This window comes from Rheinheimera sp. WS51 (assembly GCF_050936095.1).
GTDB lineage: Bacteria > Pseudomonadota > Gammaproteobacteria > Enterobacterales > Alteromonadaceae > Alishewanella.
On record NZ_JBOTRC010000002.1, the window covers coordinates 57,672 to 173,014 of the forward strand.

Annotated in this window: 104 protein-coding genes and 4 tRNA genes (2 of these 108 cut by a window edge); 86 read left to right on the top strand and 22 right to left on the bottom strand. The window is 41.0% G+C overall.

What is annotated here, in order from left to right; all coding sequences use genetic code 11:
- Positions 1–43, top strand: the 3' portion of a protein-coding gene (locus tag ACRCA4_RS04075) for a DUF440 family protein (protein ID WP_433184544.1). It extends 281 nt beyond the left edge of the window; 43 of the gene's 324 nt are visible here — the last part of the coding sequence; its start codon lies off the left edge, out of view; it ends in the stop codon at positions 41–43.
- Positions 44–130: 87 nt separating this feature from the next.
- On the opposite strand, the gene ACRCA4_RS04080 is transcribed toward ACRCA4_RS04075, so the two are convergent.
- A complete protein-coding gene (locus ACRCA4_RS04080; protein ID WP_433184547.1) occupies positions 131–1,687 on the bottom strand; it encodes a peptide MFS transporter in 1,557 nt (518 codons plus the stop codon).
- A 173-nt stretch (positions 1,688–1,860) separates the two neighbouring features.
- Positions 1,861–2,172, bottom strand: a complete 312-nt coding sequence (locus tag ACRCA4_RS04085; RefSeq protein WP_433184549.1) for a DUF6170 family protein — start codon at positions 2,170–2,172, stop codon at positions 1,861–1,863.
- Positions 2,173–2,310: 138 nt separating this feature from the next.
- On the opposite strand from ACRCA4_RS04085, the gene wecB reads away from it, so the two are divergent.
- The 34 genes from wecB (at position 2,311) to ACRCA4_RS04255 (ending at position 40,268) form a co-directional block, all read left to right on the top strand.
- Positions 2,311–3,429 carry a non-hydrolyzing UDP-N-acetylglucosamine 2-epimerase gene (gene wecB / locus ACRCA4_RS04090; RefSeq protein ID WP_433184551.1) on the top strand — a complete coding sequence of 373 codons (1,119 nt, stop codon included), beginning with the start codon at positions 2,311–2,313 and terminating at the stop codon, positions 3,427–3,429.
- A gap of 69 nt (positions 3,430–3,498) precedes the next feature.
- Positions 3,499–4,512 carry an SDR family oxidoreductase gene (locus ACRCA4_RS04095; RefSeq protein WP_433184554.1) on the top strand — a complete coding sequence of 338 codons (1,014 nt, stop codon included), beginning with the start codon at positions 3,499–3,501 and terminating at the stop codon, positions 4,510–4,512.
- A 216-nt stretch (positions 4,513–4,728) separates the two neighbouring features.
- Positions 4,729–6,006 (top strand): Vi polysaccharide biosynthesis UDP-N-acetylglucosamine C-6 dehydrogenase TviB, encoded by a 1,278-nt coding sequence (gene tviB, locus ACRCA4_RS04100; protein WP_433184557.1) that lies wholly within the window; start codon positions 4,729–4,731, stop codon positions 6,004–6,006.
- A gap of 428 nt (positions 6,007–6,434) precedes the next feature.
- A complete protein-coding gene (rfbA, locus tag ACRCA4_RS04105; protein ID WP_433184560.1) occupies positions 6,435–7,343 on the top strand; it encodes a glucose-1-phosphate thymidylyltransferase RfbA in 909 nt (302 codons plus the stop codon).
- Between the two features lie 223 nt (positions 7,344–7,566).
- A complete protein-coding gene (gene rfbC / locus ACRCA4_RS04110; protein WP_433184563.1) occupies positions 7,567–8,127 on the top strand; it encodes a dTDP-4-dehydrorhamnose 3,5-epimerase in 561 nt (186 codons plus the stop codon).
- Complete coding sequence (gene rfbD, locus ACRCA4_RS04115) at positions 8,124–9,071, top strand: dTDP-4-dehydrorhamnose reductase (protein ID WP_433184566.1); 948 nt, start codon at positions 8,124–8,126, stop codon at positions 9,069–9,071. The genes rfbC and rfbD overlap by 4 nt, the downstream gene beginning before the upstream one ends.
- 46 nt (positions 9,072–9,117) lie before the next feature.
- Positions 9,118–10,176, top strand: a complete 1,059-nt coding sequence (rfbB, locus tag ACRCA4_RS04120) for a dTDP-glucose 4,6-dehydratase (RefSeq protein WP_433184569.1) — start codon at positions 9,118–9,120, stop codon at positions 10,174–10,176.
- A 236-nt stretch (positions 10,177–10,412) separates the two neighbouring features.
- Positions 10,413–11,546: a polysaccharide export protein gene (locus tag ACRCA4_RS04125; protein WP_433184572.1), complete on the top strand. Its 1,134-nt coding sequence runs from the start codon at positions 10,413–10,415 to the stop codon at positions 11,544–11,546.
- 44 nt (positions 11,547–11,590) lie between these two features.
- Positions 11,591–12,046: a low molecular weight protein-tyrosine-phosphatase gene (locus ACRCA4_RS04130; protein WP_433184575.1), complete on the top strand. Its 456-nt coding sequence runs from the start codon at positions 11,591–11,593 to the stop codon at positions 12,044–12,046.
- Between the two features lie 22 nt (positions 12,047–12,068).
- Positions 12,069–14,252 (top strand): polysaccharide biosynthesis tyrosine autokinase, encoded by a 2,184-nt coding sequence (locus tag ACRCA4_RS04135; RefSeq protein ID WP_433184577.1) that lies wholly within the window; start codon positions 12,069–12,071, stop codon positions 14,250–14,252.
- A gap of 80 nt (positions 14,253–14,332) precedes the next feature.
- Positions 14,333–15,622, top strand: a complete 1,290-nt coding sequence (gene tviB / locus ACRCA4_RS04140; RefSeq protein WP_433184579.1) for a Vi polysaccharide biosynthesis UDP-N-acetylglucosamine C-6 dehydrogenase TviB — start codon at positions 14,333–14,335, stop codon at positions 15,620–15,622.
- Between the two features lie 40 nt (positions 15,623–15,662).
- Entirely contained in the window at positions 15,663–16,619 is a 957-nt protein-coding gene (locus ACRCA4_RS04145; protein ID WP_433184582.1) for a Gfo/Idh/MocA family protein, read from the top strand.
- Between the two features lie 2 nt (positions 16,620–16,621).
- The gene (locus ACRCA4_RS04150; RefSeq protein ID WP_433184584.1) at positions 16,622–17,203 is read left to right on the top strand and encodes an acyltransferase; all 582 of its coding nucleotides are present in this window, start codon (positions 16,622–16,624) and stop codon (positions 17,201–17,203) included.
- 7 nt (positions 17,204–17,210) lie between these two features.
- The gene (locus tag ACRCA4_RS04155; RefSeq protein ID WP_433184587.1) at positions 17,211–18,293 is read left to right on the top strand and encodes a DegT/DnrJ/EryC1/StrS family aminotransferase; all 1,083 of its coding nucleotides are present in this window, start codon (positions 17,211–17,213) and stop codon (positions 18,291–18,293) included.
- A gap of 3 nt (positions 18,294–18,296) precedes the next feature.
- The gene (locus tag ACRCA4_RS04160; protein ID WP_433184589.1) at positions 18,297–19,688 is read left to right on the top strand and encodes an oligosaccharide flippase family protein; all 1,392 of its coding nucleotides are present in this window, start codon (positions 18,297–18,299) and stop codon (positions 19,686–19,688) included.
- Positions 19,670–20,962 (top strand): hypothetical protein, encoded by a 1,293-nt coding sequence (locus ACRCA4_RS04165; RefSeq protein ID WP_433184592.1) that lies wholly within the window; start codon positions 19,670–19,672, stop codon positions 20,960–20,962. Before ACRCA4_RS04160 ends, ACRCA4_RS04165 begins: the two co-directional genes overlap by 19 nt.
- Entirely contained in the window at positions 20,952–22,130 is a 1,179-nt protein-coding gene (locus ACRCA4_RS04170) for an O-antigen ligase family protein (protein WP_433184594.1), read from the top strand. The genes ACRCA4_RS04165 and ACRCA4_RS04170 overlap by 11 nt, the downstream gene beginning before the upstream one ends.
- 2 nt (positions 22,131–22,132) lie before the next feature.
- On the top strand, positions 22,133–23,260 hold the full coding sequence (locus ACRCA4_RS04175; RefSeq protein ID WP_433184597.1) for a glycosyltransferase: 1,128 nt from the start codon (positions 22,133–22,135) through the stop codon (positions 23,258–23,260).
- Positions 23,253–23,888 carry a PIG-L deacetylase family protein gene (locus ACRCA4_RS04180; RefSeq protein ID WP_433184600.1) on the top strand — a complete coding sequence of 212 codons (636 nt, stop codon included), beginning with the start codon at positions 23,253–23,255 and terminating at the stop codon, positions 23,886–23,888. Before ACRCA4_RS04175 ends, ACRCA4_RS04180 begins: the two co-directional genes overlap by 8 nt.
- An 8-nt stretch (positions 23,889–23,896) precedes the next feature.
- Positions 23,897–24,754, top strand: coding sequence for a hypothetical protein (locus tag ACRCA4_RS04185; protein WP_433184602.1), 858 nt, complete (start codon positions 23,897–23,899; stop codon positions 24,752–24,754).
- Positions 24,754–25,485 (top strand): 3-oxoacyl-ACP reductase, encoded by a 732-nt coding sequence (locus tag ACRCA4_RS04190; protein ID WP_433184605.1) that lies wholly within the window; start codon positions 24,754–24,756, stop codon positions 25,483–25,485. The genes ACRCA4_RS04185 and ACRCA4_RS04190 overlap by 1 nt, the downstream gene beginning before the upstream one ends.
- Before the next feature lie 4 nt (positions 25,486–25,489).
- A complete protein-coding gene (locus tag ACRCA4_RS04195) occupies positions 25,490–26,707 on the top strand; it encodes a glycosyltransferase family 4 protein (protein ID WP_433184608.1) in 1,218 nt (405 codons plus the stop codon).
- Positions 26,704–27,624: an NAD-dependent epimerase/dehydratase family protein gene (locus ACRCA4_RS04200; RefSeq protein WP_433184611.1), complete on the top strand. Its 921-nt coding sequence runs from the start codon at positions 26,704–26,706 to the stop codon at positions 27,622–27,624. Before ACRCA4_RS04195 ends, ACRCA4_RS04200 begins: the two co-directional genes overlap by 4 nt.
- Before the next feature lie 11 nt (positions 27,625–27,635).
- Complete coding sequence (locus tag ACRCA4_RS04205; RefSeq protein ID WP_433184614.1) at positions 27,636–28,184, top strand: sugar transferase; 549 nt, start codon at positions 27,636–27,638, stop codon at positions 28,182–28,184.
- Between the two features lie 437 nt (positions 28,185–28,621).
- Positions 28,622–28,795: a four helix bundle protein gene (locus ACRCA4_RS04210; protein ID WP_433184617.1), complete on the top strand. Its 174-nt coding sequence runs from the start codon at positions 28,622–28,624 to the stop codon at positions 28,793–28,795.
- 143 nt (positions 28,796–28,938) lie between these two features.
- The gene (locus ACRCA4_RS04215; protein ID WP_433184620.1) at positions 28,939–29,319 is read left to right on the top strand and encodes a four helix bundle protein; all 381 of its coding nucleotides are present in this window, start codon (positions 28,939–28,941) and stop codon (positions 29,317–29,319) included.
- A gap of 73 nt (positions 29,320–29,392) precedes the next feature.
- Positions 29,393–30,874 (top strand): MBL fold metallo-hydrolase RNA specificity domain-containing protein, encoded by a 1,482-nt coding sequence (locus ACRCA4_RS04220; RefSeq protein WP_433184622.1) that lies wholly within the window; start codon positions 29,393–29,395, stop codon positions 30,872–30,874.
- Positions 30,875–31,296: 422 nt separating this feature from the next.
- Positions 31,297–32,631: a UDP-glucose dehydrogenase family protein gene (locus ACRCA4_RS04225; protein ID WP_433184625.1), complete on the top strand. Its 1,335-nt coding sequence runs from the start codon at positions 31,297–31,299 to the stop codon at positions 32,629–32,631.
- Positions 32,632–32,669: 38 nt separating this feature from the next.
- A complete protein-coding gene (gene galU, locus ACRCA4_RS04230) occupies positions 32,670–33,566 on the top strand; it encodes a UTP--glucose-1-phosphate uridylyltransferase GalU (RefSeq protein WP_433184628.1) in 897 nt (298 codons plus the stop codon).
- Positions 33,567–33,937: 371 nt separating this feature from the next.
- Positions 33,938–35,980 carry a polysaccharide biosynthesis protein gene (locus ACRCA4_RS04235; RefSeq protein ID WP_433184631.1) on the top strand — a complete coding sequence of 681 codons (2,043 nt, stop codon included), beginning with the start codon at positions 33,938–33,940 and terminating at the stop codon, positions 35,978–35,980.
- Between the two features lie 104 nt (positions 35,981–36,084).
- The gene (locus ACRCA4_RS04240; protein WP_433184634.1) at positions 36,085–36,414 is read left to right on the top strand and encodes a hypothetical protein; all 330 of its coding nucleotides are present in this window, start codon (positions 36,085–36,087) and stop codon (positions 36,412–36,414) included.
- 106 nt (positions 36,415–36,520) lie between these two features.
- Entirely contained in the window at positions 36,521–37,279 is a 759-nt protein-coding gene (locus ACRCA4_RS04245) for a YjbF family lipoprotein (RefSeq protein ID WP_433184636.1), read from the top strand.
- Positions 37,276–38,121: a capsule biosynthesis GfcC family protein gene (locus ACRCA4_RS04250; protein ID WP_433184639.1), complete on the top strand. Its 846-nt coding sequence runs from the start codon at positions 37,276–37,278 to the stop codon at positions 38,119–38,121. The genes ACRCA4_RS04245 and ACRCA4_RS04250 overlap by 4 nt, the downstream gene beginning before the upstream one ends.
- A complete protein-coding gene (locus ACRCA4_RS04255) occupies positions 38,121–40,268 on the top strand; it encodes a YjbH domain-containing protein (protein WP_433184642.1) in 2,148 nt (715 codons plus the stop codon). Before ACRCA4_RS04250 ends, ACRCA4_RS04255 begins: the two co-directional genes overlap by 1 nt.
- 297 nt (positions 40,269–40,565) lie before the next feature.
- Here ACRCA4_RS04255 and ACRCA4_RS04260 read toward each other — a convergent pair whose 3' ends face one another.
- On the bottom strand, positions 40,566–42,110 hold the full coding sequence (locus ACRCA4_RS04260) for a sensor domain-containing diguanylate cyclase (protein ID WP_433184644.1): 1,545 nt from the start codon (positions 42,108–42,110) through the stop codon (positions 40,566–40,568).
- 1 nt (position 42,111) lies between these two features.
- Complete coding sequence (locus ACRCA4_RS04265) at positions 42,112–42,741, bottom strand: thymidine kinase (protein WP_433184648.1); 630 nt, start codon at positions 42,739–42,741, stop codon at positions 42,112–42,114.
- A gap of 167 nt (positions 42,742–42,908) precedes the next feature.
- On the opposite strand from ACRCA4_RS04265, the gene ACRCA4_RS04270 reads away from it, so the two are divergent.
- The 9 genes from ACRCA4_RS04270 to ACRCA4_RS04310 all read left to right on the top strand — a co-directional run bounded on the left by ACRCA4_RS04270 (position 42,909) and on the right by ACRCA4_RS04310 (position 48,549).
- Positions 42,909–43,328 (top strand): MAPEG family protein, encoded by a 420-nt coding sequence (locus ACRCA4_RS04270; protein ID WP_433184651.1) that lies wholly within the window; start codon positions 42,909–42,911, stop codon positions 43,326–43,328.
- Positions 43,329–43,406: 78 nt separating this feature from the next.
- Entirely contained in the window at positions 43,407–43,835 is a 429-nt protein-coding gene (locus ACRCA4_RS04275) for a YqaA family protein (RefSeq protein ID WP_433184653.1), read from the top strand.
- A 119-nt stretch (positions 43,836–43,954) separates the two neighbouring features.
- Entirely contained in the window at positions 43,955–44,347 is a 393-nt protein-coding gene (locus tag ACRCA4_RS04280; protein WP_433184656.1) for a DUF2750 domain-containing protein, read from the top strand.
- Positions 44,348–44,566: 219 nt separating this feature from the next.
- On the top strand, positions 44,567–44,818 hold the full coding sequence (gene rpsP / locus ACRCA4_RS04285; RefSeq protein ID WP_433184659.1) for a 30S ribosomal protein S16: 252 nt from the start codon (positions 44,567–44,569) through the stop codon (positions 44,816–44,818).
- Between the two features lie 29 nt (positions 44,819–44,847).
- The gene (rimM, locus tag ACRCA4_RS04290; RefSeq protein ID WP_433184662.1) at positions 44,848–45,375 is read left to right on the top strand and encodes a ribosome maturation factor RimM; all 528 of its coding nucleotides are present in this window, start codon (positions 44,848–44,850) and stop codon (positions 45,373–45,375) included.
- Entirely contained in the window at positions 45,375–46,178 is an 804-nt protein-coding gene (trmD, locus tag ACRCA4_RS04295; RefSeq protein WP_433184665.1) for a tRNA (guanosine(37)-N1)-methyltransferase TrmD, read from the top strand. The genes rimM and trmD overlap by 1 nt, the downstream gene beginning before the upstream one ends.
- A gap of 22 nt (positions 46,179–46,200) precedes the next feature.
- A complete protein-coding gene (gene rplS, locus ACRCA4_RS04300) occupies positions 46,201–46,560 on the top strand; it encodes a 50S ribosomal protein L19 (RefSeq protein ID WP_433184668.1) in 360 nt (119 codons plus the stop codon).
- 190 nt (positions 46,561–46,750) lie between these two features.
- Positions 46,751–47,890 carry a bifunctional chorismate mutase/prephenate dehydrogenase gene (gene tyrA / locus ACRCA4_RS04305; protein ID WP_433184671.1) on the top strand — a complete coding sequence of 380 codons (1,140 nt, stop codon included), beginning with the start codon at positions 46,751–46,753 and terminating at the stop codon, positions 47,888–47,890.
- Positions 47,891–47,964: 74 nt separating this feature from the next.
- Positions 47,965–48,549, top strand: coding sequence for a hypothetical protein (locus ACRCA4_RS04310; protein ID WP_433184673.1), 585 nt, complete (start codon positions 47,965–47,967; stop codon positions 48,547–48,549).
- Positions 48,550–48,607: 58 nt separating this feature from the next.
- Here ACRCA4_RS04310 and ACRCA4_RS04315 read toward each other — a convergent pair whose 3' ends face one another.
- From ACRCA4_RS04315 to ACRCA4_RS04325, 3 genes are all read right to left on the bottom strand, one after another.
- Positions 48,608–49,480: a TIGR00730 family Rossman fold protein gene (locus ACRCA4_RS04315; protein ID WP_433184676.1), complete on the bottom strand. Its 873-nt coding sequence runs from the start codon at positions 49,478–49,480 to the stop codon at positions 48,608–48,610.
- Positions 49,481–49,558: 78 nt separating this feature from the next.
- Entirely contained in the window at positions 49,559–50,716 is a 1,158-nt protein-coding gene (locus ACRCA4_RS04320; protein WP_433184679.1) for a chorismate mutase, read from the bottom strand.
- A gap of 88 nt (positions 50,717–50,804) precedes the next feature.
- Positions 50,805–53,216 carry a penicillin acylase family protein gene (locus tag ACRCA4_RS04325; RefSeq protein WP_433184682.1) on the bottom strand — a complete coding sequence of 804 codons (2,412 nt, stop codon included), beginning with the start codon at positions 53,214–53,216 and terminating at the stop codon, positions 50,805–50,807.
- A 54-nt stretch (positions 53,217–53,270) separates the two neighbouring features.
- Here ACRCA4_RS04325 and ACRCA4_RS04330 point away from each other — a divergent pair, with 54 nt between their 5' ends.
- Entirely contained in the window at positions 53,271–53,951 is a 681-nt protein-coding gene (locus tag ACRCA4_RS04330) for a cytochrome b/b6 domain-containing protein (RefSeq protein WP_433184684.1), read from the top strand.
- 73 nt (positions 53,952–54,024) lie between these two features.
- Here ACRCA4_RS04330 and ACRCA4_RS04335 read toward each other — a convergent pair whose 3' ends face one another.
- Positions 54,025–54,462 (bottom strand): c-type cytochrome, encoded by a 438-nt coding sequence (locus ACRCA4_RS04335; RefSeq protein ID WP_433184687.1) that lies wholly within the window; start codon positions 54,460–54,462, stop codon positions 54,025–54,027.
- A 107-nt stretch (positions 54,463–54,569) separates the two neighbouring features.
- Between ACRCA4_RS04335 and ACRCA4_RS04340 the strand changes: the two genes are divergently transcribed.
- From ACRCA4_RS04340 to ACRCA4_RS04355, 4 genes are all read left to right on the top strand, one after another.
- A complete protein-coding gene (locus ACRCA4_RS04340) occupies positions 54,570–57,533 on the top strand; it encodes a bifunctional diguanylate cyclase/phosphodiesterase (protein WP_433184690.1) in 2,964 nt (987 codons plus the stop codon).
- 22 nt (positions 57,534–57,555) lie between these two features.
- A complete protein-coding gene (locus tag ACRCA4_RS04345) occupies positions 57,556–60,696 on the top strand; it encodes an amidohydrolase family protein (RefSeq protein ID WP_433184693.1) in 3,141 nt (1,046 codons plus the stop codon).
- Positions 60,697–60,707: 11 nt separating this feature from the next.
- The gene (locus ACRCA4_RS04350; protein WP_433184696.1) at positions 60,708–62,024 is read left to right on the top strand and encodes an amidohydrolase family protein; all 1,317 of its coding nucleotides are present in this window, start codon (positions 60,708–60,710) and stop codon (positions 62,022–62,024) included.
- Between the two features lie 139 nt (positions 62,025–62,163).
- A complete protein-coding gene (locus ACRCA4_RS04355; protein ID WP_433184699.1) occupies positions 62,164–63,843 on the top strand; it encodes a M28 family metallopeptidase in 1,680 nt (559 codons plus the stop codon).
- Positions 63,844–63,896: 53 nt separating this feature from the next.
- Here the strand turns inward: ACRCA4_RS04355 and ACRCA4_RS04360 are convergent, their stop codons facing one another.
- Positions 63,897–64,298, bottom strand: coding sequence for a translation initiation factor (locus tag ACRCA4_RS04360; protein WP_433184702.1), 402 nt, complete (start codon positions 64,296–64,298; stop codon positions 63,897–63,899).
- 158 nt (positions 64,299–64,456) lie between these two features.
- On the opposite strand from ACRCA4_RS04360, the gene ACRCA4_RS04365 reads away from it, so the two are divergent.
- Together ACRCA4_RS04365 and ACRCA4_RS04370 are read left to right on the top strand one after the other, a co-directional pair.
- Positions 64,457–65,212, top strand: coding sequence for a GAF domain-containing protein (locus ACRCA4_RS04365; protein ID WP_433184705.1), 756 nt, complete (start codon positions 64,457–64,459; stop codon positions 65,210–65,212).
- A 41-nt stretch (positions 65,213–65,253) separates the two neighbouring features.
- Complete coding sequence (locus tag ACRCA4_RS04370) at positions 65,254–66,450, top strand: aromatic amino acid transaminase (protein ID WP_433184708.1); 1,197 nt, start codon at positions 65,254–65,256, stop codon at positions 66,448–66,450.
- Between the two features lie 105 nt (positions 66,451–66,555).
- Here the strand turns inward: ACRCA4_RS04370 and ACRCA4_RS04375 are convergent, their stop codons facing one another.
- Positions 66,556–67,455: an alpha/beta fold hydrolase gene (locus ACRCA4_RS04375; protein WP_433184711.1), complete on the bottom strand. Its 900-nt coding sequence runs from the start codon at positions 67,453–67,455 to the stop codon at positions 66,556–66,558.
- 453 nt (positions 67,456–67,908) lie between these two features.
- Between ACRCA4_RS04375 and ACRCA4_RS04380 the strand changes: the two genes are divergently transcribed.
- Positions 67,909–68,061, top strand: coding sequence for a hypothetical protein (locus ACRCA4_RS04380; protein WP_433184714.1), 153 nt, complete (start codon positions 67,909–67,911; stop codon positions 68,059–68,061).
- An 86-nt stretch (positions 68,062–68,147) separates the two neighbouring features.
- Here ACRCA4_RS04380 and ettA read toward each other — a convergent pair whose 3' ends face one another.
- On the bottom strand, positions 68,148–69,809 hold the full coding sequence (gene ettA / locus ACRCA4_RS04385) for an energy-dependent translational throttle protein EttA (RefSeq protein WP_433184717.1): 1,662 nt from the start codon (positions 69,807–69,809) through the stop codon (positions 68,148–68,150).
- Between the two features lie 246 nt (positions 69,810–70,055).
- On the opposite strand from ettA, the gene ACRCA4_RS04390 reads away from it, so the two are divergent.
- The 11 genes from ACRCA4_RS04390 to purF all read left to right on the top strand — a co-directional run bounded on the left by ACRCA4_RS04390 (position 70,056) and on the right by purF (position 82,686).
- The gene (locus ACRCA4_RS04390) at positions 70,056–70,409 is read left to right on the top strand and encodes a DUF2750 domain-containing protein (RefSeq protein WP_313909568.1); all 354 of its coding nucleotides are present in this window, start codon (positions 70,056–70,058) and stop codon (positions 70,407–70,409) included.
- A 115-nt stretch (positions 70,410–70,524) separates the two neighbouring features.
- Positions 70,525–71,172 carry a GTP cyclohydrolase I FolE gene (gene folE, locus ACRCA4_RS04395; RefSeq protein WP_433184720.1) on the top strand — a complete coding sequence of 216 codons (648 nt, stop codon included), beginning with the start codon at positions 70,525–70,527 and terminating at the stop codon, positions 71,170–71,172.
- A gap of 203 nt (positions 71,173–71,375) precedes the next feature.
- Positions 71,376–72,521, top strand: a complete 1,146-nt coding sequence (locus ACRCA4_RS04400) for a 4-phosphoerythronate dehydrogenase (protein ID WP_433184723.1) — start codon at positions 71,376–71,378, stop codon at positions 72,519–72,521.
- Positions 72,522–72,537: 16 nt separating this feature from the next.
- Entirely contained in the window at positions 72,538–73,557 is a 1,020-nt protein-coding gene (locus ACRCA4_RS04405) for an aspartate-semialdehyde dehydrogenase (RefSeq protein WP_433184726.1), read from the top strand.
- A gap of 336 nt (positions 73,558–73,893) precedes the next feature.
- Complete coding sequence (locus ACRCA4_RS04410) at positions 73,894–76,731, top strand: FimV/HubP family polar landmark protein (RefSeq protein ID WP_433184728.1); 2,838 nt, start codon at positions 73,894–73,896, stop codon at positions 76,729–76,731.
- 143 nt (positions 76,732–76,874) lie between these two features.
- Positions 76,875–77,660 (top strand): tRNA pseudouridine(38-40) synthase TruA, encoded by a 786-nt coding sequence (gene truA / locus ACRCA4_RS04415; protein WP_433184731.1) that lies wholly within the window; start codon positions 76,875–76,877, stop codon positions 77,658–77,660.
- 134 nt (positions 77,661–77,794) lie between these two features.
- Complete coding sequence (gene accD, locus ACRCA4_RS04420; RefSeq protein WP_433184734.1) at positions 77,795–78,670, top strand: acetyl-CoA carboxylase, carboxyltransferase subunit beta; 876 nt, start codon at positions 77,795–77,797, stop codon at positions 78,668–78,670.
- 6 nt (positions 78,671–78,676) lie between these two features.
- Entirely contained in the window at positions 78,677–79,963 is a 1,287-nt protein-coding gene (gene folC / locus ACRCA4_RS04425; protein WP_433184737.1) for a bifunctional tetrahydrofolate synthase/dihydrofolate synthase, read from the top strand.
- Positions 79,960–80,604: an SPOR domain-containing protein gene (locus ACRCA4_RS04430; protein WP_433184741.1), complete on the top strand. Its 645-nt coding sequence runs from the start codon at positions 79,960–79,962 to the stop codon at positions 80,602–80,604. Before folC ends, ACRCA4_RS04430 begins: the two co-directional genes overlap by 4 nt.
- 59 nt (positions 80,605–80,663) lie before the next feature.
- On the top strand, positions 80,664–81,152 hold the full coding sequence (locus tag ACRCA4_RS04435) for a CvpA family protein (RefSeq protein ID WP_433184744.1): 489 nt from the start codon (positions 80,664–80,666) through the stop codon (positions 81,150–81,152).
- Between the two features lie 19 nt (positions 81,153–81,171).
- Complete coding sequence (gene purF, locus ACRCA4_RS04440) at positions 81,172–82,686, top strand: amidophosphoribosyltransferase (protein WP_433184747.1); 1,515 nt, start codon at positions 81,172–81,174, stop codon at positions 82,684–82,686.
- 105 nt (positions 82,687–82,791) lie between these two features.
- Here purF and ACRCA4_RS04445 read toward each other — a convergent pair whose 3' ends face one another.
- The 4 genes from ACRCA4_RS04445 to ACRCA4_RS04460 form a co-directional block, all read right to left on the bottom strand.
- Positions 82,792–83,391: a Yip1 family protein gene (locus ACRCA4_RS04445; RefSeq protein WP_433184750.1), complete on the bottom strand. Its 600-nt coding sequence runs from the start codon at positions 83,389–83,391 to the stop codon at positions 82,792–82,794.
- Between the two features lie 103 nt (positions 83,392–83,494).
- Positions 83,495–84,244, bottom strand: a complete 750-nt coding sequence (miaE, locus tag ACRCA4_RS04450; protein WP_433184753.1) for a tRNA isopentenyl-2-thiomethyl-A-37 hydroxylase MiaE — start codon at positions 84,242–84,244, stop codon at positions 83,495–83,497.
- A 61-nt stretch (positions 84,245–84,305) separates the two neighbouring features.
- Positions 84,306–85,067: a UDP-2,3-diacylglucosamine diphosphatase gene (gene lpxH / locus ACRCA4_RS04455; RefSeq protein ID WP_433184755.1), complete on the bottom strand. Its 762-nt coding sequence runs from the start codon at positions 85,065–85,067 to the stop codon at positions 84,306–84,308.
- Between the two features lie 12 nt (positions 85,068–85,079).
- Positions 85,080–85,574: a peptidylprolyl isomerase gene (locus ACRCA4_RS04460; RefSeq protein ID WP_433184758.1), complete on the bottom strand. Its 495-nt coding sequence runs from the start codon at positions 85,572–85,574 to the stop codon at positions 85,080–85,082.
- Between the two features lie 150 nt (positions 85,575–85,724).
- Between ACRCA4_RS04460 and cysS the strand changes: the two genes are divergently transcribed.
- Positions 85,725–87,101 (top strand): cysteine--tRNA ligase, encoded by a 1,377-nt coding sequence (gene cysS / locus ACRCA4_RS04465; protein WP_433184760.1) that lies wholly within the window; start codon positions 85,725–85,727, stop codon positions 87,099–87,101.
- Positions 87,102–87,176: 75 nt separating this feature from the next.
- On the opposite strand, the gene folD is transcribed toward cysS, so the two are convergent.
- A complete protein-coding gene (gene folD / locus ACRCA4_RS04470) occupies positions 87,177–88,037 on the bottom strand; it encodes a bifunctional methylenetetrahydrofolate dehydrogenase/methenyltetrahydrofolate cyclohydrolase FolD (RefSeq protein WP_433184763.1) in 861 nt (286 codons plus the stop codon).
- Between the two features lie 196 nt (positions 88,038–88,233).
- Here folD and ACRCA4_RS04475 point away from each other — a divergent pair.
- The 13 genes from ACRCA4_RS04475 (at position 88,234) to ACRCA4_RS04535 (ending at position 100,688) form a co-directional block, all read left to right on the top strand.
- Positions 88,234–88,310, top strand: a tRNA-Pro gene (locus tag ACRCA4_RS04475).
- Positions 88,311–88,383: 73 nt separating this feature from the next.
- A tRNA-Arg gene (locus tag ACRCA4_RS04480) sits at positions 88,384–88,460 on the top strand.
- Between the two features lie 43 nt (positions 88,461–88,503).
- Positions 88,504–88,579, top strand: a tRNA-His gene (locus tag ACRCA4_RS04485).
- A gap of 11 nt (positions 88,580–88,590) precedes the next feature.
- Positions 88,591–88,667, top strand: a tRNA-Pro gene (locus ACRCA4_RS04490).
- A 154-nt stretch (positions 88,668–88,821) separates the two neighbouring features.
- Positions 88,822–89,322: a GNAT family N-acetyltransferase gene (locus ACRCA4_RS04495; protein WP_433184766.1), complete on the top strand. Its 501-nt coding sequence runs from the start codon at positions 88,822–88,824 to the stop codon at positions 89,320–89,322.
- Between the two features lie 216 nt (positions 89,323–89,538).
- Positions 89,539–90,660 (top strand): glutamate 5-kinase, encoded by a 1,122-nt coding sequence (gene proB / locus ACRCA4_RS04500; protein WP_433184768.1) that lies wholly within the window; start codon positions 89,539–89,541, stop codon positions 90,658–90,660.
- Positions 90,657–91,910, top strand: a complete 1,254-nt coding sequence (locus ACRCA4_RS04505) for a glutamate-5-semialdehyde dehydrogenase (RefSeq protein ID WP_433184770.1) — start codon at positions 90,657–90,659, stop codon at positions 91,908–91,910. Before proB ends, ACRCA4_RS04505 begins: the two co-directional genes overlap by 4 nt.
- 231 nt (positions 91,911–92,141) lie before the next feature.
- Positions 92,142–93,452, top strand: a complete 1,311-nt coding sequence (gene tig, locus ACRCA4_RS04510) for a trigger factor (RefSeq protein ID WP_433184773.1) — start codon at positions 92,142–92,144, stop codon at positions 93,450–93,452.
- A gap of 120 nt (positions 93,453–93,572) precedes the next feature.
- Positions 93,573–94,178 (top strand): ATP-dependent Clp endopeptidase proteolytic subunit ClpP, encoded by a 606-nt coding sequence (clpP, locus tag ACRCA4_RS04515; protein ID WP_433185279.1) that lies wholly within the window; start codon positions 93,573–93,575, stop codon positions 94,176–94,178.
- Positions 94,179–94,233: 55 nt separating this feature from the next.
- The gene (clpX, locus tag ACRCA4_RS04520) at positions 94,234–95,511 is read left to right on the top strand and encodes an ATP-dependent protease ATP-binding subunit ClpX (RefSeq protein WP_433184776.1); all 1,278 of its coding nucleotides are present in this window, start codon (positions 94,234–94,236) and stop codon (positions 95,509–95,511) included.
- 151 nt (positions 95,512–95,662) lie between these two features.
- Positions 95,663–98,059, top strand: coding sequence for an endopeptidase La (gene lon, locus ACRCA4_RS04525; RefSeq protein ID WP_433184779.1), 2,397 nt, complete (start codon positions 95,663–95,665; stop codon positions 98,057–98,059).
- A 211-nt stretch (positions 98,060–98,270) separates the two neighbouring features.
- A complete protein-coding gene (gene hupB / locus ACRCA4_RS04530) occupies positions 98,271–98,543 on the top strand; it encodes a nucleoid-associated protein HU-beta (protein WP_433184781.1) in 273 nt (90 codons plus the stop codon).
- A 234-nt stretch (positions 98,544–98,777) separates the two neighbouring features.
- Positions 98,778–100,688, top strand: a complete 1,911-nt coding sequence (locus ACRCA4_RS04535) for a SurA N-terminal domain-containing protein (RefSeq protein ID WP_433184784.1) — start codon at positions 98,778–98,780, stop codon at positions 100,686–100,688.
- Positions 100,689–100,785: 97 nt separating this feature from the next.
- Here ACRCA4_RS04535 and ACRCA4_RS04540 read toward each other — a convergent pair whose 3' ends face one another.
- The 6 genes from ACRCA4_RS04540 to pspF are packed head-to-tail and all read right to left on the bottom strand — an operon-like array spanning position 100,786 to position 107,208.
- Positions 100,786–101,553, bottom strand: coding sequence for an ATP-binding cassette domain-containing protein (locus ACRCA4_RS04540; RefSeq protein WP_433184787.1), 768 nt, complete (start codon positions 101,551–101,553; stop codon positions 100,786–100,788).
- On the bottom strand, positions 101,550–102,545 hold the full coding sequence (locus ACRCA4_RS04545; RefSeq protein WP_433184790.1) for a peptide ABC transporter ATP-binding protein: 996 nt from the start codon (positions 102,543–102,545) through the stop codon (positions 101,550–101,552). Before ACRCA4_RS04545 ends, ACRCA4_RS04540 begins: the two co-directional genes overlap by 4 nt.
- Positions 102,545–103,441 carry an ABC transporter permease subunit gene (locus ACRCA4_RS04550; RefSeq protein ID WP_433184793.1) on the bottom strand — a complete coding sequence of 299 codons (897 nt, stop codon included), beginning with the start codon at positions 103,439–103,441 and terminating at the stop codon, positions 102,545–102,547. The genes ACRCA4_RS04545 and ACRCA4_RS04550 overlap by 1 nt, the downstream gene beginning before the upstream one ends.
- 1 nt (position 103,442) lies before the next feature.
- Positions 103,443–104,459, bottom strand: a complete 1,017-nt coding sequence (locus ACRCA4_RS04555; RefSeq protein ID WP_433184795.1) for an ABC transporter permease — start codon at positions 104,457–104,459, stop codon at positions 103,443–103,445.
- Entirely contained in the window at positions 104,456–106,066 is a 1,611-nt protein-coding gene (locus ACRCA4_RS04560; protein ID WP_433184798.1) for an ABC transporter substrate-binding protein, read from the bottom strand. The genes ACRCA4_RS04555 and ACRCA4_RS04560 overlap by 4 nt, the downstream gene beginning before the upstream one ends.
- Positions 106,067–106,104: 38 nt before the next feature.
- Positions 106,105–107,208, bottom strand: a complete 1,104-nt coding sequence (gene pspF / locus ACRCA4_RS04565) for a phage shock protein operon transcriptional activator (RefSeq protein ID WP_433184801.1) — start codon at positions 107,206–107,208, stop codon at positions 106,105–106,107.
- Positions 107,209–107,401: 193 nt separating this feature from the next.
- Between pspF and pspA the strand changes: the two genes are divergently transcribed.
- The 9 genes from pspA to tyrR form a co-directional block, all read left to right on the top strand.
- The gene (pspA, locus tag ACRCA4_RS04570) at positions 107,402–108,073 is read left to right on the top strand and encodes a phage shock protein PspA (protein WP_433184804.1); all 672 of its coding nucleotides are present in this window, start codon (positions 107,402–107,404) and stop codon (positions 108,071–108,073) included.
- A gap of 26 nt (positions 108,074–108,099) precedes the next feature.
- Positions 108,100–108,336, top strand: a complete 237-nt coding sequence (gene pspB / locus ACRCA4_RS04575) for an envelope stress response membrane protein PspB (RefSeq protein WP_433184806.1) — start codon at positions 108,100–108,102, stop codon at positions 108,334–108,336.
- Positions 108,329–108,748 carry an envelope stress response membrane protein PspC gene (pspC, locus tag ACRCA4_RS04580; protein ID WP_433184809.1) on the top strand — a complete coding sequence of 140 codons (420 nt, stop codon included), beginning with the start codon at positions 108,329–108,331 and terminating at the stop codon, positions 108,746–108,748. Before pspB ends, pspC begins: the two co-directional genes overlap by 8 nt.
- A gap of 37 nt (positions 108,749–108,785) precedes the next feature.
- Positions 108,786–110,168, top strand: a complete 1,383-nt coding sequence (locus tag ACRCA4_RS04585; protein WP_433184812.1) for a YcjX family protein — start codon at positions 108,786–108,788, stop codon at positions 110,166–110,168.
- Positions 110,165–111,217, top strand: a complete 1,053-nt coding sequence (locus tag ACRCA4_RS04590) for a TIGR01620 family protein (protein WP_433184814.1) — start codon at positions 110,165–110,167, stop codon at positions 111,215–111,217. Before ACRCA4_RS04585 ends, ACRCA4_RS04590 begins: the two co-directional genes overlap by 4 nt.
- Before the next feature lie 107 nt (positions 111,218–111,324).
- Positions 111,325–112,518: a methionine gamma-lyase gene (gene megL, locus ACRCA4_RS04595; protein WP_433184817.1), complete on the top strand. Its 1,194-nt coding sequence runs from the start codon at positions 111,325–111,327 to the stop codon at positions 112,516–112,518.
- 221 nt (positions 112,519–112,739) lie between these two features.
- On the top strand, positions 112,740–113,528 hold the full coding sequence (gene phhA, locus ACRCA4_RS04600) for a phenylalanine 4-monooxygenase (protein WP_433184820.1): 789 nt from the start codon (positions 112,740–112,742) through the stop codon (positions 113,526–113,528).
- Between the two features lie 11 nt (positions 113,529–113,539).
- Positions 113,540–113,875, top strand: coding sequence for a 4a-hydroxytetrahydrobiopterin dehydratase (locus ACRCA4_RS04605; protein ID WP_433184823.1), 336 nt, complete (start codon positions 113,540–113,542; stop codon positions 113,873–113,875).
- 159 nt (positions 113,876–114,034) lie between these two features.
- On the top strand, positions 114,035–115,343 hold the 5' portion of the coding sequence (tyrR, locus tag ACRCA4_RS04610) for a transcriptional regulator TyrR (protein WP_433184826.1). Its footprint extends 254 nt past the window's final position; only the first 1,309 of its 1,563 coding nucleotides appear in the window; it begins with the start codon at positions 114,035–114,037; its stop codon lies beyond the right edge, outside the window.

Here is a 115,343-nt window from a genome sequence, read left to right on the forward strand (position 1 = left end):
AAAACACGACTCGCTTTGCCACGCACAATGGCGAGGCCAATAGAAAACAAAAAAAGGGGTCGGAGTATATTAACAGTTTCGTTAATATGCTCCGACCCCTTATTAATGTACTCCGACCCATTTTTGTGGGTTAGTGCACACCGTGCATGCGTTTTTTCAGCCAAGGGCTAATCAGTAGCATAAATACACCAAAGCCTACGCCAACATAGAATAAGAAACTAAACAGTTCGTTATATGAGGCTAGGGCGGTTTGCACATCGGCAACTTCGCCTGCTTTAGTGTCAACAGCGGCTAATTTAGCTAATTGTGTTGCTAAAAGCTCTGAATAGGCAGTGGCTAAGAACCAAGCACCCATCATAACACCGACAACTTTAGGTACGGCTAACTTAGTTACGGCCGATAAGCCAACTGGCGATAAGCATAATTCACCCATAGTGTGTAAGGCATAAGCTAATACTAACCACCAGGCTGCTACATAACCCGCTTCGTTAGGGTGGTTGGCGCCATAAACTAAAGCACCAAAACCTAAGCCGGCTTGAATAATACCTAAAGCAAACTTCACTGGCGTGCTAGGTTCAAGTTTACGTTTTGCTAAGGCAATCCATAACCAAGCAAATAGCGGTGCTAAGGTAATAATAAAGAAAGCATTTAACGAGCCAAACTGGCCAGCTGTTGCTTCATAACCAAATATAGTACGGTCTAATACGCGGTCAGCATATAAGGTCATAGACGACGCCGACTGCTCAAACAAGGCCCAAAATACTACGGTAGAAACCGTTAGCACAATAAGCACTGTCATGCGGTCACGCTCTTCTTTAGTACACTGGGTTACCATAAACCAGATAATACCCACTAGCACAATAAAAGATAAACCTAATAAGGTGTTATGCACTACAGGGTTATATTGAACCAGCTGCCACATAACGGCTAATGCCGGAATAGTCGCTAAATAAATCATCCACTCGCGGTTAATGCCAGCAAACACTTTCTCTTTTAACATGCCTGGGTTAGCAGGCTCGGCATAGCCATATAAATACTTCTGGCCAGCTAAGAAAATAATTAAACCTAGCACCATACCAATACCGGCTAAGCCAAAGCCCCAGCCCCAACCGTAGGTTTCACCTAAATAGGTAACAGATAAAGTAGCAATAAAAGAGCCCAGGTTAATACCCATATAGAAAATGGTAAAACCCGAGTCACGACGGGCATCTTCTTTACCGTATAACTGGCCAACAATGGTCGAGATATTCGGTTTTAAAAAGCCTACACCCATAATAATTAAGGCTAAAGAGAAGTAAAATACTTGAATGGCACCGGTGTCTTGCACTACCACACCGTCTTGCACATAGGCTTGGAAGCCCTCATAGGCTAAGCCTAAATGGCCTAAACAAAGCAAAATAGCACCAAAGGTAACTGCTTTACGCATACCTAAGTAACGGTCGGCTAGCATACCGCCAATAACCGGCATGGCATAAACTAAGCCAGCATAACTGCCTAATACATCTAAGCCGCCAGCATCACTGAATAAGTGATACTTTGTTAAATATAGCAACAGTAAGTACTTCATGCCGTAGAAGGAAAAACGTTCCCACATTTCTGTCAGGAAACATACATACAGCCCGACCGGATGGCCGAGAAACTGCGGCTGGTTTTCTGGTACCGCCGCAATATTGCTTGAATCAGTCATGGATTCCCCAGGATAATTTGAATTATATTCTTCGCTTAATTTGTACGAAGTTGCACTGGATTATGCATATCTAACGGCGGCTTGTCACCCGTTAACGTGCGACTAAAGTATAAAATATTCTGTGTTTTTGTAATATTCAGCCTTAGTTAAGCCAGGTTATCGCATAACTACTGTCAATTTTGTTGCGTATTTTCAAATAGTTTTTGCCGAATAGCGGGCATCTTTGAACGGCATAGGGCAAAAGTGATAGGCCGAGTAATTACCGGGTAGCTAATTAATAGCAAAACCACATAACCAACTATTTGCCAGCCACCGCTGCGGGCAATAAGTAAAAACAGTGGGGTTAAAATTAATAATTTAATAATATTCAGCATCACCTTGGTTGGTACCGGCAGCTGATCAACCGCTTGGCGAATAACCAGCATGCGCTGATTTAAATCTAACCCCTCTAACTCAGGGATGGCACGGCTGCTAAAATACAACATAATTTAATCCTGCAATATAAAGTGATTAGTCTAAGCTAAGCTCACTGTTATTAGATAGCCCCTAGTTTACCCGTTAGCTCTATCGCTTTAAAAGGGCTTTTGGTAAGCTTTATGATATTGATTTTATGAGGTGTAATAATGTTAAAAGTGTTAAGCGTGTTTGGCACTCGCCCCGAAGCAATTAAAATGGCACCATTGGTTAATTTATTAAAACAACAAAGCCATATTGAAAGCCGCGTTTGCGTTACCGGGCAACATCGTGAAATGCTCGACCAAGTGTTGCAGCTATTCAACATTACACCCGAGTATGACTTAGCCATAATGAAAGCAGGCCAAGACTTATACGACGTCACCACCAGCATTCTATTAAATATTAAGCCGGTACTGCGTGACTTTAAACCCGACGTCGTTTTAGTGCATGGCGATACCAGCACCACCTTTGCCGCCGCACTGGCCTGTTACTACGAAAAAATAGCCGTAGGCCATGTTGAAGCAGGCTTACGCACCGGCAATCTATATAGCCCTTGGCCTGAAGAAGCAAATCGTAAATTAACCGGCGCCATTACCCGTTACCATTTATCACCAACCGAAGCGTCGAAACAAAATTTATTAAATGAAAACGTCAACCCAGCCCATATTGCTGTTACTGGTAACACGGTTATTGATGCCTTATTGCAAGTGGTCGACAAAATTGAAGCTAACCCAGAATTATCTAGCCAGTTTGCTCAGCAGTTCCCTTATGGTCAAAATGGCCGCCGTTTAGTGTTAGTAACAGGGCATCGCCGTGAAAGTTTTGGTGCCGGTTTTGACAATATTTGTGCCGCATTAAAGCAAATTGCGTTACAATTTCCCGACTGTGATCTGGTGTACCCGGTGCATTTAAATCCTAATGTGCGCGAACCGGTATTTCGTTTATTAGCCGATGCGCCAAACGTGCACTTAATAGAGCCGCAAGACTACTTGCCCTTTGTTTACTTAATGAGCCGCAGCACCTTAGTGTTAACCGACTCTGGTGGCATTCAAGAAGAAGCGCCATCTTTAGGTAAGCCAGTGTTAGTCATGCGCGATACAACCGAGCGGCCAGAGGCCATCGACGCCGGCACAGTAAAACTTGTTGGTACTAATACCAGCAAAATAGTGGCAGAAGTTAGCAAGTTACTTACTGACCAAGCCTATTACGACAGTATGAGTTTTGCCCATAACCCTTATGGCGACGGTAAAGCCTGCCAGCGTATTATCGATGTTATTAGTCAGTAATCCTATTTGTGCCAGCTCTTTAGCTTTTTATCGAGCTTGCAAATGCGTAAACCAGTAAAGAGGAATTATATGGATATTTTAGCCACCTTAAAACAAGGAAAAGCCCGTTGGTTAGTTACTGGCTGTGCCGGCTTTATTGGTTCTAACTTATTAGAAACGCTTTTAAAACATAATCAAACCGTGGTGGGGTTAGATAACTTTGCTACCGGGCATCAGCATAATCTGCATCAGGTAAAGCAATTAGTAAGCGAGCAGCAATGGCAAAATTTTAGCTTTATTGAAGGCGATATTCGTAACTTAAGCGACTGCCAACTAGCCTGCGAAGGCGTAGATTATGTATTACACCAAGCCGCTTTAGGCTCAGTGCCGCGCTCAATTAATGATCCTATCGCAACTAACGAAACCAATATTAGCGGCTTTTTAAATATGCTGCAAAGTGCTCGCGACGCTAAGGTTAAGCGTTTTGTTTATGCTGCTTCTAGTTCAACTTATGGCGATCACCCAGCCTTGCCTAAAGTTGAAGATAATATCGGCAAACCTTTATCACCTTATGCGGTCACTAAATACGTTAACGAGCTCTATGCCGATGTTTTCTCACGTACTTATGGTTTTCATAGTGTTGGCTTGCGTTATTTTAATGTGTTTGGCCCACGGCAAGATCCAAACGGCGCCTATGCTGCGGTAATTCCCAAATGGACCGCCGCCATGATAGCCAATCAAGAAGTAAAAATTAATGGCGATGGCGAAACCAGTCGCGACTTTTGCTTTGTCGCCAATGCCGTACAAGCCAATTTACGCGCCGCACTAAGCCCAATTGAAAAAAGTGAAGTCTTTAATGTCGCAGTAGGTGACAGAACCACACTAAATCAATTATTCGATGCCTTAGTGCAGTGCCTAGCTGACAATAACGTGCAATACGCCCGCGCACCGCATTACCAAGACTTCCGCGCCGGCGACGTACGCCACTCGCAAGCCGATATCAGCAAAGCCAAACAAATATTAGGCTACAAGCCAGAATTTAAAATTTTAGACGGACTAAAACAAGCAATGCCGTGGTATGTGGAGCAACAAAATGCTGACTAGTCAGCATTTTGTTGAGTGACGAGCTTGCTTCGCAAGCGGTAACAAGCAGCTTTGCTGCAGTAACGAGCTTGCTATGCAAGCGGTGACAGGTAACTAGTTCGCTTTGCGAACGGTCACTGCTCACCTAGTGAGCTAGTCACTGTTACTAAAGGTAACTAGTCACAGCAACGCAGCTGCCCGTCACTGCTTTTAACAAAAATTTATGGATAATTCAGAATGACAGCATTAAAAAATGTAAATATCGCTATTATCGGTTTAGGCTATGTCGGTTTGCCGTTAGCGGTTGAGTTTGGCAAACATTACCCAACTATGGGGTTTGATATTAATCAAGCTCGGGTTGCTGAGTTAAGCCAAGGCCAAGATCATACGTTAGAAGTGAGCCCGGCTGAATTAAAGCAAGCGCCTCAGCTTAGTTTTACTAGCCAACTAGCTGACTTAGAGCAGGCCAATATTTATATTGTTACGGTGCCAACGCCGATAGATAAACACCGCCAGCCCGATTTAACGCCGTTAATAAAAGCCTCAGAAACCTTAGGTAAAGTGGTTAAAAAAGGCGATATTGTTATTTACGAATCAACCGTATACCCAGGTGCGACAGAAGAAGACTGTATTCCGGTTATTGAACGAGTATCAGGCCTTAAATACAATGTTGATTTTTTTGCCGGTTATAGCCCAGAGCGTATTAACCCGGGCGATAAAGAACACCGCGTGACTACTATTAAAAAAGTCACCTCAGGCTCAACGCCAGACATTGCCGAGCAAGTGGATGCGCTATATCGCAGCATCATTACCGCAGGCACCTTTAAAGCCAGCTCTATTCGAGTTGCCGAAGCGGCAAAAGTAATTGAAAACACCCAGCGTGATTTAAATATCGCTTTAATTAACGAATTAGCGGTTATTTTTAATAAGCTAGGTATCGACACCGAAGAAGTGTTATTAGCCGCAGGCACCAAATGGAACTTCTTACCGTTTCGCCCAGGCTTAGTTGGCGGTCACTGCATAGGGGTTGACCCTTATTACTTAACCCATAAAGCGCAATCTATTGGCTATAACCCCGAGGTTATCTTAGCGGGCCGTCGCATAAACGACAGCATGGGCCGCTATGTTATAAGCGAACTAGTAAAAGCCATGATAAAACGACGCATTCATGTCTCAGGCGCTAAAGTGCTGGTAATGGGCTTAACCTTTAAAGAAAACTGCCCAGACATTCGCAACACTAAAGTCGTCGATATGCTAAACGAACTAGCTGAATACGGCGTCCAAGCCGACGTTTACGACCCATGGGTAGACGCAGCCCAAGCCGAACACGAATACGGCATAACGCTAGTAAAACAACCCAACCCAGCCAGTTACGACGCCGCTATCGTCGCTGTAGCCCATAATCAATTCCGCGAACTAGGCATCAGCGGCATTAAAGCCTTAATGAAGCCAGAGCATGTATTATACGACTTAAAATATATACTACCGGCGAGTAGTACGGATTTAAGGCTGTAGGTGCAGCTTCGCTGCAGTAACTAGCTTGCTTCGCAAGCGGTGACGAGTAACTAGTTCGCTATGCGAACGGTCACTAGCGGCTGAGCCGCGGTCACTTGTCACTGCTCACGTAGTGAGCTAGTCACTGTTACCGAAGGTAACTAGTCACTGGTGGCTTTGCCACCTAGTCACTGCTTGTGTTATACGACTTAAAATATATACTACCAGCGAGTAGTACGGATTTAAGGCTGTAGGTGCAGCTTCGCTGCAGTAACTAGCTTGCTTCGCAAGCGGTGACGAGTAACTAGTTCGCTATGCGAACGGTCACTAGCGGCTGAGCCGCGGTCACTTGTCACTGCTCACGTAGTGAGCTAGTCACTGTTACCGAAGGTAACTAGTCACTGGTGGCTTTGCCACCTAGTCACTGCTCTTAATCTCGAGGTAATATTTTGGCTACAACAAGTTTAAAGGGCATAGTGTTAGCTGGCGGTACGGGCAGCCGTTTGTATCCTATTACGCTTGGCGTGTCTAAGCAGCTTTTGCCCGTGTACGATAAACCAATGATTTATTACCCCATTTCAGTGTTAATGCTGGCAGGTATACGAGATATTTTAATTATTACCACCAGGCAAGATCAGCCTAGCTTTCAACGTTTACTGGGCGATGGTAGTCAATTAGGCGTTTCTTTTAGCTATTGTATTCAAGAATCACCAGAGGGTTTAGCCCATGCGTTTCTTTTAGCGGAAGAATTTATTGCTAATAGCCATGTCTGCTTAGTGCTGGGCGACAACATCTTTTATGGTCATGGCTTACCGCAGCTATTAGAAAAAGCAAAAAACAATTTAGCAAAGCATAATTGCAGTACTGTATTTGGCTACCCTGTAAGTAATCCAGCTCGATACGGTGTGGTAGAGTTTGATAACCAAGCTAAAGCTATCTCTATAGAAGAAAAACCCGCGCAACCCAAAAGTCGCTTTGCAGTAACAGGGCTATATTTCTATCCAAACGATGTAATCAATAAAGCTAAGCAAGTAAAGCCTTCAGCCCGAGGTGAGTTAGAAATAACCACGATTAACCAAATGTTTTTAGCTGAAAAACGCTTAGATGTAGAAATAATGAGCCGTGGCTTTGCATGGTTAGATACCGGAACCCACGAAAGTTTATTACAAGCCTCTGCCTACATAGAAACCATAGAAAAACGCCAAGGCTTAAAAGTTGCCTGCTTAGAAGAAATAGCCTTTGAAATGAATTATATCAACAAGGCACAATTACTCGAATTAGCTAAGCCATTAGCAACTAATGAGTACGGAAAATATTTAGCGGATATAGCAAGGGGGAGCTCACAAGGTGAGCAGTAACAGGCAGCTTCGCTGCAGTAACAAACTTGCTTTGCAAGCGGTGACGGGTAACTAGTTCGCTATGCGAACGGTAACGAGCTTGCTTAGCAAGCGGTCACTTGTCACTGCTCACGTAGTGAGCTAGTCACTGTTACCTAAGGTAACTAGTCACTGGTGGCTTTGCCACCTAGTCACTGCAGCTTGCTGCAACTAAACACTAAACATTTAGCACTAGGTTTTCAACATGAAGGTTACGCCACTTGAATTACCAGAGGTTCTGCTTTTAACACCGACTATTCACACTGATAGCCGGGGTTATTTTTTTGAAAGTTATCGTCAGCAGCAGTTGCAGCAACTTTTGCGGCAAGATATTCAGTTTGTTCAAGAAAATCAGTCGTGTTCAAGTTATGGTGTTTTACGTGGTTTGCATTATCAGCGGCCGCCACAAGCACAAGCTAAGTTAGTTCGTGTTGTTGCAGGTGAAATATATGATGTGGTGGTCGATATTCGCCACGGCAGCCCCCATTTTGGTAACACGGCTGCAATTAAGCTTGATGCGCAAAGCCATCAGCAATTGTTTGTACCGGCAGGCTTTGCCCATGGCTTTTTAACCTTATCAACGCAAGCAACAGTGGTGTATAAGGTAGATAACTATTATTCGCCTGCTCATGATGCCGGTTTAGCGTTTAATGATCGCCAGTTAGCAATACAATGGCCGCTGGCGCAGGATAAAATAATTTTATCAGATAAAGATCTACAGCAGCCTAGCCTAGCGCAATTAAATAGCGGCTTTAATTGGTTATGAAACGCATACTTGTCACTGGCAGCAACGGCCAACTAGGCCAATGTTTTGCCGCGTTAGCAAAAGAATGGCCCACGCTAGAATTTCATTTTTGCCATAAAGCGCAGGCTAATATCACTAACGCTGAGCAAATGCAGCGCTTAATCGACAAAATTCAGCCCACTATCATTATTAACTGTGCAGCTTATTGCCAAGTCGACTTAGCCGAACAAAACCATGCCTTAGCCTATGCTGTAAATGCAACTGCCGTTAAGCAACTAGCTAAGTTATGTAAAAACGCGGGGATATTTCTAGTTCACTTTAGTACAGACTACGTATTCTCAGGCGCGACAACTAAGCATTCAGCTGAAGAACCTGCATTGCTACAGCCTTATAGCGAAACAGCAACAGCCTTGCCCATTAATTATTATGGCCTGTCAAAGCTAGCTGGCGAGCAAGCTATGCTAGACATAGCGCCCATGGGCCTAATACTGCGAACTAGCTGGCTTTATAGCCAGTTTGGCCCTAATTTTGTTACTAGCATTAGCCATAAATTACAGCAAGGCCAAGCACTTAACATAGTTGATGATCAAATAGGCAGCCCCACCTATGGCCCAGAGCTAGCCGCTGCCTGTTTACAAATATTAACAAAGCACAATCTTGCTAAAGACTTTACAACTGCTAAGCTACTGCATCTTGCTGGGCAAGGGCAGGCAAGTTGGTATCAGTTAGCTTTACAGATCCAGCAGCTGCAATTTAAATATCAGCAACCATTAGCTGGCTATAATCAGAAACAGCATCAGCAGCAAACGGGCACAATCAGCGCTATTAGCAGCCAGCAATGGCCAAGTTTAGCCAAACGACCGGCTTATAGCGCCCTAAGTAGCGCTAAGTTAAAACAGCTAACAGGTATTAGCTTACCGCCTTGGCAGCAGAGTATTGCCAAGTGTATAAAAAAAAGCATCTAAACAAGTATGCAAAAAAAGTGTAAAAAACTGGAACAGAGAGACTAAATTGAAAATTATTATTACCGGTGGCGCAGGCTTTATCGGCACAGCCTTAGTTGAATACCTGCTAACTCATACTGAGCATCAGTTACTGGTAGTAGATAAGCTTACCTATGCGGCAAACCTAACCGAGTTAGACCAGTTTAAGCGTCATGATAAAACTAATCACCGTTTTCAGTTTATTAAAGCCGATATTTGCGATGCTAGCCAAGTGCAAAATATCTTCGCAAGCTTTCAACCCAACGCCATTATGCATTTAGCGGCCGAAAGCCATGTCGACCGCTCGCTAACAGACCCGGCAGAATTTATACAAACCAATATAATAGGCAGTTACACCTTATTAGAAGCCAGTCGCCAGTATTGGCAACAACTTAGCCCAGCGCAACAGCAGCAGTTTAGGTTTTTACAGGTTTCTACCGATGAGGTTTTTGGTGACCTTGCCGATAATAAACAAAACACTGGCAACGCCTTATTTACCGAAACAAATGCCTATGCCCCAAGCAGCCCTTATTCAGCAAGCAAAGCCAGTGCCGATCACCTAGTGCAAGCTTGGCATCGCAGTTATGGCTTGCCCACCATAATTAGCTATTGCAGTAATAATTACGGCCCTAACCAACATAAAGAAAAGTTAATTCCTAAAGCGATAGCGCAATTAGCCCAAGGCTTAGCCGTGCCCATTTATGGCGATGGCCAACAAATACGTGACTGGCTTTATGTAAAAGACCATGTGGCAGCCTTGTATTTAATTTTACGCCAAGGCCAAGTGGGGCAACGCTATGCAGTTGGCGGCAATAATCAAGTAACCAATATAGAATTAGTGCAAAAAATTGCAGATATAATAGATGCTTATGCAAAAGAAAAGCCTAAGCAACAGCAGTGGCCATTACTTACAACGCCAAGGCGAAACTTAATTCAATTTGTTAGCGATAGGCCCGGGCACGATAAATGCTATGGCATTGATAGTACTAAAATAAAACAGCAATTAAATTGGCAACCACAGTATAGTTTGCAGCAAGGGTTACAAAGCACAGTACATAACCTATTAGCTAAATATGGTCATAATTAGGCTTTGTTTAAAAACTAAACAGCAAATTTTGCCAAGCTAAACTAATCGGCATTAAAATGCATAGCTATTAAAGTTTTAAAATAAAAATAGCCTGTTTTTTGTTGCCAATCATTAATACAAATAAAATTATTTAGGGTATACTTACGCGCTTAAAATAAAAGCCAATAGTTCTGGAGCGATAAGTTTACAGTGCCAGAGTGCCAGCTTGTGTTTAAATTCTAAAAGGTTAGCTATTTATGACATTGTCTTTTCAGTTTATGTATGGTCAAACTTTGCTAAAAGCTTTTTCCTCAACCTGTGCTGTGCTTATGTTAAGCGGTTGTGTTTTAGCACCAGGTAGTTTTATCGACCCAGAAGATAATGCGCCCGAGCTTGAAAACCAACTTAAGTTTTATACTATTAGCCCCGAAACAATTGCTGAAAATCAATTAACGCGGCCACAGCAACCGGCTTTAGTGGAAAACAAACAATTTGAACAGCAACGCTTAAGCTACGACTACCGCGTAGGCCGGGGCGATGTGCTTAATATCACCGTATGGGATCACCCAGAATTAACTATTCCTGCCGGTTCAATGCGCAGCCCGCAAGATGCAGGCAACTGGGTGCATAACGACGGCAGCATTTTTTATCCTTATATAGGTAAATTGAAAGTCGAAGGCTTAAAAGTAACTGAAATTCGTGACTTACTGGCCGAGCGTCTAGCCAAATATATTGAAAAGCCACAAATCGATGTCACTGTTGCCGGTTTTCGCAGCCAGCGCATTTATGTAACCGGCGAAGTGCAAAAGCCAGGTGTTATCCCGGTTACTAATGTGCCAACCAGCTTAATTGAAGCCATTAATGCCTCAGGTGGCTTAACCGAAGCGGCCAATTGGGAGCAAGTTACCTTATTACGCAATGGTGAAGAGCAAAAATTCAGTCTGCGTAAGCTGTATCAACAAGGCGATACCGAACAAAATATTTTATTACAACGTAACGACGTTGTGCATATTGCCCGCAGCGATGACAATAAAGTATTTGTATTAGGTGAAGTAAGACAGCCCAAAAGTTATGCCATGGGCCGCAGCGGCATGAGCCTAGCAGAAGCCTTAGCCGAAGCTGGTGGTTTATTTGAACAAACCGCAGATGCTTCAGGGGTATTTGTTATACGCCAAGCAGCAAAAGACAGCGGCCGTTTAGCCGATGTTTATCAATTAAATGCAAAAAACGCGACCGCACTTATCATGGCTGAACAATTTCAATTACAACAGCGCGATATTATTTATGTTACCGCAGCACCGGTTGCGCGTTGGAACCGTGTAATCAGTCAATTATTGCCATCAATTACGGGGTTATACTCAATTGGTCGTTTTCAAAGCGATCTTAAGTAGCCAGCGCTGAACTAGCGTGTAATCAATAGCAAAAAAGGCGAGCAATGTTTAATAATATTCTAGTCGTGTGTTTAGGCAATATTTGCCGCAGCCCAACAGCGGAGTTTCTGTTAAAGCAGAAACTGCCGCATAAGCATATTGCATCCGCTGGGTTACAAGCCTGTATAAGCAGCGATGGAACCGGTTGGGACATGGACGCAACCGCAAGACAAGTAGCTGAGCAAAACGGTTTAATAAGCCCCAAGCATCAAGCGCAGCAATTAAACCAGCAATTAGTAAGTCAGTACGACTTAATACTGGTAATGGAAGCGCAACAACGCAATCTTATCGCTAAGCGCTACCCCGAGGCCCATGCGAAAACTATGCTGTTAGGCCAGTGGTTAACTGGCACTAACAGCAAAGATATTCCCGATCCATACAAAAAAAGCGACGAAGTCTACCAGCACGTTTATCAATTAATTGATGCCGCTGTCCAGGCTTGGTGTAGCAAGCTTAAATAATTTACTAATAGGGTTATATATAATGCAAGAAGCATCTAACTCAGCGAATAAAGCGCAACAAGCAAACAATGATGAAATTGACTTAATGCGTCTTTTGGGCCAGTTAATTGATCACAAATGGCTAATAATTGCTATCACCATCCTATTTACCTTGGTTGGCATTAGTTACGCTATGCTTGCTACGCCAATATATCGTGCCGACGCCTTGCTACAGGTAGAGAAAAAATCTACTGGCATGCCAGGTTTAGGTGAAATGGGCGAAATGTTTGGCAGTGAAAGCGAAGCCGCCACTGAAATAGAAATTATTAAATCGCGCATGATCATAGGCAGCGTGGTAGACCAATTAGACTTAACCACCCTAGCGCAGCCTAACTATATGCCGGTTATTGGTAAGTTTTTAGCTCGCCGTAGCCCACAACAAGATCAACTGGTTATTCAGCGCTTTACTGTGCCTAGCAACTATATCAACCAAGCACTTGATTTAAGCTTTAACGGCAACAGCTTTAGCCTAAGCAACCAAGATAATCAGGTTGTTCTAAGCGGCAAAGTCGGCGAAGCCGCCAGCAAAGGCGATTGGGCCTTGCATATTAGCGCTGCCAACCTAGTTAATACTCAAAGCTATCAGCTAATTAAAACCAGCCGTTTAGAAGCGATTAATAACTGGCAACAATTATTAAATGTTTCAGAGCGCGGTAAGCAAACCGGCATTTTAACCGCCAGCATTCAGCATGCTGATAAACAGCTAGCTGAAAATGTGTTAAATGCTATTGCTGAAGAATATATGCTGCAAAATATTCAGCGTAATGCGGCAGAAGCTGAAAAAAGCTTAGTGTTTTTAAATCAACAAATTCCTACTATTAAACAAAACCTAACCGCAGCAGAAGAGCAGTTAAATCATTATCGGTTACAAAGTAAATCGGTAGACTTATCGCTAGAAACTTCTGGCATTTTAAGCCAAGTTATTGAAGTGGAAAAACAGATTAACGAGCTTGAAATTAAAGAAACAGAATTAAGCCGTTTATATACCAAACAACACCCTAGCTATAAGTCGCTTATTAGCCAAAAACAAACCCTATTGGCCGAGCAGAAAAAGCTAACCGAACAAATAGAGCAATTACCTGAAACGCAACAGCAAGTGTTGCGGTTAACCCGCGACGTTGAAGTAAACCAAGAAATTTACTTACAGCTAGTAAACCGGATGCAAGAGCTGAATATTTTAAAAGCCGGTACAGTAGGCAATGTGCGCATACTAGACAGCGCAGTAACTAACTTAAGGCCAGTTGCGCCTAAAAAACCATTAATAGTAGTCATGGCGACTATGCTAGGTGGCATGCTAGCGGTGGCATTAGTGCTAGTGCGCGCCGCGATGAACCGCGGTGTACAAAGCGCAGAAGAGCTAGAAAATGTTGGCATTAACGTTTACGCCTCAGTGCCACTTTCAGAGCAACAACAAGCTTTTAATAAAAAGCATAGGTTAATAGGCAAACGCAATAAAGTGGCTTTGAATAAAGCGTTATTACTAGCCAAAGCAGACCCAACCGACTTAGCCATCGAGGCATTGCGTGGTTTACGTACTAGCTTACATTTTGCCATGCTAGAAGCCAGCAACAACATTATTATGGTGTCGGGCCCAAGCCCAGCGGTAGGTAAAAGCTTTATCAGCGCCAACTTAGCCGCGGTGTTAGCCGCAGGCGGGCAAAAAGTATTATATATCGACGGTGATATTCGCCGTGGTTATAGCCATACCATGTTCGAAGTAACTAATGAAAATGGTTTATCAGACTTTATTGTTGCTGAAACAAAAGCCGTTAGCAGCTACAAAGATGTTGTAAAAACAACGCAAATACCCGGCTTAGACTTTATCTCGCGAGGTACAGCCGCACCTAACCCAGCAGAGCTATTAATGCACAGCCGAATGAAGCAGCTACTAGAGCTAGCAGCTAAAGACTATGACTATGTGCTTATTGATACGCCACCTATTTTAGCGGTAACCGACGCTGCCATTATTGGCCACTATGCTGGCACAAGTTTATTGGTTGCGCGTTTTGACCAAACCCCAGTTAATGAAATGCTGCATACTGTTGATCGGTTCCAGAAAAATGGCATCGAGATAAAAGGCGTTATTTTAAATGGTGTAGAGCGCCGAGCATCGGGTTATCAGTATCAATACCAGTATGGGTATGCGTATAAAACAGATGGCAGTTAAATAAAACTTTTTAAAATTAGATTTGTAGTTTGAATACGTGAATAAAATTAGCGCAAAGAAATATTACGGAGAAGCACTGGATGCACAACTTATTAAGCTCAGTTGAGAATGCACGTATAGCAATAATAGGCTTAGGCTATGTAGGCTTACCTTTAGCTGTTGAATTTGGTAAAAAATACCCGACTTTAGGTTTTGATATTAATAAAAGCCGGGTAGAACAATTACAATCAGGCCACGATTCAACTTTAGAAGTTAGTGATGAAGAGTTAGGCCAAACTCAATATTTATCTTACTCACATAATGTGGCCGAGCTTAAAGATTGTAATATCTATATAGTCACCGTACCAACGCCAATAGATGCGCATAAACAACCTGATTTAACACCTCTAGTTAAAGCCAGCGAAATGCTGGGTAAAGTTGTTAACCAAGGCAATATTATTATCTATGAGTCAACGGTTTACCCTGGCGCGACTGAAGAAGTTTGCATTCCAGTGGTAGAGCGGGTTTCTGGTTTAGTATTTAATAAAGACTTCTATGCAGGTTACTCACCAGAGCGTATTAACCCAGGCGATAAACAGCACCGTGTAACGAACATACTAAAAGTTACCTCAGGTTCAACCGCGGAAATTGCTGAAACGGTTGATCAGCTATATAAGTCTATTATCACCGCTGGTACCCATAAAGCATCATCTATAAAAGTAGCAGAAGCAGCTAAGGTGATAGAAAATACCCAGCGTGACGTTAATATCGCCCTAATTAATGAGCTGTCAATAATCTTTAATAAGCTTGGTATAGATACCTTAGAAGTATTAGAAGCAGCGGGTACTAAATGGAACTTTTTACCGTTCCGGCCTGGCTTAGTTGGCGGCCACTGTATTGGTGTTGACCCGTACTATTTAACCCATAAAGCGCAATCTATAGGTTATAACCCGGAAATAATTCTATCAGGCCGTCGCTTAAACGATGGTATGGCAAAACATGTGGTGTCTGAATTAGTAAAGGCTATGCTTAAAAAACGCATCCAAGTCGACGGCGCTAAAGTTTTAGTAATGGGCTTAACCTTTAAAGAAAATTGCCCAGATATCCGTAACACTAAAGTTGTTGATATTGTTTCAGAACTAAAAGATTACAATATAGCGGTTGATGTGGTTGACCCTTGGTGTTCTAACGCTGAAGCAGAGCATGAATACGGTATTAGTTTAACAACTGAACCTAAGCAAAATGCTTACGACGCAATAATTTTAGCCGTTGGTCATGATCAGTTTAAAGAGATGGGGCCGGAAAAAATTAGATTATTGGGTAAATCAGCACATATTTTATATGATCTGAAGTATGTTTTAGCAAAGCAAGATGTTGATATACGCTTATAAAATAAGCTGAAAGTTAATTAATATTTATATAGGATTTAAGATGAAAAAATTTGCCATGATTGGTGCCGCTGGTTATATAGCCCCTCGCCATATGAAAGCCATTAAAGATACAGGTAATACACTAGTAGCGGCTATGGATAAAAATGATTCTGTAGGCGTTATTGATAGTTATTTTCCTGAAGCTGATTTTTTTGTTGAATATGAACGTTTTGATCGCCATATCGACTTATTAAAAAGAAAAGGTACAGATATTGATTATGTAAGTATTGCCTCACCAAATTACTTGCATGATTCACACATTCGCTTTGCGTTACGCCACGGTGCCCATGCCATTTGTGAAAAGCCTTTAGTGTTAAATCCGCACAATATAGATGCTTTAAAAATTGTTCAAGATGAAACCGGTAAGCAAGTATATAATATTCTTCAGTTAAGGTTGCACCCTAGTATTATCGAACTTAAAGAGCATGTAGCTGCTGAAGTCGCTAAAAACCCAAATAAAGTATTTGATGTTGATTTAACCTATTTAACTAGCCGTGGCCATTGGTATTTTACCTCTTGGAAAGGGGATGATAATAAATCTGGTGGTATCGCAACTAATATTGGTGTGCATTTTTATGACATGCTAGGTTGGGTATTTGGTGATCTAGTTAAAAATGAAGCTCACTTAAAACAAGCTGATGCAAGTGCTGGTTACTTAGAATTTAAACACGCTAAAGTGCGTTGGTTCTTATCAGTAAATTACAATTATATACCAGAGCAGATTAAAGCTTCCGGTCAACGTACTTATCGTTCAATTACTGTTGATGGTAAAGAAATTGAGTTCTCAGGTGGTTTTACTGATTTACATACCGTTAGCTATCAGCATATTTTAAAAGGTGAAGGTTTTAGTTTAGATGAAGCCCGTAAAAGTATTGAGATTGTAAGCCAAATAAGAAAGCAAGATACAGTTAATAACAAGTCTGATGTTCATCCCTTTGTTGCTAAGGTAATTCGCTAACTATGCAATTTTATAAACATGAAAGCGCCATTATTGATGATGGCGCACAAATTGGTGTTGATACCCGAGTTTGGCATTTTACTCATGTCTGTTCGGGTGCTGTAATTGGTGAAAAGTGTTCATTAGGTCAAAACGTATTTGTAGGCAATAAAGTTACTATTGGCAACAATGTGAAAATACAAAATAATGTATCTGTATATGACAATGTATATATAGCAGATGATGTTTTTTGTGGCCCTAGCATGGTGTTTACCAATGTATATAATCCACGTTCATTTATAGAGCGTAAAACTGAATATCGTGATACCAATGTTAAGCGTGGTGCTACCCTTGGTGCTAATTGTACCATTATTTGTGGCGTAACTATTGGCGAGTACGCCTTAGTGGGCGCCGGTGCCGTAATAAATAAAGATGTTCCAGCTTTTGCATTAATGGTTGGGGTGCCTGCTAAGCAAATAGGCTGGATAAGTAAATACGGCGAACAGTTATCCTTGCCTCTTTCGGGGGAAGGGACTGAAAAATGCCAGCACACAGGTGATACCTATCTGTTATCTGGAACAAGCCTAAAATTAATTCAAGAGTAGATATATCATGCAATTTATTGATTTAGCAGCGCAGTATCAGCATTTAAAACAAAAAATAGATAAACGTATTCAAACAGTATTAGATCATGGTCATTATATAATGGGCCCAGAAGTACAAGAGCTTGAACAAAAGTTAGCTGAATATGTCGGTGTTAAGCATGCGATTACCTGTGCCAATGGTACTGATGCTTTAACGCTTGCCATGATGGTATTAGACGTTAAGCCAGGTGATGCCGTATTTTGCCCAACCTTTACTTTTTTCGCTACCGCAGAAGTAATTGCTTTTGAAGGTGCGACCCCTGTATTCGTTGATTCAGACGAAGCTACATTTAATATTTGCTCTATCGACCTAGAGAAGCGCATACAGGCAACAATTGCAGAAGGTAAGCTTACACCTAAAGCAATAATTGCAGTTGATCTATTTGGTTTACCAGCGAATTACCCTGAGATTCAAAAAATAGCTGATAAGTACAATTTAAAGCTAGTTGAAGACGCAGCACAAGGCTTTGGTGGTAGTATAAATGGCAAACGAGCTGGCAGTTTTGGGGATATTGCAACAACGAGCTTTTTCCCAGCAAAACCCCTTGGTTGTTACGGTGATGGCGGTGCTGTTTTTACTAACAATGACGAATACGCTGAACTATTAAAGTCATACCGAGTGCACGGAAAAGGTAAAGACAAGTACGATAATGTACGCATTGGTATGAACTCTCGCCTTGATACGATTCAAGCGGCAATTTTACTGGAGAAGCTAGCTGAGTTTCCAACCGAGCTTATTAACCGCAACAAAGCAGCTGCAAATTACGAGGCTCAATTTTCGTCAAAATATAAAACACCACAAGTTCCTGCTGGCTATGTTAGTTCATGGGCACAGTATACGTTAGTGTCAGATAATCGTGATGGTGAAATGGCGAAGTATAAAGAGCAAGGCATACCGACGATGGTTTACTATGGAACATGTATGCATGAACAAACCGCTTTTAGCGAACTGGGTTATCAAGCAGGTGACTTTCCGAACGCAGAGGAGCTTGCTAAATCTGTATTTAGTTTACCTATGCATGGTTATATAATTTACCCGAAGTCAGTTTAATTTATGCATCTCAAGAATGTTTTTGTGCTTGCTGGCGGTACAGCTAGCGCACAATTAATTTTATTTCTTGCTTCACCAATATTAACAAGAATATATTCACCGAATGAATTTGGTTTATTTGCGGTTTTTTGGTCAATTGTCAGTGTGTTAACAGTCATATCAAGTTTGAAGTATGAGCTGGCAATCCCTTTGGCAACAGAGAAGGAAAGAAATGATATTGGAGTAGCTAGCATATTAGTTCTCACGATGTTTTCTTTTACTCTCTTGATTGTTATTACAGCTTTGCCTTCATCGATAAGCAGTTACCTCAATTTATCTAATGATTCGGAGATATTGTTTCTAATTCCATTGTGTGTTTTAGCTTGCGGACTTTATCAGATAACAACAGTCTACTCTGCTACATTTAAATTATTTTCCCAGGTATCAATATCCAAGCTGATACAATCAATAGTTCTTATTGCGTTACAGGTTCTTCTATTTAAGTTGAGCACATTGGCGTTAATAATCGGGCAATTGGTAGCAGCTTTAACTGCTGCTATTTACTTAAATAGCTATATACCTGTTGTATTCAGTAAGAAATCACTAAGTAAAATGTGTTTTCTAATCACTAAATATAAAAAGTTCGCTATATTTTCTACCTGGTCGGGATTGTTTAATGCACTAGGAATGCATATGCCAGCCTTGCTTTTTGGCTGGTTATTTGGGGCAGTATATGCAGGTTTGTATTCACTAGCCGTAAGAATGCTGTTAACTCCGGTAGGTTTAATTTCTACATCAGTGACTAAAGTTCTCATGTCTGATGCTAAGGGAGATTTAGCTTCAGGTGTGTTGCCTCGCAAAATCCTATCCATAATTGTATTTTTGAGTTATGGAATCGGTTTAACTATGTTCTTAGTAAGCTATTTTGGCAGTGATATATTTGAGTTTGTGTTTGGTGAAGAATGGAAAGATGCTGGCAAGTTCGCAAGATGGTTGACCCCTTGGATTGTTATGGTTTTTGCGGTATCACCACTTGGAATATTACTTGAGCTATTTGATAAGCAAAAAGACTTTTTATTTTTTCAAATCTCTATGTTCTTTTTAAGGGCTATTGCAATTTTTATTGGTTATTATATGAATAGTGTTGAGGTGGCCTTGATTGCATTTTCTATTACGAGCTTTATTTGCTGGTCTTTTTTATTGTATTATCTAGTCAAAATATTTTCTATTTCGAATGGATTTATGCAATATATGCCAATATATTTCTCTCTATTTTGCACATTATTGTCATTTTCTCCACCTTTGCCAGAAGAAATCAAGTTTCAAGTGATGCTTATTTTTATATTTCTCATTGTTGGAGGTTATGGGTTTTTATTTAAAAAATTTAGGAGTTTAGGATGGTCTTTAGGAAATTAATTTTCGTACTAGGGCATTTAATATTTAAGCCCAAAGTATTACCCTATTATTTTGTTTTTAAAAAAAATGAAAATAAAAACCTTGATCAGATAAACGCCATTAAAAAAAGAAAAATTGATGATTACATATTGAAAATGCAATCTAGAGTCAGCTTTTTTAAAGGCAAACAAATTAATTATAAAAACGCCCCTATTACAACAAAAAGTGATATAAAAAAAAATCAAAGGGCTTCTTTTGAATTCTCTGGTGCTTATAAAGTTAAATCAGGTCAAACTGGAGGCTCCACAGGTGAACCATTAAAATACTTAATGACTGATGATTACAGTGCTAGGGGGTTGGCCCTATTATACCGGGGGTGGTCTAGAGGAGGCTATAAGTTAGGTGATAAGGTGGCCGTGATAGCTGGCGGATCTTTGATAAAAAACAATACAACTTTTAAAGCAAAAGTTATAAATTATATTTTGAATATGGATAAATACTCATCTTTCGGTATGACAGAAAAGGACATGTTAGATTATATTACCTATGTGACCAATTCAAAAGCAAAGTTTGTGAGAGGTTATGTAACTTCAATATATGAGATCGCTAATTTAATTCTGAAGTATAACCTAAGCATACAAGTCAAGGCCGTTTTTACTACAGCAGAAATGCTAACGAAGCATCAGCGGCAGGTTATTGAAAAGGCGTTTAATTGTTCAGTATTCAACACGTATGGATTAAATGATGGTGGAGTTAGTGCGTATGAATGCAATGAGCACAATGGTTTTCATATTGATGTAGAAAGAAGTTTTTTGGATGTTGTCGACGCCAGCGGAAAACCAATTGTTAATGAAGTAGGTAAGATAATTGCCACAAGTTATACTAATTTCGGAACATGCTTTTTTAAGTACGATACTGGTGATCTAGGTGTATTATCAAGTGAACAATGTAAGTGTGGCTCCCCTTATCCATTATTAAAAAATATCCAAGGTAGAATAACCGAAAGTATTACGTACAACAGTAAAACGGTTGGAAGCCCTGTTTTAACTGTTTTAATGAGTTCATTTGATGTCAATATGTATCAATTTATTCAGGTTGATGAGAGTAAGTTAATATTAGTTATTGATAAAGGTGCTACGTTTAATGTAAGTGATGAAAAAGCTATCAGAGATTCAATTAAAAGTAACCTAGGTGAAGTTGTATTAGAAATTGTCTACGATAAAGCTCGGTTTGAGAAGTTAGCTAATGGGAAACATATATTAGTTTTAAATAAGATGAAGAAAAATGAAATTTAAAATTTCTCTAGTTGAAGTGAAGAGTGCACAATTATTTTTCATTTTACTATTCCCACTTTTTTTTATATATCAAGCTATAATGTCACTTGGTTATATCCCGCCATTCTTAGGTGCGTACTTTGGGCTTGTTTCTCTCATAATATTACCGTTTGTGTTAGTTAATTATTTTTATGTTTTTTTTAAGAAACCAATTTCGTGGCTTGAAAAAGTTTTTTTAATTTATGTGGCTTATTCTGTTTTCATTACTTTATTTAACTTTTCAGTTACTAATTTAAACGAATATGACTATGACATGCTTTATTGGTCAATTTCCAGTGTGATATTTATTTTTATCTGTTTCTTTATTGGAAAAAATGTAGAAGTAACAAATGCTTTTTATGCTGTTTGTTTGCTATTGTTTTTTCTGTCTGTTTTATTGGTGCTTTTAAATGTCGGAGAGCGCGGTATTTTCTATTTAAAGTCTGATAGTGTGAATGATTCGCTAACAGTTACATACCAAGGGTTTGCACGTTCATTATTGATGATGAGTCTTTACTGCGTGGCCTTTTGTAATAATAGAATTTATAAACTAGGACTGTTCGCTTTGGCTACTGTAGCTTTATTTTTCAACGGTGCTAGAACTGAATTTATAGTATTTACTGTTTCCTTTTTGTCTGTATATTTACTATCGCAGCGTAGCTTTAAACTCTTATTTTTGATGGTTTTTAGTACAATGTTTCTTATGTATTTCGGTGAGCAAATTTATGAAATGTTGCCAGACAATCGTATGAAATCAATTTTCAATATTTTTTCTACAACTAGTGCTAATTCACGGAGTGAATATTTCAATTCAGCACTGACTACAATTAGCAACTCTCCATTGTTTGGTGATTATGGCAGTTATCTGAATGAATATGGGCAGGGTGGTTTTTCCCATAATGTTTTCTCAGCTTGGGTTAATTTAGGACTGTTGGGCTTTGTTTTATATTTATCAATTATAACCTCTATCATTTTTATGGTTTTTAAAGATATCTGCGTACCTATTAGCAATAAGGCTTTTACATTTAAAGCAATGTTGGCAATATCAGTAATAACAATGCTTCTTTTTTCTAAGGATTATTCTTACATGCTCTTTGGTTTTATGGTTGGTGTCTTTTGTAATAATAAAATTAATAAAGAAGTTTTATAAAAATGAATTTGAATAAAAAAGTTTGCCACATTACTTCCTTGCATCAGCGTAATGATTCGAGGGTATTTCAAAAAGAGTGCCTCAGTCTATCTAAGCATTACGATGTATCTCTAGTTGTCTATGATGGGAAAGGTAACGAAAAAATTGAAGATGTAAATATTGTTGATGCTTACGATGAAAGTAAAGATGAGGCCTCTAGTAGAATTAAGGGCCTTTTAGTTAGGCCATTTAAAGTTTTGAAAGTTGCTAAAAAAATCAATGCAGATATTTATCACTTTCACGACCCCGAGTTAATATTTATTTCTTTGTACTTGAGAGTGCGAGGGAAAAAAGTATTTTATGATATTCATGAAAATTTGCCCCTTCAAATAATGAATAAAGATTGGTTGCCCCCTGTTTTAAGGAAGCCAATATCTATTTTATTTACCTTTTTGGAATATGTGTGCTGTAGGTTTTTCTCTGGTACTTTTGTACCTCAACCATCGATGGTAACTAAATATCTAAAGTACAATGTCAACACCAATTTAGTTGCTAACTTTTCTAACTGGCCTGTCAATCGGAGTGGCATAGGTAAGGGTGATAATTCACGGCCAGTACTTTTTCATGGAGGTTCGCTATCTGCTGAAAGAGGGCTGTTCAATATGCTAGATCTAGCTTACTTAGGAAAAGATTCAATAGAGCTACATTTGGCTGGCGGTTTTAAATCCGAAAGTGTAAGAGAAAAAGCACTGCAACACCCAGGCTGGAAGTATACTAAGTATTTTGGAGTAATTGATAGTAATAAAGTTCGCGAGTGCTATCAAAATTCTGACTTCGGAATTATTTTATATAACAATGTAGGTCAATACTATCTTTCTTATGCCATAAAGCTATTTGAGTATATGGCTAATGGTAAGCCAACAATTATGCCAAACTTTGGTGAGTGGGTCTCATTTAATGAGCAATACCAAGCGGGAATTAATGTAAATGTTTTAGAGCCTAAAAGTATATTGAATGAGATCTTAAGCCTATTTTCAGATACGCCTAGGTATAATGTGTTAGCGATAAATGGTGCTGAGGCTATAGAAAATAAATTAACTTGGGATTCGCAAGTTAAAAATTTAATTAAAGGATATAACTTCAATGATTGAAAAATTTAAAAATGTACTGGTTTTAGCACCTCATACTGATGATGGAGAGCTCGGCGCTGGCGGGACTATTTCAAAACTAATCGAAAATGGTGCAAAAGTTACATATGTAGCTTTTTCTACAGCTGAAGAGTCTGTACCTGATGGGTTGCCTAAAGATATTTTAAAAAAAGAAGTAGTGAAAGCAACTGCTGAGTTAGGTATAAAGTCTGAAAACTTAATTATATTAAATTACCAAGTTCGCAGGTTTAATTACGATAGGCAGCAAATTCTTGAGGATTTGATAGCGCTTCGTAAAGAGTCATCTTTCGATCTTATCTTAACTCCTTCTGTACATGATATACATCAAGATCATTCAACGATATCTCAAGAAAGTATAAGAGCTTTTAAAAATACAACTATTTTAGGTTATGAGTTAATCTGGAATAATTTAACTTTTAATACGCAATGTTTTGTAAAATTAGAAGAAAAACACATTGATGCTAAGCAAAAAGCTTTAGAAAAATATGAGTCTCAAGGGAAACGTAATTATTTAGCCAGAGATTTCACATTTTCTTTAGCTAAAACCCGAGGTGTGCAAGTTGGCGCAGAGTATGCCGAATGCTTTGAAGTGATAAGAATATTTTTATAGGGATGAATATGCAATACAAAGTTGAAGGAAAAATTACAGCCTTAGAGTTAGCTGAAGCTTTAGGTTTGCAACTTAAAGGTAGTAAATCGCAGTTGATCTTAACTGTTGGCAGTTTATCAAATGAAAACTCATCGGTTTTAAAATTTGCAACTAAGCACCAAGATATGTACCTGAATGGAATTGTTATTGGTAATAAAGGTAATAATGCAGAGTCGTTAATTATTTCAGATAATCCTCGTTTAGATTTTTGCCGAGCGTTACAATACCTAGTTGATGTTTCAATACTTGTAAATGATTCTGTTGAATCATGTATTCACCAAACAGCTATAATAGCTGATTCAGCTATTATAGAGCAGGGCGTTAATATAGGGAAGAACACTGTAATTGAACATAACGTAACCATACACAAAGGGTCTGTAATTGGTGACAATACAATAATTAGGTCTAATACTGTGATTGGCGCTCAAGGCTTTGGCTTTGAAAAAAATGCGGATGGTTCGTGGATTCGGTTCCCTCACCTTGGTAGGGTTATTATTGGTAGCAATGTTGAAATAGGTGCTTTAAATAGTGTTTGTGTTGGTGCGCTCGATAACACTATTGTAAGTGATGGAGTTAAAACAGATAACTTAGTTCACATTGCTCATAATTGCCAAATAGGGAAAAACTCAATTTTAACTGCCTGCACAGAGTTAAGTGGTGGAGTAACTTTAGGAGAAGGGGTATGGATGGGTCCAAACTCATCTACAATGCAAAAAATAACCATTGGTGACTTTGCTGTTGTGGGCTTAGGTAGTGTCGTGACAAAAAATGTAGAATCGGGACATACAGTTGCTGGTGTGCCTGCTAAAGTAATAAGGAGAAGCTGATGAAAACAGTATTGATTACAGGTGGTACAGGTGGGATTGGAACTGCTTTAGTTAAAGCTTTTGTTAATAAGGGCTATCATGTTTTTGTTACTCATACTCATAAAACAAAAGAAACATTAGATAGTTGGTTATCTGAAAATGAACTTAGCTCAAACGATATCACTTTTTTACCTCTGAACCTTAACAATAGAAATGAAGTTGAGCTTCAGTTATCGGCTTTATTAGAAAAATCCAATGTTGATGTTTTGATTAATAATGCAGGAATTACCGCCGATTCAACTTTTTTAAAGATGAAGCCAGAACAGTGGGATAACGTAGTAAATACTAATTTAACGTCTTTGTTTTCTGTTACTCAACCTATTGCGCGCTCAATGGTTGAGAATGGTTTTGGGCGAATCATTAATATTAGTTCTATTAATGGTTTAAAAGGGCAGTTTGGTCAGTGTAATTATGCCGCAGCTAAGGCGGGGATTATTGGTTTTTCTAAGTCTCTGGCTCAAGAGTTAGCGCTGAAGGGCGTGTCGGTAAATGTTATAGCCCCTGGTTATACAATGACACCTATGGTTGAGAGTATGAGAGAGGATATTCTTGAAAAAATCAAAGGTAATATACCGACGAAGCAATTAGTTTTATTAGACGACTTAGCTAAAGCAGCTTTGATGATCGCTGAAAGTGGTATGTCATTAACGGGAGAAACAATCTCTGTTAATGGCGGCCAGTATATGTGTTAATTTTATGAATATTTGGTATATACACCCATATGCGGGCAGCCCTAAGTATGGGATGTCTTTCAGGCCTTATTATCTCGCAAAACACTTTAACAAGTTAGGTCATAACACAACAGTTATTTCATCATTAAAGCACCACCTTTGCTCATTACCTTTTAAAAACTCGGGTCTTGCTGATGTAGAGGGAGTGCAATACTTTCTTCAAAACTCTATGGACTATCAGGGCAATGGAATTAAGCGTTTACTTAATATGCTAATGTTTGGCTTGGGTTTATTTGGGAAGCATTTTAGAACTTTTAGCAAAATAAATCCCCCTGATGTTATTATTGCTTCAACAGCACATCCTTTTCATCTGTTGGCAGCAAAGTATTACAGTAAAAAATACAATGCAAAACTAATTCTTGAAGTAAGAGATATTTGGCCTTTGAGCCTCCAAGAGCTAGTTGGAATATCTAAATATCATCCTCTTAGTGTTTTAATTAATGCGTTTCAGAAGTTTGGCTATAAAAAATGTGATCACTGTGTATCGTTATTAGAAAACTCTGAATCATTCTTCTTAAATGAAGGTCTTAAAAAAGGTAAGTTTAGCTGTATTCCAAATGGTATTGAGTTATCAAGTGAGCATGAAAAAGAACCTGAAAATTCATCATTAAAGTCACAGCTTAGTATCGCAATTTCAAATTTTGATACTGTTATAGGTTATACTGGTGCGTTAGGTATACCCAATAATTTAATGCCTTTAATTAATGCAGCTGAAAAATTTAAGAAATATAATATTGGTGTTTTGTTAGTTGGTGATGGAGTTCAGAAAAAAGCGTTAGAAGAAAGAATGGCTGAGTTGCAGTTAGATAATGTGGTTTTTTTTGGTAAGGTTCCTAAAACTTTTGTGCCGTATGTAATAGATTCATGTGATGCAATGTTTATTAACGCTATGCCTAAAGATCTTTATAAATTTGGTATTTCACCAAATAAGATATTTGATTATATGCTGCATGATAAATTAGTATTTAATGGAATAGACTCTCCAAATAACCCATTAGAAAAAGCAGGGTGTGAGATCAACTTCCCTGCTAATGACTCTTTGTCGTTAGCAAATAAAGTTATTGACTTCCATAAAAACAAAGAAAACTTCTCTATAAATTCATCTGAATTTGTTCGGAGTCAGCACTCTTATGCTCAACTTGCTAAAAATTATGAATCACTGATGGAAAGCTTAGTAAGATGAATAAAGTAATTCTGACTGGGAGTAGTGGCTTTATAGGGCAGCACTTACACGAAAGACTGCTAAAAAATTCATGCAAAGTTTATTCTTTATGCAGAGAAGAACTATCAGGTAAGAATAAATCAATATCAGAATCAGATTTTTTTGATACTAATACACATGAAAATGCTGATACTGTAATTCACCTTGTCGGAGCCGCACACAGCTATTTCTCTGACAGTGAAGCTAATTATATAAATTTTGAGTTAACTAAAAAGGTCATTGAGCGCGCAGTTTCACTTAATATAACAAGGTTTATCTTTTTAAGTTCTGCGAACATATATAAAGAATGTAAAGGTACTATACAAATTGATTCTCAAACTGAAGTTGATAACTTACCTAATACTATGAAAAGCAAGCTTTTGGCTGAACAGTATATTCAACAAGTTGCTAAAAATAATGATATTGAGGTTGTTATTATTAGAAGCCCTCTTGTTTATGGTGAAAATGTCAAAGCTAATTTTTCTTCATTAATGAAATTTGTAAGCAAGGGGGTTCCATTGCCATTTAGGTTATTAACCCAAAATAAACGCAGTTTGATATCAGTTTATAACTTAGTTGATTTAATTAAAGTGTGTATTGATCACCCAAATGCACCTAATCAAGTATTTTTAGCAAGTGATGATCATGACTTATCCACAGCTGAAATGGTTGCATTAATGGCAAAAGTGCAAGGCAAGAAAAATCTAGCTTTGCCCGTGCCTGTTTGGTGCTTTAAATTAGCAGGTAAATTACTTAATAAGAGCGATGTTATCGATAGGTTGACAGGCTCTCTCCAGCTAGATATTACTCACACAAAAAATACGCTTGATTGGCAGCCACCATTCTCAGTTGAACAAGGCTTTAAACTGGCAGTTAAAAAAACTTCAAAAAATAATTAATGGATTTATAAATGATACGTTTACTCGATTTTTTGTTTTCACTTTTTGGTTTGTTATTTGCTTTACCATTTTTAGTGATTTTATACATAATCGGCTTGTTTGATACCGGCTCACCTATATTCACTCAAGAGCGTGTTGGCCGAAACAAAAAGCCGTTCACGCTTGTTAAGTTTCGCACCATGAAAGTAGACACAGCATCCGTTGCTAGCCATTTAGCTAGCACTAGCTCTATTACAAAATTTGGCGGTTTTTTGCGTAAAACCAAACTAGATGAGTTACCACAATTATGGAATGTACTATTAGGCGATATGAGCTTAGTAGGCCCAAGGCCTTGCTTATTTAACCAAGAAGAGTTAATAGCCGAACGCGAGCAACGCAGCGTATTAAAAGCCCGCCCAGGTATAACCGGTTTAGCCCAAGTAAACGAAATTGATATGTCTACCCCAGTGCTGTTAGCAGAAACAGATGCTAAGATGCTAGAAAGCTTAACCTTAGCCGATTACTTTAAATATATATTTATGACGGTGGCCGGGAAGGGCAGTGGGGATAGGGTTAAGTAGCTTGTCGTAGGCAAGCTACTAGTGTTGAATTTTTAGTGCTGAATGTTGAGTTAAAAGCAGTTTATTTTGAAATAAATGTTATATTTTTGTTGTTAATTGCTTGGTTTGATCTATAAGTATATTTATTTGGGATTTATGGGGTAGGGATGCCTGTTGATTCGAATAATGTACTTAGCTCGCGTAGCGAGCGGTGACGAGCAGCGATGCTGCGGTTACTAGTTCGCAGTGCGAACGGTCACGAGCTTGTGTTACAAGCCGTAACAAGCACCTTCGGTGCGGTCACTAGCATCCAAAGGATGCGGTCACTAACTCGCAAAGCGAGTGGTCACGGCTCTTTAATCGCGGTAACTAGCACCTTTGGTGCGGTCACTGTTGCCAAAGGCAACTAGTAACAGCTTCTGCAAGAAGCTAGTCACTGCTTTCACCAAGGATTGTTTATGCACTATGACTTGAAAGTTTGGCAATTATCGATGGATTTAGTGGTAGATATTTATGCTTTTACTAAACTCTTCCCAGATTCTGAACGGTATGGCCTTTCTTCTCAAATTCAACGTGCTGCTGTTTCTGTACCTAGCAATATAGCTGAAGGCGCCGGGCGAGGTGTTGGCTGAAGCGAGTGCTGATTAGTGTTAAGGGGGGAGTTTCTAGTGTTTAGTTGAGAGCAATGGGTTTAGATATATTGTTGCTTTTTTGTTGTTAATTGGTTTATTTGATCTATAAATAGGTATATTTATTTGGGGTTTATGGGGTAGGGATGCCTGTTGATTCGAATAATGTACTTAACAAGTCTTTTTGTTTTGCGGTTAGGGTAATTAAGCTTTATCAGCACTTATGTAAAGAGCAAAAAGAGTATGTGCTTTCTAAGCAGTTGTTGCGTGCGGGTACTTCAATTGGTGCCAATATAAATGAAGCTCAGGCAGGGCAGTCTAAAGCTGATTTTATTGCCAAGATGTGTATTGCTAGTAAAGAGTCACGAGAAACTAAATATTGGCTAAACCTATTATGTGAAACTGGCTATTTAGATAGTAGCCAACCACATGTTATAAGCCTACTAGAACAAAGCGAAGAATTAATTAAAATACTAACCACCATTATAAAAAATGCTCAAAGAAATAATAAAACTAAACCTAAATAATTTATAACTAAAAACTTAGCTTTACAACTAAACACTAAAAACTCAACCCTCAAAACTAAACAAAGGAGACAGGATGTCGACTGCGTACCCCTCCCCAATTTTCCTTCACCATGGTGCTGTTACTGGCGTTACTGGTTCTTGTCATGAGTATAAAATTGCTGATGATTATTCGGTTTTAATTGATTGTGGGTTGTTTCAGGGGGCTGAAACCTCTGGTGCTGGCTCTGCTGGTGCTTCTGCTACAAACTTGCAGATTGATTTTGCTATTGAGCATATTAAAGCGTTAATTGTTACTCATGTGCATATTGACCATGTGGGGCGTATTCCTTATTTATTGGCGGCAGGTTTTTCTGGGTCTATTTATTGCACCAACGCTTCGGCGACTTTATTGCCTTTGGTGCTTGAAGATGCGCTTAAGGTGGGGGTGACTCGTGATAAGGCGATAATAAAAGGTTTTTTAGCTAAAATTCATCGCCAGTTAGTGCCTTGTGATTTTAAGCAGTGGCTGACTATTAAGCCTAATAGTTCAGGTGATAAGACTGTTAATCGTGCTGGGACTGATACAAGTAACAGTGCTGGGCTGCAAGTTAAGTTTCAGCCGGCTGGGCATATTTTAGGCTCGGCTTATGTAGAGCTTAGGCATAAAGTAGCAACTGCAACTGGCAAGCAAAAGTGGTATAAAACCGTGTTTTCGGGTGATTTAGGCGCGCCTTATGCGCCGTTATTGCCAGCACCTAAAGCGCCTTTTAGTGCAGATACTGTTGTTATTGAAAGTACCTATGGTGACAGGGTGCATGAAGGGCGGCGCGATAGGCAGCAACGGCTACAAAAGGTGTTGTTACATGCCTTGCGTGATAACGGTACTGTGTTGTTTCCGGCTTTTAGCATTGGCCGCACTCAAGAGTTGCTGTATGAACTAGAAGCCATTATTTATGATTTAAAGCAGCAATCTATTCATAAAGGCTTACGCTGGGATCAGCTGCAAGTGATTGTTGACTCGCCCTTAGCGGCTAAATTTACCCAAAGTTATCGTGATCTTAAAGCCTGCTGGGACAGCGAAGCCAAGAAGCGCTTACGCCAAGGCCGCCATCCATTAAACTTTAAACAGTTACACACTATAGACAGCCACAGCCAGCACTTAGCCTTAGTGCAGTATTTGGCCTCAACTAAACAACCCGCCATAGTGCTAGCGGCCAGCGGCATGTGCCAAGGTGGCCGTATAGTTAATTATCTATCAGCTCTTTTAGATCATAATGCTCATCAAGTGGTTTTTGTTGGCTACCAAGCCCGTGGCACCTTAGGCGCGGCCATTCAGCAGTACGGCCCTAAAGGCGGTTATGTTGATATAGACGATAAACGCATTGATATTAAAGCAGAAGTGATAACATTAAGCGGCTATTCAGCCCACGCTGATAAAAATGGCCTTATTAATTTTATTAAACGCATGCGGCACAAACCGCAGCAAGTAAGAATAGTGCATGGTGACGATGATGCGAAACAGGCGTTGCAGGTGGCGTTACAGCTGTTGGATATAAACGCTGTAATTGCAACTTAGGGGTTACCTAGTCGCAAGTTTTGAGTTTTGAGTGTTTCGTGGTGAGTGACTAGCCGCTTATAGCGGCGGTGACTAGGTGGCAAAGCCACCAGTGACTAGCTGCAGGGGGCAGCAGTGACGAGTGACTCGTTTCTTGCAGAAGCAGTGACTAGTTGCCTTTGGCAACAGTGACCGCACCAAAGCCGCTAGTTACCGTTCGCCTTGCGAACTAGTTACTACTCACGAAGTGAGTTAGTTACTGCAGCTCTGCTGCTCGTTACCGCTTGCTGTGCAAGCTAGTGACCGCGGCAAAGCCGCTAGTTACCGTTCGCTTTGCGAACTAGTTACCACTCACGCAGTGAGTTAGTTACTGCAGCTTCGCTGCTCGTTACCGCTTGTTGGCAAGCTAGTCACCGCACCAAAGGTGCTCTAAGGAAGCGTACATGAAGGTTACAGTTTTCGGTAGTGGTTATGTTGGTTTGGTTCAGGCGGCGGTTTTGGCTGAGGTGGGTCATGCTGTTGTTTGTGTTGATGTTAATGAACAGCGGGTTGAGGCGTTAAACCAAGGGGTTATTCCTATTTATGAGCCGGGGTTAACGCCTATAGTGCAGAATAATTGTTTGGCGGGGCGGTTGCAGTTTACTACTGATGCCCAGTTTGCGGTTGAGCATGGTGAGGTGCAGTTTATTGCGGTGGGTACGCCTTCTGATACTAACGGCGCGGCGGATTTACAGTATGTGTTAACTGTTGCTAAAACCATTGCTGAGTATATGACAGCTGATACGGTGGTTATTGATAAGTCGACTGTGCCGGTGGGTACGGCGGATAAAGTGCGGGATATTATTGCTGCTACGTTAGCTAAGCGCCAAGTAAGCCATCAGTTTGATGTGGTGTCGAACCCTGAGTTTTTAAAAGAAGGTGCGGCCGTTGCAGATTGCATGCGCCCAGATAGAATTATTGTTGGCAGCTATGATGCTAGGCCACATGATATTATTCGCGAATTATATGAGCCCTTTAACCGTATTCATGAAAAGATTATTTTTATGGATGTGCGCTCTGCTGAGTTAACTAAGTATGCGGCGAATTGTATGTTAGCCACTAAGATTTCATTTATGAATGAAATGGCTAATTTAGCTGAGCTATTGGGAGCTGATATAGAGTCTGTGCGTAAAGGTATAGGGTCAGATCCGCGGATTGGTTATCACTTTATTTACCCAGGTTGTGGTTATGGCGGCTCTTGTTTTCCAAAAGATGTGCGGGCCCTTATTTCAACGGCAGAAACCGAAGGTTACAAACCGGAAATGTTATATGCGGTAGAAAACGTTAACCAAAGGCAGAAGCAAAAGCTGCCTAGCTTAGTGAAACAGCATTTTGGTGCTGATTTAAGCGGTAAGGTATTTGCAGTGTGGGGCTTAAGCTTTAAGCCGAAAACCGATGATATACGTGAAGCCAGTAGCCGGGTTTTAATAGAGCAGTTATGGGCTGCGGGTGCTATAATTCAAGCTTATGATCCTGAAGCCATGGAAGAGATGCAGCGAGCTTATGGTGTGCGGGATGACTTAAATTTAGTGGGCACTAAAGAGGCTGCATTAAAAGCTGCCGATGCTTTAATTATTTGTACTGAATGGCAGCCTTTTAAAGCACCAGACTTTGATTTAATTAAAAGCCAATTAAAACAACCGGTTATTTTTGATGGCCGTAATTTATTTGAACCAGAACGGATGCAGCGCCGCGGTATAACCTATTATGGCATTGGCCGTGGCGAAAGTGTTAAGTAGCCAGCTTTTTTAGCGATTAAACAGTAAAAGGATGTTAGATGACCGTATTAAAAGCCGTGATCCCAGTTGCTGGTTTAGGCACCAGAATGTTGCCAGCAACTAAGGCTATTCCGAAAGAAATGTTACCCATAGTTGATAAGCCTTTAATTCAATATGTGGTAGATGAGTGTATTGCTGCTGGCATTAAACAAATTGTGTTAGTGACCCATTCGTCAAAAAACTCGATAGAAAACCATTTTGATAAAAGCTTTGAGCTGGAATCTATGCTGGAAAAGCGGGTTAAGCGGCAGTTATTAGATGAAGTACAGGCTATTTGCCCTAAAGATGTGACGATAATGCAGGTTAGGCAAGGTGAGGCAAAAGGCTTAGGCCATGCCGTATTGTGTGCTTTACCAGTAGTAGGCAATGCACCTTTTGCTGTGTTACTGCCTGATGTAATAGTTGACGGCTATGACTGTAATTTGGCCACAGATAACTTATCGAAAATGGTTCAGTTATATAATAAGCAACAGGTTAGCCAAATTATGGTTGAGCCGGTGCCGAAGCAGCTTGTAAGCAATTACGGTATTGCCGATGTTAATGGCGAAACGTTAGCGTCTGGCCAGTCAGCGACTATTACTAATATTGTAGAAAAGCCTGCTCAGGCTGATGCACCTTCTAATTTGTCGGTAGTGGGCCGTTATGTGTTTAACCCTGCTATTTGGGATTGCTTAAAGCGCACTCCAGTGGGTGCCGGTGATGAAATACAATTAACCGACGCCATAGCCCTGTTAATGCAACAGCAAAAGGTAGAGGCTCACCATATATCAGGCCGCAGCCACGACTGCGGTAACAAACTAGGCTATATTCAGGCTTTTGTTGAGTATGCGATGCGTGATAAAATTCTAGGAGCTGACGTTACTCAGATCCTGAAAGGATTGAGTAACGAGTTATGAGTTGTTAGTGATGAGTGTTGAGTGATTGCAGCAGTGACCGTTTACTACGACAGTGGCTAATTGCTTATGGCAATAGTGACTAGTTACCTTCGGTAACAGTGACCGCGCCTTGGCGCTAGTTACCGTTTACTACGACAGTGACTAATTGCTTTTGGCAATAGTGACTAGTTACCTTCGGTAACAGTGACCGCGCCTTGGCGCTAGTGGCCGTTTACTACGACAGTGACTAATTGCTTATGGCAATAGTGACTAGTTACCGTTCGCTGTGCGAACTAGTTACCGCTTGCAAAGCAAGCTAGTCACTAAACACTAAACACTAAACACTAAACACTAAACACTAAACACTAAACACTAAACACACGGACCCATACATGTTGGCATTTTTATTAGGATTACCGCGCTATATAAAACGCATAATTTCTGTTTTTGCAGATATTATCTTTTTAACTTTTTCGTTAATTGGCGCTTTTTTCTTAACCCAAAATAATACGATGCAAGATGTGCCGGGTATTGCTATTTCGTTTGTTATAGCTTTGCCGGTAACCCTGTTTTTATTTACTAAATTGGGCTTATATAGAGCGGTTATTCGTTATATAGGCCAGCATGCTTTAAGCGCTGTTTTAGCCGGCATTATTAGTAACGCCTTTATTATGTTGGTGCTGTTTAAACTTTTTTCAGTGGAAGAAAAAGGCAATTTAATTTTTGTTTATTCAATTTTAGCCTTAGTGAGTGCCGGTGGTATTCGACTGCTGGCGAGAATGTTTTTAGTGCAACGTAATAATGGCCATAAAGAGCGTGTGCTTATTTATGGTGCCGGTTCGTCGGGTAGGCAGCTGGCGCAAGCCTTATTTAATGGTGAGCAATATCATCCGGTGGTGTTTATTGATGATGATACCACGTTACAGCGCTCGACTATTTTGGGCATACCTGTGGGTAACCCAGCTGTTATTAATACTTTAGTTAAAAAGTATAATGTTAGCCGTATATTATTAGCCTTGCCTTCGGCTTCGCGCTCGCGTAGGCGTGAGGTGTTAGAGTCTTTAGAAAATTTGCCTATTCCGGTGCAGTCAATTCCGGGCATGAGCGACATTGTTGATGGCTCGATGAAGATTGATGAGCTGCAAGATGTAAAAATTGAAGACTTATTAGGCCGAGAGCCCGTAGCGCCAATTGACCAGTTATTAACGGCGAATATTAGCGGTAAGGTGGTTATGGTAACCGGCGCTGGTGGCTCTATAGGCTCAGAATTATGCCGACAAATTTTATTATGCAAGCCTAAAGCCTTAGTGCTATTTGAGCGCAGTGAATTTAGCTTATATAGCATAGAACAAGAATTAACTGCCACTATTAAGCATTTAGATTTAGCGGTCACTTTATTGCCTATTATGGGCTCTGTGCAGCGTCGTGAGCGGATGCAGTCGGTAATGTCGGCCTTTGCTGTTGATACTGTTTATCATGCTGCAGCTTATAAACATGTGCCGCTGGTGGAATATAATATTGTTGAAGGCGTGATTAATAACGTTTTTGGCACCTGGTATGCCGCAGAGGCTGCCATAGCCGCTAAGGTAGAAAACTTTGTGCTTATTTCTACTGATAAGGCAGTTAGACCGACTAATGTAATGGGGGCTTCAAAACGCTTAGCGGAGTTAGTGTTACAAGCCTTAGCTAAGCGACAAAATGCCACCCGTTTTTGCATGGTGCGCTTTGGTAATGTATTAGGCTCTAGTGGCTCGGTAGTGCCGCTATTTAGAGAGCAAATTCGCAAAGGTGGCCCGGTTACGGTAACTCATAAAGATATTATTCGTTATTTTATGACCATACCAGAAGCGGCGCAGTTAGTTATTCAGGCCGGTGCTATGGGCGCCGGTGGTGATGTATTTGTGCTTGATATGGGCGAGCCGGTAAAAATTGCCGACTTAGCCAGACGAATGATCCACCTAATGGGCTTAGAAGTTAAAGACGATAAGCACCCTAAAGGCGATATTGAAGTGAGATTTTCTGGCTTGCGCCCAGGCGAGAAGCTGTTTGAAGAGTTGCTAATAGGTGACAATGTTAGGCAAACCGAGCATCCAAGAATTATGGCGGCTGATGAGCAATATTTAACCTGGCCAGAAATGGAAGCGATATTGTTGCGTTTAGACCGTTTTTGTACTGATTTTGCTGTGCAAGATATTGTAGATTTATTGCAAGCGGCGCCGACTGACTTTAATTATAAAGTCCATACCGATTTAGTGGCAAAAGCCCGGGCGCATAACGACAGCATTGGCAATAAGAGTGTGGCTACTGAGCTGCGACAGGAAAGTGAGCTGAGCAGGATACCGCCGCTAGAGCCAGTTGCTAGTGGCGGTAAAAATATGCAGCTTGAAAGTAAAAGTAATGACATGCCGGTTGAACCTAAGGCAACCGGCAGTTAAGGCATTTGCCTAAAAATTAAGCCTTAGTATTGGTTGAGTAAGTAAGCGTTATGGTTTACTATTATCTCCAAGCGTACAATTATTGTTGGCATAAGGATTTAAAGATGAAAAAATTAGTTATTGCTGCTACCGCGTTATTATTATCGTTAGGTGTTAATGCACAAGACCAAGCTGGTGGTACTAGTGTTAGTACTATTGGTGGTGTTGCTACTCCAGTTGTTGTGGGTGGTGTAGTGGCTGTTGGTGTTGCTGCTGCTATTATTTCTAATGCCGGTGGTGTTTCTTTACCTGACACTGTAGAGCCAGTAGAAACCTGTAACGCCGGTGACGGTGAGCCAGTAAATGGTGTTTGTACTGGTACTACTACTGCAACAGTTACAGGTACTACCGCTATTACAACTGTTACCTTTACTTACCCTGCCATTGTGCAGTAAGTAAGACTGTTAGTAAGTAAAACTGTTATTATTAAAGCCGCCGTTGGGCGGCTTTTTTATTGCAGTTAAGGTGTTTTAGTATTTTATTAATATAGGTTAATAGACTATGGCTTTGTTAAAGTGGCTGGCAGTTGCAACGGTGACGCTTAGTTTAACGTCATGTGCAGGGACTTACCGCGCTTATAAGGATACATTGCAATACGCTTTTACAGAGCAACCGGATGCGAGTTTAACGCTAGCTGAGGTTGTTAATTCTAAATTCGATTATTTATATGTTAAACATGGTGAGCGGCCGCAAAGTGTGTTGGCTTTAATGTTTTTAGAGCAAAACCAATTAAAGTGGATCTCTGCTGATCAGGCGATGTTGATTATGGAGCATGGCCGCATAGTAAGAACTCTGGGTTTTAGTAATGATTTATTAGTGTTGTCGGCAGCAGCGGTAGATCCGCTGGCAAATATAGAAAGTATTGACGATAACACTCAGTGGCAACGCCAGTTAGATTGGGCGGGTGGTGAGTATGGTTATAGCGTTACATCTCGCTTTGTAGTAGAGCCTGGCCATTCTTTACGCTTATTTGACCAAGATATTGCCGTTACTAAAGTGATTGAGCATTTAGACTATGCTTCGCCGTCTAATTATCTGCGTTTTGATCAGCATTGGCAGAATGTATTTTGGTTTGATGCTAAAAGCGGCTTGCTTTTACAAAGCCAACAGCAGTTAGCGCCTTTTACCGAGCCGATGCAATTAACCTTTATTAGCCGAGTTGCACGCCAGTTAGCTAAGACAGTGACTATGCCTGTAGCTGTGACTAAGCCAATGCCTGAGCCAGTATTTAAGCCAACGTTGGAGGCTTTAGCAGAATGAGACTTCACAGTGTGTTACAAATTAAACCTAAGTGCAGCTTAAAACCTTTGGCCAAGTGGTTATTAACAGCCAGTGTGTTGTTAAGCAGCTGTTTTATGGCGCCAATTTATGCCGATGAGCCAAGCGAGCTAAGTATTCAAATTAACCAGCAGCTTTATCGGTATCAGTTTGCCAGCCAATTGCTAACCGATAGTGGCGTTACAGTACAGACGACTGCGCCTAGGCTTGCCGATGTATTAGCGCCTGTTGCCTTAGACGATAAATGGTATTGGCCAGTTTCGGCTTTATATAATACCAGCGATAACAGCGCCCAATTATTACAACAACAAGTACTGGCGCTGTTAGCCGAGCTACAAGAAGCCGAGGCTAGCGATACTGATTTGCAACAAGCCTTAAGTGCGATGACAAAGCAAGTACAGAGTTGGCAGCTAGCTAGCCGAGTTTTTATTACTATTGATTATGATTTAGCCCGCGCTAAAGCCGAACATAACCCAGCCTTTAGCGCTGGTGACTATTTACTGAAGTTAGCCCCTCGGCCTAGCCATGTTAGCGTTTTAGGTTTAGTGACACAGCCGGGTAAGATTAACCATAAAGCGGCTACGCCAGCGGCTGGCTATGCAGCTGATTTAACTTATTTAGCGGCGGCTGATCGCCATAGCTTATATATAATACAGCCAAATGGTCAGGTGGTTAAAACAACCGTTGCTGCCTGGCAGCAGCAGCTGGTTGAAGCTATGCCTGGCGCGCAATTATTTGTGCCGTTTAAGTCTGGTTTGTTTTCTGCTAAGTGGCAGCAACTAAACCAAGCTATTGTACAGTTAGCACGGCATAGGGTTTTATAATGAAGATGATAAAAAAGACTAATATGCGTTATCAGCGTGTTTCACTCGCGGTTATTACTGCATTAAGTTGCGGTGCCTTAAGTTGCACTGCGTTTAGTGCCTTGGCAGCTGAGCCTGAAGCTGGCTGGCAGCAAGAGACGACAGCAACATCGCAAATGGCTCACGGTGGTGTAGGGTTAATTCAAACGCCGACCGCGCGGATGGCAGACGCTGGTGCTATGTCGCTAAACTATACCGATAATGAAGAGTATCGGTTTTGGTCGGTTAGCCTACAGTTGTTTGACTGGATGGAGTCGACGGTTCGTTATACTGATGTTCGCACGCGGTTATATAGCCAAGATCCAGGTTTTAGTGGCGATCAAACCCTAAAAGATAAAGGCATAGATGTTAAGTTTCGCTTATGGCAAGAAAGCACTTACTTACCGCAAGTGTCATTAGGCTTTAGAGACTTTGGGGGTACGGGTTTTTTTGAAAGTGAGTTTTTAGCCTTTAGCAAAAAATGGCATGACTTCGACTTTCACCTTGGTATTGGCTGGGGCTATTTAGGCAGTGCGGGTAATATTAGTAACCCTTTTTGCCAAGTGAGCGACAGTTTTTGTCAGCGCCCTGGCGGTTTTAGCGGCTTAGGCGGCAAGATTGATTATCAACGCTTTTTTAAAGGCTCGGCTTCTCTTTACGGTGGGCTTGAGTATCAAACACCTTGGCAGCCACTAAAATTAAAGCTGGAGTATGAAGGCAATGACTATAGCCGCGATAAAGCAGGAGGACTAATCCAAGATAGCCGATGGAATTTTGGGGCTGTTTATCAATGGCGTGACTTTAGCTTTGACTTGAATTATCAGCGTGGCAATACCTTTGGTTTTGGTGCTCATTATAGTTTGAACTTACATACTGCTAGCCAAATTAAAGTGAAACCGGCAATGCGGCCTGTTCCCCAGCAGCTAGCGGAAAAACATGAAATTTCTGATCGTGATTTAATACCTCAAGCCTTACTGACTGAAGCGGGCTTTATGTTACGTAATTCACGAATGACAGATGATGAGTTTATTATTTATGGTCAGTCGTTGTATTACCGTGATGACAAAGAAGCGACAGAGCGCATTGGTCGTGTTTTAGTAACTGAAATACCTAGCCATATTAAGACCATTAGAATTGTTGAATACGCAGGCACCATGGCGATGGTGGAAAAGGTAATAGATGTTGATAGCTTTATTGCTAATGCCAGATATGATCAGCTGCAGTCGGACATTCGCTCTACTTATGTGCGACAAAGCCCAACGGCAGATACGCTAGCGAGATTAGACAAGCAAAGCTATTCTGGCTTTTATACCAGTATGGAAGCGTTTTGGATCCAGACTTTTGGTAGCCCTGAAGCCTTTTATATGTATCAGGGCGGGCTGTTTTTAGGTGCGGGTTATCGGCTAAGTGAAAATGTGTCGTTTAACACTACAGCGAAAGTTACCTTGTTAGAAAATTTCGATAAGTTTAACTTTAAAGTTGATGCTCAGGATACTGATGTGCCCAGAGTGCGCACTTATATAAGGGAATACGTTACCGGTAATAGGGTGACGATGGAGAACTTGTATTTGCAGTGGCAAGATAAATTAGCGCCAGATATTTTTGGCCAAGTTTATGCTGGCTATTTAGAAACCATGTATGGTGGTATAGGTGCTGAGGTATTGTATAGGCCTGTAGATAGTAATTTTGCTATTGGTTTTGATATTAACTATGTACGCCAGCGTTCTTATGAAAACAACTTCGACTTCTTTGATTACAATGCCGTAACCGGTTTTGTAAATTTATATTGGAAGCCAGAAATATTGCCCGACACCCAATTTACAGTAAATGTAGGCCAATATTTAGCTAAAGATAAAGGGGTGACCATAGAAGCGGCTAAACGTTTTGATAGCGGCATTATAGTGGGTGCCTACGCGGCGATTACTAATTTATCTGCCGAGCAATACGGTGAAGGCAGCTTTACTAAAGGCTTTTATGTGTCGATACCTTTTGATTTGTTCTCATTAAAACCATCTAAAGGCCGTGGCCGTTTACCTTGGATACCAATAGCACGAGACGGTGGCCAAATGTTAAACAGACCGGTAAGTTTGATTAATGTGACAGAAAGCCGATCAGCGTTTTTTGACTAGCTTGCTGCGCAAGCGGTGACGAGTGACCTTTGGTAACAGTGACGAGCTTGCTGTGCAAGCGGTGACGAGTGACCTTTGGTAACAGTGACGAGCTTGCTGCGCAAGCGGTGACCAGTTACCTTTGGTAACAGTGACGAGCTTGCTGCGCAAGCGGTGACCAGTTACCTTTGGTAACAGTGACGAGTGACCGCAGCAAAGCTGCTAGTTACCGCTCACTTTGTGAGCTAGTTACTGTTCGCCTTACGAACTCGTCACCGCTGCCTTTGGCAGCTAGTCACTGTTCGCCCTGCGAACTAGTCACTCACCACTTGCTTCAACCCTATTCCTGCCATTACTTTTCGCTGCATATAATGCTGTATCTGCGGCTTTAATTAGTTGGCAGGGTTTTGAGTGTTTAGTGGCAATTAGACTGCTGCAGCCAATGCTAACGGTGAGGTAATTACTGACGTCTGAATGTTTATGCTCTATGGCGAGTTCGGCTAGCAGTTGTTGGATTTTTTTACTGACATTTAAAGCGTCAGTTAAATTGCTGTCGGGTAATATAAGCACAAATTCTTCACCGCCGTAACGAGCGGCAAGATCGCCTTGGCGTTTTAGTACTTGGCTTAAACAACTGGCAACTTTCTTTAGTACATCGTCACCGGCTTGATGGCCGTAGTGGTCGTTGTAACATTTGAAACGGTCTATATCTAGCAAGACTACGCTTAGCGGGGTTTGGCTGCGAGCGCTGCGATTTAGCTCTTCTTGTAAACATTGATCAAACTGACGGCGGTTGGCTATGCCGGTTAAACCGTCTTGCATGGCTTGTTGTTGCAGTTCTGCGTTGGCAAGTAGTAGCTGTTGCTGCATGCTTTGCAGTGAGCGACGAAAAGCGATGTTCTGCAAAGTATTGGCGATCATCTCGCCGACTAATTTTAACCGACGTAAGTCGTTACTGGTCCAGTTTCTGGTGCGTGATACCATGTCGCAGCCAACAAAACCAATAAGTTTATCGCCTGAACGCATGGCGCAGCAAAGCACTGATTGAATATCTTCTCTTTCAAATTCTTTTTTTTCTGCATGGGCATCTGCAGGCAGTTTAGAGGTGTCGCTAACGCTGAAAATGAGATTGTTTTGCATACATTGATAAAAGTAGGGTAAGGCGTTTTGCGGCACATTTTGTAAGTCATCAATATGTGAGGTTACGCCATAGCGCACCCACTCATGGGTGTTACTCATCTCGGTGATGTCATTATTAAACTGAAATACATAAGTGCGATCAGCATGAGTAAATTCACCCAAAGCAGCTAAGGCATCATTGATATGTAAGCTTAAATTATGATCTTGAACATTAATGAGTTCGGTTGAAATTAACGAGATTAATTTATCAAAGGCTAAGGCTTCTTGTACTTCATCTGAATATAAAGCGTTATCTTGTGAAATATAACTTGTATCTGTATGTTGCAAACTGATAACAACACTTTGGTGAATGGTATAAGGCAATGATACTAAGCGGCTGTGCAGATGATAACAGCTTGCTTGTTTGGCAATAAAAACTTGCTGGTTTATTTCATTGCCACTGATAGCTTGAATAAGCGGATTATTAAGCAAGCTGTAGGGCTGGTGGGTTTTAGTCTGGCAAATAGCGATATTTTTCAGCTGGGCTAAGCTTATTTCTGCTGGTGAATGGGTGTCAAGTTCAGTTTTAGTGGCAGTTTCAGTTGTAGCTGGTTGATTTAATTCGAATAATCGACGAGCAGCTGCATTGGCGTAGATGCAATTTTTGCTGAAGTCTTTATAAAACAATGCATAGGGCAAAGCGTCTAAAATAGGCCAAAAATGCGGCTGCTGATTGTCGGTCATATTATACTCTTTCCTTAGAGGCCTTTGCTGCAGTTAGGCAGGCTTCTGATTCCTGTTGCCAAACATGTTGCTTAAAGTGGGCTCGGCACATTGACACGTAACTTTCGTTACCACCAATTTGCACCTGGCTACCGGCAGTGACTGCTTGGCCATTTTCATCTAAACGTACCACAAAATTTGCTTTACGACCGCAATGGCAAATGGTTTTAAGTTCAATTAGTTTGTCTGCCCAGGCTAAAAGGGCATGACTACCTTGAAATGTTTCACCTAAAAAGTCGGTGCGTAAGCCAAAGGCGAGTACGGGGATGTCTAGTTCGTCTACCACCGTGGTAAGCTGGCGCACCTGTTGCTTAGTTAAAAACTGTGCTTCGTCAATTAATACGCAGTTTAATTTATTTTGGCTTTTTAATTGGTTGATATGATTTATAAAATTGAAGTCTGGATTGAAAATATGGGCATCCATACTTAAACCAATACGAGAGCTAACTTTGCCTATACCATAGCGATTGTCTAGTGACGCGGTGTAGATAACTACTTGCATACCGCGCTCTTGGTAATTATGGGCACTTTGTAATAGCGAGGTGGATTTGCCAGCATTCATTGCCGAGTAATAAAAATACAGCTGTGCCATTAATACTCCCTGATAAATAAATACTTTAGTGCCTTAGTTTATGTAGAACATAACATCTGTGATCTACAACAAGGCTAGTATAGTATAGCAATATGTTAAAAAAATTTAGGGCTATCTATTGCTAGCCTTTATTTTAGTGAGCGTTAACCAACCTTTTAGGACTAAGTATGGAAAAACTACTGTTATTACCTGTGTTTGGCCAGGTTTTACTAACCAGCATAGTGATGATTTTAATGGGCAAGCGGCGTATTGCTGCTGCTAAAAATAAAGACATCAGTATTTCAGCCTTTAAAACAATGAATTTAACCGGCGCTAATGAGCAAGTGATTGCCACTAGTCGTAATTTTGATAATCAATTTCAAATGCCGATGTTATTTCTATTTAGCCTGTTATTTATTTTGCAGTCGGGCTTAGCTGACTTAGCTTATGTGATTATGGCATGCGGTTATTTGTTATTACGGGTATGGCACACCATAGTGCATATAGGCAGTAATAACGTAAGGCTGCGTTTTAATGTATTTTTAGCCAGTTGCGCCCTGTTATGGTTAATATGGTTAAGGTTTGCTTGGCAGTTATTAGTGCTATAAAAAACACAATAAAAAGCTTAATTAAAAGAGCAATAAAAGGGGCCTAGTGATTACACTGAACTGGAATATAGTGCAACTATGCTAGGGTATTTATTGCTGTTCGCCAGTGGCTTTTTAGCTGCGACTTTATTTCCGGCATCATCGGAGTTGCTGCTTGTTAGCTTGTATCAGCAAGGCTATCTGCCACTGATGTTATGGCTAGTAGCAACTGCGGGTAATACGTTGGGCTCTTGTGTTAATTGGTGGCTAGGTGTGCGTTTACGCCAGTTTTCGTCTAAACGCTGGTTTCCTTTTTCGGCTTCATCACTAGCTAGGGCAGAGCGATTATTTAACCGTTTTGGTTTGTTAAGTTTACTGTTTGCTTGGCTGCCAATAGTAGGCGATCCGCTGACCTTAGTGGCGGGGGTGTTGCGGGTACGTTTTAGCCTGTTTTTAGCCTTGGTTTTATTAGGTAAGGCAGCACGTTATGCCGTATTGCTTGCTGCTGTGTATTATTATGTGGCTTAGCCCAGTTTTATTACTGCTTTATTGTAGTTTTAATACAAGTTAAGCGGGAAATATTTGGCATTATTACGGCTGATGGTTCACAATTAGCGCCATTACTTACTTGTTTTTAGGATGATATTATGGATTACCAACTTTCAGCAGATGAACTTAAGCGTATTAATCAATTAGATGCTGAGCAACGTTATAGCTATTTTGTGCAAGCGGTGGCAGATTTAGAGCAAATTTGGATTTTAACCGATGAAGAGGGCTTTGTGCTGGTGACGGCTGAAGAGGAGCGTTGTATTCCGGTTTGGCCACATGAAGAGCTGGCGCAAGAGTGGATTGAAGGTGATTGGGCACACTGTATTGCTCAGGCTATTGATGTTGATACGTGGTTAGATAAGTGGACATCGGGCTTAAATGGTGATGAGTTAGCCATTGCGGTGTTACCTGATACTGATGGCCCTGGTGTAGTGGTATTGCCTGATGAGTTAGCGGAAACTTTAATTTCTGAAATGCAGGATGATGATTAATTATCTGCTGTGCTTATTTGCTGACTTTATCTACAGACTTTAATTTCTATTTTTGTGCAATATAGGTAAGTATTGGCATTGGCAGCTAATTAGCGTGCATTTCCCTTGCGTTTATATTCAAAATCCGTACAATACGGCAGCCCTTTAGTCTGAAGTTTATTCAGGGTATGGGGCTTTATTATTTGTTAAAACCTGAACGATAAAAAATTAGAGGGCCTTATGGTAACTATTCGTTTACAACGTGGTGGCGCGAAAAAGCGTCCATTTTACCAAGTTGTGGTAGCGGACAGCCGTTTTGCTCGCGATGGCCGTCATATTGAGCGCTTGGGTTTCTTTAACCCACTTGCTGGCGGTACAGAAGAGCGACTGCGTCTGGACCTAGATCGCGTTAATCACTGGGTAGCACAAGGTGCTACAGTAAGTGACCGCGTTGCATCATTGGTAAAAAACGCTAAGAAAGCAACTGCTTAATTAGCACTATGTCGGGTGGAGTAGTCAGCGTGGAAAAGAAAGATTTAGTCGTTCTTGGCAAATTTGGTGCAGTTTACGGTATCAATGGCTGGCTTAAAGTTAACGCTTACACCGACTTCCCGGAAGGGATTTTTGATTACATTCCTTGGCAAGTAAACGTGCAAGGTAGCTGGCAACCAATGCAAGTGTCTAGCTGGAAGCGCCATAGTAATGGCTTGATAGCAAAACTTGACGGTGTTAATGATCGTGATCTAGCTCAGCGTTATGTCAATGCTGATATAGCTGTAGCAAGCTCGTTGTTGCCTCCTCTTGCAGAGGGCGACTACTACTGGAAAGACCTTATGGGTTTAGCTGTAGTGAACGAAGCTGGCTATCACTTAGGTGAAGTGAGCGACATGATGGAAACGGGCTCTAACGACGTTATTGTAGTTAAAGCAAACCGTACCGATGCATTTGGTAAGAAAGAAAGGTTGTTACCGTTTTTAACCGATACAGTGGTGAAAAGCGTTGATTTAACCGAAGGTCGCATTGTTGTAGATTGGGACCCCGCGTTTTAATGACAGAAAGCGTTACTCGATGTAAAGATAGTCGCTGGATAGGCGTTATCTCTTTATTTCCAGAAATGTTTAATGCAATAACGCAATTTGGGGTGACTGGCCGTGCTGTAAAACAAGGGCTGATTGACGTTAAGTGCTGGAACCCGCGTGATTTCACAACGGACAAGCACAGAACGGTTGATGACAGACCTTATGGTGGCGGCCCCGGTATGCTAATGATGGTGCAGCCATTGACCGACGCAATTCGCGCCGCGAAACAGGCTGCAGGTGGTGAGGTTCACACGATTTATTTATCGCCGCAAGGTAGAAAATTAGATCAACAAGGTGTGGCTGAACTGGCGACGCATTCGAAGCTGCTATTAGTAGCTGGCCGGTATGAAGGGATTGATGAGCGCGTAATAGAAAGCGAAATTGACGAAGAATGGTCGGTGGGTGATTACGTGTTAAGTGGTGGAGAGTTGCCTGCGATGACGCTAATTGATGCGGTATCGCGATTAGTACCAGGTGTACTTGGGCATCAACAGTCGGCAGAACAAGATTCTTTTGCATCGGGTTTGCTAGATTGTCCACACTATACAAGACCTGAAGTGTTATCAGACAAACAGGTTCCGTCAGTATTGCTGAGCGGTAACCATGAAAATATACGACGCTGGCGTTTGCAGCAGGCTCTTGGTAGAACCTGGCTAAGACGACCAGATATGTTAAATCTCCTGGCTCTGACTGAGGAGCAACGTCGGTTACTGGCTGAGTTCAAACAAGAGCATCAGCAAGAGTGCCAGACGGGGCAGCAAGAAGACAGTTAATACCAGGTATAGTGAGATTGTTATGAGCAAAATTAGCCAAAACATTATCAAACAACTTGAAGAAGAGCAGTTAAAGAAAGACGTTCCAGCATTTGCGCCGGGCGACACTGTTGTTGTTCAAGTAAGAGTAAAAGAAGGTGATAAGTCACGTTTACAGGCTTACGAAGGCGTTGTTATCGCTAAGCGTAACCGTGGTTTACACTCTGCTTTCACAGTACGTAAAATCTCTAATGGCGAAGGTGTTGAGCGTGTTTTCCAAACGCACAGCCCATTGGTAGACAGTATTACGGTTAAACGCCGTGGTGCAGTTCGCCGTGCTAAGCTTTACTACTTACGCGATCGTTCAGGTAAATCAGCGCGTATCCGCGAAAAGCTTAACTAAGTTAGTTTTCAGCGTTATAAAGGCCGACATTAGTCGGCCTTTTTTGTTTTTAAAGACAGGCTTTCACATGGGCTAACTGGAGTTGTAATCAAGTAATTACTCTAGTAATTTATTCGCTCACCCTTTTTTTGTTCAAATATAGTAATTTGGTTTAGGGGTTGCCGTTTATCTTTAGCATTGGAGCATTCGCATGGCTAGCTCAGAGACAAAAGCTCAGCAAGCACTTGAGCCGTTAAGACAGCAAATTGACGAGATTGATAGCCAGTTAGTTGCTTTATTAGCTAAGCGGGCCAAGGTGACAGCACAAGTGGGCAAAGTTAAGCAGCATTATGCTTTACCGGTTTATGTGCCAGCGCGCGAGCAAGCATTATTAACCGCTAGATGTGAGCAAGCAAAGCAGTTAGGGGTATCGCCTGAATTAGTTGAAGATATTTTACGCCGCATGATGCGAGAGAGTTATCAGACGCAAGAAAGTGGCTTTGTCTGCTGTGGTGAGCTGGGTGCTAAAGTCGTGATTGTAGGCGGCAATGGGGCTTTGGGTAAACGATTTACCAGTTTATTTCAGCGCTCTGGCTATGAGGTTCAGATTATCGGGCCAAATGACTGGGCTAATGCTGAAGCCATTTGTGCTAATGCTGTTTTAGTGCTGATGGCCGTGCCGATTACACTTACGAAAACATTAATTAATCAGCTGCCTCTGTTAGCAAGTCATTGTGTGCTAGCAGATATAACCAGTATTAAACAAGCGCCATTAACGGCAATGCTAACCAAACATAATGGCCCTGTAGTTGGCTTGCACCCCATGTTTGGCCCTGATGTCACTAATTTGGTTAAGCAAGTGGTGGTAGTGTGCCATGGCAAAGCGCAGGCGCAGTATCAGTGGCTACTAACCCAGTTAACTGTGTGGGGAGCAGAGCTATGTGAAAAATCTGCACTCGAGCATGATCAAGCTATGCAACTAATTCAAGCCATGCGCCATTTTTCGTCATTAGTTTATGGCGTACATTTAGCTGAAGAACAAGCTGATTTAAACGAATTACTACAAATGAGCTCGCCCATTTATCGCTTAGAGCTGGCGATGGTAGGGCGATTATTTGCTCAAAATGCTGAGCTGTATGCAGATATTATGTTGTCATCTAAAGCCATGACTCAGGTACTGCAACGTTATCAACAACGTTTTAGCCAGTTATTACAGCTTTTAGAAAACCACGATAAAGCCGGATTGATAGCCCAATTTAGCAAAGGCCAGCATTATTTCGGCGACCTAGCCCAGCAGTTCCTACAAGAAAGTAAACAGCTGCTACAAAAAGCCGCCGACAGCCGGAGTTAAGCGGTTTTAATTATTGTTCTGAATTGTACCAACTGGTTATAATATGGTCTGTTTGTTAATCAAAGGATGATAAAATGAAAGTTTTCGCTAAATTATCAAAAAGTTTATTAATAAGTTTTTTTGGTGCAAGTGTTAGTTTTACGGTGTTAGCTACAGATATTGATGATGCAATCGCAACTGCAACGAAACATTATAAAGCGGGAGAACTATCACAAGCAGCAGCACAGCTTGATTATGCAAGTACACTTATTAGACAAGAAAAAGGCGAGCAGGTAAAAAAAGCATTTCCAAAGGCGCCATCTGGATGGCAAGCCGATGAAGCAGAAAGTGAAGTGGCAGGAGCCGCAATGTTTGGTGGTGGTATTACGGCGACAAGAACTTATCGCAATGACGCACACAGCATTGAGATCCAATTAATGATGGACTCTCCAATGCTGCAAGCCTTTTCTATGATGTTAAGCAACCCTTCAATGATAGCGATGTCCGGTGGAAAAATTATCAAAATACAAGGTATTCAAGCTGTACAAAAAATTGAAAATGATGAAGTTGAAGTTCAATTTGTTACGCCTGCCGGCGCTATGATCTCATTAAGCGGAGACAAAGCGGTGCAGAGTACAATTTTATCATTAGCAAATAGCTTTGATTTGAAAAAATTATAAATTGCTTTTGATATTTCTTTTTGCAACTTTACGACTATAGTTGAACACTACAATCTATTTATAGATTGTAGTGTTCTTTGATCAACTGCCATGCATCTTCTGGTGTATCTGCATACTGGATCAGATCCAGATCTTCTGCGTTTATAACGCCTTCCTCTACTAATAAATCAAAGTTAATTAGACTTTGCCAAAATGTCTTGTTAAATAAGATGATAGGCACACGCTTAGACTTTTTGGTTTGAATTAACGCTAAGGTTTCAAAGAGTTCATCTAGTGTGCCAAAGCCACCGGGGAAGGCGACCAGTGCTCGCGCCCGTTGTAAAAAGTGCATTTTACGAATGGCAAAGTAATGAAATTGAAAGCAGAACTTAGGCGTTATGTATTGGTTAGGTTGTTGTTCACGCGGTAGTACTATATTCAACCCGATACTTTCGCCGCCGGCTTCCATGGCGCCACGATTGGCCGCTTCCATTATGCCGGGGCCGCCGCCGCTGATGATGGTTAGGGCGCAGTCATGGTTTTTACAGTTATGGTCGGTTACTAAATATGAGAATTGCTGGGCTGCGCTATAGTATTTACTGCGTTTTACTTGTGCTTGCGCATATTTAACGGCTTGCTGATTTTGGCTATTGTTTTCTTCAGCTAAGGCTTGTTGGGCATTTTTTAATAACAATTCTGCTTGTTCTGGCGATAGGAAACGAGCGCTACCGAAGACGACAATGGTGGCATTGATATTGTGTTCCTCTAATACTTGCTGGGGCTTTAAATATTCTAACTGTAGCCGAATGTGTCTTAGGTTGTCTTGGGTTAAAAAGTCGTTATCGGCAAAGGCTAAGCGGTAGGCGCTTGAATTTTCTAAGTTATTTATGGTGTCGATTGACTGCTGGGCTGAGGTTAAATGTCGGCCATATAGCTTTTCTTGATCAGTCATTATGTCCTCTTAATTACTAAAATCTGAGTTGATGTTACTCAATTTGTTCAAGTTTTGTTTAAGCTGTCTAGTTTCTGATTAGCTGGGATTATTAACCAGTGTAGGCTCGATATCTTCGCTGGCATAGCAACCTAATACTTTAATAAAACGCGTAATTTTATTTAATTCTTCTAAAGCACGGGTCATGGCGTAATCGTTTAAGTTGGCAAAGACGTCGACGTAAAACATTTCTTCCCAGGGGTTGCCGTTAATGGGCCGTGATTCTAATTTCGCCATGCTGATACCATGTTGTTTTAACACTAATAAAGCGTCTACTAGTGCGCCTGGTTGTTGGCCAGTGTACATGATAAAAGTGGTTTTAGCGGGTATGGCTTTAGCTACTTGCACCGATTTACGCGCTGCGACAATAAAGCGGCTAACGTTGTCTTTTTGGTTGGCTAAGTCGCGAGTTAATACTTGTAAGCCGTAAAGTTCACCGCCAGCTTCACCACCGATGGCGACGATGCTGGGATCTTGCAGTTGTTTTACTTTGCTAAATGCATCTGATGAGCTATCGCAGTAGTCTATTTTTACATTAGCTAGGCCTTGTAAAAACTTGCTGCACTGGGCAATAACTTGTAGGTGGGCACAAACTTGGCGAATTTTAGTTAAGTCTGTATTGGCTAAGCCTAATAAACAATGGGCGATTGGGTGAGTTAACTCGCCAACAATGGATAATTGCGTGTGCTGCAGTAGATCATAGACTTCGTTAATTGAGCCTGAAGAGGTGTTTTCAATTGGCAATATTGCATAGTCGGCATGGCCAGTTTCTACGCTGTGCACGATATCGTGAAAGCTATCGTAACCTAGTTCGATAAGTTGCGCTGCCCGACGGGTAAAATATTTCTGTGCTGCCCAGTAACTATATGAGCCTTGGCCACCAAGAAAAGCAACTCGAATAATATTGTGATCAAGATTATTGAGCTGACCTTGAATTTTGGCTTGTTGCTGTAGTACTGAGTCTTCAATAATCAGCTGGTAAAGCCGGGTTACATATTGGGCGTCGAGATTGAGGGTTTTGCCATGTTCGATTAGGGCTAATAACAACGCTTGCTCGCGCTTTTGATCGCGAATAGGTTTGTTTTGTGCCTGCTTCGCATTTGCGACATTAAGGACAAGTTGGCGACGCTTGGCGAGTAAGGCTAATAGCTGCTGATCGGTTTGGCTAATTTCGCTACGAATTTGCTCTAATTGCATGTTTGGTTCTCTTTAATAATCTAACTACTATACTGCTGTTTTAGTGATATTTTTATTAAACATTTTATTAATGTGCACCGACCCCATTTTAGTTGGGGGTGAGTAGGAGTTGGTGCTTTTTCTCTTTGGGTAAAAAGGGCAGGGTGACACCGTTTAGCCAGTAGGTGTGGTCTGCTCGGTAGAATGGTGATAACGGGTGGCCTGATTGGCCTGTTGGCATGGTGAGGATGCCTAGGTGTTCTTGGCCTGGTGCGACAACGAGTCGTTGCGATTGGCCAAAGGTTCTGCCTTGTACCCGTGGCATGTGGCTGTCGCCATTAAGCTCGGTGTTTGGCATGTTTAGCCATTGGCCGAAGTAAGGTACTGCTGAGGCGAGTGGATGCTGAATTTTGGCTTTATTTACATGTCCCCAGCGGCTTTTTTCTAAGCTGCCATATTGTTGTTCTAGTTGTTGCTTGCTACTTAAAATGGCGCTTTGTATTAGGTGCGGCCAGTCGTTGTAGGGGGCAACTAGGGTATCTGGTCTTTGTTGTTGTAGCATTTGCCAGATGGCGGGCTCTAGTGAGTATTTTAAGTCTTTGCTGATTGCGCCTTGTTGCTCTAGTAAAGCTGACAGCGGGGCAAATTGTGTTTCGATTAGGTGCTGGCGAAACTGTTTGACTAAGGTGTAGCCTATGGCGTCAACGCTGGCTCGTTCGGCATTGTTTTTTACCTGTTCTTTATATTGCTGTAACTGGTGCTGGGCAATAAATTCTGGGGTTAAATAGTGCAGTAAAAGTTGCTGCCAGCGGGCGAGCATTATGGCTTTATTATCGAGTTGTATTGCATGTAAATCGGCTTCGCTAAAGTTGTCTTGTGCCAGTAATTGATTACGGATCTGCTGTCCTCTGGCTCCGAGGTCGTAACCGCCATTGCCAAGCTTGCTGTAGTGATCATTGCCTACGGTGCGGGCATTGGCTGTCCATAAACGTTTTATGCTGGGGTTTACGATAGCGGGTTGGTTGGCATTATCGATATAGCCTTGCCAATAATCTGGCTGTTGGCTCCAGTCTTGTGGCGTGTCCCAGTCGAAGTTGGGGCTGCGTTTGGGAATGGCGCCTGCGATAGTCCAAGCAATTTGACCTGTAGCGTCGGCAACAACTAGGTTTTGTGCTGGGATGCCAATAGTGGGCGCTAGCTTAACAACTTGTTGGACACTTGTTAGGCCTTCTAATGCAATTAAGTTGATATTTACCGCTTTGCTGTCATGGCCTACCCAGCGTATGGCATAGGCTTGCTGCTGGTTGTTACTGTTGTTATTACTTGAGTTTTGACTATTTTTGCTTGTGTGGTTATTAAGCGCGGGAAAATAGACGATGGGGCCCCAGTGTGTTTCTGCTAGCTCTAGTGCTTGATCTTGGCCCTTTGCAACTTGAATTGTTTCGTAATAATACTTGATGGGCTGCCAGCCGTTTTGGCTTAAGTAGCGTTTGCCATCATCGCTTAGGGTTAATTTAATTAAGTCGTGCCAATCGCCGGTGCTATTGGTAAAGCCCCAGGCTATTTTATTATTAGAGCCGACAACAATAGCAGGTGCGCCTGGCAGGGTTAAGCCGGTAACTTGCATTAGCTGGTTGTTTTGGCGCCAATTAAGCTGAGCTTTAAACCAAGTATTAGGCACGCGTTGGCCTAGGTGCATATCGTTAGCCAAAATAGCCTTACCGTGGCTGGTTAAACTGCCTGCTACGGCAAAGTTATTGCTGCCAATATCGGTTGCGTCTTTAATATCGCATTGGTTGCAGCTGTTAAGTGTTTGCTTTAAAACGTCTGGGTAAGGCGTGGTGGGCATATGAACCGCACTGGTAATAGATGCGTCTATGGCGGCTTGCCAATGCTGGCTGGGTTGTTGTAAAAACTGATACCAGTCTGGGCTAAGGTTGTTTTTTAGCACGGCCATGGCATATTCATCGCGGCCTAGCTTGCCTTGTAAGTCTAAATACATGCTGTACATGACTAAAAAAGAGTCTGATGCTTGCCAAGCTGCAGGTTTTTGGCCAAGTAGCCAGTATTCAAATGGCGCTAGTGTAAGTTGTTGTAATCCGGCATTAACGCCAGCAGTATAGCGCTGTATCAGCGCAGCTTGTTGGTTATCTAGTTGCTGTAATGCTTGTTCAGCACGATAGCGAAACCGGTGCTTACGCAGGTTTTTGTCGGCATTAATGGCTCGACTGCCAAATAGGGCAGCTAGTTCACCGGCGGCATTGCGGCGCATTAAGTCCATTTGAAAAAAGCGCTCTTGGCCATGGCTAAAGCCTAAGGCGTAGGCCGCATCTTGGCGGTTAGCGGCATGTATGCTTAGGTAGCCTAAATTATCACGATCTAAACGCACTGTTGCTGAAACGTCGGCAATAAGCTCGTCGTCATAGGCGGGTAAGCTAACGTATAAAGCAGAATAGGTTGCCGCTGCTATTAAAATGCATAAAATAAATATCAGACTTAATATCCATTTAAACCATTTCATATTTAATTATCTGTATTATTAGTAATAATTTAAGCATAACGGAGACAGGCTCTAATGTCACAAAACAATGTAGTAAAAAAAGTGCCAGTATGGGATTTAGCTATTAGGGTGTTTCATTGGAGCCAAGTGCTGCTAATTGCTGGCCTCTGGTATACCGGTGAAGAAGGCTATATAGCCCAGCATCAATTATTGGCTTATACCTTGTTAGCTTTAGTAATAAGCCGAATTATTTGGGCTTTTATTGGCAGTAAGCACGCCCGTGTTGCTAGCTTTGCCGCTTCCCCGAAACAGGCCATAGGCTACTTGTTTAAACCCACAGCTAAGCTTGGCCATAACCCTGCTTCATTTTATATGATTATATTGCTGATTATTTTAACCCTAGTGCAGCTGATTACGGGCTTAGCGACTTTTGATAACAGTTATTTAAGCGATGGTCCTCTAGTGGCTTATCTTTCAAGCGATCTGGTAGATTTAGCTTCTAGCATTCATAGCATTAATATTACTATTTTATTAGCGGCTATAGCGGTGCATGTAATAGCCGCTGTTTGGCATAGCCTACGGGTACATAATGTGATTGCAGTGATGATAACCGGTAAAGATACGCTGAGTAAAAATGACGCTGGTTCTGAACCCGTATCAGGCTTTGTTCACAGTGGCTGGTTTTTTCTAATAGTGGTGGTGCTTCTAGTGGGCTTCTATTTTTGGCAGGGACAAAGCTTAGTGGGCTATTTATAAGGGCAGATTTTTGTTGTTTTAATAAAAATTACTAGCTAGTAATTACAGTAACTAGCTAGTAATAAAATATTATTTAGTCTTTATATTTATTATGACAGGCTTTGCAGTTGCGAGCGAAAGCACCAAATGCTTTTCTAATATCGCCTTGGTCACCCTTTAAAGCGGCGGTTTGCAGTTCGGCCGCATCAGCGCTAAATTTTTCTGCGCGAGATTCAAAGTCAGCTAGGTTATCCCAAATTTCAGCTTTAGCGCTACCGCCTTTTACGGTAAAAGCATCCCAAGGTAAGGTAGTTAATGTGGCTAAGGCGTTGGCTCTTTTTATGACTCTTTCTTGCTCAAATTTAACATCACCTTTGACCATGTCGCCAATATCTGCCATGTTATGACGTATAAGCTGAAATGCGGCCTGGCGATATTCTACGCTATCTTTAGCATCACTAAAGACACTAGCGGCGATAACTGCAGGCGAACTAACAGCAATAACTAGGGCAGCAATTAAGGACTTTCTCATATTTAGACTCTCTTTTTTGTTTGCTTATAATACTAAATAGGTATTATCTTAACAGAACGCGATGTTTTGCCAACTACCGGATAAGTATTAACCTATAGGCTAAGCGAGTGACAGAGAACAGTGTTATACAATCAAAAGGAGTAGACTCGTTAGGTCGCAAATTTGCCCTAGTAGTGTTTTTCTCTATTGTGCTTGCCGGTTTAGTGGTCGGTTTTTTAGCGATAAAATTTCAAGAGTTTGCGCTACTTAAACAGCAGCAAGCGAGTATCAAATATCGATCTTTAGGTTTTGCCTCTCAACTCTCTTTTAGCTTGTTGCAAAAGCAACAAAAAGCCCAAGTAGCAAATGAAATTATTACTACTACTTTACAAAAATCACGGCGAGAAGTTAGGCCAAGCTTAAAGGCTGAAGCCGATGGCTCCATTCGTCAGCAGGATGACTATTCTGCCGCCTACATTGCGCAGAAAAACTATAATCGCCGTACGGCTAGTTTATACCAAGACACTGCACAATTATGGCAGCAAATTTCATCTTTAATGCTACAAGATTTTGATAGCTTTTATTTTATATCAAAAGATAACTTTATTCGCAGTACGCCCGTTAATTGGGTTTTGCAGCTAGAGGCAGGCCATGACTTTAGCCAAGATTATTTTTACCAAATTGCTACGCCTGAATTGAATCCGCAACGTTTACCCAAATGGACAGAGCTGTATTTCGATAGCATGTTTAACCAGTGGGTGATTAGTTTAATTATTCCTGTTTATATTGAGGATGAGTTTATTGGCGTAACCGGTACCGATATTTTCTTGAAGAATATTTTAGATGACTTACCCAGCATACAAAATAAGCCTGCATATGCCCAAGTGTTTTTGTTTGATCGCAAAGGACAAATTATAGGCGATCGGTTGCAAAAATTCAGCACAAATTTACCAATGAATACCTTATTTACTGGGGTTAAAGCAGCTGAACCCAAGTTATCTCAGTTTGCTAAACAGGTAGCGCAACAGCCTAAAGCTATAGAAAAATTATCTGAAGAGGTCAGTGGTGAATTAATTTATGCCGCAGAGGTTGCTCCTGTTAACTGGTATTTAGCCATGCATATTGAAAAAGACCATGTATTGTCGGGACTAGCCGATTTTAGATTACGCTTACTTAGTATGTTTATTGTGGTGGCATTGTTAGTTTCAGTGCTGATATTTGTGACCTTTTATAAGGTGATTTTAAAACGATTAAATCGGTTATCTAAAGGTGTTTATAGCTTTAGTCGTGGTGAAATCACACCTATTGAACTGGACACTAAAAACGATGAGATAGGCAGATTAAACCGTGCTTTTATGAATATGTCGGGAGAGATCTCGGGTTTAGTTGCTGGCTTAAATGCCAAAATAGTAGAAAAAGAGCTAGCAGAAACCTCAGCCAGAAAACTGAGTAAAGCCGTATCGTTTTTAAGCTCTGGCATTGTTATTACTGATGCAGAATTGGCTATTGAGTATATCAATCCATTTTTAATTAAGTTACTTGACTGCCAAACGGCAGTAGAGAAAAAGTTAAACTTAAATGAGCTATTTGCCCAAGAGGTGAGTCATTTAAGCGATGAAATACACTATGCACTTTCTGAACGCCAGCATTGGCGTGGCGATATGTTGCTAAAGTTTGCGGGTAAACAATGTTGGATGTCTTTAGCCATTGCGCCTATACGTAATGAAACAGGTGAGCTAAGTCACTACGTTTGTGCGATGCAGGATATTTCATTTATTAAGCAAAGCCAGCTTAAGATGGAGCATTTAGCTTATTATGATGTGTTAACGGGCTTGGCGAATCGCTGTTACTTTAAAGAGCAGTTACGCAAAGCCATTGCTATGTCGCAACGTGGTTATTATAGCTTTGCTTTATTGTATTTTGATTTAGATGAATTTAAACGCATTAATGACACTTTAGGTCATGATGCGGGCGATGAATTACTAAAAGAAATAGCGCGCAGGTTAACTACGCGTTTGCGCACAGAAGATACTATAGCGCGTTTAGGCGGTGATGAGTTTGCGGTGATTTTATCGGCGATAAATGATCGTAACCAAGCATCCGATATTGCACGAAATTTACAAAAAGCCTTTGCACAGCCGGTTATGCTAGGTCAACACGAAGTGTCTATTAGTGCCAGTATTGGTATTACCATGGCACCAGAAGATGCCGCCAATGAAGAGTTACTGCTAAAGCATGCTGATTTAGCCATGTATGAAGCTAAAGCTCGGGGCAGAAATACCTTTCATTTCTTTAGTCCAGATTTAAACGAAGCGGCTGAAGAGCGCTTATTGATTGAAAATCAGTTACGCGAAGCGATTAAAGATAATCAGTTTATGCTGTATTACCAGCCCAAAATAGATATACGTGATAATACGGTTGTTGGTTATGAAGCTTTAATTCGCTGGTTAAGGCCTGATAATACCTTAGTGCCACCTGTGCGCTTTATTGGTGTTGCTGAAAGCACAGGATTAATAGTTCAGATTGGTGAATGGATTATCTGGGAGGCTTGCCGCTTTTTAGCAAGGCAACATAGCCAAGGTTATACAGTTAGCCTAGCGATTAATTTATCAGTTAGACAATTTAAAGATGATAACTTACCGTCGCTTGTAGCACATATTATTCAAATGACAGGCGTTGATGCTAAGTATTTAATGTTCGAAATAACCGAAAGTATGCTGATGGGCGACACAGATGCGGCTATTAGCCAATTAAATCAGTTGAAACGGCTGGGTGTCTCTTTATCTATTGATGACTTTGGTACAGGCTATTCATCGCTAAGTTATTTAAAGCGTTTTCCGGTAGATGAGCTAAAAATTGATCGCTCATTTGTTTGTGATATACCCGAAAGCCGAAACGATATGAATATCGTTGCCGCTGTAGTAGCCATGGCGCAAAAAATGGGACTGCAAGTGGTGGCTGAAGGGGTTGAAACAGCCAGTCAGGTTGAGTTTTTAAGAAATAATGCTTGTCATCATGTGCAAGGTTATTACTTTAGTATGCCTTTGGCTGAGCAAGAACTAGCCGGCTTAAACTTTGCAATAAAACAATAATATTTAATTTCAGGGAACTGTTATGACTCGAGCTCGTTTATCGACAGCCAAAGTGTCGATGCCACCTGTGTCACTACTGACTGCTGCATTACTGACTTTTACAGTAACAAGCAGTTATGCTGACCAAACATCGCCTTTACAAGGTATTCAACATAAAACGCCTAATTTAGTTGCCCTGACAGGGGCCACGGTAGTAACTGAACCTGGTAAAACGCTAACAAATGCCACTATTTTAATTGAAAATGGTCAAATTTCAGCAGTAGGTACTAAGGTTAAGGTACCGACAGGCTATCAAGAAATTGATGCTAGCCAATACCATATTTATGCTGGCTTTATTGATCCTTACACCCAATATGGTGTGCCAGAAATGGCGAAACCAAGCCGAGGCAGTTACCGTGATGCGCCAGTTTATAGTAATGAACGCTCTGGTGGTAATGCTAGTAATGATGCTATTCGCGCTCAAATTCGTTGGATTAACCAATTTAAACCAGATAGCAAAGCAGCAGATAGCCTACGTCAGCTAGGTTTTACTGCGGTGCAATCAGCGCAGTTTGATGGTATTTTCCGCGGCCAAGCCTTTGTTAGCTCATTAGCTGATGGTATTGCTAACGAACTGGTATTAAAAGCCGATGGCGCTCAGTTTATGTCTTTTAGTAAAGGCAGCTCAAAGCAAAGCTATCCTTCGTCACTAATGGGAAGCATAGCCCTTATTCGCCAAACCTTAAGCGATGCTAATTGGTATCAACAAGCTTATGGCAAAAGCGATACCCGTTTTTATAACCAACCGGTTGAGTTTAATGCCGCACTAGAGCAATTAGGCGGTTTAAATGAGTTTGGTGCTGTATTTGAAACTACCGATGATCGCTCTTTTTTACGCGCTGATAAGTTATTAAACGAGTTTGCCCTTAAAAATGCGGTAATGGTTGGCTCGGGTTATGAATATGTGCGCTTAAATGAAGTGAAAGACAGTGGTCGTAGCTTAATTTTACCACTTAACTTCCCTGCTGCGCCTGAAGTGAAACAAGTGTCTGATCAACCAGATGTTGATTTAGCCAGTTTACGCCATTGGGAGCGGGCACCAACGAATGCCGCTGCCTTAGATAAAGCCGGTGTGCCTTTTGCGCTAACAACGTATAAGTTAAAAGATAAAAAGCAATTTTGGCCTAATTTACGCAAGGCAGTTAAGCATGGTTTAACTACTGAGACGGCGTTAGCGGCATTAACCACTGTGCCGGCAAAAATGACGGGTGTAGCGCAAAGCCTAGGTAAAATTGCTAAGGGCTACCAAGCTGATTTAGTTATAGCTAACGGTGATTTATTTGCCGATGGCGAAATTGTAGCAACTTGGACTCGTGGCCAGCAGCATAACTTTAAGCCATTACAACAAGTTGACATGGCCGGTGATTATGCCCTTAGCATTAATGGCAAAGCCATGCAGTTAAGCTTACGTGGTGATGCGGGTAAATTAAAAGGCACGTTAAAGCCCGTATCTGCAGATGATAAAGATGCAGTAGCGTTAACTGATGTGAGTGTTGCCCAACACTTGTTGCAGTTTAATGTTAATTTAAGCCAATTAACTGAGCAAAACTTTGTGGCGCAATTTAGCGGTAAAGTGTTGGATGACCAGCTAACAGGTAAATTGCACTTAGCGAATACTCAGCTAGATATTAGTGCGAATCGCACTGAAGTTAAAAGCTCAGACAAGCCGAGTAAAAAAGCCAACACGGATTTGACGCTGTTATCTAAAGTGACTTTCCCAAATCGTGCTTTTGGTGTGACTCAGCTGGCCGAGCAGCAAAATGTTCATATTAAAAATGTGACAGTGTGGACTGCCGATAAAGCCGGCATTTTAGAGCAAACCGATGTTTTAGTGCGTGATGGTAAATTCTATAAAATAGGCAAGTCGTTATCGACTCCACGCGGGTATAGCGTGATTGAAGGTGAAGGTTTACATTTAACCCCAGGTTTAATTGATGAACATTCACATGTAGCGATTGAGCGCGGCGTGAACGAAGGCACAGATGCCGTAACGTCTGAGGTGCATATTGGTGATGTGTTAAATGCTGACGATATTAATATTTATCGTGGTTTAGCTGGGGGAACTACAACCTCTCAGTTATTACACGGCAGTGCTAACCCTATTGGTGGCCAAGCGCAAATTGTTCAATTCCGTTGGGGCGAAAGTGCAGAAAATCTTAAGTTTAAAGATGCCCCAGGTAGCATTAAATTTGCTTTAGGTGAAAACGTTAAGCAGTCAAACTGGGGTGAGGCCTTTACCGAGCGTTATCCACAAACGCGTGCCGGTGTTGAAACTACAGTGCGTGATGCTTTTCAAGCAGCTAAAGAATATCAAGCAGACTGGGCGGCTTATAATAAGCTATCTAAACGCAAGCGCGCTGATGTTGCGCCACCACGTAAAGATTATCGCTTAGATGTATTAGTTGAGATTTTAAATAAACAACGCTTTATTCATGCTCACTCTTATGTGGCGTCAGAAATTTTGATGCTAATGGGTGTGGCTGAAGAGATGGGCTTTAAAATCACCACTTTCACTCATATTCTTGAAGGCTATAAAGTGGCTAAAGAAATGCAGGCGCATGGTGCAAGTGGCTCAACCTTTGCTGATTGGTGGGCTTATAAGATGGAAGTGCAAGATGCAATTCCAACTAATGCCTGCTTAATGGCGGATCAAGGTGTTTTAGTAAGTATTAACTCTGATGATGCCGGTTTACAGCGTCGCTTAAACCAAGAAGCGGCTAAGTCTGTTATGTACTGTGATATGGACCAGCACGAAGCCTTAAAGATGGTGACTATTAATCCGGCTAAACAGCTGAAAATTGATAACGTGACCGGCTCTATTGTTGAAGGCAAACAAGCGGACTTTGTACTATGGAGCGGTAACCCACTTTCTGTTTATAGCCAAGCGCAACAAACATGGATAGAGGGTACTAAATACTTTGATATTGAAGCTGATAAGCAAATGCAACAACAAGTGATTGCTGAAAAACAGGCCTTAATGCAAAAATTACTACAAAGTGGCGATGATGCGAAAAAAGGTGATAGCAATGGTTATAAGCAAGATGAACCCTTATGGCATTGTGATGATCAAGGTGATTGGTTAGCCGAAGGTCAGTTCGCTCATTTTCTTCAGCATTCGCATTAAGGAGCTACAGCATGAAATTACATTCTATTAGCTTAAGTATTGCGCTTGCTTTAACAAGCAGCGTAGCAAGCTTAGGGTTTAGTGCAGCAGCATTAGGCCATGATATGGTGCCAGGTGTGGCACAACAGGGACCTATTTTATTAACGGGCTTAACGGTACATACCGTGGCCAATGGTGTTCAAGTTGATACTGATGTATTAATTGAACAAGGCAAAATTGCGGCTATTGGTAAAGATTTAACCGCGCCTGCTGGCGCCAATGTTATGGCGTTAGATGGTAAGCATCTTTATCCGGGGCTTATTGCCTTAGCTAACCAGTTAGGTTTAATTGAAATAGAAGCGGTACGTGCTACAAATGATACCCGTGAAGTTAGTAACACTAACCCAGATATTAGAGCAAAAGTGGCTTATAACGCTGACTCTGAAGTGATACCAACGGTTCGCAGTAATGGCTTTACTCACAGCATGATCTACCCAGATGGCTCAATGTTAATGGGCCAGTCTACTTTAATGCAGCTAGATTCTTGGAACTATCAAGATGCGATAACAAAAGACGATACTGGCTTACATGTTAATTGGCCTAATGCCGATACTATAGGATCACGCTGGAACCCTAAACCTGCCGATGAAGTACGTAAAAGTAATCAGAAGCAGCTAGCACAGTTACAACAGTATTTTGCTGAAGCGAAAGCTTACTATGATGCGGAGCAAGCCGGTTTAAACTACGGTAAAGATTCGCGCTGGCACGCTATGTTAGCCTTTTTTAGTGGTGACTTACCGTTATTTGTTCATGCCCATGATGCACGACAAATGCAGCAGGCTATGTTGCTTGCTAAAAAATATAATGTGTCTTTAACCATAGTGGGCGGTCGTGATAGTTGGCAGATTGCTGATCAATTAGCGGCTAATAATGTCTCGGTTATTTATACTGCCCCCTTTGGCTTACCAAGCCGTGTTGATGAGCAATATGCCCAAGCGTATAAAACGCCGGCTGTATTACAGCAAGCCGGGGTAAACTTTGCTTTATCACTAGACGGTTATTGGGATACTCGTAACTTAGTTTTTGCTGCTGGGCAGGCCATTAACTATGGTTTAACGCCTGAGCAAGCTTTACGCTCTGTCACAATAAATGCGGCTAAAATTGCGGGTACTGAAGCAACTTTAGGCAGTATTGAAGTGGGTAAGGCGGCAAGTCTAGTGGTGTCTGAGGGCGATATTTTTGATTATATTAGCCATAAAGTCAGCCATATGTGGATTGATGGTCGTGAAGTAGACCTAAATAACCGCAATAAGCAGCTATATAACAAGTATAAACAACGGATGAATTAAGTTATTCTTCGCGTAGAATTAACTTAGATTATAATTTTAAGCGCAAGTTTAGATTATGATCTGCAGTTATACACATAATGCCAGCATTTGCTGGCATTGTTTTTTCTAAAGTAAATAAAAGCTGTTTTTAGGAAAATAAATGAATAAAAACCTCGTGATAGCCCTTTGCGCCTTAGCAAGCTTAGCCAGTTGCAGCCAACCTTTTAACCAAGATAAACCAGCGGATATTAATATGGCGAATGCGACTAGCATAGAAGCCCATATGCAGTTTATTGCTTCTGATGAACTAGAAGGCCGGGATACCGGCAGCCGTGGCCACCTTATTGCGGCAAACTATGTTGCTAGCCAATTACAACGCTTAGGCTTAGAAGCGGCAGGTGATAATAATAGTTACTTTCAGCAGGTGCCGCTAAGAAAGGCGCGTTTAGTTGCCAATAGCGCTAGTTTTACCTTGCATGATAAGCAAGCAGGTGCAGAAACACAGCTAGACTTTGCTTATCCCAAAGCTTTTTTTACTGGGCCAAGTATGACCGAAACCGAACAACAAGTGCAGGCAGAGCTCGTTTTTGTTGGTTATGGCTTAGTGTCTAAAGAGTTTGGTTTAGATGATTATGCCGGCTTAGATGTAGAGAATAAAATTGTTGTTATGCTAAGTGGTCGCCCAGCTTATTTGCCAAGTGAAGAAGCGGCTCATATTTCCAGTTTAAAAAATGATATTGCCGCAGAGCGAGGTGCTGTAGGTGTTATTACCCTACACACGCCAGAGCGGGAAAAGGTTCGCCCTTACGCCACTAGCTTGTTATACCTAAACGCCCCTAGTATGGCTTGGTTAGATAGTACAGGCCAACCAGCTGCGCGCTACAGTAAATTAAAAGCCAGTGCTTATATGCATTATGATGCTGCAAAGGCGTTATTTACTAAAAGTCCAACATCACTTGAGCAAATTTTTCAGACTATAGCAGAAGATAAAATTCCTACCGGTTTTGAATTAGGTTTTTCAGCGACCTTATCGCGCCAGTCGCAACATGAAACAATTATTAGCCCTAATGTATTAGCGGTATTGCCAGGCTCTGATCCAGAGCTGGCCAATGAGTATGTAGTAATAACGGCTCATGCTGATCATATTGGCTTAAGCAACGATATTCGCAGCCAAGATAAAATTAACAATGGCGCTATGGATAATGCTGCCGGTGTTGCCATTTTATTAGAAACGGCGCGGATGTTTAGCGAGCTGAAAACCCCACCTAAACGGTCTATTTTATTTGCCATTGTAACGGGTGAAGAAAAGGGCTTATTAGGCGCAGATTACTTTGCTCAGTTTCCAACCCGGCCGCTTGAGTCGTTAGTGGCGAATGTGAACTTAGATATGCCAGTATTATTATATCCTTTTGCTGATATGATTGCCTTTGGTGCTAATCACTCTTCGTTGGGGCAGGTTGTGGCTAACGCTGCGGCAAAAGAGGGCATAGCGCTAAGTGCTGATCCTATGCCGGAGCAAGCGATATTTACCCGCTCTGATCACTACACTTTAGTTAAAAAGGGCGTACCTGCGGTATTTTTAATGACCGGTTTTACATCTAAAGATAGCAATTTAGATGGCGCTAAAATATGGGCTGATTTTTTTGCTAAGCATTATCATAAACCGTCGGACGATATTGTTAGTTTAACTAAAGAATATGGCGCTATTCGTTACGATGCTGGCGCTGTATTTGCCAATATTAATTTTAATATCGCCTTAGATGTGGCTAATACAGAGCAAAAACCCTATTGGTTAGAGCAAAGTTTTTTCTATCAATTGTTTGCACCTAAGACAAACTAATAATTTAAATCTCATTTATATTTAAGGGCTAAATGGGGGTTAACTGCAAATGGTTAACCACCTGCCCATTTTGTTTTAAAGCCTTCAGCTTGCAGAAATTGTTCAAGTAACTCGCGTTTATCAGCTTGGATTTCAATAACGCCGTCTTTAACTGCGCCACCACAAGCACATTTCTTTTTAAGTTTCGCTGTTAATTCGACAAGCTCAGCGTGTGACTTTGCAATACCGGTAATGGTTAATACCGCTTTACCTGCGCGGCCTTTTTTTTCTCGGCGTAGCCTAAGTATGCCATCAGGGTAGGCTGTGCCTGCAGTTTTATCTGACTTTTCTTTGCCAGCAGTGCCGCCATCGGTGCTGTAAACTAACTGGCTGTCTGCTGTGGCTGCTGGTGTCGTTGTTGTGTTAGCACCATTTTGGGCCTGCCAGTCGGCCAGAGAAAGCTTTTTACTCGACATTTTTAGTCCTATTTTAGTGCACAAAATTACTAAAACTGTGCGTTTTTATGTACAGATGCTTAGCTTAAACACTGTGTTGTTAGTGGGCAATAGTTTCTGGACTAGTTTGGTTTTTTATTTGCTTCTGCTAGAATGCGTTAAAACGTATAGGTATCTGGATGGCTATTATGAGCGATGTGGTTTTACAAGGTGCAATTAAACAAGGCAGCATTGGCATTGAACAGTATTTACAATTGAGCGGATTAGGCCAGTATTACCCTGATTTAACGGCAGATATTACGCCTTTGGTCAGCAAACATCAGTTGGCATTACAGCAATTTTTGGTTGAACATAAGGTGGATAATCTAAAATGGCAGTATCCGGTGCCGCAGTTAGGTGAAGGTGGAGCTTGCTCTATTTTCGCTGTGATGCAACCTGAGCCTTATGATTTAAAAGCGACACTAAGAGTTGGCACGGCTTTATCTGAGGCAACCGCATCGACTGCTTTAAGCCGGTTACAGGCTATTACTAATTACTATCAGCAAGCTACGGGCTTTGATTGGTTTGGTATTTATCAGGCAGTTGAAAACTTACAAGCAGAAGCAGTTTTAGTTAAATTAGCGTATTATGGTGGACCGTCGCGAGCGGAGTTTCCGTTAAATGAACAATTTGCTAAATACAGTAATAACAGTACTGTTGGTTTAACGGGTAGGGCGAAAATTATTAACCATGTTGCAGATTACGTTGCTGCTGGTGGGGAATATTATACTTGCGATCCAAAAGTAAGTGCTGAAGCCTGTTTGCCCTTATTTGACCAATCAGGCAAAATAGTCGGCATTATTGATGCTGAAGATTTTAATAATAACGTTTTTACTGCTGACGCCATTGCGTTACTTGTGGCTATTTGTATAACTGTGCCACAGTACTTGCCTTAACTTCAGCTGTTTTAATCACATTTAACCGTAGGTAGAACATTATGTTTGCTGATTTAAAAAGCGTGGCCACCGATCCTATTTTAGGCTTAATGGCGGCGTATAAAGAAGATCCGAATCCAAATAAAGTCGACTTAGGTGTTGGCGTATATAAAGATGAACAAGGCCATACAGCGGTTTTAAGCTGTGTTAAACAGGCAGAAGCATTACGGTTAAAGCAAGAAGACAGTAAAACCTATATTGGTATGGCCGGCGATCTTAACTTTAATACCCATATGGAAAAGTTAGCCTTTGGTGTTAGCCATAAAGCGTTATTAGCAGATCGCTTAACTACGGCTCATACTCCAGGTGGTACTGGTGCTTTGCGTGTGGCTGCCGAGTTTATTAAACGCGCTAACCCTAATGCAACGGTGTGGGTAACAACGCCAACTTGGGCTAACCATATTTCGTTATTTGAGTCTGCTGGTTTAAAAGTTAAAGAGTATGCTTATTACGATTACGAAACCCGTGGTTTAAACGAAGAAGCCATGTTTTCTGATTTAGCAAAAGTTCCAGCGGGTGATGTGGTATTAGTTCATGCTTGTTGCCATAACCCAAGTGGTATGGATTTAACTTTTGCTCAGTGGCAGCGTTTTACAGCCATAGCGCAAGAGCGAGGCTTTACGCCGTTAGTCGATATGGCGTATCAAGGCTTCGGTGCCGGTTTAGATGAAGATGCCGCCGGGTTACGTTATTTAGCCGATGCGGTTCCTGAGCTTATTTTATGTAGTTCATGTTCGAAAAACTTTGGTTTATATCGTGATCGCATTGGTGCTATTACTATTATGACTGAAAATAGTGCGACTACTCAGATTGCCAAAGTGAACCTATTAAGTGTAGTACGCAGTATTTACTCTATGCCGCCAGCTCATGGTGCCATTGTGGTAAGCCATATTTTAGATAGTGCTGAATTAACAGCTTTATGGCATCAAGAGCTAGCTGAGATGCGTAATAGGATTAATAGCTATCGTCAGTTAATTATTGATAAGTTAGCTGCAGAAGGTGTTAAGCAAGATTTTAGTTTTATTACGCGTCAACACGGTATGTTTAGCTTCTTAGGCTTAACCAAAGCACAAATTGCGACATTAAAAGCGGATTACAGTGTTTATATGGTCGATTCAAGCCGCGTGAGTATAGCGGGCTTAAACCACAGCAATATTGATTACTTCGCCGCGTCAGTGGCAAGTGTATTAAAAGTGTAGTTAAAGCAAAATTGAAACTAAAAAAACCGGCTGGGTAACAAGCCGGTTTTTTTATACTCAGACTCACCACTCAAAACTCACCACTCAACACTCACCACTCACCACTCATAACTCAGCATTCACAAACTCTCTAATGCTCGCCGCAACTTGCTTAGGCTGAGTCATATGGCAGTGATGGCCGCCTTGTTGGCTAACTAGGCTTAGCTGTTTGTAGGCCGCTGTGTGGTGCTGCATATGTTGATAAAACTTACTGTCGCTAGCTACTATGGCTAAGACGGGGCATTTAATAGCACTTATAATGGCCTGAACTTGCTCTGGCGTGTAGCGATAAAGTGAAACATGGCGTAATCGCATATCTGCGCGCCAGCTAATGCCAGATGTTTGCGCTATAGTGCCGCGCTGGCTTAGCAGAAGGGCAGTGTGATAATCGAAGTCACTTTGTGCTTGGCGAGCCTCTGTGGCTTGGTCAAGATCACGATAATTTATTTTTCGCGGCTTGCGATAGCGTTGACGCGAGCTAATTCCCATTCGTAATTGATCTGCGGCTTTATCGGCGGTTTCGCTAATGAGCCCTAGACTATCAATTAAAATAAGTTTACTGACCAATTCTGGAAAGCTGGCGGCTAGAGCACTGGCTACCATACCGCCCATAGAATGTCCGATAATGGTTAGGTTTTGCCAGCCTTGTTGCTGGCAAAAGCTGGCTATATCGTCTACCCAATCGACAAAATGATAGTGACTATCTGGGCTGCGATGAGCTGAATGGCCATGACCGGCAAATTCAAATGCTAGCAGTGCAGAGTGGGCTAATTCGGGGATTTGTGCTAATTCCTTGGCTAGCGGGATAAAACTAGCCGCATTATCTAGCCAGCCGTGTAAACATAAAATAGGTGCTGTCTGGCTTGGCGTTTTAGCTTGAATATGGCCAGCTAATATTGAGCAGTTAGTTAAAGCTGCATGCTGCAAATGGTTTACGGTAAAGGTTAAACAATGGGCTAAAGACATATCTACTAGATCAGCTTATAACAACAAGTAATTAGAACTAATTTACCAGAACAATGACTGGAACAAAAATAACGATTTCTATATAAGGTTAGCTCAGCTGAATTCGGCTTGTTTTGAGTTTAAGTATTGCCATTTTGGATAAGAAATATTTATTAATATTAATTCACTTGCTACTGTAATTTATAAACCAATTTATGCGATTTCATTGGGTTTTAATAATGTTAGCTTGCATATTTAGCCTAAATTTATGCATATTAAGCGATTGGTATGCATTTTTTGCTTGGGAATTATAAGCTAAAATAACGCTATCTGAACAGATTATTAACAGGTTGCATTAGAATAACTAATGGATTAGGGCTAGTTTAACTCGTTGGTCTAGTGAGTAGAAAATAGGCATAATAGCGCCATCTTAACTGCAGCACACTTTATCCTAACTTTATTATCGAGGTAGCCATGTCAACGTTAAACACAACAGTCAATAAATCAGTACAAAATTTAGGTGCAACAAATGCGGTTTCACGCCAAATTCAAATGCGTAAAATTAATCGCTTTTTAGGACAAGTAGGTAAGGCGTTATCATTAAGCTCGATGGTGAATACGAAATAAATCGTTTTTAGATAAGTGATGTATATGCGGTAAAAAGCCACACTATTTAGTGTGGCTTTTTTATTGGTTAAGCTAGCTGTTATAGCTTAAATCTTTTTATACTTAATGCGATGCGGCTCTAAGGCTGCGGCGCCGTAGGTGGCTTTAAGCCAAGCTTCATAATCTGAATAGTTACCTTCAAAGAAGTTAACTTTACCTTCATCGCGGTAATCTAGTATATGCGTGGCGATACGGTCTAGGAACCAACGGTCATGCGAGATAACCATGGCACAGCCTGGGAAGTCTAGTATGGCGTTTTCTAAGGCACGTAAGGTTTCGACGTCTAAGTCGTTGGTTGGCTCATCGAGTAACAACATATTGCCGCCAGCTTTTAATAGCGCGGCTAAATGCACTCGGTTGCGCTCACCACCTGATAAATCACCAATAAACTTCTGCTGATCATTACCTTTAAAGTTAAAGCGACCAACATAGGCACGGCTTGGGATTTGATAGGTGCCAATTTGTAGAATATCTTGGCCACCTGAGATCTCTTGCCATACGGTGTTTTTTGGGTTCATGCTATCGCGGAACTGTTCAACACTGGCAATATTAACGGTTTCACCGACGACGATTTCACCTGAATCTGGTTGCTCTGTGCCACTGATCATTTTAAATAAAGTAGATTTACCTGCGCCGTTAGGGCCGATAATACCAACGATAGCCCCTTTTGGAATGCTAAAGCTTAAATCATCAATAAGCAGGCGTTCACCAAATGATTTGCGCAGATTACTGATTTCTAGCACTTTATCACCTAAGCGTGGCCCTGGTGGTATAAATAGCTCGTTAGTTTCGTTACGCTTTTGGAAGTCTTGGCTTTGTAACTCTTCAAACCTTGCCATCCTAGCTTTACTCTTAGCATGACGGCCTTTAGGGTTAGTACGTACCCACTCTAATTCTTGTTGGATAGAGCGTTGACGGGCATTTTCAGTTTTTTCCTCTTGCTGTAAGCGAGCATCTTTTTGCTCTAACCAAGAAGAATAGTTGCCTTCCCAAGGAATACCGTAGCCACGGTCTAGCTCTAGGATCCAGCCGGCAACGTTGTCTAAGAAGTAACGGTCATGGGTTATGGCCACAACAGTACCAGGATAGTCGTGTAAAAAACGCTCTAACCAGGCAACAGATTCGGCATCTAAGTGGTTGGTTGGCTCATCGAGCAACAGCATATCTGGGCGCTCTAGTAGCAGGCGACAGATAGCAACCCGACGACGTTCACCACCGGATAAGTGCTCAATTTTTGCATCCCAAGCTGGCAATCTAAGGGCATCGGCTGCGCGCTCAAGAGTATTGTCTAAGTTATGGCCGTCTTTGGCTTGAATTAGAGCTTCTAGTTCGCCTTGTTCTTTGGCTAAGGCATCAAAATCAGCGTTTTCTTCAGCATAAGCGGCATAGACTTGATCTAAGCGGTTTAATGCTTCTTTAACATCTGCTACGGCTTCTTCCACAATTTCACGAACTGTTTTTTTGGTATCTAATTGCGGCTCTTGTGGTAAATAGCCTATTTTGGTGCCTGCAAGCGGTCTTGCTTCACCTTCAAATTCGGTATCAACCCCGGCCATGATCCGTAATAAGGTTGATTTACCCGCTCCGTTTAAACCTAAGACGCCAATTTTTGCGCCAGGAAAAAAGGATAAAGAAATGTCTTTTAAAATCGTGCGCTTAGGAGGAACTACCTTCGAGACACGATGCATGGAGTAGATATATTGGGCCATGATTTATTTATTCTAAATAGAGTCAATAGGTGAGGGTGATTGTACGCCATTTTCAACAAAGAATGAAAGATATGCCGCTGTTGCTTGTGGCTAAGTTTTAACAATAGCAGGGTTATTAAGCTTGAATGTGCTACTTTAAGTAAGTATTGCTAACATAAAGCCAAGAAGATGAGATATCACTCGCTTTTATAGCCTGTTTTCTGGTCTAATAGTGGCCAATAAAAAGTTGCACAGTAGAAGGTTAATATGAGTCAGTTTGCGCAAGATCCTACTTTTTTACGTTTTGTCGAACAAGCAAAAACCCATGGTGTGGTTTATGTATTGGCCGAAGGCGAAGATTTACTTGTTGTTGAATCGGTTGAGTTTGAAGATACTGACGTTATGCCATTTTGGTCTGATGAAGCTGCGGCATTGGCGCATTGCTCTGAAGAGTGGTCGGTATATAAGCCAGAAGCTATTCCATTAGATGTGTTTTGCGATGGTTGGTTAAAAGAAATGTATGATGATGGCGTATTAATTGGTACTGACTGGGACGAAAGCTTAAATGGCCCTGAAGTTGAGCCAAGAGAGTTATTAGAAGCGTTAGCATTAGTGCAATAATGGTTAAAACCATCAATTAGCATGGTGATTAATAGGCTAAATGGTTTTATGTTTTTGTAAGCCGTTTAGCTTTTTTGCTTTGTATTGCTGTACCTGAGGTAATTTGGAATTTGTTATGTTATCAAAAGAAGCAGAGTTAGTGCGTGATACCTTAATTAGTCGTGGCTTAGAAACCCCGATGTTAGATAATGATTTATCACGTGATGAAAAGTACACTAAAGTTAGACAGTTAATGTCTGAAGTCGTCAGCACCTTAGGCCTAGATTTAAATGATGACAGCCTAAATGAAACACCACATCGGATAGCGAAGATGTATGTTGATGAAATTTTTGCTGGCTTAAACTATGCTAACTTTCCAAAAATGTCGCTGATTGATAACAAGATGCAAGTGTCTGAAATGATTAAAGTGAAAGATATTAGCTTTACCAGTACTTGCGAACATCATTTTGTTACTATAGATGGCTATGCCACTGTTGCCTATATTCCAAGCGGCCGCATTATTGGTTTATCGAAAATAAATCGTATTGTTAGGTTTTTTGCCCAACGCCCGCAAGTGCAAGAGCGCTTAACGCAGCAAGTTTTAGTTGCCTTGCAAACCTTATTAGAAACAGATAATGTTGCCGTTACAATGGAAGCGGTACATTACTGCGTTAAGTCTCGTGGTGTTATGGATGTAAATTCAAAAACCCAAACCACAGCCTTAGGCGGTATTTTTAAAGACGATGGTCGTACTCGCGCCGAGTTTTTAGCTAATAATAGCTAAGCAAATTTTCCAACTCGCTAAAAAGTGACGAGTGTATTGCCATTATTCGTCACTGCTTCAGTATGAAGTTAGCCACTTGTCACTGTTACCATAGGCAATAAGTCACGGCTGTTAATAACTGACAACTTAGCTCAAACACTCAAAACTGAACACTCAAAATTAAACACTTAACACTAAGCACTAAGCACTAAGCCGGAGCATCTATGCGCATTTTTGCTGATGAAAATATGCCTTTAGTTCAGCAGTTTTTCTCTGATTTAGGCCAAGTGACTCTGTTTAATGGCCGTAATGTGACAGCAGAACAATTAGCTGAGGCCGAAGTCTTACTGGTTCGTTCGGTAACTCAGGTTGATCAAGCCTTATTGCAGACTAATTCGAACTTAGCCTTTGTTGGCACGGCAACTATAGGCTTAGAGCATATTGATCAAAGCTATTTAGCCAAACGTCAGATCCCCTTTACTAATGCGCCAGGGTGTAATGCCCAGTCGGTCGTTGAATATGTATTAAGTAGTCTGTGGTTTTTAGCCCAGCGTTATCAATGGCAACTGCAGCAAAAAACAATTGGGGTTGTCGGTGTTGGTAATATTGGTAGCCGTTTGGCTAAAAGCTTAAAGTTACTCGGCGCTAAGGTACTAGTATGCGATCCGTTGCGGCAGCAGCAAGAGCCTAGTTTCCCTGGGCCTGACTTTGAGGCGGTTGATTTTAATCGTTTATGTCAGCAAGCCGATATTATTAGTTTTCATACTCCTTTGCAGCGCGATGGTGACTTCGCTACCGAGCATTTATTAAATGCTAAAACCTTAGCCATGCTTAAACCAGACTGTGCCATTATTAATGCTGCTCGTGGTGGAATTATAGATAATAAAGCACTTTTAGCCGAAGCAGAGGCTTTAGTCGAGCAAGGTAAGAAAAGGCCGCTAGTACTAGATGTATGGGAAGGTGAGCCGGACATTTTAATGGCCTTAGTGCCTTATGCTGATATTGCGAGCGCTCATATTGCTGGTCATAGTATAGAAGGTAAAGCCAGAGGAACAGAAATGCTGTACCTTGCACTATGCCAGCAGCTAGGCTTGCAACCTAAGCATAGTTTAGCTGATTTTTTAGCCTCGCCTGCAGTTGAGAAAGTACAGATAACCCCAAATTTTGGGGTTCCAGATGTCCAAAATTTAGCAAAGCTGTTATATGATGTGTCACGTGATGATGCGATATTTCGTCATTCACTCACGGATAAAGGTTTTGACTGGATCCGGAAAAACTATCCAGCAAGACGAGAATTTAGCTCATTACAGCTTAGTGGTACTGCGGTGCCGAATTGGTTATTACAATTAGGTTTTAGCCAGGAACAATAATTAAAGAGGAGCAGTCATGGCGTCGCAATTTAATGTTGCTGTGTTAGGTGCAACAGGATTAGTAGGTAAGCTAATAATTGAATTATTAGAAGAGCGCGGTTTTCCGGTAGATAGGTTATATCCTTTAGCCAGTAGTCGCTCTGCGGGTGAGACCATTAGTTTTAAAGGAAAAAGCATTAAGGTACAAAATGCTGATCAATTTGATTGGTCACAAGCCCATATTGCTTTCTTTTCAGCTGGTGGCAATGTGTCAGCGCAATATGCGCCTATAGCGGCAGAAGCAGGCTGTATTGTTATTGATAATACATCACATTATCGTTATGAGCCTGATATTCCATTAGTGGTGCCAGAGGTTAACCCGCAGGCTTTAGCCGATTATAGAAACCGCAATATTATCGCTAACCCAAATTGTTCAACCATTCAAATGTTAGTGGCGCTAAAACCTATTTATGATGCAGTAGGCATTAGCCGAGTGAACGTAGCGACTTACCAGTCAGTTAGTGGCGCTGGCCAAAGTGCCGTTGAAGCCTTAGCGCATGAAACTGCACAGTTAATGAATGGCAGACCTATAGATAAAGAAGGCCAGTTTGCAAGGCAAATTGCTTTTAATGTTATTCCACAAATTGATGTGTTTATGGATAACGGGTACACCAAAGAAGAAATGAAAATGCACTGGGAAACTCAGAAGATTTTTGCCGATGATCATATTGCTGTTAACGCTACCGCAGTGCGGGTACCGGTTTTTTATGGCCATGCTGAAGCGGTGCACATTGAAACTAGGATGCCGATTAGCGTTGATGAAGTAAAAGCCTTATTAGCCAATAGTCCTGGGGTGAGTTTAGTTGAAAATAATGAAGACTTTCCTACTCAAGTCTGTTCAGCAAGTGGCCAAGACGAGGTGTATGTAGGCCGGATCCGCCAAGATATTTCACATGAAAATGGTTTAAACATGTGGGTTGTTGCTGACAATGTGCGTAAAGGCGCGGCAACTAACAGTATTCAAATTGCTGAGTTATTAATTAGTGAATACTTTTAATCTGGCTTAGCGGCTTAGCTATCTAAGCCAGCTTAATTTTTAAGTTTGATTTAAATTAGCTCCTGATGGGGCTAATTTTTTGCCTATTAAACGAGGTATAAATAATAAAACTCAAGGTTTGCTGATGTAAAACAAGTGAATGGATGTAATATAGTTTTATTGAAGACTATACTATTTTCATGCTTTTACGTAGATTAACCTAGGGTTCAATTTTTTATTGGTCTAGAATAAAAAGTTGGAGCATTATTTGCTTACATTTTGTTGTAGTAACGTAGATTATTGCTATTTTAGCTTTGTTTATGAGAGATGGTTGCCATAGTTGGCTAGGGGATATCAATGCCGGTGTTATTCGTTATATTTTTTGCTGTACTTGTCAATTTTTCGGCGCCGTTATTCGCGCAAGACAATAGTGTACAAATTCGTGGGCCTAGAGGTACAGATACCTTGGCACAGCAAAAAAGTATTGGTCCTTTAAGTGCAGATGATACCTTATGGCGCGTTGCTGAGCAGTTAAGACCTAATTCAAACGTGAGCTTGTATCAGGTAATGTATGCAATTTATAAAAAAAATCCTGACGCATTTTTAGAAAATAATTTAAATCATTTAAAACCCAATTCAGTATTAGCCGTTCCTACCTTAGAAGAAGTGTTTAACGTCGATTTAGCGCAAGCAAAACAAAAGTCTGAACAAGACGATAAAATATGGGCGCAGCGACAACAACGGGCTAAAACGACAATTCTAGCTGAAAAAGCGGCTAACACAAGCAAGGCTAATTCAAATCAAGCTATTGCGAATAACGCAATCGCTAACACCACAACAACTTCTTCCCCAGCATCTACTGGCCCTTGGCAGCAAGAATTAGAGACCTTAACCGAGCAACAACGGCAACAGCTAACAGATTTACGCAGCAAGTTTGAAGATTCTGTTCAGCAAGTGCAGTCTTTAGCAATTGAAAACCAACAGTTAAGAAGCAGTTTAAGCAGCATCCAAACTGAATTAGAAAACTTAAAACAGCAATTGGGCCAAGATGGCGAATTACAACAACAATTAGCCAGCCTATTAGCGCAACAGGCCGAGCTATTAAAGGCTAATTCGGAATTAAAGGCGCAAAGTAACCAAGATAGTGTTTGGCAAAGTGCATTAAAAAGTCCCTTAGTTTGGATATTGGCTGCCAGTATTCCTGCTTTAATTATGCTGTTTAGTGTTTTGTTGCTAATAAAGCGCAGAGGCAAACAAACAGAGGAAGTGGTTAATGCGGTGCAGTTATCTGAAACACCTGATCCAAACTATCAGTCGCCATTACCGCCGTTAGACGCAAATGATGACTTTGATGAAAGCCTATTTGAGCTTGATGATGCGCTGTTAGATGAGTCTTTTGTTGATGTTGAAGATGTTCAAGATGAGCAAAAGCCGCAAACTGATTTAGATGATAACTTATTAGATTTTGGCGATGAGCTACTAGATGATGAGTCGGTTTTAGCTGAAGTGACAGCCGCTGAAAAGCCAGAGGAAGAGCCTTTTGATCCGGATCAGATTTTATCTGATACCGATATTTCAGCTTTATTAATGGCTGAAGAAGAAGATGAAGAGCTAGATGAATTAGCTGAAGCGACTGATGCTAATAACACTGTATTAGATGAAGCGGCACTGCTTGACGATGAACTCATTGATGATATTTCTGACTTACTTGATGAGCCCACAGCTGAGACGAAAAATACTGATGATGAGCCTGAGTTATCGGATGAACTTTTAGCTGGTTTTACTGGCAGTCAGGTGGCGACTAACTCTGATACAGATAAAACACCTGAGCTACCGGAAGCTGAACAGGAGTTAACCGCATTAGAAGATTCGCTAACAGAGCAAGCTGACAGTGAATTAAGCGAAGCGTTACAGCCTGAACAAACGGCAAACCAAACTGAAAATAATGCAGCAGGTTTATCAGATGCTGATTTAATAGAGCAAGCACTTGATGAAACCAGCGATGAAGCTGAAACAGAAGCCGAAATTGAGGCAGAAGACGACACTGAGTTAGAAGCGGTAGTTAAATTAGAAGACGACACTGAGTCAGAAGCGGTAGCTGAATTAGAAGACGATGTTGATTCAGAAGCGGTAGTTGAATTAGAAGACGATGCTGATTCAGAAGTGGTAGTTGAATTAGAAGACGATGCTGAGTCAGAAGCGGTAGTTGAATTAGAAGACGATGCTGAGTCAGAAGCGGTAGTTGAATTAGAAGACGATGCTGAGTCAGAAGCGGTAACTGAAACAGAGGAAGAAACAACAGCAGAAACTACTGAGCCTGATCAAGAAGATAGTCTAACAGAGCAAGGCCGTGAATTAGCGATTGCACTTCAGCAAACTCAGGCTGAAGAGGATTCGCTAGTTAAAGCAGCATTAGCTGAAGAGCAGCAGCAAGATGCTGATGATGAAACCTTATTAACAGATATTGATGAGTTTGATAGCAGTGAGCTTAATGAAGTTACAGATAGTTTAGATCAAGAACATGCACCTGATTTATCCGCCTCTGATGATGGCTCTGTAGCTAAAGTTACTGATGCCAGTTTATCAGTTGAAAACCCAAGTCAGATGCTTGAGCAATATCCGACATTAGATTTATCTGAAGATGATTTATCCTTAGATATTGAAGAACTATCTGCATCAGAATTTACCGATAATGACACTGAGTTATTAAGTGATGAAGAAGTGGAGGTTGATCCTCTATCTGAACAACAATTCGACTCGCTTATGGGCGAGTTAGAAGCGATAGCGGGTAATTCAGACAAAGACGAGGCTGATGAAACAGAGTTCGAATTAAATACCGCTGATATTACAGATGTAGCACAAGTTGATAATACCGATTTTGACTTCACTGATGATGACTTTGTTGAAATTGATAAGCTACTAGCTGCCACAGACGAACAAGAAAGCGATCCTGAGCGCTTTAATCAACTTAATGTTGATGTTGGTTTAGATGAATTTGCCGATGTTATTGGTAATCCACAAGCCCATGATGTTGATCAAGATGATAATGGTTTTGCGGCTAAGTTAGATTTAGCCCGTGCTTATATTGAAATGGATGATCAAGAAAGTGCTGCCGGTATTTTAGAGGGTATTTTAGCATCTGAAGCAGCAGAGCATGTTAAGCAAGAAGCGGCAGCCTTAAAATTAAAGTTATAAGGCCTACTGCTGTTGCTAGCTTAAATTAGCTTTGGCCAATAAATTAATGCTTGTTTTGTAAAATATCATAGTACTGAATGCAAACGACTGTATAAACTTTAGTTCTACGTTATAATCGCCGCGTTATAATACAAGGGGTTTGTATGCGGATTGCATTAGGTATTGAATATGATGGCGCAGCATTTTATGGCTGGCAAAGACAACGTGAAGTTAATAGTGTTCAGCAAGAGTTAGAGACGGCTTTATCAACTATTGCTAATCAGCCTATAGAGGTTTTTTGTGCTGGCCGTACCGATGCTGGCGTGCATGCTACAGGCCAAGTTGTTCATTTTGATACCCCTGTGATACGTGATAATCGCTCTTGGGTTATGGGGACAAATTCACAATTACCTGATGCTGTGTCTGTGCGTTGGGCTATGCAAGTGCCTGATGACTTTCATGCTCGCTTTAGTGCCACTGCACGTCGTTATAGATATATAATTTATAACCATAAATATCGCCCTGCTATATTGCGTGCAGGTTTAAGCCATTACCATCAGAGTTTAGATACAGACTTAATGCAGCAAGCGGCAGTGCATTTGTTAGGCGAGCATGATTTTAGTTCCTTTAGAGCTGTGCATTGTCAGTCACGTTCGCCATTTCGTAATATTCATCATTTAACGGTAACACGCCATAATGACTATATCGTTATTGATATTAAAGCGAATGCGTTCTTGCATCATATGGTACGTAATATTACTGGCTGTTTACTTGAAGTGGGTATGAAGCTTAGACCACCAGAGTGGTTGGCTGAGTTATTAGTGGAAAAAGATCGTAGTTTAGCCGCGGCGACGGCCAAACCCGGTGGTTTATACTTAGTTGGTGTAGACTATCCTGAGCAGTTCGCTATTCCTGCATTAGCAGGCGGGCCGCTGTTTTTGCCTAGTTAAGGGCACTACTAAGACCAGTTTTCTGTGTCTTGTCTGGGTGGTTTTGTGCTTTAATGCGCACTATATATCAAATTTTCGGCGTTTTAACGTTTTTACTACCAAGCAGTCTTGGTCGTTAGCTATAGGAAACACTTATGAGTTGGTTAGAAAAAATCCTGCCTAGAACATCGTCATCTTCTTCTCGTCGAAATATACCTGAGGGTGTCTGGACTAAATGTACCTCTTGCGAAGCGGTATTATACCGTGCAGATTTAGAGCGTAACTTGGGTGTTTGCCCTAAATGTGATCACCATATGCGGGTATCGGCAAGAACGCGTTTAAATCATTTTTTAGATGCTAATAGCGGTAAAGAACTAGCCGCTGATTTAGAGCCACAAGATTTACTTAAGTTTAAAGATAGCAAGCGGTATAAAGATCGCCTAGTAGCAGCGCAAAAACAAACCAATGAAAAAGATGCCATGATAGTGATGCATGGCACCTTACAAGAAATGCCGATTGTTGCTGCCTCTTTTGAGTTTGAGTTTATGGGCGGCTCTATGGCTTCTGTGGTTGGTGCTAAGTTTGTTGCCGGTGTTGAATATGCATTAGAACACAAGATACCTTTTGTGTGCTTTTCTGCCAGTGGTGGTGCTCGGATGCAAGAAGCTTTATTTTCACTAATGCAAATGGCTAAAACCAGTGCGGCTTTAGCTAAATTAAGTGAGCAGGGCCTACCTTATATTTCAGTATTAACTGATCCAACGATGGGCGGGGTGTCTGCCAGCTTAGCTATGCTAGGTGATGTTAATATTGGTGAGCCTAAGGCCTTAATTGGTTTTGCTGGTCCTCGGGTTATAGAGCAAACGGTTCGTGAGAAACTACCTGAAGGTTTTCAGCGTAGCGAGTTCTTATTAGAACACGGTGCCATTGATATGATAGTTGACCGACGAGAAATGCGCGATACAATTGCCAGACTTGTCGCTAAATTTATGCAGCTACCAGCTCCGGTTTCGGAGAACGACGCCGCTTAAGGGTTTATGTCAACTACAACGTTAAACAGCCAATCGTGTCAGACTCTGGACGATTGGCTTTGTTATATAGAGCAAAGCCATCCAATTGATAAAATTGACTTAGGGCTTGCACGGGTTGAAGCCGTTGCAGCTAAAGGCCAATTACAGGATCTCCCTGGCAAAAAAGTACTGATTGCCGGAACGAATGGTAAGGGCACCACTGCGTGCTGTATTGAGCAACTATTGTTAGCACAAGGCGCAACAGTGGGCGTTTATAGTTCGCCACATTTATTGCGCTTTAATGAAAGGCTGCGCATTAATGGCCAAGATGTAGCAGATGATGACTGGTTAGCTGCGTTTGCCTTTGTTGAGCAGTTACGTGGCGATGTAGGGCTGACTTACTTCGAGTTCACTACCTTAGTGTCGTTTTACTTACTACGACAAGCTAAGTTAGATTATTGTCTTATAGAAGTTGGCCTAGGTGGTCGCCTTGATGCAACCAATATCATTCAGCCTGATGTCAGTGTTATTACTACCATAGATTTAGATCATCAAGATTGGCTAGGTAATGATCGCAATGTAATAGGCCGCGAAAAAGCAGGGATATTTCGATCTGATTCGGTTGCTGTTATTGGTGAATTAGCTATTCCTGATTCGGTATTAGCTTATGCTGATGAGCTTAAGTGTACAACTTGTGTGCTAAATACAGATTATAGATATAGTGTAACCGATAACGGCTGGCATTGGCGAAGTGCTGATACCAGCTATAATGAGTTAGCTTTAACAGCAATCCCTGTACAAAATGTTGCCTGTAGCTTAGCTGTTTTACAGCAACTACAACGTTTACCTAATATAGAGTTATTGAATGCTGAGCTAAAAAAATTAAGTCTAGTTGGTCGTATGCAATGGTTGCAACACCAACCTGATATTATACTGGATGTGGCTCATAACCCGCAGTCAGCTCAATACTTAGCGCAGCAACTTACTCTTTTAAAGCCAAAGTACACACGCATTATTACGTTAGTGGGGATGCTTAAAGATAAAGACATTAAACAGACTCTATTGCCTTTATTGCCTATAATTGATCATTGGCATCTTGCTACGTTAAATGGCGTTCGTGGTGCAACTTCCGAGCAGCTAACACAGGCGCTAAAGTCACTAAGCTCAACGGCTGCTGAGGTAACACTACACTCTGATGTTGTCTGTGCCTTTCAACAGTTGAAATTTCAATTGCAACCAGATGATTTATTAGTAGTATTTGGATCTTTTGTTACTGTTTCAGCTGTATTGTCAGAATTTAAGGAGTCACTATGACAGCTGCATTTAAACATCGTTTATTAGGAACGGTTATTCTTGTTTTAGCCGGTGTGATTTTTCTGCCCGACTTACTTGATGGCGAAAAGCAAATTGTTAAAGATGACTTTAAAGTTATCCCTGCGCGACCTGAGTTTGAAGCTGTGCCTAATCAACAAGCTGTTGAGTCGCAATCTATGTCTGCTGTTCATGCTGAAGTCGCAAGCCAGACGACAGATGAGCCTGTTCTTGATCAAGATGCAGAGACTTCATCGGTAATAGAACAAACGGAGCAGCTACCTTCACAAGAGTATGCTCAAGTGACAGTAACAGAAAACACAAAATCAACAGCCCAGAATACCGTCAAGCGGACAGAGTCTGCATTAAATAATGCGGCTTTAGCCGGATCTGCCTGGGTTGTAAGGGTAGGGAGTTTTAGTAAAGAGCAAAATGCCAATGCGCTAATGGCCAAATTACGCCAAGCGGGCTTTGCCACTTTTACCCGTTCTGTGACCAATAGTAATGGTTTACAATTAACCAGTGTGATTGTTGGGCCTGAATTGAAAAAAGAAAATTTAGAACAACAATTACCTAAGTTAATAAAGTTAACGGGGACAGAGCGTTTACGAATAGTGAATTATCAACCAACAGAAAATAATTAGCCAATTGGCCATTAGCTTTGGTAGAATATGCGCCGTCTTATAACAACCTTTGGTAGCAAATGGTCTGGGTTGATTTTGCCATTTTGGCAGTTATAGCATTATCTTCAGTGATTAGCCTCGTTAGAGGCTTTGTCAAAGAAGCCGTCTCTCTTGCGGTCTGGTTTTTGGCTTTTTTTATTGCCAGCCAATATTATCCTCATTTAGCTAGCTTACTGACATCTATGTCTGAGCCAACTATTCGCAATGCATCAGCAATTGCAATTTTATTTGTTAGCAGTTTGCTAATTGGTGCCCTTATTAATTATGTCATTAGTAAATTAGTGCAAACAACAGGTTTGTCGGGTACTGATCGTATTCTAGGCCTAGTTTTTGGCGCCTTACGCGGTGTACTTATTGTAAGTGCAGTGCTGTTTTTTATGGATGCTTTTACCCCTGCTGCATCAGCATCATGGTGGAGTAGCTCTGTATTAATCCCTGAGTTTGGTTTTATCATTGAGTGGTTCTTTAGCTATATTCAGAACCATTCTAGTTTTATGCAACAGCCTTAGTACGGGCGAGGAATATTTCATGTGTGGTGTTGTCGGTATAGTTGGAAAGTATCCTGTAAATCAAGCCTTATATGATGGCTTAACGGTGTTGCAACACCGCGGTCAAGATGCTGCAGGTATTGTTACTATTGATCATAATAATACGCTGAAATTACGTAAAGCGAATGGTTTAGTTAAAGATGTATTTGAAGTACGCCATATGCAACGTTTAGCTGGAAATATAGGCTTAGGCCATGTGCGTTACCCTACAGCTGGTTCATCAAGTACTGCTGAGGCTCAGCCTTTCTATGTTAATAGCCCATTTGGTATTGCTTTAGCCCATAATGGTAACTTAACTAATTCGCATTTATTAGTTGAAGATATTTTCCGTATTGCTAAGCGGCATATTAATACTACGTCAGACTCTGAAGTGTTATTAAATGTTTTGGCGCATGAATTACAAAATACCGGTGTCATGCAGTTGCAGCCAGAGCATATTTTCCGTGCAGTAGCAAACTTACACCGTAAGGTTCGGGGCGCTTATGCCGCTGTTGCCTTAATTATTGGTCATGGTTTATTGGCCTTTAGAGATCCTAACGGTATTCGTCCTTTAGTGATGGGTAAACGTGAAACTGAGCTTGGCACTGAATATATGGTGGCCTCAGAAAGCGTTGCTTTAGATGCTGATGGCTATACTGTTATGCGGGATGTTTCTCCCGGTGAAGCGGTTTATATTACAGAAGAGGGTGAGTTACACACTTTCCAATGTGCTGAGAACCCAAGTTATACACCTTGTATTTTTGAATACGTTTATTTTGCTCGTCCAGACTCGACTATTGATAATATTTCAGTTTATGCATCACGTGTTGCAATGGGCGAGATGTTAGGTGAAAAGATTAAACGTGAATGGGCCCATTTAGACATTGATGTGGTTATTCCTATTCCAGAAACTAGTACTGATACGGCCTTAAAAATTGCCACGGTTTTAGGTTTACCTTACCGCCAGGGCTATGTGAAAAACCGTTATATTGGTCGTACTTTTATAATGCCTGGCCAAGAGGCTCGCAAAAAATCAGTTAAGCGTAAACTTAATGCGATTTGGCAAGAGTTTAAAGGTAAAAACGTATTATTAGTAGATGACTCTATTGTGCGTGGCACGACGTCTAAGCAAATTATTGATATGGCTCGTGAGGCAGGTGCAAAGAAAGTTTACTTTGCTTCTGCAGCGCCTGAGGTACGTTTTCCGAATGTGTATGGTATAGATATGCCATCAGCTAACGAGTTAATTGCTCATGGCCATGATGTTGATAACATCTGCGACATTATTGGTGCAGATGGTTTAATTTTCCAATCACTACCTGACTTAGTTGATGCTGTACGTTTAGGTAACCCAGATATTAAACGTTTTGATACCTCAGTGTTTGATGGCTGCTATGTTACTAATGATATTGATCAAGAGTACTTAAATCGCTTAGAGCAATTGCGTAATAATGATGCGAAAGCGAAAGCGGATGCCGCAATGGCAACCGATTTAGAAATGTATAACGAAGGCTAATTTTTAAAGTAGTTTATTCGCTTAGTAAAAAAAGGCAGTCTTAGACTGCCTTTCTTATTACTAAAGCAAAAAGCTTGAGTAATACCTTTTACTTTGAGTACCTATTTAGTGTGAAAAGGCCGGGCCGAAGCCGTGATGCCATAAAATTACAGTACCGGCTAAAATACACATCAACAATACCATTCCAGCTGTAACAACCGAACTAGCATAAATAAAGCCACGATCTTCAGGGATATGCATAATAATAGGCACACCTACGTACAGTAAGTAAACTGAATAGGTTAATCCAACGAGCCCAGCGACAACTATGACCCATAACTCTGGGTACAAACCAGCAAAACCAACCATAAACATGGGGGTTGCAGTGTAGGCTGCTAGTTCAAGAGTTTGGGTATAACTGGGTTTGGCACCAAAGGTAATTGCCATCCAGTTAGCGAGAAAACTTAAAGCAAATACTCCGCCTATTAAAGCAAAGTACATACCAATGGCCATAATTCTAGCGCTTTGTGCTGTTAGCATAATACGTTCGCCTGCACCTATGCTCCAACCTAGGTGAACAGCTGAGTAGTAAGCACATAACGCAGGAATTAAAGCAATTAGCATAATGTGAATTATGCTATAACGAAAACTTTCATGTCGTGTATCTATGGAATGCCATTCTTGCTTTGGATGTGCATATAGACCCCATAAGTGATTCAATATCATAATTATTATCCTTGTCACTTCCTAATACGACCAGATCATTTTTATGATCCTTGTATCAGTTATGACCAATATTCAGCTATTCGTCAAGTGAACTGGATAATATTTAAACGGGTGCACCTGAATGAAAGCGAAACTCTGGATCTGGACTTAAGATAAGCTCGGCTTCAATTTCACCAAAAAAGCGCACGCGATCACTGATATCTTGGTTAGCGATTTTAGCAGCTAGACTTAAGTAATCTTCAAAGTGCCGCGCTTCAGAGCGTAGCAGCGAGATGTAAAAATCAGCCAGGGGTTTATCGAGAAAAGGAGCAATTTTCGCAAAACGCTCACAAGAGCGGGCTTCAATATAAGCACCGCAAATTAACTTATCAATAAGCGCATTAGGTTCAAAGGTACTAACATGGCGCAACATGCCTCTGGCATAGCGACTGGAGGTGATTTTGTCGTACGCTATGCCATAATGTTGCATCATTTCTAATACTTGGTAAAAGTGATGTAGCTCTTCTTTAATTAGCAACACCATTTTATCAACTAATTCTTGGCCATAGTTTGAATCTGCTTTTGGCAGCATGGATTTTTTTAGTTTTATATCGGCCAGTTGCGTCCAATCACCTTGCTGGCGATAAGTATAATCTTCATAAGGCTTTAGCCATTGCAATAAGGCAGTGCCGCTTTGTTCATCAACGACATAGCGGCGAATTAAATACATAGCCGATTGTGCTGCTTTTAACTCGCAGACTAAATGATCAGTGAGTAATACGGCTAGATTCTCAGGTTTGCGTGCAGAGTCAATCCAAGAGTCTGGTGTAGTGCAGTGTAAAAAGTGATTAATAGGTGCAAGTAGCGACTGCAAAACAATCCCCTTAAATTTAAATTAGTGCTAATAAAGGCGTAGTAACGACATAAATGGATATTTAGTTAGCCAAGGGCGAGAAATGTAACTGCCACTGCTTTGCGCTAACGAATAAATAACTACTTTGGCTATACCAGTCACCCAGTACATAGCGTTGGCCAGTTTGACCATTTAGCGCGACTTGATGTACAGCAGGGCGGTGGGTATGGCCATGAATTAACTTATCCACTTTAGCCTGTTGCATAACATGAATCACTTCCTCTGGGGTAACATCCATGATCTGTTGCTGATTATTATTATTATATTGCTGCTTATGTTTAGCGCTGCGTAAGCGTGCTTTTTTGGCTAAATGCTGGCGCAACTTTAAAGGCAAGTTAAGCATAATAAACTGCCACCAAGGCTGGTTCCACCATTTGCGAAATTTTTGATAGGCAATATCTAAGGTACAAAGGCTGTCACCATGCATAATAAGCGTAGGCGTGCCGTATAAGTCAATCACCTGCTCTGGTGGTAACAGTGTCATTCCACAGCGTTTGGCATAAGCTTGGCGTAAAAAAAAGTCACGATTGCCATGAATAAAAAACAGCTGAGTACCATTATCACTCAGCTGTTTAAGTGCAGTGGCGACTTCGGCCACGAGTGGCTCGGGATTATCATCGCCAATCCAAACATCAAATAGATCACCTAAAATATACAGCGCCTCAGCCTTTACAGCGGTAGTGTGCAAAAATTGCAAAAAGGCTGCTGTAATATCAGGCCGCTGTGCCGATAAATGAATATCGGCAATAAATAGGCTGTATGGTGTTTCTAAAAGTGGCTGCACGTTATTATGGGCTTAAGCTTCAAGTACGGCTTTTTCAATAATAACCGGCTTAACAGGCACATCGGCATGACCATGAGAGTGCGTTGTTGCTACTTTTTTGATGCTATCAACAACATCCATTCCTTCAACTACTTCACCAAAAACACAGTAACCCCAACCAGCGCTAGTTTCTGAGCTGTGGTTTAAAAAGTCGTTATCGCCGACATTGATAAAGAATTGGTTTGAAGCTGAATGCGGATCATTAGTACGGGCCATGGCTATAGTGCCTTTTTTATTGGCAACGTTGTTATTAGCTTCATTTTTGATTGGCGCTTTTGCTGTTTTTTGGTTCATATCAGCAGTAAAGCCACCACCTTGGATCATAAAACCATCGATAACACGGTGGAATATTGTATTATCGTAAAAACCTTCTTTAACGTAATTGGTGAAGTTTTCTGCGGTAACAGGCGCTTTGTCGGCAAAAAGTTGTAATTTAATAACGCCATAGTTGGTATGTAAGCTGATCATAAAAATTCCTCTTCATATAAGTGGCATTATTCTACCTGAGCAAGCGCAAATCATAAAGCAAAGATAGCCGGATAAAGGTGCCAGTGATACACTATTAGAAAACACATTGATGCAACAATTTTGGCCATGCGAGGCCAGTTTGAGGACAAGATGCTACATATATTTAATACCTTAACTAGAAAAAAACAGCTATTCACCCCAATAGAACCCGGCAAAGTAGGGCTTTATGTTTGTGGTATTACAATATATGACCACTGCCATGTTGGCCATGCCAGAACCTATGTTGCCTTTGATGTTATTAATCGCTATTTACGTTTCTCTGGTTACGATGTGACTTATGTACGTAACATTACTGATGTTGACGATAAAATTATTAATCGTGCAGCAGAAAACAATGAAAGCTGTGATGCACTTACCGCGCGTTTTACTAAAGCCATGCATGACGATTTTGCAGCATTAGGTTTGTTACCTGCCGATATTGAGCCAAGAGTAACCACACATATGGCTGAAATTATTAGCATGATTGAACAGCTCGAGGCTAAAGGCTATGCTTATGAGGCTGATGGTGATGTGTTGTTTGATGTCAGTAAATATAAAGCCTATGGCGAATTAAGTCAGCAGAATTTAGAGATGCTGCAGTCTGGCTCGCGGGTGGAAGTGGCAGACAATAAACAAAACCCATTAGACTTTGTATTGTGGAAATCGGTGAAACCGGGGGAGCCATTTTGGCAATCGCCATGGGGTGACGGCCGACCAGGTTGGCATATTGAATGTTCAGCAATGAGTGCTAAACATTTAGGCCAACATTTTGATATTCACGGCGGTGGCTCAGACTTACAATTCCCACATCATGAGAATGAAATTGCCCAATCAACCTGTGCTCATGATCATAAGTATGTTAATACCTGGATCCATACGGGGATGGTGCAAGTAGACAAAGAAAAAATGTCTAAGTCGTTAGGCAACTTCTTTACTGTAAAAGATGTGCTAGCAACCTATAACCCAGAATCAGTTCGCTACTTTTTATTATCTAGCCATTATCGTAGCCAGCTTAATTATTCAGCTGAAAACTTAGAACAAGCTCATTCTGCTTTAGGCCGTTTATACACAGCATTACGCAATGTAGTACCAAGTGAAAGCATCGATATGAATAGTCACTATATTGCTCAGTTTAAAGCCGCGATGGATGATGATTTTAATACCCCAGAAGCACTACCGGTATTATTTGAGCTAGCCAAAGAGGTTAATCGTTTTAAAGAAACAGAACCGGCAAAAGCTAAAAAATTAGCTGCTGAGTTAAAATTGCTCGCTGGCGTCTTAGGATTATTGCAAGGCAGCGCAGAGCAATTCTTGCAATCAGGCACTTCAGATGATGATGTGGCAGAAATTGAAGCCTTAATTGCTCAGCGTAATCAAGCGCGGACCAACAAAGATTGGGCCGCAGCAGATGCTGCAAGAGATGCATTAACCGCTAAAGGCATTATTGTTGAAGATAAAAACGGTGTGACCACTTGGCGCAAAGGCTAACTTTGCTCAGTTATAATCGCTTTGAGTTATAGACAATAAAAAACCGCCTAAAGGCGGTTTTTTATTGTTTTTGAATTAATGCTTGTCGTGATATAGCTGGCAAGCTTCAAGGGTGTTTTCTATTAAACTGGCTACTGTCATCGGGCCAACACCACCAGGTACTGGTGTGATATAACGCGCACGCTCTGCCGCTTTATCATATTCAATATCGCCAACCAGTTTGCCGTTATCCATGCGGTTAATGCCAACATCAATAACTAAGGCGCCAGGCTTAATCCAGTCACCGGGAATAAATTCAGCGCGACCTACAGCAACAATTAATAAATCAGCTCGGCGAACATGCTGCTCTAAATTCTTAGTAAACTTATGACATACCGTCGCGGTACAACCGGCTAGTAATAACTCTAATGCCATAGGGCGGCCAACAATATTTGAAGCACCTACCACAACGGCATCCATGCTTTTTATATCAACACCGGTACTTTGCAATAGCGTCATAATACCTTTAGGGGTGCAAGAGCGTAGGGCAGGCATACGTTGGGCTAGACGGCCTATATTATATGGATGAAAGCCATCAACATCTTTATTTGGGTGAATGCGCTCTAGTACGGCAGAGACATCGATACCTGCAGGTAAAGGTAATTGAACTAAAATACCATCAACCGTTTTATCTTGGTTTAACGTATCAATTAACTCGAGTAACTGCGTTTCAGTTGTGTCGCTGGGTAAGTCGTAAGATACAGAGTGAAAACCAACTTCTTCACAAGCTTTACGCTTACTACCAACATAAACCTGAGAGGCGGCATCTAAACCGACTAAGATGACAGCTAAACCCGGTGGACGGCGCCCGGCGGCTACACGCGCTCGAACTTGCGCTGCTACAGTGTCTTTTGTTGCTTGTGCTACGGCTTTACCGTCAATGATTTGTGCTGTCATCTAAATGCTATCTCTGCTGTATATATGATGGCGCTATTTTCGCACAGGTTGCAGCATAACTCTATCCCGTATTGTGAGTTGTTTTTTATACAATAGGTTCAAATAATAGGCAGTCAGTTGTTTTATGTGAAAAAAGGTTTGACCCTTTGCTTCGTCAGCTGTAATATTCTGCCCCGTTGCTCTAGTGCAACAGCGTCGGTGATTAGCGCAGCTTGGTAGCGCACTTGGTTTGGGTCCAAGGGGTCGCAGGTTCAAATCCTGCATCACCGACCAAATTTTAAATTTAGAGTAGTAAACTTATTTTCATACTTTAAAATTAGAAGCTAGCTGGTAGGGTTTTGATTATGCGCCCGTAGCTCAGTCGGATAGAGCAACGGCCTTCTAAGCCGTGGGTCATAGGTTCGAATCCTATCGGGCGCGCCATAACAAGCGTTGCAAGTCTAGCAAAATTAGTAAGGTTTCAGTGGTGGTTGTAGCTCAGTTGGTAGAGCCCCGGATTGTGATTCCGGTTGTCGTGGGTTCGAACCCCATCATCCACCCCATTCTTTGTTGTCGGTGATTAGCGCAGCTTGGTAGCGCACTTGGTTTGGGTCCAAGGGGTCGCAGGTTCAAATCCTGCATCACCGACCATTTCTTAAAAATTCAACACTCAACACTCAACACTCAACATTCAAAATCAACACACTTCTTTTCTATTATTGTATTTTTTTGTTAATGCCAATAGGCTAAAAGTAAATTGTTATCTATTATTAATTAACTCAATGCATTTATTTTAGGCTAATTAATGGTAATAGCAGAAACACCACGTCTTAAAATTCGTCATTTTACAGCGGCAGATACTCAGTTTACCTTGCAGTTATTAAATGAACCTTCCTTTATCAATAACATCGCTGATCGCGAGGTTAGAAATGAACGCGATGCTCTGAATTATTTAGTGAATGGTCCAATAAAAAGCTATCAGCAGCATGGTTATGGTTTATTTCTTGTTGAAGGCTGTACTGATGGTCAGGCTATGGGTATTTGTGGTTTAATTTACCGTCAAGCTTTGCAAGAAACCGATATTGGCTTTGCTTTTTTGCCTAAATTTTGTCGTCAAGGTTATGCAACCGAAGCTGCTAAGGCGGTAATTCATTATGGTTATAATCAATTAAACTTATCCCGAATAATTGGCTTAACACACGCAGCTAATGTGGAATCTATTAATTTACTTAGTAAGTTAGGTTTGCAGTATGAAAAAACAGTCCAATTAGAGTCAAGTCCGCGCCAAGTTATGCTTTTCTCTTAACTTTAAAAGTGAGCGCAATTTGTAATTTTATTACACTATCCTGTCATTCTCATTGTTTATAATAGGCATAGATTATATTTATGTCTAATTTATCTTGTTGAATTTTAAAGATTAAATCTTTGTTCTGCCTTTCTCGTGCTGCTGATTTTTTAGCCTGAGGTGGTGCTGGGTTACGGATTTTGCTATTATCTCGCTCGAACAACCAATGGAGGAGTTATGATTAACCCAAGCTGGCGTCGAGTAGTGCTTAAAGTTGGCAGTGCTTTAATCGCGCCAGAAAACCAGGGCTGTAGTGAACAGTTTTTACGTCCAATTGCTGAATTTATTCGGCAGTGTCGACTTCAAGATGTTGAAGTCATTCTTGTTTCGTCAGGCAGTGTTGCAGCGGGACGTCATCATTTTAATTTTCAGCATCAGCGTGTTCCTTTAGCTTTAAAACGTGCTATGGCAGCAGTTGGCCAAAGCGAGCTTATGAATTTTTGGAGCCGCTGCTTTGATTTCCCTTGTGCGCAAGTGTTATTAACGCATGGTGACTTAAGTGATCGTGTGCGTCATGTTAATATTCAAAACACCTTACAACGCTTATTAGATCATAAAGTGCTGCCTATCGTGAATGAAAATGACACGATAGCAACCGATGAGATAAAAGTGGGTGATAATGATAATTTAGCGGCTATGGTTGCTACGGTATCTCATGCTGATGCATTGATTATCTGTTCTGATGTGGATGGTTTATATACTGCGGATCCTAATAAAGACCCTAATGCAACGTTAATTGCTGAAGTTGATCATATTACGCCTGAAATTTATGCATTAGCAGGTGGTGCAACCTCTAGTGTTGGTACTGGCGGTATGCGCACAAAGATTGAAGCGGCTGAAAAAGCGGCTGCCCATGGTATAGATACGTTAATTATTGACGGCCATAAAGCAGATAGTTTTTCTGATTTATTAGCAGGAGAGAACCCTGGCACTATCTTCTTTGGTCAAGAAACACCAATGTCAGCGAAAAAACATTGGGTGCGCCATACTTTACGTTCTAAAGGTGAAATATGGGTAGACGATGGCTGTATAGAAGCGTTGCGCTCTCATGGTGCCTCGTTACTTTGTAGCGGCATTGTTGATATTAACGGTGAGTTTGAATCAGGTGATGCGGTGTTAATTCGTTGTGCTAACGGCAAACGAAAAATTGCTAAAGGTGTTACTCGGTTTAGTGCTAGTGAGTTATTTTCGATTAAAGGTCAACAAAGCCGAGATATAGAGTCTTGTATTGGTTATTGTCCTACAGGCAGTGATGCCGTAATTCACCGTAGTGAAATGATGTTATTGGAGAGAATATGAGTACGGATGTTGCAGCAATGATTGCTGCTAAAGCGTCAAAAGCAGCTAAGGCAGTTGCTAATTTAACGACTGAAGAAAAGAATTTTGTATTACAAAGCATGGCGAATCATATTCGTGAAGCGACAGCAGATATTTTAGCGGCTAATAAAGATGAAGTTGCCACTGCCGTTAGTAACGATACTAGTGCTGCGATGATAGACCGTTTAACGTTAACGGAACAACGAATTGAATCAATGGCAAGTGCCATTGAGCAAATTATTGCCCTTGACGATCCTGTAGGTAAAACCCGGTTTATTGAACAGCGTCCTAACGGCATTAATATTGAAAAACGCCGGATTGCTTTAGGCGTAATTTGTATGATTTATGAAGCGCGTCCTAATGTAACAGCCGATGCAGGTGCCTTGTGCTTTAAAGCCGGTAACGCTGTTATTTTACGTTGTGGCCGTGAAGCTATTCAAACGAGCTTAGCGATAGCCAAAGCGATGCAACAAGCATTACGCGAGCATAAGTTGCCGGATGAAGTTATTAGTATAGTGCCTGATCCAGATCGCGATTTAATGTTAGGACTATTAAAGCAAGAACAATATATTGACTTAGTGATCCCTCGTGGTGGTGAAGGTTTAATTCGCTTTGTGACTGAGCATAGCCGGATACCTGTCATTCAGCATTATAAAGGCGTCTGTCACTTATATATTGATCAAAGTGCAGATTTAGACATGGGCCTTAATTTACTATTAAACGGTAAAGTTCAGCGTCCTGGTGTTTGTAATGCATTAGAAGGCTTATTGGTAAATAAACATGTTGCTGCTGATTTTTTACCTAAAGCAAGTGCAGCCTTAGCTGAGCATAACGTGATTATTCATGCTTGTAAGCAAAGTGTTGATTACTTTAACCAAGCCCAGCTAATTGAAGACAATGAGTTTGGTCAAGAGTATTTAGCGCCTGAAATTGCTATTCGTATTGTCGATGATATGGACCATGCTATTGAACATATTGATCGCTTTGGTAGCCAGCACACAGAGGTCATTTGTACTCGTGATCAAGCCAATGCCGAGCGCTTTATTCGCCAGGTTGATTCAGCTGTTGTTATGCACAATAGTTCTTCACGTTTTTCTGATGGCGGTGAATTGGGTTTAGGTGCTGAAATTGGCATATCTACCAGTAAGCTTCACGCTTATGGGCCTATGGGATTAGAAGCTTTAACCACTGAAAAGTATGTGGTTACAGGAACAGGCCAAACTCGTAGCTAAATTAGTTGCAAGTAAAATTTAAAACGCAGCTTGGTTACTCAATAACCATGCTGCGTTTTTTAATCTTAATTTGTTATAAAAAGGCATAATTTTGGGACTCGACCTCAGCCGATTAGCTCGCTATAATGCCGCGTCCTTTTTTATAACAGACTAGTAAACGTTATTAAACCAAGCTAGATCATATTACTACGGCGTAGCGTAAACGCCCTATATTGAATTTGAGGAAACAAGATGCAAGTTTCAGTTGAAACCACTCAAGGTTTAGAGCGCCGTGTAACTATTACCGTGCCAGCCGAAAAAATTGATAACGAAGTAAAAGGTCGTCTACGTGACTTGGCTAAACGCCAACGTATTGATGGCTTCCGTCCAGGTAAGGCTCCGGTTTCCTTGATCCAAAAGCGCTATGGCCAGTCGGTATTACAAGAAGTTGCTTCTGAGCAAATGCAACGTCACTTTTATGAAGCTATCATTGAAAATAAATTAAACCCAGCAGGCGCACCTACTTTTACTCCTGGTGAGTTAAGCCAAGGTAAAGCATTAGAGTTCACTGCAACGTTTGAAGTTTACCCAGAAGTTGAAGTACAAAACTTAGATAAAATTGCTGTAACTAAGCCAGTAGTTGAAATTACTGACGAAGATATGAGCAAAATGTTAGACACTTTACGTAAGCAACATGCTACGTGGGAAGAGAAATCTGACGCTGCAGCTGCAGGCGATAAAGTTGAAATTGATTTTGTTGGTTCTATCGATGGCGAAGAGTTCGAAGGTGGCAAAGCGAATAATTTTGAATTAGAGCTTGGTCAAAATCGGATGATCCCAGGTTTTGAAGATGGCATTATTGGTAAAAAAGCCGGTGAAGAAGTAACGGTAGAAGTTAACTTCCCTGAAGATTACCATGCGGAGAACTTAAAAGGTAAAGCTGCCAGTTTTGTTATTACTGTAAATAAAGTTCAACAGCAAGTTTTACCTGAATTAAACGATGAATTTGCCGGTTTATTCGGTTTAGAAACAGCTTCAGTTGATGCACTGAAAGTTGAAGTTCGTAAAAACATGAACCGTGAGCTAGAGCAAAATATTAAAGCTAAAGTTAAAGAGCAAGTTATCAAAGGTTTATTAGAGCATAATGAATTAGATGTTCCTGCTGCTTTAGTTGAAGGTGAAGTTGACGTTTTACGTAAACAAGCCATGCAACGTTTTGGCAATAATATTGACCCTAAAAATTTACCTGAATTACCAGCATCTTTATTTGAAGAGCAAGCTAAAGATCGGGTTAAAGTAGGTTTATTATTAGGTGAAGTAATCAAAACTAATGAACTTAAAGTCGATGAAGACAAAGTTAAACAGTTAATTGATTCTGTTGCTTCAGCTTATGAAGATCCACAAGAAGTTGTAGAATACTACAACGGTAATAAAGAATTAATGCAAAGCATGCGTAATGTTGCGTTAGAAGAGCAAGCAATTGATTTGATATTAGCTAAAGCTAATGTTACTGAAGAAAAAGCGGCTTTTGACGAAATAATGAATCCGCAAGCTGCTCAGTAAGTTGACTTATTGAGTCACGACAGTTTTAATGGCTCGAACAACAGTTCGGGCCATTTTATTTTTAGGCACTGCTTAGTAGTTATTTAGAGGGAACCTCATTTTATGTCTATGCCACAACATCTGAACGATTTAGTCAGCGCGTTAGTTCCTATGGTGATAGAGCAAACGGCGAAAGGCGAACGCTCGTATGATATTTATTCTCGGTTATTAAAAGAACGTGTTATTTTTTTAACTGGTCAGGTTGAAGATCATATGGCCAACCTTATCGTGGCTCAGTTATTATTTTTAGAGTCTGAAAACCCAGAAAAAGATATTTATATTTATATTAATTCGCCAGGTGGCTCTGTCACTGCGGGTTTATCAATTTATGATACAATGCGCTATATTAAGCCTGATATCGCAACAGTTTGTGTTGGCCAAGCCGCTAGTATGGGTGCATTCTTATTATCGGGCGGCACTAAAGGTAAACGCTATTGCTTGCCAAATGCGCGCGTTATGATTCACCAGCCTTTAGGCGGTTTTCAAGGTCAAGCTACTGATTTTGATATCCATGCTCGTGAAATTTTAAATATTAGAGAAAAGCTAAACCGTTTAATGGCTGAGCACTCAGGTAAAAGTTATGAGCAAGTATGCAAAGATACTGAGCGTGATAACTTCTTAAGTGCACAACAGGCCTTGGATTATGGCCTAGTTGACGCCATATTGACTAATAGAGATACAAAGTAACAGAAACTCAGCAGCCGCTATAAAGCGAACTGCCTTGTAGTGAAGAGGTAATTAGATGTCTGATCGCACCGATGGCGATAAGAGTGGTAAATTGTTGTATTGCTCTTTCTGTGGTAAGTCACAGCATGAAGTGCGTAAGTTAATCGCAGGACCACAAGTTTATATTTGTGATGAATGTGTTGATTTATGCAATGACATAATACGGGAAGAAATAAAGGATATTTCTCCTAAACGTGATGCTGACAAATTGCCGGTGCCGCGCGAGATCCGTACTCATCTTGATGATTATGTAATTGGCCAAGAGCATGCTAAAAAAGTGTTAGCTGTCGCTGTTTACAACCATTACAAACGTTTACGTAATGCAGAACATCAACCTGAAGTTGAGTTAGGTAAGAGTAATATCTTACTGATTGGCCCTACAGGTAGTGGTAAAACATTATTAGCTGAAACCTTAGCGCGTTTATTAGATGTGCCGTTTACTATGGCTGATGCAACAACATTAACTGAAGCCGGTTATGTTGGTGAAGACGTTGAAAATATCATTCAAAAATTACTGCAAAAATGTGATTACGATGTAGAGAAAGCCCAGCGCGGTATTGTCTATATTGATGAAATAGATAAAATTTCACGTAAGTCTGATAATCCATCTATTACCCGTGATGTATCAGGGGAAGGTGTTCAGCAAGCGTTATTAAAGTTAATTGAAGGCACTGTAGCTTCAGTACCCCCACAAGGTGGCCGTAAGCACCCACAGCAAGAGTTTTTACAGGTAGATACCTCTAAGATACTGTTTATCTGTGGTGGTGCTTTTGCTGGCTTAGATAAAGTCATTGAACAACGTTGTGCTAAAGGTTCTGGCATTGGTTTTGGTGCTGAGGTTCGCAGCAAAGAAAGCACGCGCAGCATTAGTGAGTCTTTCCGTGATGTTGAACCTGAAGATTTAGTGAAGTACGGTTTAATTCCTGAGTTTATTGGTCGCTTACCGGTAGTCGCTACCTTAACTGAACTTGATGCTGATGCATTAATTCAAATTCTAAGTGAACCAAAAAATGCGTTAGTTAAACAGTTTGCTGCACTATTCGAAATGGAAAATGTTGAATTAGAGTTTCGTAATGATGCTTTAAAAGCAATAGCTGATAAAGCAATGGAACGTAAAACGGGTGCTCGTGGCTTACGCTCTATAGTTGAGGGTGTATTGTTAGACACTATGTACGAATTACCCTCAATGGAAAATGTCACTAAAGTGGTTATTGATGAAACTGTTATTCGTGGCGAGAGTGATCCGATACTCATTTATCAAGCTAATGATCCAGCAACTGCTGAATCACAGTAAATAAGTATAAAAAATATAAAAAAAGGAGCTGAATCAGCTCCTTTTTCGTATTGCTAATTGAACTTCACTAAATTAACCCCATATACTTAGACATGTTTCGCGGCAAATACCTGTTTCGCGCCCAGCAATAATTAATTTCGAGAGAGAATCAATGACAGTAGAACAAGCTGAACGTTTGCATATGCCAGTATTGGCCCTGCGAGACGTAGTCGTCTATCCCCATATGGTGATCCCACTTTTTGTTGGACGAGCTAAGTCTATCAAGTGCCTTGATGCCGCTATGGAAAATGATAAACAAATATTCTTAGTGGCGCAAAAAGATGCCACCTTGGATGATCCTAGCGTTGATGATATTTACCAAATAGGTACTGTTGCAACTATTTTACAGTTATTAAAGTTACCAGATGGTACTGTTAAAGTATTAGTAGAAGGTAGTCGTCGTGCTCGCATTGCCGAGTTTACAGAAACCGAAGAAACCTTTGCGGCAAATATTGATGTGATTGTTACCGAAGAGCCTGAAGGTCGTGAGCAAGAAGTCTTCTTACGCTCTGCCATTAATCAGTTTGAAGGTTACATTAAACTAAATAAAAAAATCCCACCTGAGGTGTTAACTGCATTAAGTGGTATTGAAGACTTAGCAAGGTTGGCTGATACGATGGCTGCACATATGCCATTAAAAGTTGACGACAAACAAAAAGTACTTGAGCTGTTAGATGTTAAAGAGCGGCTTGAGTATTTAATGGCGATGATGGAAAGCGAAATTGATATTTTACAAGTTGAGCGCCGTATTCGCAGTCGCGTTAAAAAGCAGATGGAAAAAAGCCAGCGCGAGTATTATTTAAACGAACAAATGAAGGCAATCCAGCGTGAGTTGGGTGATCTTGAAGATGCGCCAGATGAGTTTGAAGCCTTAGCTAAAAAAATAGCTGATGTAAAAATGCCTGCCGAAGCGGCAGATAAGGCAAAAGCAGAATTACAAAAGCTAAAAATGATGTCGCCGATGTCAGCAGAAGCGACTGTCGTTCGTAGCTATATCGAATGGCTAACCAATGTGCCGTGGAAAGCCCGCAGTAAAGTTAAAAAAGATTTAGCTGCAGCAGAAAAGATCCTCGATGCTGATCATTACGGTTTAGAAAAAGTTAAAGAGCGTATTGTTGAGTATCTAGCCGTGCAACAGCGGGTTAATAAGCTTAAAGGCCCAATATTGTGCTTAGTTGGCCCACCAGGTGTGGGTAAAACCTCTTTAGGCCAATCGGTAGCCAAAGCAACAGGGCGAAAATATGTGCGTATGGCGCTAGGTGGCGTGCGTGATGAAGCGGAAATTCGTGGTCATCGCCGTACTTATATTGGTTCTATGCCAGGTAAGATTATTCAGAAAATGGCAAAAGTAGGGGTGCGAAACCCACTATTTTTACTCGATGAAATTGACAAGATGGCCTCTGATTTTAGAGGCGATCCGGCGGCCGCTTTATTAGAGGTGTTAGATCCGGAGCAAAACACCTCGTTTAGTGATCATTATCTAGAAGTTGATTATGATTTATCGGATGTGATGTTTTTTGCTACCTCTAATAGCTTAAATATTCCGGCAGCCTTGCTCGATAGAATGGAAGTTATCCGTTTAGCCGGTTACACCGAAGACGAAAAGCTGAATATTGCTAAGCAACATTTAATTTCTAAACAAGTGGGCCGTAACGGCTTAAAAGCAGATGAAATTGTGATTGAAGATAGCGCTATTATTGGCATTATTCGTTATTACACCCGTGAAGCTGGTGTACGTAATCTAGAGCGTGAAATTTCTAAGTTATGTCGTAAAGCGGTTAAACAAATTTTATTAAATAAAAAATTAAAACAAGTTGTTATTAATAACGATAACCTAGAAGAGTTCTTAGGTGTGCAACGTTTTGATTATGGTAAAGCCGACGATAGTAACCGTATTGGCCAAGTAACGGGCTTAGCTTGGACAGAAGTAGGTGGAGACTTATTAACCATTGAAGCGGCTTCGGTGGTAGGTAAAGGTAAGTTAACCTTTACTGGCTCACTAGGTGATGTAATGAAAGAGTCTATTCAAGCTGCGATGACGGTAGTAAGAAGTCGAGCTGAAGGTTTACGGATTAATGAAGACTTTTATGAAAAACGCGATATTCATGTCCATGTACCAGAAGGCGCTACACCAAAAGATGGGCCTAGTGCCGGTATAGGTATGGTTACGGCATTAGTTTCTAGCTTAACCGGTAACCCTGTGCGTGCTGATGTTGCTATGACGGGTGAAATTACGCTGCGTGGTGAAGTATTACCAATAGGTGGTTTAAAAGAGAAGCTGTTAGCTGCACACCGCGGTGGTATTAAACGGGTATTAATTCCTCATGATAACGTGCGCGATTTAAAAGACATCCCTGATAATGTTAAAGGTGATATTGAAATTTGTGCCGTGAAATGGATTGATGAAGTATTAGAATTGGCCCTACAAGAGCCTACAGCACGTGTTTCTGTCGAAAAATCGGTAAAAAAAGCAGCAAAAGGTAAAAAAAGCGAAAAAAATCCGGTTTAGGGGGCTTTTAATTCCGTTAAGCTGTGATAAGTTATGGGCAGTTTAGACGTAGCCCTTATCAGACAAGGGCTACAGTCAAAGCAATAATACTAGCTTTACTGTTTCTTTTTACTTGCAAGCGACCAAGTTGCTTGTTATAACATTGGAACGCACTTACAAGGTTAGTAAAGTGTAGTTGTTGAAAATAATAACAATTGAAGGGGATGATATTGTGAACAAGTCTCAACTTATCGACAAAATTGCTGCTGGTGCAGACATTTCTAAGGCATCAGCGGGTCGTGCTTTAGATTCGTTCATTGATGCGGTTACCGAAGCTCTTAAAGAAGGCGACTCTGTAGCACTAGTTGGTTTTGGAACATACAGTGTGCGCGAGCGCGCAGCTCGTACAGGTCGTAACCCACAAACGGGTGAAACTATCCAAATCGCTGCGGCTAAGATTCCTGCTTTCAAGCCAGGTAAAGCATTAAAAGACGCCTGTAATTAAGCCAAACCTCTGTGATTAACACAGAAATTTGGGCGGAAGTTTAATTTTAAATCCGCAGATGTGTTTCAAATAAAGACAGAAATAACATGGCGGATGTTAGGATAAAGCAACCGTAGCCTTGTAAAGGCTTCTCTAAAAAAAGCGCATCTGTTAAGATGCGTTTTTTTTTACGGCAACAACTAAGTATTGATGTTGCTTCCCAGGCGCTAAGTAGAATAAAGAGATCATACCAAGATGTTAGAAAAAATCAGAGAAGGATCGCAGGGTATAATTGCCAAAATAATACTCGGCTTGGTTATCCTGACATTTGCATTAGCAGGTGTAGGCAGCTATTTAAGTACTCCTGCGGAAGTCAATGTTGCCACAGTGAATGGCGACAAAATTACTCAAAATGAATTTGACCAAGCGTTTCAGAATGAACGCTCTCGCTTGCAGCAGCAATTTGGCGAAATGTACGCTAGTTTAGCTGCTGATCCAGCCTATATGAATAAATTTCGTAGCGATGTTTTAGAGCGTTTAATTGATGAGCGGCTGCAACAACAATTTGCAAATAAGCTAGGCTTAAGAGTAAGCGACGAACAAGTGCGCGATGCAATACGTGGCATGACAGAATTTCAAATTGATGGTCAATTTAATAATGACCGTTATATAGCCTTATTAAGTCAATCTGGCTATCAGCCTGAGCAGTTTCGTGAGTTGATGCGTGACCAAATGTCGCGTAATCAATTATTAATTAGTGTGCTAGGTAGTGACTTTGCTACCGCTAATGAGATGCAACAATTATTGACTTTGCAGCAGCAAAGCCGCGACATAGAGTATGCACGTATTGCATCAGCTGACTTTGTTTCAGAAGTGAATATTACCCAGCAGATGCTGGAAGATTATTACACGACACATATTGGTATGTATCAAACTGAGCAAAGGGTTGCTGTAGAATATGTTGAATTATCAGCTGCAAGCTTAGCTGAAAAAATTGTTATCTCAGAGCAGCAAATTGAACAGTTTTATAATGATAATAAAGCATTATATTCAACTAAGGAGCGCCGTAAAGTTGCGCATATTATGCTTGAATCTGAAGAGGAAGATGCTGCAGTAGAAGCTAAAGCGAACGAGTTATTAGCCAAGTTAAAGTCGGGTGCAGACTTTGCCGAGTTAGCGAAAACCGAATCAGCAGATACATTTTCAGCTGAGAACGGAGGCGAGCTTGATTGGTTAGCCCAAGGCGATATGGATGAAGACTTTGAAGCTGTCGCTTTTGCTTTAAAAAATGAAGGTGACTTAAGCTCGGTGGTTAAAACAGCTTATGGCTATCATATCATTAAGTTGGTTACACTTGAGCCGGCACAACAACAGCCTTTGTCTGAGGTTTCTGCCGAGATTGCAAAACGTTTACAAGAAGACCAAGCTGCTACTGAATTTTATGATGCACAACAGCGTTTAGCTGAAGTAAGCTTTGAAATTCCAGATACGCTAGAAGATGCTGCGTTAGCCATTGATGCGTCAGTTGTTACGACTCCTTTATTTACTCACAGTACAGTAACCGAGCCATTAAATGCACCTGAAATTATGGCAAAAATATTTGATAGTAATTTTATTGCTGAACAAATTAATAGTGATGTTATTGAGCTTGATAAGCAGCACGTTATTGTAGTGCGTGTTATAGAGTCTGAGCCTGCACGTACTCAGGGCCTAGATGAAGTTAAAGTGGCAGTAGAAGCAGCAGTTAAGGCTGAACAAAGCGCAAAAATGGCTGAAGCTAAAGCGCAATCTTTGTTAGCTGAATTTGCTGATGCTGAATTAACGACTATCGCGAAAAGTGCTAACCTGACTGTTGAGAAGTCAGTAAATACACCGCGTTTTGGTGGTACTTTAGATGGTCAAATTCGTGCTAAAGCTTTTGCTATGGCAAGACCCATCGAAAATAAATCAGCCGTTGATATGGTTAAATTAGCCAATGGTGATGTTGCCTTAGTATCAGTGTTAGCCGTTAATGATGCGCAAGTTACTGTAGCACCTACTGCAGAGCAGCTGGACAGTTTAGCTGAACAAAACGCTCAGCAAGCATATGCTGCGGTATTAGCTTCGTTAAAAGCTAAAGCAGAAATTACACGCAACTTACGTGCTAGCCAAGCGAGTGAGTTTTAACGAGTAATAGCTAAAAATCATTACTTTATTATTGATAGTAAAAAGCCGTGTTTCTACACGGCTTTTTTTATATCTGCTTATTTGATACTCAATAAGATTATTCTTGAGTGCTATTGATTAATTTTTTAGTAAAGTCTGATTGCGGTTGGTTAAACACTGTCATGGTGTCAGCATAATCGACCACTTTGCCGTCATGTAACACTAGTAAATCATCGGCAATATGACGAATTAAACGTAAGTGATTAGTTATTAATAGGTAGGCAATGCCGGTACTTTGTTGTAGCTCTAGTAATAAATTGACAATTTGAGCTCGTAAAGAAGGATCTAAGGCGGTTAATGCTTCATCGAGTATAAGCAGTTTAGGATCAAGAATTAACGCTCTAGCGAGCGCTACACGCTGTATTTGGCCACCAGAAAACATATGAGGGTAGTAATCAGCGTGATCATCTAATAAGCCTAATTGCTTTAATATGGCTTGGATTTTTAATTGTCGTTGTTGTGGATCTAAGATAGTACTAAAGCGTAAAACATCATCTAACATTTGGCCAATTTTTTGATGGGGGTTCAGTGTTCGCTCGGCGTCTTGGAAAATAAAGCGGATCACATGATTATATTGTTTAAAGTGGCTAATTTTAACTTTCTCACCGGCCAAGATAATATTGCCCATATCTGGTTTTTCTATGCCAACAAGCAGTTTGGCTAAAGTGCTTTTGCCAGAGCCCGTTTCACCTACAATGGCTAAGGTTTTTCCTGCGTGCAAACTAAAGTTAATATCAGTTAACGCATGAACCGCTTGGCGGCCAAATAAGCCTTTGGAGCTAAAGTAGGTTTTAGATAAATTTTGGACTTCTAATAAGGCAGTCATAGCGATTCTTTTTCTAACAATGGAAAATGGCAGCTGTAATAATGATTGTGTAAACGTTCTAATTTAGGTGTTTTAACACATTCTTTGCGGGCGTTTGGACAGCGGGGGCCTAAACGACAGCCTATAGGTAAATGCTGCAAGACGGGAATACTACCAGGTAACGCATATAACGGTGATTTTGCTGGTAATTCTGGTTGAAATTCCGGCACACTTTTAATTAAGGCATTAGTATAAGGATGAAAGGGTTGTTTAAGGATAGTTGCGGTTTCACCGGCTTCAACAAGCTGACCACAATATAAAACACTGAGGCTTTGCGTATAGCGAGCTATGGTTTCAAGCTCATGACTAATTAATAAAATGGCAGTACCTTTAAGCTGATTAAAGCTCGCTAGTAGCCGAAACAGCTGGGCTTGAGTAGAGCTTTCTAAGGCCGTAGTAGGCTCATCCGCGATAAGTAACTTTGGGCTTTTAGCAACAGCCATAGCGATAGTCACTTTTTGGCAAATCCCCTCGGATAGTTGATAAGGGTAGCTATGGATCACAGCTTTATGATCACGAATGCCAACTTTATGTAATAACGCAATGGCTTTGCGTCGTCTATTATAGCTTCTACGCCACCATGGCCCTTCTAATTGATGATCAGGTATGGCTTCTTCTAGTTGATCAATAATGACGTCGGTTGGATCTAAGCTTAAGCTAGGCTCTTGATAAATCATGGCAATATCACGGCCAATAATTTTTCTCTGTTGAGTTGAATTCATCCGTAATAAATCTTGCCCTGCCCAATGAAACCTGTCGGCAGTCACTTGCCAGCGCTGATTTAACACGCCAACAATGGCTTTGGCTATTAAGCTTTTGCCCGAGCCGGATTCACCAACAAGGCCGCGGATTTCGCCCTCACGTAAGCTAAAGTTAACTTTATCAACGGCGCGGATCATACCATCTGGCGTATTGAGCTCTATGGTTAGGTTTTTAATATCTAATAATAACATTAGCCTTCTCGCCGTTTTTTAATTGCTGTACGTAAACCATCGCCTACTAAATTGACCGATAATACGGCCAAAAATATCAGTAAACCCGGGATGGCTATACTAGTTGGGGCTAAATAAATAAGATCTAAGGAGTCAGCAATCATAGTTCCCCATTCTGCTGTAGGTGCTTGAGCACCTAAACCTAAAAAGCCTAAGGCAGCAATATCTAGTATTGCGGTTGATAGGGCCATACTTGCCATCAGGGTCAGTTGCTCCCAGGTATTAGGTAAAATAATACGGATAAAAACCTGCCAGTTATTGGCGCCATCTAACCGATAGGCGATAACGTAGTCTTCATTTAATTGGCTACTAATTGCATTGCGGATGCCATGCACAAATTGCGGCAGTAAAGCCAACATAATTGCCCAAGTCGTATTAATTAAGCCTGGGCCTAAAATAGCCACAATTATAATGGCGAGCAATAAAGAGGGAATAGTTAAGGCTAAATCAAGAATATGGTTAAACACACTAGATTTAAAGCCTTTACTCATGCCGGCTAAGGCACCTAACACTATGCCCATAAATAGCGAGCCTAATACGGTAAGCATGGCAATACCAAAGGTATAGCGCGTTCCTATTAGCATGCGAGAAAAAAGATCTCGACCTAAATCATCGGTACCAAAGGGATACTGGATTAAGCCTTGATCTGACCAAGAGGGCGGCACTAACAGTAAGGTATCCATTTGTTGGTTTGGGTCATTTAAAAGCAACAATGGAGCAACGATACTGATTAAAGTGAAGGCACAAAATAATACTAAACCTGCCATGGCACTGTGTTGACGCGAAAACTCACGCCACAGCTGCACCTGAGGTGAGCGTGCAAGTTGCTCATCTGGCAATATACGAATAAACGCCATATTAAGGCTTCCTCGCGAGCGGATTAAAATAAGTATGCAACAGATCAGTAGACATATTGGCACTAATTACTAAGGTTGAAATCATTAGTAAGCCGGCTTGAATAGCAGGGTAATTGCGCTGATAAATACTATCAATTAGCCAATGGCCTAATCCTGGCCAAGAAAAAATAATTTCGGTCATCATGGCCAAGGTTATTAGCGTGCTAAATTGTAAGCCTATTTGCCTAATTACGGGTAATAAGGCGTTTCTTAAGCCGTGACGATATAACACTTGAGCTCGGCTTAGGCCTTTTGCACGCGCAGTTTTAATATAATTTTGCTGTAATACATCAAGCATAGAGTCACGTACAAATCGCAGCATTACCGTGGTTGGAAAGGTGGCTAAAACAATAGTGGGTAATAATAGATGCTGTAAGGCATTATAAAAGGCTTCAGCTTTATAAGGAATGTCAGCGATATAAATATCCCACAGCATAAAGCCACTTTGATGAGGGATTTCATATAAGACATTAATTCTGCCTGCTGTTGGTAGCCAACCTAAGGCTAATGAAAAAATCATGATAAGCAATAAACCCCACCAAAAAATTGGTAAAGAATAACCAGTAATTGCAATGGCTGAAATAGTTTTACTCATCACGCCATCTGGTTTTATAGCAGCAATAATGCCAAGAGGGATACCTATAAAAAACGAAATAAATAAGGCATAAGCGGCTAGTTCTATTGTTGCTGGGGTTAAGTGTTGAATTTCTTGTAGTAAAGGTTGTTGGCTGGCAAAAGACAGGCCCCAATCACCATTGAAAATGCGTTGTAAATAAGCAAAATATTGGGCTACGTAACTGCGATCTAATTGATAGTAATTAGTGAGTTGTACTGCCTGCTCTGGGCTTATTTGGTGTAAGCCACTTAAGTTATTTAAAATATCACCTGGAAATAAATAAGCTAAGCTAAAGGCAAATAAGCTTAAAGCGATAAAAACAAAGGCTAATAAAAATAATCGGCGTAATAAAAAAGCTCTCATTGTTTTACCTTAGTGGCTGTTGCCAAAGAAATACCACCATAGGGGTTAATTGCAACGCCTTTGACATCAATATTTAAAGCTTGAAAGCGCTGAGAATGGGCAATACTTACTAAAGGTACTTGTTCAAAAAGGTATTGCTGTGCTGCCCAATAATAACTTCGTCTTTGTTTTTGATCAGCAGTTAGGATGGCTTGATTAATTAACTGATCAAAACTTTCATCACACCAGTTGGCTCTATTAGTGCCCGTAATTGCTGCGCTGCAGCTAAGCAAAGGGCGAAAAAAGTTATCTGGATCAGCATTGTCAGCCGCCCAACCAATTAACACTGAGTCATGCTCGAAATTAGTGAGTTTACGCCTAAAGCTATTCCATTCGTAGGTTACAATTTTGGCTTTAACACCAATTTGCGCTAAATCGGCTTGGATTAATTCTGCCATTTTAATTGCATTCGGATTATAGAGTCGCTGAACCGGCATGGCCCAAATATCCATATTAAAGCCTTTGCTATAACCGGCTTCTTTTAATAGTGCTTTAGCGGCGATAGGATCATAAGTTGTAGGCTCTAAATTAGGGTTAAATGCCCATGACGTAGGCGGCAGTAGCGAAGTTGCTGGGGTGGCATAGCCGTAATACACCGCTTGCATAATAGCATCGCGGTTAATGGCTAAAGATAACGCTTGGCGAACTTTAATATTGTCAAAGGGGGCTTTTTGAGTATTAAAGGCCCAAAAGCCGACGTTCATATTAGTACTTTCTTGGATATCGACATCGCTGCGCTTACTTATAAGTTTAAGCTCAGGCACCCGAGGATAAGCAATAATGTCACACTCATGGGTTAACAACTTAGCCATACGCCGTGCATTATTAGGCACTATATCAAAAACTAATTGTTCAGGTTTTGCCAACTCGCGCCAATAGTTAGGGTGGCGATGATAGCGAATTAACACATCTTTTTGATATTCTTTAAATAAAAAGGGGCCAGTACCTATGGGCAGTATATCGATAATGGCTGGCGTATTGTTGTCTAGTAATTGCTGCGCATATTCAGCGGATAAAATAGCTGAAAAGTCGGTTGCTAGCATGGATAAAAAAGAACTATTTGGCTGGCTTAGCTTAAATTTAATGGTATAGCTATCTAAAGCAGTGACAGATTCAACTAAGTTAGACCAAGCCACACTTTGAAAGTAGGGGTAACTTCCGCCACCTTGAAAATGATAAGGATGCGTAGGATCACTAATCCGATTAAAGGTAAATACTACATCTTCGGCTTGTAAGGTACGGCTAGGCGTAAAATAATGGGTTTGATGAAACTGAACATTAGCGCGCAAATTAAATAGATATTCAGTGCCGTCGTTGCTTACTTGCCAATTTTTGGCTAAACCAGGAATTAACTCGCCGGTACTAGCGTCAAGATCAAGCAGTCTATCGTAAAGTTGTAAACTAATAGCATCGATAGTTGTGCCTGAGGTTATCAGTTGAGGATTAAAAGACTCAGGTGAACCCTCAGAGCAATAGACGATGCTGGAAGCAAATTGCTCTGGTAATTTTGGATCGCAGGCGCTTAATATGGCACTGCTAGCCAGCAAAGTAACAAGTTTTGTAACCAAACTAACGCTGTTTAGGCAGTATTTGTATTTAGCGTGCTTCATGTTTGCTGGCTTTCCAGTAACTGATACTTTTTCATATAGCCCCGTAATTGATGATAGGTTAAATTAAGTAATTCAGCTGTCTTTTTCTGATTATACTGACTAGCCGCTAAGGCTTGTTTAATTAAGTTAATTTCGTAGTCTTGCGATAAGCTTTTAAAGTCTTGAGCCTGATTAAAATCAATTTTAGCTGTGGGTGTTGCTATTGACTGGCTAGGAGCTGAATTTACAGCTGCAGGGCTAGCACTTTTATCAGTGGCAACAGTATGACTTGTTGTTTGTTGTTTTACCGGCACTGAGGTTAAGTGAGTTTTAGGCCTATAGGGTGACTCAAATGGATCTAGCTGAATATTATGCACTGGAACATAAGCATTATTGGTACGATAGACACTACGTTCTACTACATTTTTTAATTCCCGCACATTACCCGGCCAGTGATGTTCCATTAAGCACCGTTTAGCTTTTTCGCTAAAACCACTAAATAATTCAAAACCTAGCTCTCTTGCCATATTAATAGCAAAGTGTTCGGCAAGATGCATAATATCTTCTGGGCGTTCGCGCAAAGGCGGCAGGGTAATAACGTCAAAAGCTAACCTATCCAGTAAGTCGGCACGAAACCGACCTTGCTCAGCCAATAGCGGTAAATCTTCATTTGTGGCGCAAACTAGCCTTACATCGGTTTTAATTGACCGACTACCACCTACGCGTTCAAACTCGCCGTATTCAATTACTCTGAGTAGTTTTTCTTGAACTAAACTGGGTGTATTTGCCAATTCATCTAAAAATAAGGTGCCACCACTTGCTCGCTCAAAACGACCTTCATGGCGTTTGCTGGCACCGGTAAAGGCACCACTTTCATGGCCAAACAGCTCTGACTCTAGTAGGTTCTCATTTAAAGCGGCACAATTTAAGGTTAAATACTGTTGATCCCAACGTTGAGATAAATAATGTAAGCGAGCAGCTATAAGTTCTTTACCTGTACCTCGCTCGCCAATAATTAACACTGGTTTAGTAAGCGGTGCTACTTGCGAGACCTGATCTAATACATTTAAAAAGCTATTAGACTGACCTAGCAAATTATCCTGTTTGAATTTTCTATTCATTGGCAGCTATTTGTTAGTTAAATTCACTAATTAGTAGTGTATTTCATTATGAGGTTTAGCAACAGTATAGATGAAAAATAAATAAAGTTGTTTAAATTCATTGATTTAATTTTATTTTAAAAGTTGGCAAGGAAACTGAATAAGCTTAGGGGAACTCGACCGTTATTTAATATGAGATATAGAGGTAAATACCATGGGTATATTTTCAAGATTTTCTGACATTATTAACTCGAATATTAATGCATTACTGGATAAAGCAGAAGATCCAGAAAAAATGGTGCGTTTAATTATTCAAGAAATGGAAGATACGTTAGTTGAAGTACGTTCCTCTTCAGCGAAAACCATAGCTGAGAAAAAAGAATTGCAACGGATCATCAATCGTTTGCAAGAGGATGTTGCCGATTGGCAAGCTAAAGCAGAACTGGCTTTAAGTAAAGAGCGAGAAGATTTAGCACGTTCAGCCTTAATTGAGCGTCAAAAGTCAGCAGATAAAGCCGATTTAGTTGCAGCAGATATTGCTAACCTAGATGAGCATATTAGCAAGTTGCAAAGCGAAGTATCACAGTTGCAAGAAAAGTTAGCGGATGCTAAAGCAAGGCAAAAAGCGATGCTAATGCGCCATAGTACGGTGACATCACGTTTAGAGGTGAAGAAAACCTTAGATAGCAATCGTATTAATGATGCTATGTATAAATTTGAACGATATGAGCAAAAAATTGATAGCTTAGAAGCGCAGGTTGAGTCTTATGACATAGGTAAAAAATCATTGCAAGATGAATTTGCTGAGTTAGCAGCACAAGATAAAATTGATAATGAATTAGCGGCTTTAAAAGCGAAAGTAAATAAACAAGATACAGACGCCTGATTTCAGGCGTTTGCGGGAGGTAAGTAATGGGTGGTTTAGAATTTATTGGTGTGCCGTTTATTTTGTTTATGATTTTTGTCGCGCCTATTTGGGTGATAATGCATTATCGAAGTAAGAATAAATTAGGCCAAGGCTTGTCAGATCATGAATTGCAACAGCTAAATGAATTAGCTTTGCGCGCTGAAAAAATGGCTGAACGCATTAATACGCTAGAGGCCATTTTAGATAGCGATAGCCCAAATTGGAGAAACCAGTATGACTAAAGCAAGAGGTGAGTTATTACGTGATGATAGCAATGCCAAAATCGCTGGTGTTTGTGCGGGTATTGCTGATTACTTTGGCTGGGAAGTTTGGTTGGTTAGGATTATTACATTATCCGGACTATTCTTAGGTAGTGGTTTTATTTTTATGCTTTATATTGCGGCTTGGGTGGTGCTGGAAAAAAAGTCGCTGGCGCAGGCTAAACAAAAAACATCAGGGGTTAGCTCTAAAACCTTGACCAAAGAGCGGCATATAGAAGTTAAAACGCGAGTATGGCAACGTGGTGAAGCACCAAAGCAAGCACTTCAGCATTTAAGCCACCAGTTTAATGATATAGAGTTGCGTTTACGAGATATAGAGCGCCATGTAACTTCGACTAAGTTTCAGTTAAATAAAGAATTTAATAATCTATAATCGATATTAAATAGTGTAAATAGAACCAAGGAAGCTGATGAGTTTATACCAGAAAATTCGCCAACAAAGTCGTGAGTTTGGCCAACGTACTTTAGATAGGCACTTACGATTAGGTGTTACTGGGCTTAGTGGCGCGGGTAAAACGGCTTTTATTACTTCTTTGGTGCATCAGCTAACTTATGGCGATCAGCCCGCGCATTTGCCTTTTTTTTCAGTGGTGCGGGAGAAACGCTATTTAGGTGGTCAACTAGATCAACGCCAAGCGTTATCTGTGCCACGGTTTCCGATAGAGCAAAATCTGCAATATTTACAGCAAGAGCCGCCAATGTGGCCGCCTTCAACCAAAGGCTGGAGTCAACTAAGTTTATCTTTGCGTTATAAAGCTGTATCGGGCTTGCGCGCTAAATTGCAATCTCGCAGCGAACTGGCCTTAAATATTGTTGATTACCCAGGGGAGTGGTTATTAGATTTACCCTTACTTAGCATGAGCTATCAGCAGTGGTGCGAATTTAGCTGGCGCTTATTTCGCCAGCCGCACCGCCAAGAAGCAGCTAAAGTGTTTGAACAACACTTACAGGCGTGTAATCAACAAGATGCATCTGAACTGGCTTTACAAAATACAACCGAGCAATATAAAACCTTATTGCATCAATTTCATGACACAGCAGGTGCTTATTTAAATCAGCCGGGTCGGTTATTAGTGCCTGGCGAGCTCGCTGGCGCCCCTATGTTACAGCTGTTTCCGTTATTACCGGAGCAAGCTGCAGAAAACAGCGCCTTAGCCAAAAAGCTTGAGCAGCATTATCAAAGCTATTGTAAAAATGTTATTGAACCGTTTTATCAACAGCATTTTGCCCGATTAGATCGCCAAATAATCTTAGTGGATTGCTTAACCGCACTAAACAGTGGTTATGCGGCTATGCAAGAGTTACAACAAGCATTACAGCTAATTTTAAAGAGCTTTCATTACGGCCCAACCAGTTTATTAACGCGGCTATTTAAACCGAAGATTAGTAAGGTGTTATTTGCAGCCAGCAAATCGGACCATGCAACGCCAGAGCAGCACCAAGCGTTGAGTTTATTATTACAGCAATTACTGCATCAGCCATTAAAGCTAAGTCATTATCAAGCCGCTACGACCGAAGTGATGGCCATAGCGGCAATTCGAGCAAGTGTAAGTGGCTATGTGCAAGTAGATGGTTTAGCTCAGCCTTGTATCCGGGGTGAAAGCCTAGGGCAAAAAAGTGTCACTTATTTTCCTGGTGAAATACCAGATAAAATTCCTAGTGCAGAATTTTTTAAACAGCATAAATTTGAATTTTTATCATTACAGCCCCTGCGGTGGCGTGAACAAGAGCCCTTGCCTCACGTGCGGATGGATCATGTGTTGCAGTTTATGCTTGGAGATAAACTAGAATGAATACCTTAAAGTCGGCCCGCCATTTTGAGCCAGCTGAACTTGATATGACAAAGCGAAGTAATAGCGCAGAAATGGTTAATACAACGAGCAAACCGTCAATCGAGTTTAAAGCGCAACATCATTATGATGAAGAGCGTTTTGTTGAGGCTGCAGCAGAGTCGGCTCCTGTTGCTTTAAAGCCTAGCCATACTTGGTGGTGGCGCACCGCTAAGTTGAGCTTAATATTATTGGTTATATTGGCATTGTGGCAATGGGCTGACATGCTGCAGCAAGCGTGGCAGCAAAATACCGCTAAAGCGATTTTTTTATCAGTAACCAGTGCGTTAATCTTGGTTGTATTAGGTGGCTTGCTATGGCGAGAGGTGAAGCTATGGCGTCGCTTAGCTAGAAACAAACAATGGCAACAAGATGCTAAACGGATCCACGAGAGCGTGCAGTTCGGTGAAGCCCAGGCTTTATGTCAGGCGGTAGTGAAAACCTTGCCTGATTCTGCCAATATTGCTGCTGCAACTCACTTATGGCAACAAGCATTGCGTGATGAGCATAGCGATAAAGAACAACTACAGTTATTTGATCAAATTGTCTTATCTGAATTAGATAAACAAGCTCAACAATCTATTTATCGTGCAGCAACCGATACCAGCTTTGCCGTTGCTATTAGCCCCTTTGCCCTAGCTGATATGTTAATGGTGTTATGGCGAAGCAGCCGGTTATTAAGAGAACTAGCCCAACTGTATGGTGGCGCTATAGGCCAATTGCGCAGTTTAGTTTTATTGAAACATTTATTTGCAGCTTTGTTATGGGCCGGAGGCTCTGAGTTAGCTATTGATATGGCGTCGGATGTCATTAGCAGCGAACTCACTGCGAAATTATCTTTACGTGCTGGGCAGGGCTTAATTGCCGGCTTATTAGTCGCCCGTATTGGCAACTTGGCTCAGCAACAGTTAAGGCCATTGCCAGCGACTAAACGCAGTAAAGTTAGCCTTGCTAAACTCGCCCTTAGCTTAACTGAACGTTTAAAAACGAGTAAAGAAAATGCTACAGCATAAACTTAAGTTTAAATAATTTCAGATATCAAGATGTCTGGCATGCTTCCAAAAAAAATATGATCTGCTATCTATACTGCGTCTAATTTTCTTAATAAGCAGAGCAGGGCATGCAAAATTACATTACACACTTAGAAACCTTATGTATTCACGCTGGTAAAGAAAAAAATGAGCATGGCGCTTTAGTTACGCCGTTATGTCAAAGCTCAACCTTTATTTTTGATAATGCTGAGCAAGGCGCAGCTCGTTTTGCCGGTGAAGAGAAAGGCTATATTTATACCCGTTTAGGTAACCCAACAACACGAGAGCTAGAATTAAAAATTGCTGCGTTAGAAGGTATGCAAGATGCGGCCGCAACAGCCACAGGTATGGGCGCGGTGGCGGCGAGTACTATGGCCTTTTTACAACAAGGCGATCACTTAATTGCCAGCAAAGCCATTTATGGTTGTAGCTTCGCGCTTTTTAATCATATGTTTGCCCGCTATGGTATTGAAGTAAGTTTTGTTGATATGACAGATCACGCTGCTATTGCTGCAGCACGTAAAGCCAACACCAAAATGCTGTTTGTTGAAACGCCAATTAACCCTAACTTAGTTGTGGTTGATTTGAGTTTTATAGGCCAATTTTGTCAGCAGCACGGCTTAATTTCGGTGGTCGATAATACCTTTATGACACCGTTACTACAGCAACCAGCTAAATTTGGTATCGATATTATTATTCACAGCGCAACTAAGTACTTAAACGGCCACGGTGATGTTGTCGCAGGCTTAATTGTATCAGATAGTGAAACTGTCAATACTATAAAAATGACTACATTAAAGGATATGGGAGCAACCATAAGCCCCCATGATGCTTGGCTTATTACTCGTGGTTTAAAAACCTTATCTGTGCGAATAGAGCGCCATTGTCAAAATGCGCAGAAAGTTGCAGAGTTTTTAGAGTCACATCCTGCAATAGACAAGGTGTTTTATCCTGGTCTGGCTTCGCACTCAGGCCATAAGTTTATTGGCTCGCAAATGAAGGCGGCTGGTGGCGTGATAGCCTTTGAGTTAAAAGCAAATCTAGAGGACAGTCGGTTTTTTATTAATCAATGTAAGTTATTTAGTCTAGCGGTGAGTCTTGGTGATGCTGAATCATTAATTCAGCATCCCGCCTCGATGACCCATAGTCCATATACGGCAGAAGAGCGTGAAATGGCTGGGATAAGTGATGGCTTAATTCGGGTTTCTGTTGGCTTAGAGCATGCTGATGATTTAATTGCAGACCTAGAGCAAGCTTTAACGAAAATGAAGCAACAGCAATAAAAACAATGGTTTATGCTTGTTGGTTTTTATTTGGCTCTTTGGGTTGTAGCAATAAGTTTACAAGTTAAGAGATAACTTTACAGGTCTATTGCCCGTGTCATTATTAACACTGGCCTGTGTATAGACTAGTATCGAGCACAAGCTGCTAACTGCAAACAAGATATAAAGATAAGCAAGTTTAGCGAAATATTGATATTTTATTAAAAGTGCAACAGGTCGTTATGAGTAATTATGTATCAAGGCAATCTGATGAGAATGGCATTATTGCTTGGTCAGATGAAGAGAACCAAATATGGCATGAGCTCATTACCCGCCAACTAGGGGTGATAGAGGGTAAGGCTTGTGATGAATTTATGCATGGCTTAACTAAGCTGAACTTACCTACAGATAGGATCCCTCAGCTTGAAGAAGTGAGCAGCGTATTAAGAGAATGCACCGGTTGGGAGTGTGCTGAAGTTCCTGCATTAATTAGTTTTGATAAGTTTTTTCAGTTATTAGCCAATAAGCGCTTTCCGGTAGCTACCTTTATTCGTTCACGCGAAGAGTTTGATTACTTGCAAGAGCCGGATATTTTTCACGAAATTTTCGGCCATTGTGCCATGTTAACTAACCCTGCTTTTGCTGAGTTTACTCATATTTATGGCAAATTAGGTTTAGCTGCAAGTAAAGAAGATCGAATTTATTTAGCCCGTTTATACTGGTTTACTATTGAGTTTGGCTTATTAAAAACAGCTGATGGTTTACGTATTTATGGCGGTGGTATTTTGTCATCACCGGCGGAGACGATTTACGCCTTAGAGTCTGATGTGCCTGAACGCAAAGATTTTGACGCGATAGACGTGCTAAGAACACCTTACCGCATTGATATTATTCAACCAATTTACTTTATGATTGAACAAATTGAGCAATTATTTGATATTGCCAATTTAGATATGATGGCGTTAGTTGAACAAGCTAAAGCATTAGGATTACATGCTGCTAAATTCCCAGCAAAACAAAAAACAAGTTAGGAAATTTTACTATGTCTGAATTAAATACAATGAAATGCGAAGCTTGCCATGCTGATGCACCTAAAGTCTCGGATGCTGAATTACCTGAATTAATGCGCCAAATTCCAGATTGGGCACCTATTGTTCGTGATGGTATTTTACAATTAGAGCGTGAGTTTAAATTTAAAAATTTTAAACTTGCTTGGGCTTTTCATAATAAGGTAGCCGAGCTAGCAGAAGCTGAAGGCCATCACCCCGCATTATTATTAGAGTGGGGCAAGTTAACGGTTACTTGGTGGTCTCATTCTATTAAAGGCTTACATAAGAATGACTTTATCTGTGCCGCTAAAACGGATGCACTGCTGTAATTTTTAAGTTTGTTTAAGGTAGTAGCGCCAGGCTGCTACCTCTTTTGTTTGTTCCCCTCTACCTTCTTTGTTCATAAATGTTTACAATACCACTAGTCTAGAAAGGGTAAGATACCGTATTATAGGTAGTTATTATTATTGGCTGGAGGCAAGGCTAAAATGCGTTTAGAAATTCAATGTCAAAATAGACTGGGATTAGCGCAAGAAGTCTTAAATATATTGGTAAGTTACCAGTTAAATTTAAGAGGAATTGAAGTTGATCCAGTATTAAACCGGATGTATGTCTCTTTTCCGACCGTTAACTTTGAAAAGTTTCAAGAATTAATGGCCAAAATCCGGCGTATTGATGGCATTGATGATGTGAAAACCATGGCTTTTCTGCCTTCAGAGCGAGAAAAGAATGAGCTTATCACCTTATTAAAAACCTTACCTGATGGTTTAATCGCTATCGATAGCAAAGCCAACGTCACTGTGATTAATGATGCTGCTTTAGATGCTTTATCGATTTGCCGTACTGAAATAAAAGGTCAGCCTTTACAAACCTTGGTTAAAGGATTTAATTTTCAACGCTGGCTAGATAGTGATGATGTATTAGCGCAAACACGGCGGATAGAGATTCATGGTAAACGTTTTGTCGCCGATGTGTTGCCTGTGATGGTGCCTAATGAGTCAGGAAATGAAATTCTAGCCGGTGCGGTAATCAACCTTAAGTCTGAAAGTCGGCTTGGTTTACACATGGTGGCCTTTAAAAAAGGCGATCAAGAAAGCTTTACCACCTTACAAGCCCACAGCAATGTTATGCGTAAAGTAGTACGTGAAGCAAAAAAAATGGCCCAGTTAGATGCCCCAATATTAATTATGGGGGAAACCGGCACGGGTAAAGAATTATTAGCCCGAGCCTGCCATGCTGCGAGTAACCGAATTAATAAACCGTTTTTAGCTTTAAATTGCGCTTCTTTGCCAGATAACGTAGCTGAATCCGAATTATTTGGTTATGGCATTAATGCGTTTCCAGGTACTACAGAAGCTAAAAAAGGCATATTTGAACAGGCCAATGGTGGCACGGTATTTTTAGATGAAGTAGGTGAGATGTCTGCTCAGCTACAAATAAAATTAATTCGCTTTTTACAAGATGGAAGTTTTCGCCGTGTCGCTGACGAAAACGAAGTTAAAGTGGATGTTAGGGTTATTTGCACCACAAAAAAAGACTTACCAACTATGGTGCAAGAAGGCGAATTCCGCGAAGATCTCTATTATCGGTTAAATGTACTTAGCTTAACCTTGCCGCCACTGCGCGATAGAAAACAAGATGTTATTCCTTTGGCCGAGTTTTTTATTTCTAGATTCGCTACCCGTTTAGGAAGAAAAGTGCCACAGTTAACGGCTAAGTGTAGTCAGTTTTTACAAACCTATCCTTGGCCGGGAAATGTTAGGCAATTAGAAAATGCCTTATATCGTGCTATTACAC

Coding starts and splice junctions, on each gene's coding strand:
- tig (WP_433184773.1), top strand. CDS start 92,142: ATGCAAGTTTCAGTTGAAACCACTCAAGGTTTAGAGCGCCGTGTAACT.
- ACRCA4_RS04200 (WP_433184611.1), top strand. CDS start 26,704: ATGAATAAAGTAATTCTGACTGGGAGTAGTGGCTTTATAGGGCAGCAC.
- ettA (WP_433184717.1), bottom strand. CDS start 69,809: ATGGCCCAATATATCTACTCCATGCATCGTGTCTCGAAGGTAGTTCCT.
- ACRCA4_RS04155 (WP_433184587.1), top strand. CDS start 17,211: ATGCAATTTATTGATTTAGCAGCGCAGTATCAGCATTTAAAACAAAAA.
- galU (WP_433184628.1), top strand. CDS start 32,670: ATGACCGTATTAAAAGCCGTGATCCCAGTTGCTGGTTTAGGCACCAGA.
- ACRCA4_RS04605 (WP_433184823.1), top strand. CDS start 113,540: ATGTCTGAATTAAATACAATGAAATGCGAAGCTTGCCATGCTGATGCA.
- tviB (WP_433184557.1), top strand. CDS start 4,729: ATGACAGCATTAAAAAATGTAAATATCGCTATTATCGGTTTAGGCTAT.
- ACRCA4_RS04160 (WP_433184589.1), top strand. CDS start 18,297: ATGCATCTCAAGAATGTTTTTGTGCTTGCTGGCGGTACAGCTAGCGCA.
- ACRCA4_RS04345 (WP_433184693.1), top strand. CDS start 57,556: ATGACTCGAGCTCGTTTATCGACAGCCAAAGTGTCGATGCCACCTGTG.
- ACRCA4_RS04145 (WP_433184582.1), top strand. CDS start 15,663: ATGAAAAAATTTGCCATGATTGGTGCCGCTGGTTATATAGCCCCTCGC.
- ACRCA4_RS04235 (WP_433184631.1), top strand. CDS start 33,938: ATGTTGGCATTTTTATTAGGATTACCGCGCTATATAAAACGCATAATT.
- ACRCA4_RS04250 (WP_433184639.1), top strand. CDS start 37,276: ATGAGACTTCACAGTGTGTTACAAATTAAACCTAAGTGCAGCTTAAAA.
- purF (WP_433184747.1), top strand. CDS start 81,172: ATGTGTGGTGTTGTCGGTATAGTTGGAAAGTATCCTGTAAATCAAGCC.
- ACRCA4_RS04585 (WP_433184812.1), top strand. CDS start 108,786: ATGAGTTTATACCAGAAAATTCGCCAACAAAGTCGTGAGTTTGGCCAA.
- rfbD (WP_433184566.1), top strand. CDS start 8,124: ATGAAACGCATACTTGTCACTGGCAGCAACGGCCAACTAGGCCAATGT.
- ACRCA4_RS04360 (WP_433184702.1), bottom strand. CDS start 64,298: ATGTCGAGTAAAAAGCTTTCTCTGGCCGACTGGCAGGCCCAAAATGGT.
- ACRCA4_RS04280 (WP_433184656.1), top strand. CDS start 43,955: ATGGATTACCAACTTTCAGCAGATGAACTTAAGCGTATTAATCAATTA.
- ACRCA4_RS04165 (WP_433184592.1), top strand. CDS start 19,670: ATGGTCTTTAGGAAATTAATTTTCGTACTAGGGCATTTAATATTTAAG.
- ACRCA4_RS04125 (WP_433184572.1), top strand. CDS start 10,413: ATGACATTGTCTTTTCAGTTTATGTATGGTCAAACTTTGCTAAAAGCT.
- ACRCA4_RS04405 (WP_433184726.1), top strand. CDS start 72,538: ATGGCGTCGCAATTTAATGTTGCTGTGTTAGGTGCAACAGGATTAGTA.
- ACRCA4_RS04265 (WP_433184648.1), bottom strand. CDS start 42,741: ATGGCACAGCTGTATTTTTATTACTCGGCAATGAATGCTGGCAAATCC.
- ACRCA4_RS04095 (WP_433184554.1), top strand. CDS start 3,499: ATGGATATTTTAGCCACCTTAAAACAAGGAAAAGCCCGTTGGTTAGTT.
- ACRCA4_RS04325 (WP_433184682.1), bottom strand. CDS start 53,216: ATGAAATGGTTTAAATGGATATTAAGTCTGATATTTATTTTATGCATT.
- cysS (WP_433184760.1), top strand. CDS start 85,725: ATGCTACATATATTTAATACCTTAACTAGAAAAAAACAGCTATTCACC.
- tyrA (WP_433184671.1), top strand. CDS start 46,751: ATGGCTAGCTCAGAGACAAAAGCTCAGCAAGCACTTGAGCCGTTAAGA.
- truA (WP_433184731.1), top strand. CDS start 76,875: ATGCGGATTGCATTAGGTATTGAATATGATGGCGCAGCATTTTATGGC.
- ACRCA4_RS04495 (WP_433184766.1), top strand. CDS start 88,822: ATGGTAATAGCAGAAACACCACGTCTTAAAATTCGTCATTTTACAGCG.
- accD (WP_433184734.1), top strand. CDS start 77,795: ATGAGTTGGTTAGAAAAAATCCTGCCTAGAACATCGTCATCTTCTTCT.
- ACRCA4_RS04375 (WP_433184711.1), bottom strand. CDS start 67,455: ATGTCTTTAGCCCATTGTTTAACCTTTACCGTAAACCATTTGCAGCAT.
- megL (WP_433184817.1), top strand. CDS start 111,325: ATGCAAAATTACATTACACACTTAGAAACCTTATGTATTCACGCTGGT.
- ACRCA4_RS04225 (WP_433184625.1), top strand. CDS start 31,297: ATGAAGGTTACAGTTTTCGGTAGTGGTTATGTTGGTTTGGTTCAGGCG.
- ACRCA4_RS04540 (WP_433184787.1), bottom strand. CDS start 101,553: ATGACTGCCTTATTAGAAGTCCAAAATTTATCTAAAACCTACTTTAGC.
- ACRCA4_RS04260 (WP_433184644.1), bottom strand. CDS start 42,110: ATGACCGACAATCAGCAGCCGCATTTTTGGCCTATTTTAGACGCTTTG.
- ACRCA4_RS04080 (WP_433184547.1), bottom strand. CDS start 1,687: ATGACTGATTCAAGCAATATTGCGGCGGTACCAGAAAACCAGCCGCAG.
- proB (WP_433184768.1), top strand. CDS start 89,539: ATGATTAACCCAAGCTGGCGTCGAGTAGTGCTTAAAGTTGGCAGTGCT.
- ACRCA4_RS04205 (WP_433184614.1), top strand. CDS start 27,636: ATGATACGTTTACTCGATTTTTTGTTTTCACTTTTTGGTTTGTTATTT.
- ACRCA4_RS04380 (WP_433184714.1), top strand. CDS start 67,909: ATGTCAACGTTAAACACAACAGTCAATAAATCAGTACAAAATTTAGGT.
- ACRCA4_RS04390 (WP_313909568.1), top strand. CDS start 70,056: ATGAGTCAGTTTGCGCAAGATCCTACTTTTTTACGTTTTGTCGAACAA.
- ACRCA4_RS04185 (WP_433184602.1), top strand. CDS start 23,897: ATGCAATACAAAGTTGAAGGAAAAATTACAGCCTTAGAGTTAGCTGAA.
- ACRCA4_RS04215 (WP_433184620.1), top strand. CDS start 28,939: ATGCCTGTTGATTCGAATAATGTACTTAACAAGTCTTTTTGTTTTGCG.
- pspF (WP_433184801.1), bottom strand. CDS start 107,208: ATGAATAGAAAATTCAAACAGGATAATTTGCTAGGTCAGTCTAATAGC.
- ACRCA4_RS04460 (WP_433184758.1), bottom strand. CDS start 85,574: ATGATCAGCTTACATACCAACTATGGCGTTATTAAATTACAACTTTTT.
- rplS (WP_433184668.1), top strand. CDS start 46,201: ATGAGCAAAATTAGCCAAAACATTATCAAACAACTTGAAGAAGAGCAG.
- ACRCA4_RS04135 (WP_433184577.1), top strand. CDS start 12,069: ATGCAAGAAGCATCTAACTCAGCGAATAAAGCGCAACAAGCAAACAAT.
- folC (WP_433184737.1), top strand. CDS start 78,677: ATGTCAACTACAACGTTAAACAGCCAATCGTGTCAGACTCTGGACGAT.
- pspB (WP_433184806.1), top strand. CDS start 108,100: ATGGGTGGTTTAGAATTTATTGGTGTGCCGTTTATTTTGTTTATGATT.
- wecB (WP_433184551.1), top strand. CDS start 2,311: ATGTTAAAAGTGTTAAGCGTGTTTGGCACTCGCCCCGAAGCAATTAAA.
- ACRCA4_RS04555 (WP_433184795.1), bottom strand. CDS start 104,459: ATGAGAGCTTTTTTATTACGCCGATTATTTTTATTAGCCTTTGTTTTT.
- ACRCA4_RS04365 (WP_433184705.1), top strand. CDS start 64,457: ATGGCTATTATGAGCGATGTGGTTTTACAAGGTGCAATTAAACAAGGC.
- phhA (WP_433184820.1), top strand. CDS start 112,740: ATGAGTAATTATGTATCAAGGCAATCTGATGAGAATGGCATTATTGCT.
- ACRCA4_RS04220 (WP_433184622.1), top strand. CDS start 29,393: ATGTCGACTGCGTACCCCTCCCCAATTTTCCTTCACCATGGTGCTGTT.
- trmD (WP_433184665.1), top strand. CDS start 45,375: ATGACAGAAAGCGTTACTCGATGTAAAGATAGTCGCTGGATAGGCGTT.
- ACRCA4_RS04430 (WP_433184741.1), top strand. CDS start 79,960: ATGACAGCTGCATTTAAACATCGTTTATTAGGAACGGTTATTCTTGTT.
- ACRCA4_RS04195 (WP_433184608.1), top strand. CDS start 25,490: ATGAATATTTGGTATATACACCCATATGCGGGCAGCCCTAAGTATGGG.
- ACRCA4_RS04315 (WP_433184676.1), bottom strand. CDS start 49,480: ATGACTGATCAAGAAAAGCTATATGGCCGACATTTAACCTCAGCCCAG.
- ACRCA4_RS04505 (WP_433184770.1), top strand. CDS start 90,657: ATGAGTACGGATGTTGCAGCAATGATTGCTGCTAAAGCGTCAAAAGCA.
- folD (WP_433184763.1), bottom strand. CDS start 88,037: ATGACAGCACAAATCATTGACGGTAAAGCCGTAGCACAAGCAACAAAA.
- ACRCA4_RS04410 (WP_433184728.1), top strand. CDS start 73,894: ATGCCGGTGTTATTCGTTATATTTTTTGCTGTACTTGTCAATTTTTCG.
- ACRCA4_RS04330 (WP_433184684.1), top strand. CDS start 53,271: ATGTCACAAAACAATGTAGTAAAAAAAGTGCCAGTATGGGATTTAGCT.
- ACRCA4_RS04545 (WP_433184790.1), bottom strand. CDS start 102,545: ATGTTATTATTAGATATTAAAAACCTAACCATAGAGCTCAATACGCCA.
- ACRCA4_RS04310 (WP_433184673.1), top strand. CDS start 47,965: ATGAAAGTTTTCGCTAAATTATCAAAAAGTTTATTAATAAGTTTTTTT.
- lon (WP_433184779.1), top strand. CDS start 95,663: ATGACAGTAGAACAAGCTGAACGTTTGCATATGCCAGTATTGGCCCTG.
- ACRCA4_RS04245 (WP_433184636.1), top strand. CDS start 36,521: ATGGCTTTGTTAAAGTGGCTGGCAGTTGCAACGGTGACGCTTAGTTTA.
- ACRCA4_RS04400 (WP_433184723.1), top strand. CDS start 71,376: ATGCGCATTTTTGCTGATGAAAATATGCCTTTAGTTCAGCAGTTTTTC.
- ACRCA4_RS04445 (WP_433184750.1), bottom strand. CDS start 83,391: ATGATATTGAATCACTTATGGGGTCTATATGCACATCCAAAGCAAGAA.
- pspA (WP_433184804.1), top strand. CDS start 107,402: ATGGGTATATTTTCAAGATTTTCTGACATTATTAACTCGAATATTAAT.
- ACRCA4_RS04550 (WP_433184793.1), bottom strand. CDS start 103,441: ATGGCGTTTATTCGTATATTGCCAGATGAGCAACTTGCACGCTCACCT.
- ACRCA4_RS04255 (WP_433184642.1), top strand. CDS start 38,121: ATGAAGATGATAAAAAAGACTAATATGCGTTATCAGCGTGTTTCACTC.
- ACRCA4_RS04270 (WP_433184651.1), top strand. CDS start 42,909: ATGGAAAAACTACTGTTATTACCTGTGTTTGGCCAGGTTTTACTAACC.
- clpX (WP_433184776.1), top strand. CDS start 94,234: ATGTCTGATCGCACCGATGGCGATAAGAGTGGTAAATTGTTGTATTGC.
- ACRCA4_RS04190 (WP_433184605.1), top strand. CDS start 24,754: ATGAAAACAGTATTGATTACAGGTGGTACAGGTGGGATTGGAACTGCT.
- rfbC (WP_433184563.1), top strand. CDS start 7,567: ATGAAGGTTACGCCACTTGAATTACCAGAGGTTCTGCTTTTAACACCG.
- ACRCA4_RS04335 (WP_433184687.1), bottom strand. CDS start 54,462: ATGAGAAAGTCCTTAATTGCTGCCCTAGTTATTGCTGTTAGTTCGCCT.
- ACRCA4_RS04535 (WP_433184784.1), top strand. CDS start 98,778: ATGTTAGAAAAAATCAGAGAAGGATCGCAGGGTATAATTGCCAAAATA.
- ACRCA4_RS04275 (WP_433184653.1), top strand. CDS start 43,407: ATGCTAGGGTATTTATTGCTGTTCGCCAGTGGCTTTTTAGCTGCGACT.
- rpsP (WP_433184659.1), top strand. CDS start 44,567: ATGGTAACTATTCGTTTACAACGTGGTGGCGCGAAAAAGCGTCCATTT.
- ACRCA4_RS04240 (WP_433184634.1), top strand. CDS start 36,085: ATGAAAAAATTAGTTATTGCTGCTACCGCGTTATTATTATCGTTAGGT.
- tviB (WP_433184579.1), top strand. CDS start 14,333: ATGCACAACTTATTAAGCTCAGTTGAGAATGCACGTATAGCAATAATA.
- ACRCA4_RS04210 (WP_433184617.1), top strand. CDS start 28,622: ATGCACTATGACTTGAAAGTTTGGCAATTATCGATGGATTTAGTGGTA.
- ACRCA4_RS04370 (WP_433184708.1), top strand. CDS start 65,254: ATGTTTGCTGATTTAAAAAGCGTGGCCACCGATCCTATTTTAGGCTTA.
- ACRCA4_RS04170 (WP_433184594.1), top strand. CDS start 20,952: ATGAAATTTAAAATTTCTCTAGTTGAAGTGAAGAGTGCACAATTATTT.
- ACRCA4_RS04175 (WP_433184597.1), top strand. CDS start 22,133: ATGAATTTGAATAAAAAAGTTTGCCACATTACTTCCTTGCATCAGCGT.
- pspC (WP_433184809.1), top strand. CDS start 108,329: ATGACTAAAGCAAGAGGTGAGTTATTACGTGATGATAGCAATGCCAAA.
- folE (WP_433184720.1), top strand. CDS start 70,525: ATGTTATCAAAAGAAGCAGAGTTAGTGCGTGATACCTTAATTAGTCGT.
- ACRCA4_RS04350 (WP_433184696.1), top strand. CDS start 60,708: ATGAAATTACATTCTATTAGCTTAAGTATTGCGCTTGCTTTAACAAGC.
- ACRCA4_RS04435 (WP_433184744.1), top strand. CDS start 80,664: ATGGTCTGGGTTGATTTTGCCATTTTGGCAGTTATAGCATTATCTTCA.
- ACRCA4_RS04085 (WP_433184549.1), bottom strand. CDS start 2,172: ATGTTGTATTTTAGCAGCCGTGCCATCCCTGAGTTAGAGGGGTTAGAT.
- ACRCA4_RS04180 (WP_433184600.1), top strand. CDS start 23,253: ATGATTGAAAAATTTAAAAATGTACTGGTTTTAGCACCTCATACTGAT.
- ACRCA4_RS04355 (WP_433184699.1), top strand. CDS start 62,164: ATGAATAAAAACCTCGTGATAGCCCTTTGCGCCTTAGCAAGCTTAGCC.
- ACRCA4_RS04590 (WP_433184814.1), top strand. CDS start 110,165: ATGAATACCTTAAAGTCGGCCCGCCATTTTGAGCCAGCTGAACTTGAT.
- ACRCA4_RS04320 (WP_433184679.1), bottom strand. CDS start 50,716: ATGCAATTAGAGCAAATTCGTAGCGAAATTAGCCAAACCGATCAGCAG.
- ACRCA4_RS04130 (WP_433184575.1), top strand. CDS start 11,591: ATGTTTAATAATATTCTAGTCGTGTGTTTAGGCAATATTTGCCGCAGC.
- ACRCA4_RS04150 (WP_433184584.1), top strand. CDS start 16,622: ATGCAATTTTATAAACATGAAAGCGCCATTATTGATGATGGCGCACAA.